The sequence below is a fragment of the Kitasatospora sp. NEAU-69 genome (assembly GCF_057158765.1).
Genome location: NZ_JBWXUE010000012.1, coordinates 115110 through 228313 on the forward strand (window position 1 = coordinate 115110; position 113204 = coordinate 228313).

The 113204-nt window shown below is 71.8% G+C and carries 112 protein-coding genes and 1 pseudogene (2 of these 113 cut by a window edge); 93 read left to right on the forward strand and 20 right to left on the reverse strand.

Features of this window, described 5'->3' with window-relative positions; genetic code table 11:
* The 3 genes from AC060L_RS16100 to AC060L_RS16110 form a co-directional block, all read left to right on the forward strand.
* A protein-coding gene (locus AC060L_RS16100) for a response regulator (RefSeq protein WP_483799428.1) crosses the window boundary here: on the forward strand, window positions 1-244 show its final stretch. It extends 443 nt beyond the left edge of the window; 244 of the gene's 687 nt are visible here — the last part of the coding sequence; its start codon lies off the left edge, out of view; its stop codon occupies window positions 242-244.
* Between the two features lie 154 nt (window positions 245-398).
* Window positions 399-2537 carry an MMPL family transporter gene (locus AC060L_RS16105; protein WP_483799429.1) on the forward strand — a complete coding sequence of 713 codons (2139 nt, stop codon included), beginning with the start codon at window positions 399-401 and terminating at the stop codon, window positions 2535-2537.
* Window positions 2538-2604: 67 nt separating this feature from the next.
* Window positions 2605-4035 (forward strand): WGR domain-containing protein, encoded by a 1431-nt coding sequence (locus AC060L_RS16110; RefSeq protein ID WP_483799430.1) that lies wholly within the window; start codon window positions 2605-2607, stop codon window positions 4033-4035.
* 46 nt (window positions 4036-4081) lie between these two features.
* Here AC060L_RS16110 and AC060L_RS16115 read toward each other — a convergent pair whose 3' ends face one another.
* Entirely contained in the window at window positions 4082-5866 is a 1785-nt protein-coding gene (locus AC060L_RS16115) for a vWA domain-containing protein (protein WP_483799431.1), read from the reverse strand.
* A complete protein-coding gene (locus AC060L_RS16120; RefSeq protein WP_483799432.1) occupies window positions 5863-6927 on the reverse strand; it encodes an ATP-binding protein in 1065 nt (354 codons plus the stop codon). The genes AC060L_RS16115 and AC060L_RS16120 overlap by 4 nt, the downstream gene beginning before the upstream one ends.
* Before the next feature lie 179 nt (window positions 6928-7106).
* On the opposite strand from AC060L_RS16120, the gene AC060L_RS16125 reads away from it, so the two are divergent.
* Window positions 7107-7958, forward strand: coding sequence for a hypothetical protein (locus tag AC060L_RS16125; protein WP_483799433.1), 852 nt, complete (start codon window positions 7107-7109; stop codon window positions 7956-7958).
* Here the strand turns inward: AC060L_RS16125 and AC060L_RS16130 are convergent.
* The 4 genes from AC060L_RS16130 to AC060L_RS16145 form a co-directional block, all read right to left on the reverse strand.
* Window positions 7951-8421 carry an NUDIX domain-containing protein gene (locus AC060L_RS16130; protein ID WP_483799434.1) on the reverse strand — a complete coding sequence of 157 codons (471 nt, stop codon included), beginning with the start codon at window positions 8419-8421 and terminating at the stop codon, window positions 7951-7953. The genes AC060L_RS16125 and AC060L_RS16130 overlap by 8 nt on opposite strands.
* Complete coding sequence (locus tag AC060L_RS16135) at window positions 8418-8972, reverse strand: GNAT family N-acetyltransferase (RefSeq protein WP_483799435.1); 555 nt, start codon at window positions 8970-8972, stop codon at window positions 8418-8420. Before AC060L_RS16135 ends, AC060L_RS16130 begins: the two co-directional genes overlap by 4 nt.
* A 91-nt stretch (window positions 8973-9063) precedes the next feature.
* Entirely contained in the window at window positions 9064-9363 is a 300-nt protein-coding gene (locus AC060L_RS16140; RefSeq protein WP_483799536.1) for a hypothetical protein, read from the reverse strand.
* Window positions 9264-10211 (reverse strand): helix-turn-helix domain-containing protein, encoded by a 948-nt coding sequence (locus AC060L_RS16145; protein WP_483799527.1) that lies wholly within the window; start codon window positions 10209-10211, stop codon window positions 9264-9266. Before AC060L_RS16145 ends, AC060L_RS16140 begins: the two co-directional genes overlap by 100 nt.
* Window positions 10212-10447: 236 nt before the next feature.
* Between AC060L_RS16145 and AC060L_RS16150 the strand changes: the two genes are divergently transcribed.
* The 4 genes from AC060L_RS16150 to AC060L_RS16165 are packed head-to-tail and all read left to right on the forward strand — an operon-like array spanning window position 10448 to window position 14696.
* On the forward strand, window positions 10448-10633 hold the full coding sequence (locus tag AC060L_RS16150) for a hypothetical protein (RefSeq protein WP_483799436.1): 186 nt from the start codon (window positions 10448-10450) through the stop codon (window positions 10631-10633).
* Window positions 10630-11838: a cytochrome P450 gene (locus AC060L_RS16155; protein WP_483799437.1), complete on the forward strand. Its 1209-nt coding sequence runs from the start codon at window positions 10630-10632 to the stop codon at window positions 11836-11838. The genes AC060L_RS16150 and AC060L_RS16155 overlap by 4 nt, the downstream gene beginning before the upstream one ends.
* A complete protein-coding gene (locus AC060L_RS16160) occupies window positions 11835-12824 on the forward strand; it encodes an ADP-ribosylglycohydrolase family protein (RefSeq protein ID WP_483799438.1) in 990 nt (329 codons plus the stop codon). The genes AC060L_RS16155 and AC060L_RS16160 overlap by 4 nt, the downstream gene beginning before the upstream one ends.
* 42 nt (window positions 12825-12866) lie before the next feature.
* Window positions 12867-14696, forward strand: a complete 1830-nt coding sequence (locus tag AC060L_RS16165) for a serine/threonine-protein kinase (RefSeq protein ID WP_483799439.1) — start codon at window positions 12867-12869, stop codon at window positions 14694-14696.
* Window positions 14697-14727: 31 nt separating this feature from the next.
* Here AC060L_RS16165 and AC060L_RS16170 read toward each other — a convergent pair whose 3' ends face one another.
* Window positions 14728-16083 (reverse strand): DUF2786 domain-containing protein, encoded by a 1356-nt coding sequence (locus AC060L_RS16170; RefSeq protein ID WP_483799440.1) that lies wholly within the window; start codon window positions 16081-16083, stop codon window positions 14728-14730.
* A 193-nt stretch (window positions 16084-16276) separates the two neighbouring features.
* Between AC060L_RS16170 and AC060L_RS16175 the strand changes: the two genes are divergently transcribed.
* From AC060L_RS16175 to glmM, 41 genes are all read left to right on the forward strand, one after another.
* The gene (locus AC060L_RS16175; protein ID WP_483799441.1) at window positions 16277-16849 is read left to right on the forward strand and encodes a DUF1707 and DUF4190 domain-containing protein; all 573 of its coding nucleotides are present in this window, start codon (window positions 16277-16279) and stop codon (window positions 16847-16849) included.
* A gap of 456 nt (window positions 16850-17305) precedes the next feature.
* On the forward strand, window positions 17306-17677 hold the full coding sequence (gene rpsL / locus AC060L_RS16180) for a 30S ribosomal protein S12 (protein WP_014144289.1): 372 nt from the start codon (window positions 17306-17308) through the stop codon (window positions 17675-17677).
* Window positions 17678-17679: 2 nt separating this feature from the next.
* The gene (gene rpsG / locus AC060L_RS16185) at window positions 17680-18150 is read left to right on the forward strand and encodes a 30S ribosomal protein S7 (RefSeq protein WP_035848142.1); all 471 of its coding nucleotides are present in this window, start codon (window positions 17680-17682) and stop codon (window positions 18148-18150) included.
* A 39-nt stretch (window positions 18151-18189) separates the two neighbouring features.
* Window positions 18190-20295, forward strand: coding sequence for an elongation factor G (gene fusA, locus AC060L_RS16190; RefSeq protein WP_483799442.1), 2106 nt, complete (start codon window positions 18190-18192; stop codon window positions 20293-20295).
* A 194-nt stretch (window positions 20296-20489) separates the two neighbouring features.
* Window positions 20490-21683, forward strand: a complete 1194-nt coding sequence (gene tuf / locus AC060L_RS16195) for an elongation factor Tu (protein WP_483799443.1) — start codon at window positions 20490-20492, stop codon at window positions 21681-21683.
* A 554-nt stretch (window positions 21684-22237) separates the two neighbouring features.
* Window positions 22238-22546: a 30S ribosomal protein S10 gene (gene rpsJ / locus AC060L_RS16200; protein ID WP_012785157.1), complete on the forward strand. Its 309-nt coding sequence runs from the start codon at window positions 22238-22240 to the stop codon at window positions 22544-22546.
* Window positions 22547-22560: 14 nt separating this feature from the next.
* A complete protein-coding gene (gene rplC / locus AC060L_RS16205) occupies window positions 22561-23208 on the forward strand; it encodes a 50S ribosomal protein L3 (protein ID WP_483799444.1) in 648 nt (215 codons plus the stop codon).
* A gap of 5 nt (window positions 23209-23213) precedes the next feature.
* Window positions 23214-23891, forward strand: a complete 678-nt coding sequence (gene rplD / locus AC060L_RS16210; RefSeq protein ID WP_483799445.1) for a 50S ribosomal protein L4 — start codon at window positions 23214-23216, stop codon at window positions 23889-23891.
* Window positions 23891-24211 (forward strand): 50S ribosomal protein L23, encoded by a 321-nt coding sequence (rplW, locus tag AC060L_RS16215; protein WP_483799446.1) that lies wholly within the window; start codon window positions 23891-23893, stop codon window positions 24209-24211. Before rplD ends, rplW begins: the two co-directional genes overlap by 1 nt.
* 43 nt (window positions 24212-24254) lie before the next feature.
* Entirely contained in the window at window positions 24255-25091 is an 837-nt protein-coding gene (gene rplB, locus AC060L_RS16220) for a 50S ribosomal protein L2 (RefSeq protein ID WP_483799447.1), read from the forward strand.
* Window positions 25092-25102: 11 nt separating this feature from the next.
* The gene (gene rpsS / locus AC060L_RS16225) at window positions 25103-25384 is read left to right on the forward strand and encodes a 30S ribosomal protein S19 (RefSeq protein ID WP_483799448.1); all 282 of its coding nucleotides are present in this window, start codon (window positions 25103-25105) and stop codon (window positions 25382-25384) included.
* Between the two features lie 55 nt (window positions 25385-25439).
* The gene (gene rplV / locus AC060L_RS16230) at window positions 25440-25787 is read left to right on the forward strand and encodes a 50S ribosomal protein L22 (protein ID WP_033824229.1); all 348 of its coding nucleotides are present in this window, start codon (window positions 25440-25442) and stop codon (window positions 25785-25787) included.
* Window positions 25787-26617, forward strand: a complete 831-nt coding sequence (gene rpsC, locus AC060L_RS16235) for a 30S ribosomal protein S3 (RefSeq protein ID WP_483799449.1) — start codon at window positions 25787-25789, stop codon at window positions 26615-26617. The genes rplV and rpsC overlap by 1 nt, the downstream gene beginning before the upstream one ends.
* Window positions 26618-26622: 5 nt before the next feature.
* The gene (rplP, locus tag AC060L_RS16240) at window positions 26623-27042 is read left to right on the forward strand and encodes a 50S ribosomal protein L16 (RefSeq protein ID WP_483799450.1); all 420 of its coding nucleotides are present in this window, start codon (window positions 26623-26625) and stop codon (window positions 27040-27042) included.
* Window positions 27042-27266: a 50S ribosomal protein L29 gene (gene rpmC, locus AC060L_RS16245; RefSeq protein ID WP_110670525.1), complete on the forward strand. Its 225-nt coding sequence runs from the start codon at window positions 27042-27044 to the stop codon at window positions 27264-27266. The genes rplP and rpmC overlap by 1 nt, the downstream gene beginning before the upstream one ends.
* A complete protein-coding gene (gene rpsQ / locus AC060L_RS16250; protein WP_483799451.1) occupies window positions 27266-27541 on the forward strand; it encodes a 30S ribosomal protein S17 in 276 nt (91 codons plus the stop codon). Before rpmC ends, rpsQ begins: the two co-directional genes overlap by 1 nt.
* 114 nt (window positions 27542-27655) lie before the next feature.
* Entirely contained in the window at window positions 27656-28027 is a 372-nt protein-coding gene (gene rplN, locus AC060L_RS16255; RefSeq protein WP_035800854.1) for a 50S ribosomal protein L14, read from the forward strand.
* 15 nt (window positions 28028-28042) lie between these two features.
* On the forward strand, window positions 28043-28354 hold the full coding sequence (gene rplX / locus AC060L_RS16260; protein ID WP_483799528.1) for a 50S ribosomal protein L24: 312 nt from the start codon (window positions 28043-28045) through the stop codon (window positions 28352-28354).
* Window positions 28354-28932 (forward strand): 50S ribosomal protein L5, encoded by a 579-nt coding sequence (rplE, locus tag AC060L_RS16265; RefSeq protein ID WP_483799452.1) that lies wholly within the window; start codon window positions 28354-28356, stop codon window positions 28930-28932. Before rplX ends, rplE begins: the two co-directional genes overlap by 1 nt.
* A 4-nt stretch (window positions 28933-28936) precedes the next feature.
* Window positions 28937-29122, forward strand: a complete 186-nt coding sequence (locus AC060L_RS16270; RefSeq protein WP_104816571.1) for a type Z 30S ribosomal protein S14 — start codon at window positions 28937-28939, stop codon at window positions 29120-29122.
* A gap of 281 nt (window positions 29123-29403) precedes the next feature.
* Window positions 29404-29811, forward strand: a complete 408-nt coding sequence (gene rpsH / locus AC060L_RS16275) for a 30S ribosomal protein S8 (RefSeq protein ID WP_483799453.1) — start codon at window positions 29404-29406, stop codon at window positions 29809-29811.
* 22 nt (window positions 29812-29833) lie between these two features.
* Window positions 29834-30373 (forward strand): 50S ribosomal protein L6, encoded by a 540-nt coding sequence (rplF, locus tag AC060L_RS16280; RefSeq protein ID WP_483799454.1) that lies wholly within the window; start codon window positions 29834-29836, stop codon window positions 30371-30373.
* A 3-nt stretch (window positions 30374-30376) separates the two neighbouring features.
* Complete coding sequence (gene rplR / locus AC060L_RS16285; protein WP_483799455.1) at window positions 30377-30760, forward strand: 50S ribosomal protein L18; 384 nt, start codon at window positions 30377-30379, stop codon at window positions 30758-30760.
* A gap of 48 nt (window positions 30761-30808) precedes the next feature.
* Window positions 30809-31453 (forward strand): 30S ribosomal protein S5, encoded by a 645-nt coding sequence (gene rpsE / locus AC060L_RS16290; RefSeq protein WP_483799456.1) that lies wholly within the window; start codon window positions 30809-30811, stop codon window positions 31451-31453.
* On the forward strand, window positions 31453-31635 hold the full coding sequence (rpmD, locus tag AC060L_RS16295) for a 50S ribosomal protein L30 (protein ID WP_030300409.1): 183 nt from the start codon (window positions 31453-31455) through the stop codon (window positions 31633-31635). Before rpsE ends, rpmD begins: the two co-directional genes overlap by 1 nt.
* A gap of 1 nt (window position 31636) precedes the next feature.
* Window positions 31637-32089: a 50S ribosomal protein L15 gene (rplO, locus tag AC060L_RS16300; protein WP_483799457.1), complete on the forward strand. Its 453-nt coding sequence runs from the start codon at window positions 31637-31639 to the stop codon at window positions 32087-32089.
* 311 nt (window positions 32090-32400) lie between these two features.
* Entirely contained in the window at window positions 32401-33708 is a 1308-nt protein-coding gene (gene secY, locus AC060L_RS16305; protein WP_483799458.1) for a preprotein translocase subunit SecY, read from the forward strand.
* Complete coding sequence (locus tag AC060L_RS16310; protein WP_483799459.1) at window positions 33708-34367, forward strand: adenylate kinase; 660 nt, start codon at window positions 33708-33710, stop codon at window positions 34365-34367. Before secY ends, AC060L_RS16310 begins: the two co-directional genes overlap by 1 nt.
* Before the next feature lie 132 nt (window positions 34368-34499).
* Entirely contained in the window at window positions 34500-35339 is an 840-nt protein-coding gene (gene map / locus AC060L_RS16315) for a type I methionyl aminopeptidase (protein ID WP_483799460.1), read from the forward strand.
* Between the two features lie 98 nt (window positions 35340-35437).
* The gene (mscL, locus tag AC060L_RS16320; protein ID WP_483799461.1) at window positions 35438-36013 is read left to right on the forward strand and encodes a large conductance mechanosensitive channel protein MscL; all 576 of its coding nucleotides are present in this window, start codon (window positions 35438-35440) and stop codon (window positions 36011-36013) included.
* Window positions 36014-36156: 143 nt separating this feature from the next.
* Entirely contained in the window at window positions 36157-36378 is a 222-nt protein-coding gene (infA, locus tag AC060L_RS16325) for a translation initiation factor IF-1 (RefSeq protein WP_003956442.1), read from the forward strand.
* A 60-nt stretch (window positions 36379-36438) separates the two neighbouring features.
* On the forward strand, window positions 36439-36552 hold the full coding sequence (rpmJ, locus tag AC060L_RS16330) for a 50S ribosomal protein L36 (RefSeq protein ID WP_003956441.1): 114 nt from the start codon (window positions 36439-36441) through the stop codon (window positions 36550-36552).
* 174 nt (window positions 36553-36726) lie between these two features.
* The gene (gene rpsM, locus AC060L_RS16335) at window positions 36727-37107 is read left to right on the forward strand and encodes a 30S ribosomal protein S13 (protein WP_145790757.1); all 381 of its coding nucleotides are present in this window, start codon (window positions 36727-36729) and stop codon (window positions 37105-37107) included.
* 73 nt (window positions 37108-37180) lie between these two features.
* The gene (rpsK, locus tag AC060L_RS16340) at window positions 37181-37588 is read left to right on the forward strand and encodes a 30S ribosomal protein S11 (protein WP_030232513.1); all 408 of its coding nucleotides are present in this window, start codon (window positions 37181-37183) and stop codon (window positions 37586-37588) included.
* A gap of 139 nt (window positions 37589-37727) precedes the next feature.
* Window positions 37728-38750 (forward strand): DNA-directed RNA polymerase subunit alpha, encoded by a 1023-nt coding sequence (locus tag AC060L_RS16345; RefSeq protein ID WP_035800873.1) that lies wholly within the window; start codon window positions 37728-37730, stop codon window positions 38748-38750.
* A gap of 134 nt (window positions 38751-38884) precedes the next feature.
* Window positions 38885-39373 carry a 50S ribosomal protein L17 gene (gene rplQ / locus AC060L_RS16350; protein ID WP_483799462.1) on the forward strand — a complete coding sequence of 163 codons (489 nt, stop codon included), beginning with the start codon at window positions 38885-38887 and terminating at the stop codon, window positions 39371-39373.
* A 91-nt stretch (window positions 39374-39464) separates the two neighbouring features.
* Complete coding sequence (gene truA / locus AC060L_RS16355) at window positions 39465-40391, forward strand: tRNA pseudouridine(38-40) synthase TruA (protein WP_483799529.1); 927 nt, start codon at window positions 39465-39467, stop codon at window positions 40389-40391.
* Between the two features lie 42 nt (window positions 40392-40433).
* Window positions 40434-42098, forward strand: a complete 1665-nt coding sequence (locus AC060L_RS16360; RefSeq protein WP_483799463.1) for an ABC-F family ATP-binding cassette domain-containing protein — start codon at window positions 40434-40436, stop codon at window positions 42096-42098.
* Between the two features lie 234 nt (window positions 42099-42332).
* Window positions 42333-42776, forward strand: coding sequence for a 50S ribosomal protein L13 (gene rplM / locus AC060L_RS16365; RefSeq protein WP_483799464.1), 444 nt, complete (start codon window positions 42333-42335; stop codon window positions 42774-42776).
* Window positions 42777-42815: 39 nt separating this feature from the next.
* A complete protein-coding gene (gene rpsI / locus AC060L_RS16370) occupies window positions 42816-43331 on the forward strand; it encodes a 30S ribosomal protein S9 (RefSeq protein ID WP_483799530.1) in 516 nt (171 codons plus the stop codon).
* Between the two features lie 182 nt (window positions 43332-43513).
* Window positions 43514-44884, forward strand: coding sequence for a phosphoglucosamine mutase (gene glmM / locus AC060L_RS16375; RefSeq protein WP_483799465.1), 1371 nt, complete (start codon window positions 43514-43516; stop codon window positions 44882-44884).
* Window positions 44885-44904: 20 nt separating this feature from the next.
* On the opposite strand, the gene coaA is transcribed toward glmM, so the two are convergent.
* Window positions 44905-45903 (reverse strand): type I pantothenate kinase, encoded by a 999-nt coding sequence (coaA, locus tag AC060L_RS16380; protein WP_483799466.1) that lies wholly within the window; start codon window positions 45901-45903, stop codon window positions 44905-44907.
* A 101-nt stretch (window positions 45904-46004) separates the two neighbouring features.
* Between coaA and glmS the strand changes: the two genes are divergently transcribed.
* From glmS to AC060L_RS16405, 5 genes are all read left to right on the forward strand, one after another.
* Window positions 46005-47861: a glutamine--fructose-6-phosphate transaminase (isomerizing) gene (gene glmS / locus AC060L_RS16385; protein WP_483799467.1), complete on the forward strand. Its 1857-nt coding sequence runs from the start codon at window positions 46005-46007 to the stop codon at window positions 47859-47861.
* A gap of 63 nt (window positions 47862-47924) precedes the next feature.
* The gene (locus tag AC060L_RS16390; protein WP_483799468.1) at window positions 47925-48293 is read left to right on the forward strand and encodes a holo-ACP synthase; all 369 of its coding nucleotides are present in this window, start codon (window positions 47925-47927) and stop codon (window positions 48291-48293) included.
* Window positions 48294-48327: 34 nt separating this feature from the next.
* Window positions 48328-49836 (forward strand): NAD(P)H-hydrate dehydratase, encoded by a 1509-nt coding sequence (locus AC060L_RS16395; RefSeq protein ID WP_483799469.1) that lies wholly within the window; start codon window positions 48328-48330, stop codon window positions 49834-49836.
* 5 nt (window positions 49837-49841) lie between these two features.
* Complete coding sequence (gene alr / locus AC060L_RS16400) at window positions 49842-51047, forward strand: alanine racemase (RefSeq protein WP_483799470.1); 1206 nt, start codon at window positions 49842-49844, stop codon at window positions 51045-51047.
* On the forward strand, window positions 51044-52372 hold the full coding sequence (locus AC060L_RS16405) for an alpha/beta fold hydrolase (protein WP_483799471.1): 1329 nt from the start codon (window positions 51044-51046) through the stop codon (window positions 52370-52372). Before alr ends, AC060L_RS16405 begins: the two co-directional genes overlap by 4 nt.
* Window positions 52373-52392: 20 nt before the next feature.
* Here the strand turns inward: AC060L_RS16405 and AC060L_RS16410 are convergent, their stop codons facing one another.
* The gene (locus AC060L_RS16410; protein WP_483799472.1) at window positions 52393-53736 is read right to left on the reverse strand and encodes an LPXTG cell wall anchor domain-containing protein; all 1344 of its coding nucleotides are present in this window, start codon (window positions 53734-53736) and stop codon (window positions 52393-52395) included.
* Window positions 53737-53948: 212 nt separating this feature from the next.
* Here AC060L_RS16410 and tsaE point away from each other — a divergent pair, with 212 nt between their 5' ends.
* The gene (gene tsaE, locus AC060L_RS16415) at window positions 53949-54524 is read left to right on the forward strand and encodes a tRNA (adenosine(37)-N6)-threonylcarbamoyltransferase complex ATPase subunit type 1 TsaE (RefSeq protein ID WP_483799473.1); all 576 of its coding nucleotides are present in this window, start codon (window positions 53949-53951) and stop codon (window positions 54522-54524) included.
* 96 nt (window positions 54525-54620) lie between these two features.
* On the forward strand, window positions 54621-54869 hold the full coding sequence (locus AC060L_RS16420) for a hypothetical protein (protein ID WP_483799474.1): 249 nt from the start codon (window positions 54621-54623) through the stop codon (window positions 54867-54869).
* Here AC060L_RS16420 and AC060L_RS16425 read toward each other — a convergent pair.
* Complete coding sequence (locus AC060L_RS16425) at window positions 54815-55390, reverse strand: hypothetical protein (protein WP_483799531.1); 576 nt, start codon at window positions 55388-55390, stop codon at window positions 54815-54817. The genes AC060L_RS16420 and AC060L_RS16425 overlap by 55 nt on opposite strands.
* Before the next feature lie 168 nt (window positions 55391-55558).
* Here AC060L_RS16425 and tsaB point away from each other — a divergent pair, with 168 nt between their 5' ends.
* Genes tsaB through AC060L_RS16450 form a run of 5 tightly spaced genes read left to right on the forward strand, consistent with a single transcriptional unit; the run spans window position 55559 to window position 59115 of the window.
* Complete coding sequence (gene tsaB, locus AC060L_RS16430; protein WP_483799475.1) at window positions 55559-56212, forward strand: tRNA (adenosine(37)-N6)-threonylcarbamoyltransferase complex dimerization subunit type 1 TsaB; 654 nt, start codon at window positions 55559-55561, stop codon at window positions 56210-56212.
* Between the two features lie 32 nt (window positions 56213-56244).
* Window positions 56245-56775, forward strand: a complete 531-nt coding sequence (rimI, locus tag AC060L_RS16435; RefSeq protein WP_483799532.1) for a ribosomal protein S18-alanine N-acetyltransferase — start codon at window positions 56245-56247, stop codon at window positions 56773-56775.
* Window positions 56768-57874 carry a tRNA (adenosine(37)-N6)-threonylcarbamoyltransferase complex transferase subunit TsaD gene (tsaD, locus tag AC060L_RS16440; RefSeq protein WP_483799476.1) on the forward strand — a complete coding sequence of 369 codons (1107 nt, stop codon included), beginning with the start codon at window positions 56768-56770 and terminating at the stop codon, window positions 57872-57874. The genes rimI and tsaD overlap by 8 nt, the downstream gene beginning before the upstream one ends.
* A complete protein-coding gene (locus AC060L_RS16445) occupies window positions 57871-58143 on the forward strand; it encodes a hypothetical protein (protein ID WP_483799477.1) in 273 nt (90 codons plus the stop codon). Before tsaD ends, AC060L_RS16445 begins: the two co-directional genes overlap by 4 nt.
* 48 nt (window positions 58144-58191) lie before the next feature.
* Window positions 58192-59115: a polysaccharide deacetylase family protein gene (locus tag AC060L_RS16450; RefSeq protein ID WP_483799478.1), complete on the forward strand. Its 924-nt coding sequence runs from the start codon at window positions 58192-58194 to the stop codon at window positions 59113-59115.
* Window positions 59116-59129: 14 nt separating this feature from the next.
* Here the strand turns inward: AC060L_RS16450 and AC060L_RS16455 are convergent, their stop codons facing one another.
* On the reverse strand, window positions 59130-60305 hold the full coding sequence (locus AC060L_RS16455; RefSeq protein ID WP_483799479.1) for a class I SAM-dependent methyltransferase: 1176 nt from the start codon (window positions 60303-60305) through the stop codon (window positions 59130-59132).
* 214 nt (window positions 60306-60519) lie between these two features.
* Between AC060L_RS16455 and groES the strand changes: the two genes are divergently transcribed.
* The 3 genes from groES to AC060L_RS16470 all read left to right on the forward strand — a co-directional run bounded on the left by groES (window position 60520) and on the right by AC060L_RS16470 (window position 63726).
* Window positions 60520-60825 (forward strand): co-chaperone GroES, encoded by a 306-nt coding sequence (gene groES, locus AC060L_RS16460; protein ID WP_329564826.1) that lies wholly within the window; start codon window positions 60520-60522, stop codon window positions 60823-60825.
* 122 nt (window positions 60826-60947) lie between these two features.
* The gene (gene groL, locus AC060L_RS16465) at window positions 60948-62576 is read left to right on the forward strand and encodes a chaperonin GroEL (RefSeq protein ID WP_483799480.1); all 1629 of its coding nucleotides are present in this window, start codon (window positions 60948-60950) and stop codon (window positions 62574-62576) included.
* A 109-nt stretch (window positions 62577-62685) separates the two neighbouring features.
* Window positions 62686-63726 (forward strand): LysR family transcriptional regulator, encoded by a 1041-nt coding sequence (locus tag AC060L_RS16470; protein ID WP_483799481.1) that lies wholly within the window; start codon window positions 62686-62688, stop codon window positions 63724-63726.
* A gap of 77 nt (window positions 63727-63803) precedes the next feature.
* Here the strand turns inward: AC060L_RS16470 and AC060L_RS16475 are convergent, their stop codons facing one another.
* A complete protein-coding gene (locus AC060L_RS16475; protein WP_483799482.1) occupies window positions 63804-64118 on the reverse strand; it encodes a WhiB family transcriptional regulator in 315 nt (104 codons plus the stop codon).
* A 511-nt stretch (window positions 64119-64629) separates the two neighbouring features.
* On the opposite strand from AC060L_RS16475, the gene AC060L_RS16480 reads away from it, so the two are divergent.
* The 17 genes and pseudogenes from AC060L_RS16480 to AC060L_RS16560 all read left to right on the forward strand — a co-directional run bounded on the left by AC060L_RS16480 (window position 64630) and on the right by AC060L_RS16560 (window position 87101).
* Window positions 64630-65241: a response regulator transcription factor gene (locus AC060L_RS16480; protein ID WP_014136228.1), complete on the forward strand. Its 612-nt coding sequence runs from the start codon at window positions 64630-64632 to the stop codon at window positions 65239-65241.
* Window positions 65242-65656: 415 nt separating this feature from the next.
* On the forward strand, window positions 65657-66217 hold the full coding sequence (shbA, locus tag AC060L_RS16485) for an RNA polymerase sigma factor ShbA (RefSeq protein WP_483799533.1): 561 nt from the start codon (window positions 65657-65659) through the stop codon (window positions 66215-66217).
* Between the two features lie 334 nt (window positions 66218-66551).
* Complete coding sequence (guaB, locus tag AC060L_RS16490) at window positions 66552-68054, forward strand: IMP dehydrogenase (protein WP_483799483.1); 1503 nt, start codon at window positions 66552-66554, stop codon at window positions 68052-68054.
* A gap of 180 nt (window positions 68055-68234) precedes the next feature.
* Entirely contained in the window at window positions 68235-69350 is a 1116-nt protein-coding gene (locus AC060L_RS16495) for a GuaB3 family IMP dehydrogenase-related protein (protein WP_483799484.1), read from the forward strand.
* 239 nt (window positions 69351-69589) lie between these two features.
* Complete coding sequence (locus AC060L_RS16500) at window positions 69590-71596, forward strand: serine/threonine-protein kinase (protein ID WP_483799485.1); 2007 nt, start codon at window positions 69590-69592, stop codon at window positions 71594-71596.
* A 22-nt stretch (window positions 71597-71618) separates the two neighbouring features.
* A complete protein-coding gene (locus AC060L_RS16505; protein ID WP_483799486.1) occupies window positions 71619-72800 on the forward strand; it encodes a hypothetical protein in 1182 nt (393 codons plus the stop codon).
* A 343-nt stretch (window positions 72801-73143) separates the two neighbouring features.
* On the forward strand, window positions 73144-75000 hold the full coding sequence (locus AC060L_RS16510; protein WP_483799487.1) for a serine/threonine-protein kinase: 1857 nt from the start codon (window positions 73144-73146) through the stop codon (window positions 74998-75000).
* Between the two features lie 112 nt (window positions 75001-75112).
* Window positions 75113-76732 carry a succinic semialdehyde dehydrogenase gene (locus tag AC060L_RS16515; protein WP_483799488.1) on the forward strand — a complete coding sequence of 540 codons (1620 nt, stop codon included), beginning with the start codon at window positions 75113-75115 and terminating at the stop codon, window positions 76730-76732.
* A gap of 17 nt (window positions 76733-76749) precedes the next feature.
* Window positions 76750-78576, forward strand: a complete 1827-nt coding sequence (locus AC060L_RS16520) for a GMC oxidoreductase (RefSeq protein WP_483799534.1) — start codon at window positions 76750-76752, stop codon at window positions 78574-78576.
* 143 nt (window positions 78577-78719) lie between these two features.
* Window positions 78720-79298 carry an LPXTG cell wall anchor domain-containing protein gene (locus AC060L_RS16525; protein ID WP_483799489.1) on the forward strand — a complete coding sequence of 193 codons (579 nt, stop codon included), beginning with the start codon at window positions 78720-78722 and terminating at the stop codon, window positions 79296-79298.
* Window positions 79285-79980, forward strand: coding sequence for a class F sortase (locus AC060L_RS16530; RefSeq protein ID WP_483799490.1), 696 nt, complete (start codon window positions 79285-79287; stop codon window positions 79978-79980). Before AC060L_RS16525 ends, AC060L_RS16530 begins: the two co-directional genes overlap by 14 nt.
* Window positions 79981-80073: 93 nt before the next feature.
* The gene (locus tag AC060L_RS16535; RefSeq protein ID WP_483799491.1) at window positions 80074-81078 is read left to right on the forward strand and encodes a hypothetical protein; all 1005 of its coding nucleotides are present in this window, start codon (window positions 80074-80076) and stop codon (window positions 81076-81078) included.
* Window positions 81078-81974: a response regulator transcription factor gene (locus AC060L_RS16540; protein WP_483799492.1), complete on the forward strand. Its 897-nt coding sequence runs from the start codon at window positions 81078-81080 to the stop codon at window positions 81972-81974. Before AC060L_RS16535 ends, AC060L_RS16540 begins: the two co-directional genes overlap by 1 nt.
* The gene (locus AC060L_RS16545; protein ID WP_483799493.1) at window positions 81971-83239 is read left to right on the forward strand and encodes an ATP-binding protein; all 1269 of its coding nucleotides are present in this window, start codon (window positions 81971-81973) and stop codon (window positions 83237-83239) included. The genes AC060L_RS16540 and AC060L_RS16545 overlap by 4 nt, the downstream gene beginning before the upstream one ends.
* A gap of 953 nt (window positions 83240-84192) precedes the next feature.
* The gene (guaA, locus tag AC060L_RS16550; protein ID WP_483799494.1) at window positions 84193-85788 is read left to right on the forward strand and encodes a glutamine-hydrolyzing GMP synthase; all 1596 of its coding nucleotides are present in this window, start codon (window positions 84193-84195) and stop codon (window positions 85786-85788) included.
* A 215-nt stretch (window positions 85789-86003) separates the two neighbouring features.
* Window positions 86004-86594, forward strand: a pseudogene (locus tag AC060L_RS16555) (DoxX family protein); the annotation flags it as partial.
* A gap of 141 nt (window positions 86595-86735) precedes the next feature.
* The gene (locus AC060L_RS16560; protein WP_483799535.1) at window positions 86736-87101 is read left to right on the forward strand and encodes a QcrA and Rieske domain-containing protein; all 366 of its coding nucleotides are present in this window, start codon (window positions 86736-86738) and stop codon (window positions 87099-87101) included.
* Window positions 87102-87134: 33 nt separating this feature from the next.
* On the opposite strand, the gene AC060L_RS16565 is transcribed toward AC060L_RS16560, so the two are convergent.
* The 3 genes from AC060L_RS16565 to AC060L_RS16575 form a co-directional block, all read right to left on the reverse strand.
* Entirely contained in the window at window positions 87135-87356 is a 222-nt protein-coding gene (locus tag AC060L_RS16565) for a hypothetical protein (protein ID WP_483799495.1), read from the reverse strand.
* On the reverse strand, window positions 87353-88948 hold the full coding sequence (locus AC060L_RS16570) for a PspC domain-containing protein (RefSeq protein ID WP_483799496.1): 1596 nt from the start codon (window positions 88946-88948) through the stop codon (window positions 87353-87355). Before AC060L_RS16570 ends, AC060L_RS16565 begins: the two co-directional genes overlap by 4 nt.
* 80 nt (window positions 88949-89028) lie before the next feature.
* Window positions 89029-89925: an SGNH/GDSL hydrolase family protein gene (locus AC060L_RS16575; protein WP_483799497.1), complete on the reverse strand. Its 897-nt coding sequence runs from the start codon at window positions 89923-89925 to the stop codon at window positions 89029-89031.
* A 201-nt stretch (window positions 89926-90126) separates the two neighbouring features.
* Between AC060L_RS16575 and AC060L_RS16580 the strand changes: the two genes are divergently transcribed.
* Window positions 90127-91611, forward strand: coding sequence for an ATP-binding protein (locus AC060L_RS16580; RefSeq protein ID WP_483799498.1), 1485 nt, complete (start codon window positions 90127-90129; stop codon window positions 91609-91611).
* Window positions 91604-92305, forward strand: a complete 702-nt coding sequence (locus AC060L_RS16585; RefSeq protein ID WP_483799499.1) for a LuxR C-terminal-related transcriptional regulator — start codon at window positions 91604-91606, stop codon at window positions 92303-92305. The genes AC060L_RS16580 and AC060L_RS16585 overlap by 8 nt, the downstream gene beginning before the upstream one ends.
* Before the next feature lie 76 nt (window positions 92306-92381).
* Here the strand turns inward: AC060L_RS16585 and AC060L_RS16590 are convergent, their stop codons facing one another.
* On the reverse strand, window positions 92382-93551 hold the full coding sequence (locus tag AC060L_RS16590) for a glycosyltransferase family 87 protein (protein ID WP_483799500.1): 1170 nt from the start codon (window positions 93549-93551) through the stop codon (window positions 92382-92384).
* Window positions 93552-94030: 479 nt separating this feature from the next.
* Between AC060L_RS16590 and AC060L_RS16595 the strand changes: the two genes are divergently transcribed.
* The 5 genes from AC060L_RS16595 to icmB all read left to right on the forward strand — a co-directional run bounded on the left by AC060L_RS16595 (window position 94031) and on the right by icmB (window position 101646).
* Complete coding sequence (locus AC060L_RS16595) at window positions 94031-95230, forward strand: acyltransferase family protein (RefSeq protein ID WP_483799501.1); 1200 nt, start codon at window positions 94031-94033, stop codon at window positions 95228-95230.
* A 130-nt stretch (window positions 95231-95360) separates the two neighbouring features.
* Window positions 95361-96899 (forward strand): glycosyltransferase family 39 protein, encoded by a 1539-nt coding sequence (locus AC060L_RS16600; protein ID WP_483799502.1) that lies wholly within the window; start codon window positions 95361-95363, stop codon window positions 96897-96899.
* A 120-nt stretch (window positions 96900-97019) separates the two neighbouring features.
* Window positions 97020-98333, forward strand: a complete 1314-nt coding sequence (locus tag AC060L_RS16605) for a hypothetical protein (protein ID WP_483799503.1) — start codon at window positions 97020-97022, stop codon at window positions 98331-98333.
* A gap of 81 nt (window positions 98334-98414) precedes the next feature.
* Window positions 98415-101093, forward strand: coding sequence for a DNA helicase PcrA (gene pcrA / locus AC060L_RS16610; RefSeq protein ID WP_483799504.1), 2679 nt, complete (start codon window positions 98415-98417; stop codon window positions 101091-101093).
* Between the two features lie 145 nt (window positions 101094-101238).
* Window positions 101239-101646: a coenzyme B12-dependent isobutyryl CoA mutase small subunit gene (gene icmB / locus AC060L_RS16615; RefSeq protein WP_483799505.1), complete on the forward strand. Its 408-nt coding sequence runs from the start codon at window positions 101239-101241 to the stop codon at window positions 101644-101646.
* A gap of 71 nt (window positions 101647-101717) precedes the next feature.
* Here icmB and AC060L_RS16620 read toward each other — a convergent pair whose 3' ends face one another.
* Genes AC060L_RS16620 through AC060L_RS16630 form a run of 3 tightly spaced genes read right to left on the reverse strand, consistent with a single transcriptional unit; the run spans window position 101718 to window position 105324 of the window.
* Window positions 101718-103421 (reverse strand): DUF5691 domain-containing protein, encoded by a 1704-nt coding sequence (locus AC060L_RS16620; protein ID WP_483799506.1) that lies wholly within the window; start codon window positions 103419-103421, stop codon window positions 101718-101720.
* Window positions 103418-104740, reverse strand: coding sequence for an SWIM zinc finger family protein (locus AC060L_RS16625; RefSeq protein WP_483799507.1), 1323 nt, complete (start codon window positions 104738-104740; stop codon window positions 103418-103420). Before AC060L_RS16625 ends, AC060L_RS16620 begins: the two co-directional genes overlap by 4 nt.
* Window positions 104741-104781: 41 nt before the next feature.
* Window positions 104782-105324, reverse strand: coding sequence for a Uma2 family endonuclease (locus AC060L_RS16630; protein ID WP_483799508.1), 543 nt, complete (start codon window positions 105322-105324; stop codon window positions 104782-104784).
* Window positions 105325-105512: 188 nt separating this feature from the next.
* Between AC060L_RS16630 and AC060L_RS16635 the strand changes: the two genes are divergently transcribed.
* The 5 genes from AC060L_RS16635 to sucD all read left to right on the forward strand — a co-directional run bounded on the left by AC060L_RS16635 (window position 105513) and on the right by sucD (window position 112698).
* Window positions 105513-106610: an ATP-binding protein gene (locus AC060L_RS16635; RefSeq protein WP_483799509.1), complete on the forward strand. Its 1098-nt coding sequence runs from the start codon at window positions 105513-105515 to the stop codon at window positions 106608-106610.
* A gap of 36 nt (window positions 106611-106646) precedes the next feature.
* Window positions 106647-109121, forward strand: a complete 2475-nt coding sequence (locus AC060L_RS16640; protein WP_483799510.1) for a DUF5682 family protein — start codon at window positions 106647-106649, stop codon at window positions 109119-109121.
* Window positions 109118-110341, forward strand: coding sequence for a VWA domain-containing protein (locus tag AC060L_RS16645; RefSeq protein WP_483799511.1), 1224 nt, complete (start codon window positions 109118-109120; stop codon window positions 110339-110341). Before AC060L_RS16640 ends, AC060L_RS16645 begins: the two co-directional genes overlap by 4 nt.
* A 281-nt stretch (window positions 110342-110622) precedes the next feature.
* Window positions 110623-111795, forward strand: coding sequence for an ADP-forming succinate--CoA ligase subunit beta (sucC, locus tag AC060L_RS16650; protein WP_483799512.1), 1173 nt, complete (start codon window positions 110623-110625; stop codon window positions 111793-111795).
* 18 nt (window positions 111796-111813) lie between these two features.
* Entirely contained in the window at window positions 111814-112698 is an 885-nt protein-coding gene (gene sucD / locus AC060L_RS16655; RefSeq protein WP_483799513.1) for a succinate--CoA ligase subunit alpha, read from the forward strand.
* Here sucD and AC060L_RS16660 read toward each other — a convergent pair.
* Window positions 112685-113204, reverse strand: the 3' end of a protein-coding gene (locus AC060L_RS16660) for a LuxR C-terminal-related transcriptional regulator (protein WP_483799514.1). 1016 nt of this gene lie beyond the right edge of the window; only the last 520 of its 1536 coding nucleotides appear in the window; the start codon falls outside the window, past its right edge; it ends in the stop codon at window positions 112685-112687. The genes sucD and AC060L_RS16660 overlap by 14 nt on opposite strands.

Sequence of the window (113204 nt, forward strand, 5' to 3'; positions counted from 1 at the left end):
TGCCACGGGGGCCGTCCGGGCGCCGTCCAAGCTGCTGGAGCAGCTGACGGTCCGCGAGCAGGAGACGCTGCGCCTGTTGGCGCGCGGGTTCTCCAACGCCGAGATCGCGGCCGAGCTGGTGGTCAGCGAACACACCGTCAAGAGCCATGTCAGCAACGTGCTGAGCAAGCTCCAGCTGCGCGACCGGGTGCACGCGGTGGTCTTCGCCTACGAGGCGGGCGCCGTGGTGGCCGGCGAGTCCTGACGGCGGCTCGACGCGCCCGCTCGAGTCCGTACCGCCCGGCCGTTCCCCCTCGCGGGGGAGCGGCCGTCCCGTTTGATCACCCGCGTGGGGGAGGGTGCGGGACCGCTCCGCCGGGCGATCCGCGATGAGGGCCGCGGCCGCGAGAGTACTGCCCATGACCTCCTTGATCGCTCGCCTCACCACCCGCCACCCGATCGCCGTGCTACTCGGCTGGATCGTGGTGATCCTGCTCGGCTTCGGCCTCAGCGGCATCAGCGCCACCCGGATGACCGGCTCGGTCAGCTCCGTGCCCGGCAGCGAGTCGCACCGGGTCGGCGAACACCTCGACCGCACCGACCAGTCGGGCGGCACGATCAGCGCGGTGCTCTCCGGCCAGGACGTCACCGACCCGGCCTTCAGAGCCCAGATCGCCGCCGCGGTGCACGACCTGGGCGCGATACCCGGCGTCGCTCCGGTGCCCGATCCGTACCGCCGGGGCGGCGGAGTGTCGGTGGACCACCAGGCGCTGATCTTCCCGGTCACGCTCGCCGCCGGCCTGACCGACGACGCGCAGCAGAACGCCCAGGACGCCGCCGAGGCCCGGCTGCGGCAGCTGCACGCCACCCACCTGCAGGTCAGCGGCGGCCCGCTGCTCTCCCAGCAGATGAACGAGGCGGGCAAGAAGGGCGTGGGCCGGGCCGAGATCATCTCGCTGCCGCTGGTGCTGGTGCTCTGCCTGCTGGTCTTCGGCGGGCTGCTCGCCGCCGGCCTGCCGATCCTGGTCGCGTTCTGCGGGATCGCCGGCACCTTCCTGACGCTGCTGGTGGTCAGCGAGTTCACCGAGATCAGCGCCTCCTCGCTGCAGGTCACCACGATGCTGGGCCTGGGCCTGGCGATCGACTACGCGCTGCTGGTGATCAACCGGTTCCGCGAGGAGCGCCGGTACACGTCGGACCGGGTGCTCGCCGTCACCCGCACCGTGCACGCCGCCGGCCGTACCGTCTTCTTCTCCGGCCTCACCGTCGCGGTCTGCCTCTGCGGCCTGCTCGCCTTCGACAGCCCGTTCCTGCGCAGCATGGGCCTGGCCGCAAGCTCCGTCGTGCTGATCGACATGGCCGCCGCGCTCACCCTGGTCCCGGCGCTGCTCGTGCGGTTCGGCCACCGGCTGCGGCTGCGCGAGCCGAAGCCCACCGCCGGGCGCACCTTCGCCCGGATCGCCGCGGTGGCCACCGCCCGCCCGCTGGTCGTCGCCGTCACCCTCACCGCGGCCCTCGCCGCCCTCGCCCTCCCGCTGGCCGGCCTGCGCACCACCTCCGGCGACGCCCGCTACCTGCCCGCCGGTTCGGACGGCCGGCTCGCCTACCAGACCGTCCGCACGCACTACCCCGAGCTCTCCACCGCCGACCCGATCGACGTGCTGCTGACCGGCCACGGCCCGGCCGAGGACGCGTTCACCGCACGGGCCCGGACCCTGCCGCAGGTCTCGGCCGCCACCGTCTCGACCCTGTCGGACGGCACCACCGAGCTCCAGCTGACCCCGAAGGTCAGCAGCGACGGCCCGCAGGCGCTCGCCCTGGTGCACACGCTGCGCGCCGCGGAGCACGGCGGGGATATCCAGGTCGGCGGCACCGCCGCCCGGGTCGCCGACTTCCAGCAGATGCTCGCCGACGGGCTGCCCGGTGCGCTCGCGATCGTGGTCGGCGGCATCCTGCTGCTGCTCTTCGCCTTCACCGGCTCGCTGCTGATCCCGGTCAAGACCGTGCTCTCCACCGCGCTGTCGCTGGGCGCCGCGATGGGCATCACCAAGCTGGTCTTCCAGGACGGCCACGGCGCGACGCTGCTCGGCGGCCAGGGCATGGGCGCGCTCGACCTGGTCGCGCTGCCGCTGATCGCCGCGATCGCCTTCGGCCTCGCGATGGACTACGAGATCTTCATCCTGGCCCGGGTCCGCGAGGAGTGGCTGCGCACCGGTGACGCGAAGGCCGCCGTCAGCACCGGCCTGTCGCAGACCGGACGGATCGTCACCAGCGCCGCCGCACTGATCCTGATCGTCTTCGCCGCCTTCATGACCAGCGGCTTCGGCCAGATCCTGCAGATCGGCCTCGGCCTGAGCCTGGCGGTGCTGATCGACGCGACGGTGGTCCGGATGCTGCTGGTGCCGGCCACCATGGCCCTGCTCGGCCGCACCGCCTGGTGGGCCCCGGCCCCGCTGGCCCGGCTGCACGCACGCTACGGGCTGCGCGAGGAGGCCGTGGCGGAGCCGGCCGCCGCATCGGTCTCGACGCCCGGTTCGGCGCAGGCGGTGCCGGCCTGAGCTGCGGATCGCCTGTCAGTGCCGCTCGCTAGCTTGTTCCCAACACCGAACGCCCGGGAGGGTTCTGATGTCCGAGCAGGTCACTTACCTCGAACTCTCCGAGGACCAGGGCAGCGCCCACAAGTTCTACGAGGTGCGTCAGGCGGGCACCGAGCTGACCATCACGTACGGCAGGATCGGCGAGGGTGGCCAGAGCCGCGCCACCTCCTACCCGACGGTGGAGAAGGCGGCCGCGGCCGCCGCCAAGAAGCTCGGCGAGAAGATCCGCAAGGGCTACGCCCCCGCCCAGCGCGGCGTCCGCCAGCGTCGCGCGGTCACCCGCCGCGAGATGGTCAGCACCCGCTCGACGGCCCGTCAGGCCCCGGTGCTGTGGCGGTTCCGCTCCGGCGCGCCGGCCTTCGGCGTCTTCGTGGACGAGCAGGGCGCCTGGGTGGGCAACCAGTCCGGCGACGTCTACACGCTGACCCACGACGGCCGGGTCACCGGCCGGTTCGGCCTGCCGGACGGCGTCAAGTGCATCGTCGCCGACGACTCCTGGATCTACGCCGGCTGCGACGACGGCCGGGTCTACGACCTCGGCGGCAAGGTCCCCCGGGTGGCCTACGAGATCGCCGCCGACGTGGACATCTACTGGCTCGACATCCACGACGGCGTGCTCGGCGTCTCCGACGCGCAGGGCGGCATCACCACGGTGGACCACGAGGACGAGTTCCAGTGGCGGCGCGCCACCGCCGGCAGCTCCGGCTGGATGGTGCGCTGCGACCCGGACGGCGTCTACCAGGGCCTGTCGACCGGCGTCACCCGCTACGAGTCGCGCAGCGGCGACCAGCGCTGGCACACCCGCACCGAGGGCGCGGTGCTGTTCGGCTGGCAGGAGCGCGAGGAGGTCTTCGCCGGCACCGCCCGCGGCTGGGTGCACCGCCTCGCCAAGGCCGACGGCGCCGAGCTTGCCCGCTACCGCTGTGACGCGGCCGTCTACTCCTGCGCCGCCTCGCCGGACGGGCAGTTCGTCTTCGCCGGGGACAGCTCCTCGTCCGTCTACTGCTTCGCCGCCGACGGCCGCCGCCTGTGGAAGCTGGCCACCGGCTGCGGCTCGGCGTACAGCATGCAGTACCGCGAGGGCCGCCTCTACCTGGTCACCACCGACGGCTCGCTCGCCTGCCTCGACGTGAGCTCCACGGCCATCGAGCAGGCCGAGGGCGGCCACCTCCCGCAGACCGCCGACATCAAGGCCGGCAGCCTGGAGCGGGTCGCCCCGAGCGCCGAGATCGAGTGGGTGAGCGGCGGCGCGGGCGCCGGTGCCGGCATCGAGCTGGAGTGCGTCCAGGAGGGCTCCCGCACCCGGATCCGCGTCATCACCCCCGGGTACGACGCGGCCTGGCGGGTCCAGTTCCCCAAGGACATCCGGGTGCCCGGCGCCCGCTACGTCGTCCCCGAGTTGCACGCCTCCGACCGCGGCTTCTACCGCACTCGCGGCGAGATCAAGCGCCTGCGCTGAGTCCTCGCTGAGCCGCCGTCGCCGCTGGGCCGTCGCCGCCGGCCCGTCAGCGCATCCGGAAGACCGGCCCGCGGGCGGTGAACGGCAGCGACGCGCCCTGCGGCACCAGGTAGGCGTGCTCGCGGCGCACCCGCAGCACGTCGCACTCGCCGTCGGTGATCAGCAGGAGCGGCGCGCCGGGCGGGAAGTCCTCGGCCCGCTCCAGCAGGTCCACGCCGGGCTGCAGCACCGTCCCGCCCCGGCCGCGCACCCGCATCCGGCCGGCGATGTCCTCCGGCGGCAGGTAGCCGGCGTCGTACGCGGCGGCGTCGCAGTAGACCACCCGGGCGGCCGGCACGTCCCGGGCGGCCGCGTAGGAGGCGATCGCGCCGAGCGCCTTGCCGAGCAGCCGGCGGTCCATCGAGCCGGAGGTGTCGAGCACCACCCCGAAGGTGCAGCGGGCCACCTCCTCGGGCGGGAAGTACCGTCCGGCGCGCGGGATGCCGGGCGAGGAGGCCTGCCGCCGGGACGGCCGGGAGTAGCTGCGGACGGCCTGCGGGGCGGGGACGAACGCGTCGAACCAGCGCGCCAGCCGGGCGTCCCACGGGACCGGCGGGTGGGCCAGCGCGCGGATCTCCTCCACCAGCCCGCGCGGCAGCAGGCCGCGTTCGCGCTGGTGCAGCTCGAAGCCCTGCTGCAGGCCGCGGCGGTAGAAGTCGTCCAGATCGACGTAGTCGCGTGGCGGCCCGAGTGGCTCGCCCAGCAGGTCGGGGCGGCCCTTGCCGGCCGGCGTCGCCAGGCGCCGGATCCGGCGCTGGTCGCGGACGATCCGGTCGTAGACCTCCTCGGCCGACAGCCCCTTGAGCTCCGGGTCGTGCAGCAGCCCCTCGGGCATCTCGCCGACGCCCATCTCCAGCAGCCAGCCGTTGATCACGTAGTCGGCCGCGACGTTGAACAGGTACGGGTCCCGGGCACCCCGGCGGTCGCCGTGCCGCAGCGCGGCGTGCAGCATCTCGTGGGCCAGGATGAACCGCCACTCCTCGTCGCTGTAGTGCCGCAGCGGGTTGAGGTAGATCTCGCCGGCCTCGGCGTTGACCGCGGCGATCGCGATGCCCTGCGCACGGGCCAGCTCCGCGTCCGCGACCAGCGTGATGCCGGCCGCGAGCCCGCCGAGCAGCGGGTAGGAGGAGATGAACCAGTTCAGCGCCCGGGTCCACGGCCGCTCCGGCAGGCGCGCGCCGGTCAGCTCCTCGCGGCGGCCGCCGGCCAGGTCCATCGCCGCCGACATGGTGCGGGTGAGCGCGGCGGCGAAGGCCGTCGTCCAGTCCTCGGGGGTGCGGCGGTGCGCGGGGACCAGCCACAGGTCCGGCTCGGCGCCGGCCGTGCCCGCCACCCGGGGCAGCCCGTCGCGGCGCCAGTGCGCGGCCAGCTCCTCCTCGTCCCCGCCGACGAAGGCGGCCGGCAGCTCGAACGGAGAGCGTCCGATCGAGAAGGTGGCCAGGAACCGGTTGACCACGTGGCAGCGGGCGGCCAGCTGGTACTCGTCGGGCTGGGTGCGCGGGCCCTCGGCGCCGGGGACGTGTCCGAAGCCGAGGTGCAGCAGGCTGTGCGCCAGCACCCAGGCCCACTCGGCCGGATCCGCCCGCCGCGTGGGATCGACGTGCACCACGCCGTTGGAGTCCACCACGGCCCAGCCGCCCGCGGCCGGCCGCAGCCCGCACTGTGGGTCGCGGCACAGGGTGGTGTCCAGCGAGGCGAGGGCCGGGTTGCGGCGCAGCAGCACCAGGCCCTGGGCGAGCGCCTCGGCTGCGGGATCGCCGGCCTTCTGCGGCTGCTGCTGCGGGCGCCTCACCGCCGGGCCTCGACCAGCCGGGGCATGTCCCGGGCCGCCTCGATCAGGAACCAGCCCGGGAGCACCGGGTTGCCGTCCGGCCCGTCCGCGATCACCGTCTGGGCCACCTCGACCGAGATCTCGGCCAGCTGCACCAGCAGCGACTTGGCCCGGTAGGCGGTCTGCCGCAGCGCGTCGGAGGCGTACTCCTTCTTCGCCGGCAGCTCCTTGACCAGCCGGCCGCGGAACGCGTCGGCGAGGTAGTAGAGCAGGTCGCGGTCCTCCAGGCGGTGCGGCCAGCGGGCGTCGCCCTTGAGGATCGCGTCCAGGCCATAGGAGTTGCGCACGATCTTGGCGTAGCCGCAGAAGGCGATGGCGTGCTGCGGCGTCAGCAGCCCGTACGCCACGACCTTCAGCAGCTCCTCGGAGAGCGTCGGGCCGAAGGACTGCAGCGCGTCGGAGAGCATGTGCCAGGCGCGCGGGGTGGAGAACGGCTCCTCGGACTTCGGCGGCGCGGACCAGAGGTGGTCGGGCCGGTCGGTGAGGTAGTCCACCACCCACGGGTGGATCCCGCTGCCCGCGGCCCAGGCCAGCCAGTCGGTGGCGCTGGCCCGCAGATGGACGTGCACCAGCCGGTTGACCAGCGCGGACGCCATCGGACGGGCGAGCGCGCCGTCGGTGGCCCGGTTGCCCGCGCCGATCACGATGCTGCCGGGCGGCAGCTCGTAGGAGCCGATCCGGCGGTCCAGGATCAGCGAGTAGAACGCCTTCTGGACGTCCGGCGTCGCCGCGTTCAGCTCGTCCAGGAACAGGCAGTACGGCTCGTCACGGGCGATGCTCTCCGGCGGACAGAACCGGGAGCGCCCCTCCGGGGTGATCTGCGGAACCCCGATCAGATCCTCCGGCGCCAGCTGCGTCCCGATCAGGCTCACGCACTCCAGCCCCAGCGAGTCGGCGAACTCCCGCACCAGCGAGGACTTCCCGATCCCCGGCGCACCCCACAGGAACACCGGTCGTACCGTGGCCAGCCCGAGCAGCAACTCGGGAACCTGCGACGGCGAAACGGCGACGGCACCCTGCACGGGGATTTCCTCCGATGATCGGCAGATTCGGCCCGCCCAGTCTGCGCACCCCGCTCGCCCCGCGCACCCGCTTTTCCGTCGCCGGAAGGCAATGTTGCAGGCGCTGCCGACCCTGGTCCACTGCCTCGCGACGGCGGACTGAGGCCCCCAACTGTCTTGAGCATCGCTACCGTTGCCCCATGACGGATCTGCGCTGGGTATCGGTAGGCGGGGTGCTGGAGCGTGTCGAGGCGGCACTGGGGACGCGGCTCGACCGAGTGACGCTGGTCCGCAAGCGCCGATCTGTGGGCACGCGCACTGAGCGTGGCACCTGGGTGCGCGTCGAGCGGTGCGGGCTGGGCCGGATCGCCGTCCAGGGTGGGGACGGCACCGCTGCCGCAGAGGCCCTGCACGGGATCGCGAAGCCGCCGTGGCTGGCCGGCGTCGCGTGGCGGGACGGGAACGAGCCGGTGATCTGGCGGGCCGATGAGACTGCGTTGCTGCCGGCTGCCCCGGCGGGGTCGGCAGTTGTGGCCGAGGTACCAGAGCTGGCGCCCGGGTGGTGGACGGCGCTCAGTGCTTCGCTGGATGCGCTCGCGGCGCAGCAGACGAATCGGCTTGCCACACCGGACACGGAGACGATCACCCAGGAGTTGGTGAGTTGGACGATTCGCCAGGTCTTCCCGGACGTCGACGCCACGGTGAGTCAGTGGCGCCCGGCGCACGCCGATCTGAACTGGGCGAACGTGACGGCGCCGGAGTTCTGCGTCTTCGACTGGGAGGACTGGGGCATGGCTCCACGGGGCTTGGACGCGGCCACCTTGTGGGCGGCGTCGCTCGCCGTACCAGCCCTGGCTGATCGCGTCCGAGCCGAGCGGAGTGCTGACTTCGCGAGCCGGGACGGCAAGCTGATGACGCTCTTCGTCGCGTCGAAGATCCTCGGGCCGTACGCGCACCCTGAGGACCCACGGAGGGAGGCTGCTCGTGCGGTGGGGGAGCAGGTAGTGAGGGAACTCCAGGTACTCGCGGACCGTCCTCGTTCGGTCAGCTGATCTGTGGCACCGGGGAGTTGAGGAAGCCGTGAGTGACGCGAAGCCTGGTGGTGGGCGACATGTCGAGCGTCTCCAACTCCTCCCGTGCCACCCACCGCACCTCGAAGGACTCGGCGCTCACGTGGAGCCGACCGCCGACCGGGCGGGCCCGGAAGCAGACCGAGAACTCCTGGCGGACCTCGCCGTCGGAGAAGGCGATGACGTGCCCGGGGTCGGTGTAGATGCCCACCAGGCCCGCTACCTCCACGTGGATGCCGGTCTCCTCCAGCACTTCCCGCACGACCGTGCCGGCAAGGTTCTCCCCGATCTCCTGGACACCGCCGGGCATGCCCCAGCGCCCGTTGTCGGAACGCCGCTCCAGCAGCAACTCGCCCCGGTCATTGACCACGAACGCGGTCACGGCCGGCACGATGGCGTTGGCTCGTGGAGCTGCGGGGTCGTCGAAGTAGTCGATGCGGCTCATGATCCTTCCGAGGTCTCCAGTTCCAGGAGCATGACGTCGTGCAGCGCAGCTCCGTCCCATGGGATCGTCTCGCCCACCTTGCGGTACCCCCACGATCGGTATGCGGCCTGCGCGGCGGTCGCTTCCGGCCTGGTGTTCAGCATGATCCGCTGGTTGTCGATCGCATCGACCAGAGCTCGGTGCGCGCGGGTGGCGATGCCCTGTCGGCGCCACGCCGGGCGGACGGCCAGCTCGAACAGGCCGAACGTGCGCCGCCCGTCCTCGCGTCGCAGATCCTCGGGAACCGGCCCGGTCAGCGTGTCCCACCAGCCGGTGCTCGCCGAGAGCGGATAGCCGTAGGCCATGCCCACCACGTTGTCACCGTCGAAGGCGACAGCCGCGCGGAACCCCCGGCGGCGCACCTGCGAACGGAACCGGCGGAACGCCCGCTCGACGTCAGCCGGACCCTCGCCGTACGGCGGCTCGGCGAACGCCTCGGCGAACACCGCTGTCAGCTGCTCCGCCAGGTCCGCCGTCTTCCTGCCGTCGAGCAGCAGCACCGTCGCACTCACGCATTCCTCCGCCTGGTCACCACCGTCGATGTGAGCGACACGCAGCTTCTATCGGACCAAGGGCAAGATCAAGCGCCTGCGCCGAGCTGGATCAGCTGGGTGAGGCACCCCGGGTGGCGGCTTTGACCTCCGCGACGAAGCCGCCGAGTACCATGCTCCGCTGCTCGATCGGCAGCGCTGCCATGGTTTCGCGGGCCAGCTCAATGCCTGTGCTCACGTCTCCGGACTTCACGAACGACAGTGCTCGGTGAACGCTCGTGTGAGCGGCGAACCGACCGAGGCCGCCGGGCCTCAAGCGGTCGGCGGTGTCCTGCTCCTGCTGCGACTGCTCGACGTCGCCGAGCCGGGCGTGAACGAGCGTCTTGGTAAGGCTGTAGCCCCACTGCGGCATGGAGAAGACAGTGGCACACGGCGGTGAGTCCACTGACGGGAACATCTCGTCGGCAGTCCGGATGGCATTCCGGGCCAGTCGGGCCTCGCGTAGCAATGAGCCTGGGCCAGTAGGGCGCAGAGCCGTCCCATGGAAGGCCGTTCGGACAGGGCAAGCGCATCGGTTGCCATACTGACCAGCGAGGATGGCTCGGCACCCTCGTAGACCAGGGCGAGTGCGCCCTGCCCGCGTGTCCATTCGCGGAGCGCCAGGCTGCCGGAGCGGTCGGCCGACTTGACGGCAGTTCGATACCAGCGGGCGGAGGCCGCAGGGCCGTTGAGCGAAGCCTCGGCCATCCCCATGACGACGGAGAGTCTGGCCGCGGACTCCCAAAGGTATTGGGAGTCCGCCAAGCTCTGGCGCAGCAGGAGCAAGTCGCCGGCGAGCTGCGGTTCGATCTCACGCGCTGAGAGCGTCATGAAGGCACGTCCGTAGTCGTCTGTTACCTCCTGCCAGTCATCGACACTGGCGTGCCCGCCCAGCGCATCGACAAGCCCCTGTCGGGCGACCTCGCCGACCGGCGACGGGTGGCCCACCGCAGCGGCCTCGAAGACCGCGATCGGCAGACCGAAGACCGTAGCCATATGAGCCAGCCAGAACGGGCCCACCGACCGCTTCCCGTTCTCCCACCGGCTGATCTCCTCACGCGTCAGAGTGGGGCGACCGGAGGCCTCGCACAATGCGGAGGCGAGGCGGCCCTGCGACCAGCCGCGGGCCTCGCGCAGGGTCCTGATGAGTGTGCCAACGCTCAGGTTGCACAGTCTGGCCACTACGGTGGCCACTGGCGGGCGATTCACGGAGAAGTACACCTGACGTGGCAACAGTTCACGATCAGGGAGCAGCTCATGTCAGCAGCGGAAGAGCCCACTGTCGGGACCTACCGACGATTCGTCACCGACGACAACGGCGCTCGCCGCGCCGTCGTCTCCCCGGCTCCCGGCTATGACCCGGACTTCAGGCTCAGCAATTCCCGGAGCAGTGGTTGGCCGCTCTGCCTGTGCGGTAGTGAGCGCTGCCCGGACCGAGCCCTACTGGAGGCGGAGTCGTGAGCACGCATGCGGACTGCGCGGAGTGCGTTCGGCTGGACGAGCAGGAACGCGCAGCCTTCCTGCTCCGAGACCACAGCCGGCGGACCGATATCCGGGTGCTCCGACGGCGGCATCTCGAAGCCTGGCATCTGGGGACGGCCGAGGACATTCCGCTTGATCCCCTCGCTACGCTGCTCGAATGACGCCGCACTTCGATCCCTGGTCCCCGGAGTTCATCGCGCATCCGTACCCCGCGTACGCCGAGCTGCGGGAGCACTCGCCCGTCTCGTACTACGAGCCGAGCAACCAGTGGCTGATCTCGCGGCATCAGGACGTCAGCGCACTTCTCCGGGACCGCCGGCTCGGGCGCACCTACACGCACCGGTTCACGCACCAGGAGTTCGGGCAGACGCCGCCCGATCCCGCGCACGAGGCGTTCCACACGCTGAACGACAGCGGCCTGCTCGACCTGGAGGCGCCCGACCACACCCGGATCCGGCGGCTCGTCTCGAAGGCGTTCACGCCGCGGATGGTGGCGGAGCTGCGGCCGACCGTGCAGCGGCTGGCGGAGGAACTGGTCGACGGGCTGCTCAAGGACGGCGGTGGCGACCTGATCTCGATGGTCGCCGAGCCGCTGCCGGTCGCGGTGATCGCCGAGATGCTCGGGGTGCCGGAGTCCGACCGGGGGCTGCTGCGGCCGTGGTCGGCGGCGATCACCGGGATGTTCGAGTTGAACCCTTCGCCGGAGACGGCACAGAAGGCCGTGACCGCCAGCGTCGAGTTCTCCGACTTTCTGCGCACCCTGATCCGTGAACGGCGAGCGAACCCCGGCCCGGATCTCATCTCCGCGCTGATCGCCGCCCAGGACGACGGCGATGCGCTCAGCGAGCAGGAGATGGTCTCCACCTGCGTCCTGCTCCTCAACGCCGGGCACGAGGCGACCGTCAACACGACCGGCAACGGCTGGTGGTCGCTGTTCCGCAACCCCGACCAGCTCGCCCTGCTGCGCTCTGACATCGACGCCCATCTCCCGACGGCCATCGAGGAGTTGATGCGTTACGACACCCCGCTGCAGATGTTCGAGCGCTGGGTCCTCGAAGACATCGAACTGCACGGCACCACGATCCCGCGCGGTGCCGAGCTCGCGCTGCTCTTCGGATCGGCCAACCGCGACCCGGAGCGCTTCGCCGAGCCCGACCGGCTCGACGTCACCCGGACCGACAACCCGCACGTCACGTTCGGCGCCGGCATCCACTTCTGCCTCGGCGCCCCGCTCGCCCGCCTGGAGCTCACCGAGTCCTACGGCGCCCTGCTCCGCCGCGCGCCCGGCCTGTCGCTGGTGCGCGAGCCCAGCTGGCAGCCCGGCTACGTGATCCGCGGCCTGAACGAACTGGTGGTAACCGCATGATGCGCGCAACCGGCACCCTGCTCGGCCTCGCGATCGGGGACGCGATGGGGTACCCGACGGAGTTCAAGAGCCTGGGCGAGCTGCAAGCCCTGTGGCCCGACTGGCGGGAGCTCCCGCTCCCCACCCCGGCGCTGATCACCGACGACACCCAGATGACGCTCGCGCTCGCCCGCGCCGTGCGCCGGGCCGGTGAGCTCACGCCGCAGCGCTTCGCGGAGCCGCTGCGCGACGAGTTCGTCGCCTGGTCGATCTCCCCGGAGAACAACCGCGCGCCCGGCATGACCTGCCTGCGCGCCTGTGGCCTGCTCGCCGAGCCCGAGCGGCTGTGGCAGGACGCCAGCCAGCTCGGGTCCAAGGGTTGCGGGGCGAACATGCGGGTCGCGCCGCTCGGCCTGATCCCCGGGCTGAGCGAGCAGGAGCTCTCCGGCGCCGCGCAGCTCCAGTCCGCCCTGACGCACGGCCACCCGACCGCGCTCGCCGCGAGCGACCTCACCGCGCTCACCGTCCGGCTGCTGACCGAGGGCGCCGCGCCGGCCGAGCTGCCGGGCCTGCTGCGCGCGCACGCACTCGCCAACCGCACCCGCTACGACGCGTACTGGCTCGGCGACCTGGTCAGCCGGGCGCACGACCACTCGGCCGAGGAGTTCATCGCCCGCGGCTGGGACGAGTGCCTCGCCGTCCTCGACCGCCTCGACGCCGCGCTCGCCGCTCCCGACCGGGAGGCGGACCCGTGTCTGATCACCGGGGAGGGCTGGATCGCCGAGGAGGCGCTGGCGACCGGGCTGCTCTGCTTCCTGCTCTTCCCGGACGACCCGGTCACCGCCGTCCGCCGGGCCGCCTACTCCTCAGGCGACTCCGACTCGCTCGCCTGCCTGACCGGCGCGTTCGCGGGCGCGCACGCCGGTCCGGACGTCTGGCCGGCCGACTGGGTGCGGCGGATCGAGCACCGTGACGAGCTGCTCGCCCTGGGTGCGCTCTGGGACTGAGGCCGCCGCTATGATCCGGCTGGTCTACGGGGGAGGAGCGGCATGAAGAGCAACCTGGGGCCGCCGCAGTACGGATGGTTCGACAACCCCCTCTGGGGCCAGACCCTGGTCTGGGTCCTGGTGGCCGTGCTGGTGGTCCGCCTGGCCACGTTCACGGCGCTGCTGCGCAGCCAGCGCGGCCACCGGTCCCGGCTGGTGAGCAACGAGCGCCGCAAGCAGATCAGGCAGGCCTTCGCGCAGGACGCCTCGCAGCGCCAGTTCCACCTGCGCTCGCTCGGTGCGGCCTATCCGCGGCACCTGGTGGCGAGCGTGCTGGACCCGCTCTTCGCGGTGCTGGCCGTCGGCGGCGTCAGCTGGGCGATGCACCTGGGGGTGACGCACCACTACACCACCGCGAAGGACGTGCTGAACGTCCACCAGATCCGGTTCAGCCCGCCCTGGCCGATGAGCACGCTGTGGACGGCGCTGACCGGCAGCGACCCGGGCGGCGTGGCGGCCGTACTGCTCGCTCTCGGGCTGACGTCGGCCTGGCTCGGCGTCTGGTTCCGGACCAGGTACCTGCTGCTCTGCTCGCGGATGCCGTCACAGACCTGGGAGCGCTCGGCGCTGCGCCGCCACCTGGCGGTCCAGCTCGTGGTACGGGCCGTGCTGGTGCTGCTGCTGCCGGTGATGACGATCGCGCTGCTGCTGGTCTGGCAGCTGGTCGCGTTGCTCCCGGCGGTGCGACTGCACGGCTCACGCGCGGTGCTGACGCCGCCGCAGGTGCCCGGCATGCCGGTGGTGGTGAAGGCGGAGCCGGCACCGAAGCCGGCCAGGACCCCGAAGCCGCCGCGAACCCCCAAGCAGCCGAAGCAGCAGCCGGAACAGCAGCTCAAGCAGCAGCCGGAGGCGCAGGCGCAGCCCGCCACCCCAACCGTCCCGCCGCAGCCCGCCACCCCACCCCCCACCGCCCCCGCCACCGCGCTCGACACCCCGGCCATCCGCTGCAAGGACCTCGGCCCCGGCGACCCGCGCGCGATCGGCGCCTACCGGCTGCTCGGCAAGATCGGCGCCGGCGGCATGGGCTCGGTCTACCTGGCGAAGCGCCAGGGCTCCGCGACCCAGGTCGCGTTGAAGACGCTGCGCCCGGAGCTGCTGGACGACGCCGACCTGCTGCGCCGCTTCGAGCGCGAGGCCGAGGTGCTGCTGAAGGTGCCGAGCGCGCACACCGCCCGGGTGCTCGACACCGGCACCGCCGACGGCATCCCGTTCATCGCGATGGAGCTGCTGGACGGCCGCCCGCTCGACGCGCACCTGCGCGAGAACGGCCCGATCCGCTCGGCCGCCGCGCTGCGCTCGCTCGCGATGGCGCTGGCCCAGGCGCTGCGCGCGGTGCACGCCCAGCGGCTGATCCACCGTGACCTCAAGCCCGCGAACATCATGCTGACCAGCGACGGCCCGAAGCTGCTCGACTTCGGCATCGCGATGATGGTGGACCGCACCCGGCTGACCCAGCTCGGCGGCAGTCCGGGCACGCTCACCTACATGGCGCCGGAGCAGTTCGGCGACGGGCCGGTCGGCATCCACGCCGACCTCTGGGCCTGGGGCTGCTGCGTGGCGGCGGCGGCGTACGGCGCGAGCCCGTTCGACGCGACCAGCGCCGTCGCGGTGATGCGCAAGATCGTCGACTTCGGCCCCGAACCGGCCGCGCTGCGAGCGGTGCGCGAGCTCGATCCGGAGCTCGCCGCCGTGGTCGAGCAGTCGCTGAGCAAGGTGCCCACCGACCGCGGGGGCAGCGCGGCCGGGATCGTCGCGCGGCTGGAGGCGGCCGATCCGTCCCTGGGCAGCGCGCAGGAGCAGATCGACCGCGGCTGGCAGACCCTCGTGCTCTGAACCAGCGCTACCCGGCGACGGCGAGGGCGGCTCAGCGCTTGCCGCGCCGCCCCTCGACCCGGCCGCGCCCGTGCAGCGCGGCCTGGTCGGCGGCGGCCCGGCCGGCCATCCAGCCCTCGCCGTCGCTCACCCGCACCCGCTGCGAGGTGAGCTTGGGGAACATCCGGTCGGTCGTCGAATCGACCGCCTCCTCGCGGGCCGCCAGCGCCGGCAGCAGCCGCTCGTCCGGGACGCCCTGCTCGGCCGTGCCGTCCTCGCGCAGGTGCTGCCCGGCGGCCGCCGCCCGGGTGGTCTGCTCGGTCGCCTCGGTGAGCCGCTCGCGGATCCGGGCCGCGTAGGAGACCAGGAACGACTGCCGGAACGCCCTGGTGCGGGACGCGCCGTCCAGGTGCTGCCGGCTGCCGGCCTTGTGCATCGCCGCCGTTGCCTGCACCAGCAGCGAGGTGTAGAGCAGCTCCACCGCGTCCAGGTCGGAGTCGAAGCCGACCACGGTGCAGAACGCGAACTCCTTCGCCCAGACCACCCGGCACCGGTTCGCCGCCGCGACGGCGTCCAGCAGCATCGCCTTCGGGCCCTCGTACGGGTTCTCCATGCCGATCCGCAGCGCACCGGGCAGGTCGCCGTTGGCCTGGCCGGCCGAGAGCAGCGCCTCGTCGATGCTGTGCTGGGCCATCAGCTGCTGGGCCTTGGCGGTCAGCGCCTCGGCCTCCTCCGGGAACTCGGTGGATTCGGCCTTGGCCAGCAGGGCCCGGATCCGGCCGAGCATCCGCGGCTCGCCCGGCGTCGGGACGGTCGCGCGGTGTTCGACGGTGCGCGCCCCTGCTCCGACCCGCGCGCCCGGCGCGGGGCCGACCGGTGCGATCGCCGGCAGCCGGCCGAGCAGCCGCAGCAGCTCCAGCGCGGTGGTGGCCAGCGCGAACCGGTCCAGCCGGTGCCGTTCGGCGAAGCCGGGCAGGAAGGTTTCGTCACCCGACCACCAGACCTCCACCGCCAGCTCGCGCAGCTGCTCGGTCCAGCGCCGGTCCAGCGCGGCGGGGGAGTAGCGGCGCGACTCGGCCGCCACCAGGTCCACCAGCAGCGCCAGATGCGTGGGCGCGAGGTCGCGACGGACCAGCCGGGCCACGTCGGCCGGGCGCCAGCCGCGCTCCCAGAGCCCGCCGAGCGAGCCGTCGGTGAGCCCGAGCACCGCTCGGCTGACCGCGGGCCAGCGCTCGGCCGAGGCGGCGAGCAGGGACGCACCGCTGTCCAGCGCGTCGTCCACCCGCCGGTCGGTCGCACCGAGGACGGCGCCGACAGCCCGCTCCAGCATTTCTCGCAGCTCGGCCTGTGCCCGCTGCTCGGCGCTGTCGTCGCCGCTCGTTCTCGTCCGCTCGTTCACCACGCCCATGATGCCGGAGCCGGTACCGGAGGCGACGCCACCGCCCGCCCGGCCGTCCGACCCCGACGGCTGCGCAGCCGAGGTGCCCGCGGCCGACCCGGCGGCATGATGGTCGGTGTGCTGCGGAACCCTTCACGGGCCTGGCTCGTCCATGAGGTGAGGGCGCCGGGGGCGTGTCGTGTCGCGTCAGGAGGAGGACCGGATGGGTGATGTGCAGCGGTGGCCTGACCCGCAGCGGCCCGGGGACCCGTATGCCCGAGCCTGGCAGCCCGCACCCACGCCCTACGCGGCGATGCGCGCCGCGCACACCGACCGGGACCGCACGGTGGACGTGCTGAAGGCGGCCTACGCGGAGGGCCGGCTCTCCGCCGAGGAGTACTCCGAGCGCTTCGACGCGGTCAACCGCGCGCAGACCTACGGCGAGCTGGCCCGGATCGTGGCCGACCTGCCGGCCGGCCCGATGGTCGCGCCGCTGGGCGCCCCGGTGCCGGTGGTGCCGCCGACCTTCCTGCCGCCGCCGGTGTTCCAGCCACCCGTGCGCAGCAACGCCGCGGCGAACGTCTCGCTGGCGATGGGCCTGCTCAGCGTCCCGACGGCGGGTCTGCTGGCGATCCCCGCGGTGATCAGCGGCCACATGGCGCGCAGCCAGATCCGGCGCTCCGGCGAGGCCGGCGACGGCCGGGCGGTGACCGGGCTCACCCTGGGCTACCTCTGGCTGGCCGGCTGGGTGCTGCTCTTCCTGGCCGGTGTCGCGGCCGTCGGCCACGGAGGCTGAGCGCAGCTCCGGCCTCCCCCCGGGGGCGCAAAACCGTGCTGTCGCCCGGGCGGCGGCCCGGCCCGGCCCGTCGAGTCGCGGTCCGCAACCACCTGTGCTATGCGCCGGCACCGCCCGCACCCGCTCCCGCCGCCGGCCCGGTTTTCCTCCCGGCCCCGCCGCGACCTGCGGGGTTGCATTTGTTTTGACCGAGCCCGATGCGCTAGGTACGCTCTGACCTTGTGCCTGGGGTGTCCCCGGGTCCTTGTGCGTGCATGCACACCGGCCGCCGCGCGCCTCGCGCGCAGGCGCCGCCGCTGCACATCAGCACATCGGGATTCCGCAGATTCTTCCGCCGCCCGCCGATCTGGACCGGACCGGAAGAAGCCCAACACACCCGACCTCGTGGGTCGGCGTGAGCTGGGAACACCGCAGGTTAGTTTCACCCAGCCTTGGCACACAGAAAACGGAGAAACGGTGCCTACGATCCAGCAGCTGGTCCGAAAGGGCCGGCAGGACAAGGTCGAGAAGAACAAGACTCCCGCGCTGAAGGGCTCGCCCCAGCGTCGCGGCGTCTGCACGCGTGTGTACACGACCACCCCGAAGAAGCCGAACTCGGCGCTTCGTAAGGTCGCCCGTGTGCGCCTCACCAGCGGGATCGAGGTCACCGCTTACATCCCCGGCGAGGGCCACAACCTGCAGGAGCACTCCATCGTGCTCGTGCGCGGCGGTCGTGTGAAGGACCTTCCTGGTGTCCGCTACAAGATCATCCGCGGTTCGCTTGACACCCAGGGTGTCAAGAACCGCAAGCAGGCCCGCAGCCGCTACGGCGCCAAGAAGGAGAAGTAAGAATGCCTCGTAAGGGCCCCGCCCCGAAGCGCCCGGTCATCATCGACCCGGTTTACGGCTCCCCTCTGGTGACGTCGCTGGTCAACAAGATCCTGCTGCACGGCAAGCGCTCCACCGCCGAGCGGATCGTCTACGGCGCCCTCGAGGGCGTCCGTGAGAAGACCGGCTCTGACCCCGTCGTGACGCTGAAGCGCGCGCTGGAGAACGTCAAGCCGGCCCTCGAGGTCAAGTCCCGCCGTGTCGGTGGCGCGACCTACCAGGTTCCGGTCGAGGTCCGTCCGGGCCGCGCCAGCACCCTGGCGCTGCGCTGGATGGTCGGTTACTCCCGCGCCCGTCGCGAGAAGACCATGACCGAGCGCCTGATGAACGAGATCCTCGACGCCAGCAACGGCCTGGGCGCTTCCGTGAAGCGTCGCGAGGACACCCACAAGATGGCCGAGTCCAACAAGGCCTTCGCGCACTACCGCTGGTAGTCCTAACCCCGTCACTAGACAGAGAGAGAACGAGCCACCATGGCTGCAACCTCCCTTGACCTCGCCAAGGTCCGCAACATCGGGATCATGGCGCACATCGACGCGGGCAAGACCACCACCACCGAGCGGATCCTGTTCTACACCGGTGTCTCGTACAAGATCGGTGAGGTCCACGATGGCGCTGCCACCATGGACTGGATGGAGCAGGAGCAGGAGCGCGGCATCACGATCACGTCGGCCGCGACGACCTGTCACTGGACGCTCGATGACAGCGACCACACCATCAACATCATCGACACCCCGGGCCACGTCGACTTCACCGTCGAGGTGGAGCGTTCGCTGCGCGTGCTCGACGGTGGCGTGACGGTGTTCGACGGTGTCGCCGGTGTCGAGCCCCAGTCCGAGACCGTGTGGCGGCAGGCTGACCGCTACGGTGTTCCGCGCATCTGCTTCATCAACAAGCTGGACCGCACGGGCGCCGACTTCTACTTCTGCGTGCAGACCATCGTGGACCGCCTCGGCGCCACCCCGCTGGTCATGCAGCTGCCGATCGGCGCCGAGGGCGACTTCGCCGGTGTCGTCGACCTGGTGAAGATGAAGGCCCTGGTCTGGTCCGCGGATGCGCCCAAGGGCGAGATGTACGACACCGTCGAGATCCCGGCCGACCTGGCCGAGAAGGCTGCGGAGTACCGCGAGCAGCTGCTCGACACCGTCTCGAACGTCAGCGACGAGGTGATGGAGCTCGCCCTCGAGGGCGAGGAGATCCCCGAGGAGCTGCTGGTCGCCGCGATCCGCAAGGGCACGCTGGACTCGTCCTTCACGCCGATCTTCTGCGGCTCGGCGTTCAAGAACAAGGGCGTCCAGCCCCTGCTCGACGCGGTCGTCAAGTACCTGCCGTCGCCGCTCGACATCACGGGCATCGAGGGCACGAAGCCGAACGACCCCGAGACGAAGATCATCCGCAAGGCCTCGGACGACGAGCCGCTCGCCGCGCTCGCGTTCAAGATCATGTCGGACCCGCACCTCGGCAAGCTCACCTTCGTCCGGGTTTACTCGGGCCGCCTGGAGTCCGGCACCTCGGTGCTGAACTCGGTGAAGGGCAAGAAGGAGCGCATCGGCAAGATCTACCGCATGCACGCGAACAAGCGTGAGGAGATCGAGTCGGTGGGCGCCGGCGACATCATCGCCGTGATGGGTCTCAAGCAGACCACCACCGGTGAGACGCTGAGCGACGAGAAGAACCCGGTCGTCCTGGAGTCCATGGACTTCCCGGCCCCGGTCATCCGCGTCGCGATCGAGCCCAAGTCCAAGGGTGACCAGGAGAAGCTGGGTGTCGCCATCCAGCGTCTCGCGGAGGAGGACCCCTCCTTCCAGGTCAACACGGACGAGGAGACCGGCCAGACCATCATCGCGGGTATGGGCGAGCTGCACCTCGAGGTGCTGGTCGACCGTATGCGCCGTGAGTTCAAGGTCGAGGCCAACGTCGGCAAGCCGCAGGTTGCCTACCGTGAGACGATCCGCAGTGCTGTCGAGCGGATCGACTACACCCACAAGAAGCAGACCGGTGGTTCCGGCCAGTTCGCGAAGATCCAGATCGCGATGGAGCCGATCGAGTCCGGCGAGGGCTACGAGTTCGTGAACAAGGTCACCGGTGGCCGCGTTCCGCGCGAGTACATCCCGTCGGTCGACGCCGGTTGCCAGGAGGCCATGGAGTTCGGTGTCCTCGCCGGCTACCCGCTCCAGGGTGTCCGCGTGACGCTGCTCGACGGTGCCTCGCACGACGTTGACTCCTCCGAGCTCGCGTTCAAGATCGCCGGCTCGATGGCCTTCAAGGAAGGCGCCCGCAAGGCCAAGCCGGCCCTGCTGGAGCCGATGATGGCCGTCGAGGTCACCACGCCCGAGGACTACATGGGCGAGGTCATCGGCGACATCAACTCTCGTCGTGGACAGATCCGGTCCATGGACGAGCGTCATGGTGCCCGCGTGGTCAACGCGCTGGTGCCGCTTTCCGAGATGTTCGGCTACGTCGGTGACCTGCGCAGCAAGACCTCTGGTCGCGCGAGCTACTCGATGCAGTTCGACTCGTACGCCGAGGTTCCGCGGAACGTGGCGGACGACATCATCGCCAAGTCCAAGGGCGAGTGACGTCCCGCAATCGGGACGAATCACAACCCTTAGGCTTAATGGAGGCAAACCCGGCGGGGTCGACCCGACCCCGCCGGTGCCTCCGGCCCCCATCCGCGGGACGGCATGGCGCGCAATCCAGTGCGCCGTACCCAACCCGATCAAAGACCAACTGACGTCGTACGGCGTACAGAACTGTCCTCAGGAGGACTGCAGTGGCGAAGGCGAAGTTCGAGCGGACGAAGCCCCACGTCAACATCGGCACCATCGGTCACATCGACCACGGTAAGACGACCCTTACCGCGGCGATCACCCGAGTGCTGCACGACGCGTACCCGGACATCAACCCCTTCACGCCGTTCGACCAGATCGACAAGGCGCCGGAGGAGCGGCAGCGCGGTATCACCATCTCGATCGCGCACGTCGAGTACCAGACCGAGGCGCGTCACTACGCCCACGTCGACTGCCCGGGTCACGCGGACTACATCAAGAACATGATCACCGGTGCGGCCCAGATGGACGGTGCGATCCTCGTCGTCGCCGCCACCGACGGCCCGATGCCGCAGACCAAGGAGCACGTCCTCCTGGCCCGCCAGGTCGGCGTCCCCTACATCGTCGTCGCCCTGAACAAGGCCGACATGGTGGACGACGAGGAGATCCTGGAGCTCGTCGAGCTCGAGGTCCGTGAGCTCCTCTCCGAGTACGAGTTCCCGGGCGACGACCTGCCGGTCGTCCGCGTCTCGGCGCTGAAGGCGCTCGAGGGCGACGCCGAGTGGGGCGCGAAGCTCCTCGGCCTCATGCACGCGGTTGACGAGGCCATCCCGACCCCGGCTCGCCTCACCGACCAGCCGTTCCTGATGCCGATCGAGGACGTCTTCACGATCACCGGTCGTGGCACCGTCGTCACCGGTCGTATCGAGCGTGGCATCCTCAAGGTCAACGAGACTGTCGACATCATCGGCATCAAGGAGACCAAGACCACCACCACGGTCACCGGCATCGAGATGTTCCGCAAGCTGCTCGACGAGGGCCAGGCGGGCGAGAACGTCGGTCTGCTCCTCCGTGGCATCAAGCGCGAGGACGTCGAGCGCGGCCAGGTCATCATCAAGCCGGGTTCGGTCACGCCGCACACCGACTTCGAGGCCCAGTCGTACATCCTGTCGAAGGACGAGGGTGGCCGTCACACCCCCTTCTTCAACAACTACCGCCCGCAGTTCTACTTCCGTACCACGGACGTGACCGGCGTCGTGACCCTCCCCGAGGGCACCGAGATGGTCATGCCGGGCGACAACACCGCCATGACGGTCGCGCTGATCCAGCCGATCGCCATGGAGGAGGGCCTGAAGTTCGCCATCCGTGAGGGTGGCCGCACCGTCGGCGCCGGCCAGGTCACCAAGATCATCAAGTAATTTTTGATGCTCTGACCTAGCACGCCTAGGCTCGAAAGAGGCCCCGGAACCCGCTCGCGAGAGCGAGTTCCGGGGCCCTTTTGCGTCCCTGGCCGTCGAATTGACGGTCGATCAGGCGGCGTACCCCCACGCGATTGGCGTCAAACGCCTCTGATATGGCAAGATAGCCAAGTTGCTCGGTTGAGTGCCGATGCTGCGCGTCTCCCGTCGGGAGAACCGGAAGCGAGTCCCATGTACTCGTCGTTCCCGTGATGGCCGTTCATGTGTTCACGTGCTGTGTGTGAATGCAGTGGTGTGTAAGCGACACCGCGGCAGCTGCGGGGCGGACGTACGGGAATCTTCCGGGAAGCGTGGGCGGGGCCTCGACCCGGCGTCCTACGGGTGCAAGACCGACCCGGACCTCCATGGGTGCTATGCACCCTGTTTCACAGCCCGGGCGCGACACGCCCGAGCGCGGGGGCCGGAGGTAACCACCCGGGGGCGCCACTGGATCAGTCCTCCTGGACGGATCCGGCAGTAGAAGTGACAACTGAGACAAAGGACTACTAGTAGCCATGGCGGGACAGAAGATCCGCATCCGGCTCAAGGCCTACGACCACGAGGTCATCGACTCTTCGGCGAAGAAGATCGTCGAGACGGTGATCCGTACTGGTGCGCAGGTCGCGGGCCCGGTGCCGCTGCCCACTGAGAAGAACGTTTACTGCGTCATCCGCTCGCCGCACAAGTACAAGGACTCGCGCGAGCACTTCGAGATGCGCACTCACAAGCGTCTGATCGACATCCTCGACCCGACCCCGAAGACCGTTGACTCGCTGATGCGCCTCGACCTTCCGGCCGGCGTCGACATCGAGATCAAGCTCTGAGAGGCGCGACGAAGATGGCAAAGCAGATTAAGGGCATCCTGGGCGAGAAGCTCGGCATGACTCAGGTCTGGGACGAGAACAACCGGATCGTTCCGGTGACCGTCGTCAAGGCCGGGCCGAATGTCGTGACCCAGGTCCACACCGCCGACAGCACGAGTGGCTACGACGCCGTGCAGATCGGTTTCGGCGAGATCGACCCCCGCAAGGTGAACAAGCCCCTCGCGGGTCACTTCGCCAAGGCCGGTGTCACCCCGCGCCGCCACCTGGTCGAGCTGCGTACCTCGGACGCGTCCGAGTACACCCTCGGCCAGGAGATCACCGCTGAGCTGTTCGAGGCGGGTGTCAAGGTCGACGTGACCGGCACCTCCAAGGGCAAGGGCTTCGCCGGTGTCATGAAGCGTCACAACTTCAAGGGCCTCGGCGCCGGTCACGGCGTGCAGCGCAAGCACCGTTCGCCCGGTTCCATCGGTGGCTGCGCCACCCCTGGCCGCGTGTTCAAGGGCATGCGGATGGCCGGCCGGATGGGCCACGAGCGTGTGACCACCCAGAACCTGACCGTGCACGCGGTTGACGCGGAGAAGGGTCTGCTCCTGATCAAGGGTGCGATCCCGGGCCCGAACGGCGGCCTCGTCCTCGTCCGCACCGCGGCGAAGGGGCTGTGAAGGATATGAGCACCATTGACATCCTGTCGCCCGCGGGCGACAAGGCAGGCACCCTCGAGCTTCCGGCCGAGATCTTCGACGCCAAGGTCAGCGTTCCGCTGATGCACCAGGTCGTCGTGGCTCAGCTCGCCGGCGCTCGCCAGGGCACCCACTCCACGAAGCGTCGTGGCGAGGTCCGAGGCGGCGGCCGCAAGCCTTACCGCCAGAAGGGCACCGGCCGCGCCCGTCAGGGCTCGACCCGCGCTCCGCAGTTCGCGGGCGGTGGCATCGTCCACGGCCCGAAGCCGCGTGACTACTCGCAGCGGACCCCGAAGAAGATGATCGCCGCCGCTCTGCGTGGCGCGCTCACCGACCGGGCCCGTCACGACCGCATTCACGTCATCACCGGCGTGACCGCGACCGAGGTGCCGTCGACCAAGGCCGCCAAGGGCCTGTTCGGCAAGATCACCGAGCGCAAGAACATCCTCCTCGTCGTCGAGCGTGCCGACGAGCTGGGTCTGAAGAGCGCCCGCAACCTGGCGAACGTGCACATCCTGGACGCCGGTCAGCTGAACACCTACGACGTGCTCGTCTCCGACGACGTTGTCTTCACCCAGGCTGCTTTCGAGCGTTTCGTGGCGGGTCCCGCCGCGTCCGCCAAGGCTGTGGCTGTTGAGGGCGAGCTCGAAGGGAGCGCCGCCTGATGGCTGCAGAGATCACGAGCAAGACGTTCACGGACCCCCGTGACGTCCTGGTGAAGCCGGTCATCTCCGAGAAGAGCTACGCGCTCCTCGACGAGAACAAGTACACGTTCGTCGTGTCGCCCGGTGCCAACAAGACCCAGATCAAGCAGGCCGTCGAGTCGGTCTTCTCGGTCAAGGTCGAGTCCGTCAACACGCTCAACCGTCAGGGCAAGCGCAAGCGCTCCAAGACGGGCTTTGGCAAGCGCAAGGACACCAAGCGCGCCATCGTGACGCTGGCTGAGGGCAACCGCATCGACATCTTCGGTGGTCCGGTCTCCTAACGGGGATCGTGATCGTCGATAAGGACGAGGACGAGAGAGCCAAATGGGCATCCGCAAGTACAAGCCGACTACGCCGGGCCGTCGTGGCTCCAGCGTGGCCGACTTCGTAGAGATCACGCGGTCCACGCCGGAGAAGTCGCTGGTTCGCCCCCTGCACAGCAAGGGCGGCCGTAACAACGCCGGTCGTATCACCGCTCGCCACCAGGGTGGCGGACACAAGCGCGCCTACCGCGTGATCGACTTCCGTCGTCACGACAAGGACGGCGTGCCGGCCAAGGTCGCGCACATCGAGTACGACCCCAACCGCACCGCGCGCATCGCGCTCCTGCACTACGCGGACGGCGAGAAGCGCTACATCATCGCGCCGCGCGGCATCGCGCAGGGTGACCGGGTTGAGAACGGCCCCGCGGCCGACATCAAGCCGGGCAACAACCTGCCGCTGCGCAACATCCCGGTGGGTACCACCATCCACGCCGTTGAGCTGCGTCCCGGTGGCGGTGCCAAGATGGCCCGCTCCGCCGGTTCCGGCATTCAGCTGCTCGCCCGTGAGGGTCGCATGGCGCACCTGCGCATGCCCTCCGGTGAGATCCGCCTGGTGGACGTGCGCTGCCGCGCGACCGTCGGCGAGGTCGGCAACGCCGAGCAGTCGAACATCAACTGGGGCAAGGCCGGCCGTATGCGCTGGAAGGGCGTTCGCCCGACCGTGCGTGGTGTGGCCATGAACCCGATCGACCACCCGCACGGTGGTGGTGAGGGTAAGACCTCTGGTGGTCGCCACCCGGTCTCGCCGTGGGGTCAGAAGGAGGGTCGCACCCGTAAGGCCAACAAGGCTTCGGACTCCCTCATCGTGCGCCGCCGCAAGACCAACAAGAAGCGCTAGGAGCAGGTCAGATGCCGCGCAGTCTCAAGAAGGGCCCCTTCATCGACGGCCACCTCATCAAGAAGGTGGACGCTCAGAATGAAGCCGGTACCCAGAACGTCATCAAGACCTGGTCCCGCCGCTCCGTGATCAGCCCGAGCATGCTCGGTCACACGCTCGCGGTTCACGATGGTCGCAAGCACGTCCCGGTGTTCGTCACCGAGTCGATGGTCGGCCACAAGCTCGGCGAGTTCGCGCCGACGCGCACCTTCCGCGGCCACGTCAAGGACGACCGCAAGTCGAAGCGTCGCTAGTCGCCGGCAGAACAGCCAAACGACTCACATGACTTACACCAGCAAGGGGACAACCATGGAAGCCAGGGCCCAGGCACGGTACATCCGTGTCACGCCCATGAAGGCCCGCCGCGTGGTGGACCTCATCCGTGGCCTGAACGCCACGGAGGCCCAGGCGGTCCTGCGTTTCGCTCCGCAGGCCGCAACCGTGCCGGTTGGCAAGGTGCTCGACAGCGCCATTGCCAACGCCGTGCACAACTACAACCACAACAACGTGGACGACCTCGTCATCAGCGAGGCGTACGTTGACGAGGGCCCGACCCTGAAGCGGTTCCGTCCGCGCGCCCAGGGCCGTGCCTACCGGATCCGCAAGCGGACCAGCCACATCACCGTGGTCGTCAGCAGCAAGGAAGGGACCCGGTAATGGGCCAGAAGGTTAACCCGCACGGGTTCCGCCTCGGCATCAGCACGGACTTCAAGTCCCGCTGGTACGCCGACAAGCTGTACAAGGACTACGTCAAGGAAGACGTTGCCATTCGTCGCATGATGACGAAGGGCATGGAGCGCGCCGGCATCTCGAAGGTTGAGATCGAGCGCACCCGCGACCGCGTCCGCGTTGACATCCACACCGCTCGCCCCGGCATCGTCATCGGTCGCCGTGGCACCGAGGCCGACCGCATCCGCGGCGACCTCGAGAAGCTGACCGGCAAGCAGGTCCAGCTGAACATCCTCGAGGTCAAGAACCCCGAGCTGGACGCCCAGCTCGTGGCTCAGGGCGTCGCGGAGCAGCTGTCCTCCCGCGTGTCGTTCCGTCGTGCCATGCGCAAGTCGATGCAGGGCACGATGAAGTCCGGCGCCAAGGGCATCAAGGTCCAGTGCTCCGGTCGTCTCGGCGGCGCCGAGATGAGCCGTTCGGAGTTCTACCGCGAGGGTCGTGTGCCGCTGCACACGCTGCGCGCGAACGTCGACTACGGCTTCTTCGAGGCCAAGACGACCTTCGGCCGTATCGGCGTGAAGGTCTGGATCTACAAGGGCGATGTCAAGAACATCGCCGAGGTCCGCGCTGAGAACGCTGCTGCCCGCTCGGGCAACCGTCCGGCCCGCAACGACGCCCGCCCCGCGCGTGGCGGCGAGCGCGGTGGCCGTGGCGGCGAGCGCGGTGGCGCCCGTGGTGGCCGTCGTCCCGCTGCCGAGGCCCCCGCGGCCCCGGTGACGGACGCCCCGGCCGCTGAGAGCACCGGAACGGAGGCCTGACCGACATGCTGATCCCCCGTCGGGTCAAGCACCGCAAGCAGCACCACCCCAAGCGTCGCGGCGCGGCCAAGGGTGGCACCGAGCTCGCCTTCGGCGAGTACGGCATCCAGGCCGTCACCCCGGCCTACGTGACGAACCGGCAGATCGAGTCCGCTCGTATCGCCATCAACCGTCACATCAAGCGTGGCGGCAAGGTCTGGATCAACATTTACCCGGACCGTCCCCTCACCAAGAAGCCGGCCGAGACCCGCATGGGTTCCGGTAAGGGTTCGCCGGAGTGGTGGATTGCCAACGTTCACCCGGGACGGATCATGTTTGAGCTGTCCTACCCCAACGAGAAGGTTGCTCGTGAGGCGCTCACCCGCGCTGCTCACAAGCTCCCGATGAAGTGCCGGATTGTCCGGCGCGAGGCAGGTGAGAGCTGATGTCGGCCGGCACCAAGGCTGCTGAGCTGCGCGAGCTGGACAACGAGGGTCTCGTTGCCAAGCTTCGTGAGGCCAAGGAGGAGCTGTTCAACCTCCGCTTCCAGGCGGCGACCGGACAGCTCGACAACCACGGACGGCTCCGGCTGGTCCGTAAGGACATCGCGCGGATCTACACCCTGATGCGCGAGCGCGAGCTGGGCATCGAGACGGTGGAGAGCGCCTGATGACTGAGAACACCACCAACGAGACGCGCGGCTTCCGCAAGACCCGCGAGGGTCTCGTCGTCAGCGACAAGATGGACAAGACCGTCGTCGTCGCCGTCGAGGACCGCGTCAAGCACGCTCTGTACGGCAAGGTCATCCGCCGTACGAACAAGCTGAAGGCGCACGACGAGCAGAACTCTTGCGGCGTCGGCGACCGGGTCCTCCTGATGGAGACCCGTCCGCTGTCCGCGACGAAGCGCTGGCGCGTCGTCGAGATCCTCGAGAAGGCCAAGTAACGAAGCCGATGAGGTACGGCCGTATGTGCACCAGGTCCGCGCGGGTCACCGCGCGCGACGCCGGTGTGAGCAGCGGCCGGCCCGTCGTCTCTCGTTGACGATCAGGAGAAAGCTGTGATCCAGCAGGAGTCGCGACTGCGTGTCGCCGACAACACGGGCGCGAAGGAAATCCTTTGCATCCGCGTTCTCGGTGGTTCCGGTCGCCGCTACGCCGGTATCGGGGACGTCATCGTCGCCACCGTCAAGGACGCGATCCCGGGCGGCAGCGTCAAGAAGGGCGACGTCGTCAAGTGCGTCATCGTCCGTACCGTGAAGTCGCGCCGTCGTCCCGACGGTTCGTACATCCGGTTCGACGAGAACGCCGCCGTCGTGCTCAAGAACACCGACGGTGACCCCCGTGGTACCCGCATCTTCGGCCCGGTGGGCCGCGAGCTGCGTGACAAGAAGTTCATGAAGATCATCTCGCTTGCGCCGGAGGTGCTCTAACCCATGGCGAACAGCATGAAGATCAAGAAGGGTGACCTGGTTCAGGTCATCACCGGCAAGGACCGCGGCAAGCAGGGCAAGGTCATTCAGGCCATGCCCGCCGAGAACAAGGTCCTCGTCGAGGGTGTGAACCGGGTCAAGAAGCACACCAAGCCCGGCCCGGGCACCGCCGGTGGCATCGTCACCGTCGAGGCCCCGGTGCACGTCTCCAACGTGCAGCTGGTCGTGGAGAAGGACGGCAAGAAGGTCGTCACTCGCGTTGGTTACCGCTTCGATGACGAGGGCAACAAGATCCGCGTTGCCAAGCGAACCGGTGAGGACATCTGATGTCTGAGACGACGATCGAGAACGTTGAGAAGGTGGCCCCCCGCCTCAAGGCGCGTTACAACGCCGAGATCAAGGGCCAGCTGCTTGAGGAGTTCTCCTACGAGAACGTCATGCTGATCCCCGGCCTGGTCAAGGTCGTGGTCAACATGGGTGTGGGCGAGGCCGCCCGCGACTCCAAGCTGATCGATGGCGCGATCCGCGACCTGACCGCGATCACCGGTCAGAAGCCGGCCGTGACCAAGGCTCGCAAGTCCATCGCGCAGTTCAAGCTGCGTGAGGGCCAGCCGATCGGCACCCACGTCACCCTCCGTGGTGACCGCATGTGGGAGTTCCTGGACCGTCTGGTGTCGCTGGCTCTGCCGCGTATCCGTGACTTCCGTGGTCTCTCCCCGAAGCAGTTCGACGGCCGTGGCAACTACACCTTCGGTCTGACCGAGCAGGTCATGTTCCACGAGATCGACCAGGACAAGGTCGACCGTCAGCGCGGTATGGACATCACCGTCGTGACCACCGCCCAGACCGACGACGAGGGCCGGGCGCTCCTGCGCGCTCTGGGCTTCCCGTTCAAGGAGGCGTAAGCACATGGCGAAGAAGTCCCTCATCGCGAAGTCCGAGCGTAAGCCGAAGTTCGCTGTCCGCGGTTACACCCGCTGCCAGCGCTGCGGCCGTCCGCACTCGGTGTACCGCAAGTTCGGCCTGTGCCGTGTGTGCCTCCGTGAGATGGCCCACCGCGGCGAGCTGCCGGGCGTGACCAAGAGCTCCTGGTAATCCAGAGCACCTGGTTGAACGCATAAGCGAAGCAGAGGTGCCCGACCCCACACCGCCCAGATTTGGGCCACCGTACGGACTCCCGTAAGGTAGTGGGGTCGGGCCCCCTGCCGCGGCGTCTCCTATGGATGCACGCGGCCCTTCTCTGAAGGGGCTCGCACCCAGTCTTACTAACGCCGCAGGTCCCCTGCGTCTGTGCCCCTGCCGAACTCCGCACTCAGCGGAGTGCGGCGGGGGGACCTGGCGCGGAGAAACCACGGCGAGAGAGGCCTGAGGCCATCATGACCATGACCGACCCCATCGCAGACATGCTCACGCGTCTGCGTAACGCGAACTCGGCGTACCACGACTCCGTGGCGATGCCGGCTAGCAAGATCAAGTCGCACGTCGCGCAGATCCTGCAGCAGGAGGGTTACATCTCCAGCTGGAAGGTCGAGGAGCCGGCCGAGGGCGAGGTCGGCAAGAAGCTGACCATCGAGCTCAAGTTCGGTCCGAACCGCGAGCGCTCGATCGCTGGTATCAAGCGAATCAGCAAGCCGGGCCTGCGGGTCTACGCAAAGTCCACCAACCTGCCGAAGGTCCTCGGCGGCCTGGGCGTGGCGATCATCTCCACGTCCTCGGGTCTCCTCACGGACAAGCAGGCCGCCAAGAAGGGCGTAGGCGGAGAAGTTCTCGCCTACGTCTGGTAATTCGGGAAACGGAGGTACAGCAATGTCGCGCATTGGACGGCTGCCCATCCCGGTTCCCGCCGGCGTGGACGTCACCATCGATGGCCAGACGGTCGGTGTGAAGGGTCCCAAGGGCTCCCTCACCCACGTCGTCGCTGAGCCGATCGAGATCAGCAAGGGCGAGGACGGCACTCTGGTTGTCGTTCGCCCCAACGACGAGCGTCTGTCGAAGGCCCTGCACGGGCTTTCGCGCACGCTGGTGGCGAACATGATCACCGGCGTGACCGCGGGCTACCGCAAGTCGCTGGAGATCAGCGGTGTTGGTTACCGAGTCGCAGCGAAGGGCTCCGCCATGGAGTTCCAGCTCGGCTACAGCCACCCGATCCTGATCGAGGCCCCGGAGGGTATCTCCTTCGTGGTCGAGTCGCCCACCAAGTTCCACGTGGACGGGATCGACAAGCAGCTGGTCGGCGAGGTTTCGGCCAAGATCCGCAAGCTGCGTAAGCCCGACCCGTACAAGGCCAAGGGCGTCAAGTACGCGGGCGAGGTCATCCGCCGCAAGGTCGGAAAGAGCGGTAAGTAAGCCATGAGTCTTTCTGTCAAGATCGGCAAGGGCAACGCCTACAAGCCCTCCGCCCGTAAGCGCCGCGCGATCCGCGTTCGCAAGCGCGTCACCGGCACCGAGGTGCGTCCGCGCCTCGTCGTGACGCGCTCGAACCGTCACATGGTCGCCCAGGTCATCGACGACGCCAAGGGTCACACCCTGGCGTCGGCGTCCACCCTCGACGTGTCCATCAAGGGCGTCGAGGGCGACAAGACCGAGCTGGCCAAGAAGGTCGGGAGCCTGGTCGCCGAGCGCGCCAAGGCTGTCGGCATCGAGTCGGTCGTCTTCGACCGCGCGGGCAACCGGTACGCCGGCCGCATCGCCGCCCTGGCGGACGCGGCTCGCGAGGCCGGGCTCGACTTCTAAGCCGCTCGTCGACTCTGTCGGCGGACGTAATCGAGAGAGGTAATTCCAATGGCTGGACCCCAGCGCCGCGGTAGCGGCGCCGGCGGCGGCACCGGCGGTGGCGAGCGGCGTGACCGTAAGCGCGACGACCGGGGCAACGCCCCCGCCGTCGAGAAGACTGCTTACGTTGAGCGCGTCGTTGCGATCAACCGTGTCGCCAAGGTTGTCAAGGGTGGTCGTCGCTTCAGCTTCACCGCGCTCGTAGTGGTGGGCGACGGCGACGGCACCGTGGGTGTCGGTTACGGGAAGGCGAAGGAGGTTCCGGCCGCCATCGCCAAGGGTGTTGAGGAGGCCAAGAAGAACTTCTTCAAGGTCCCCCGTATCCAGGGCACCATCCCGCACCCGATCCAGGGCGAGAAGGCTGCCGGCGTCGTGCTGCTCAAGCCGGCTTCCCCCGGTACCGGTGTTATCGCCGGTGGCCCGGTGCGTGCCGTCCTGGAGTGCGCCGGCGTTCACGACATCCTGTCGAAGTCGCTCGGCTCGGACAACGCGATCAACATCGTGCACGCCACCGTGGTGGCTCTGAAGGGCCTCGTTCGCCCCGAGGAGATCGCTGCCCGTCGTGGCCTGCCGCTGGAGGACGTGGCTCCGGCCGCCCTGCTGCGCGCTCGTGCCGCGGGCACCGCCGCCGCGACGGCTGGGGCTGGTGTCTGATGGCTCGCCTGAAGATCACGCAGACCAAGTCGTACATCGGCAGCAAGCAGAACCACCGCGAGACGCTGCGCTCGCTGGGTCTGAAGCGCATGCACGATGTGGTTGTCAAGGAGGACCGTCCCGAGATCCGCGGGATGGCCCAGACCGTGCGTCACCTCGTCACGGTCGAGGAGGTGGACTGAGATGGCTGACTCGCCGATCAAGATCCACAACCTGCGTCCCGCCCCGGGTGCCAAGACCGCGAAGACCCGTGTCGGTCGTGGTGAGGCGTCCAAGGGTAAGACCGCCGGTCGTGGTACCAAGGGCACCAAGGCCCGTTACCAGGTTCCGCAGCGCTTCGAGGGTGGCCAGATGCCCCTCCACATGCGCCTGCCGAAGCTGAAGGGTTTCAAGAACCCGTTCAAGATCACCTTCCAGGTGGTCAACCTCGACAAGCTGGCCGAGCTCTACCCCCAGGGTGGAGAGGTCACCGTCGAGGGTCTCGTCGAGAAGGGCGCGGTTCGCAAGAACTCGCTCGTCAAGGTGCTCGGCACCGGCGAGATCTCGGTTGCGCTGCAGGTCTCGGTGGACGCCGTCTCCGGCTCCGCCGCCGAGAAGATCACGGCCGCCGGCGGCACCGTCACCGAGCTCATCTGAGCCCGTTGACAGTCGCTTGACTGCCTTCTGACGCGCCGTCAGCACTGAGCCCCGTCCCTCTTTCGAGGGGCGGGGCTCAGTTGTTTGTGTGGTGATCGGCACGGGTTCGGCGCTCAACCCCGGCCAAAACCGGGCATCCTGGCATTCCCATGGCAACCCCGTGCTCCGCGCGCTTCTTCACAGTGGCTGCGCACTGTTAGAGTCCGTGGAGTTCCCTTGTACGCTGCCCCCGGGCTGCCTGGGAGCAGACCATCTCCCATCATCAGGACCGACCCTCCCGCCGACGACGCGCGGGAGGCGCAGGAGGCACCGTGCTCAGTGCGTTCGCGCGGGCGTTCAAGACGCCCGACCTGCGCAAGAAGCTGCTGTTCACGCTGGGCATCATGGTGCTGTTCCGGATGGGCGCGCACATCCCTGTCCCGGGCGTCAACTTCAAGGCCGTGAACTTCTGCGTCAAGCAGAGCAGCAATGGCCTCTTCGGCCTCGTCAACCTGTTCAGCGGCGGTGCGCTGCTGCAGTTGACGATCTTCGCGCTCGGCATCATGCCGTACATCACCGCCAGCATCATCCTCCAGCTCCTCACCGTCGTGATCCCGCGACTCGAGGCGCTGAAGAAGGAGGGTCAGGCCGGGACCACGAAGATCACCCAGTACACCCGGTACCTGACCATCGCGCTGGCGATCCTCCAGGGCACCGGCATCGTGGCCACCGCCTCGAACGGCGCGCTCTTCTCGACCTGCTCCCAGGGCAGCCAGGTGGTCCCGGACACCTCGGTGTTCCGGATCGCGGTCATGGTCATCACCATGACGGCCGGCACCACGGTGATCATGTGGCTCGGTGAGCTGATCACCGACCGCGGCATCGGCAACGGCATGTCGATCCTGATCTTCACCTCGATCGCCTCGGGCTTCCCCGGCAACCTGTGGAGCATCAAGAAGCTCGGCAAGATCGGTGGCGGCTGGTTCGACTTCTTCGCCGTCCTGGCGGTCGGCGTCGTGGTGGTGGTCCTGGTCATCTTCGTGGAACAGGCCCAGCGCCGGATCCCGGTCCAGTACGCGAAGCGGATGATCGGGCGCCGGGCGTTCGGCGGCACCTCGACGTACATCCCGCTCAAGGTGAACCAGGCCGGTGTCATCCCGGTCATCTTCGCCTCGTCACTGCTGTACATCCCGGCCCTGGTGGCCCAGCTGACGAACAGCAAGGCCGGCTGGGCGACCTGGGTGCAGCAGAACTTCACCAAGGGTGACCACCCGGTCTACATGATCACGTACTTCGTACTGATCGTCTTCTTCGCCTTCTTCTACGTCGCGATCTCCTTCAACCCCGAAGAAGTTGCCGACAATATGAAGAAGTATGGTGGGTTCATCCCGGGCATCCGGGCGGGCCGGCCGACGGCCGAGTACCTGAACTACGTGCTGACCCGCATCACCTGGCCGGGTTCGCTCTACCTGGGCCTCATCGCGTTGATCCCGATGATCGGCCTGGTCGCCCTCAACGCGAGCACCACGATCCCGTTCGGCGGCACCAGCATCCTCATCATCGTCGGCGTCGGACTCGAAACTGTTAAGCAGATCGAGAGCCAGCTCCAGCAGCGTAATTACGAAGGGTTCCTCCGCTGATGCGTATCGTCCTCGTCGGACCTCCCGGGGCCGGGAAGGGTACTCAGGCGCACGTGCTCGCCAAGACCCTGTCCATCCCGCACATCTCGACCGGCGACCTGTTCCGGGCCAACATCAGCCAGGGCACCCCGTTGGGGCTCCAGGCGAAGGGCTACATGGACGCCGGCCAGCTCGTGCCGGACGAGGTCACCATCGGGATGGCCAAGGACCGCCTGACCCAGCCGGACACCGGCAACGGCTTCCTGCTGGACGGCTTCCCGCGGAACCTGGACCAGGCCAAGGCACTGGACGACTTCCTGACCGAGACCGGCATCGCCCTCGACGGCGTGCTGGATCTGGAGGTCCCCGAGGACGAGGTCGTGAAGCGGATCGCCGGCCGGCGGATCTGCCGCAAGGACGGCGCCCACGTGTTCCACGTGGTCTACAACCCCCCGGCCGTCGAGGACGTCTGCGACCACTGCGGTGGCGAGCTGTACCAGCGTTCCGACGACAGCGAGGACAAGGTCCGCACCCGGCTGGAGGTCTACCACACGGAGACCGAGCCGATCATCGACTACTACGCCAAGCAGGGCCTGGTCACCACGATCTCGGCGCTCGGCAAGGTCGACGAGGTCACCCAGCGCGCTGTCGAGGCGCTGGCGGCCGACAAGCAGAACTGAGAACAGACACTCCAGCCACACGGCCGCGGTACCCGACGACGGGTGCCGCGGCCGTGCGGCGTCGTACGGTGGGTCTGTGTGGACGGCCGCCCGGCAAGGACCGGGCGGGGAACTTAACGAAAGGCTTGCCAGATGGTGGAGATCAAGACCCCCGAGCAGATCGCCAAGATGCGCGTCGCCGGGCTGGTCGTCGCCGAGGCCCTCAAGGCCTGCCGCGAGGCGGTCGCTCCCGGGATCACGACCCAGGAGATCAACGACATCGCGGCGAAGGTGATCGCCGACCACGGCGCCACCTCGAACTTCCGCGCCCACCACGGCGGCCTCTGGTTCCCGGGCGTGATCTGCGCCTCGGTCAACAACGAGGTCGTCCACGGCATCCCCGGTGACCGGGTGCTGATGGCCGGTGACGTGATCTCGATCGACTGCGGCGCGATCGTGGACGGCTGGCACGGCGACGCGGCGATCACCGTCGCGGTCGGCGAGGTCCGCCCCGAGGTCGAGATGCTCAGCCGGGTCACCGAGGGCTCGATGTGGGCCGGCATCGCCCAGATGAAGAAGGGCAACCGCCTGGTCGACGTCTCCAAGGCGATCGAGGGCTACATCCGCCGCCAGCCGCTGCCGCCCAAGGGCAAGTGGGGCATCACCGAGGGCTACGGCGGCCACGGCATCGGCACCGCGATGCACATGGAGCCGCACGTGCTGAACTACGTCGAGCGCGGCCGCGGCAAGGGCCCGAAGCTGATCCCCGGCACCGTGCTCGCGATCGAGCCGATGGTCTCGCTCGGCACCCCGCACACCTCGGTCCTTGAGGACGACTGGACGGTCGTCACGAACGACGGCACCTGGGCCTCGCACTGGGAGCACTCGGTGGCGATCACCGAGCAGGGTCCGCTGGTGCTCACCGCGTTCGACGGCGGCAAGGCCGCGCTCGCGGCGCTGGGCGTGACGGCCGCTCCCGACCCGCTGGCCTGACACCACCGCCGACCTGCGGGGTTAACACCACCGCCCGGTCGTGCCGGTATCGTGCTGCCTTCGAGCGGCAGGCGAAATCGGACAATAGGGTGGTAACAGTGCTTAAGGGCTTCCGTGACTTCATGATGCGCGGGAACGTCGTCGACATGGGCGTCGGCATCGTCATCGGTGCGGCGTTCACCGCGCTGGTCGGCGGCTTCGTGAAGGCCTTCCTCACCCCGCTGGTCGGCATGGTGGTCGGCGCGTCCGGCGACTTCAGCTCGGCCAGCTGGACGGTGCTGCACGTCACGTTCCAGTACGGCGCGTTCCTGAACGCGCTGATCGCGTTCGTGATGACCGCCGCGGTGCTCTACTTCTGCGTCGTGCTGCCGGTGTCCAAGGCGACCGCGCGCTACCTGCCGAAGAAGCCGAAGGTCGCCAAGCGCCCGTGCCCCGAGTGCCTGACCGAGATCCCCGAGGCCGCCACCCGCTGTTCGGCCTGTACCGCGATCGTCCAGCCGGTGGGCGTCGAGCCGGCGGCTGCCCAGCCGGCCTACGGGCAGCACCTCTTCGGCCAGGCCCTGCACGGTCAGCCGGTGCATGCGCAGCCGGTGCACGGGCAGTCGGCATACGGCCAGCCGCAGCAGCCGCAGCAGCCGGGCGGCTCGCAGGCCGACCCCCGGTTTGGCCGTTAGCCCGGGGCTCGCGTACGATGGACCGTCGGCTCACTCGTAGCGTGCTTCAGCACGCCCTCTTCCCTCGCGGGTCGGGGTGAACCCAGGTTCGCACGAGCGTGCCGCATACGGTAGCCGGTCCCGGAAGGTGGATCTCGCAGTTCATGGCAAAGAAGCAAGGCGCCATTGAGATCGAGGGCACCGTGATCGAGTCTCTCCCGAACGCCATGTTCAAGGTTGAGCTGCAGAACGGTCACAAGGTCCTCGCGCACATCAGCGGCAAGATGCGGATGCACTACATCCGTATCCTCCCGGACGACCGCGTCGTCGTGGAGCTGAGCCCCTACGACCTGACGCGCGGTCGGATCGTCTACCGCTACAAGTAGTCCGCCGCTCGCCCTGCGAGTGGTAACAAACGTCAGATCTAGACCCGGAGAACCTGAACCATGAAGGTCAAGCCGAGCGTCAAGAAGATCTGCGACAAGTGCAAGGTGATCCGCCGTCACGGCCGGGTCATGGTGATCTGCGACAACCTGCGCCACAAGCAGCGCCAGGGCTGATCGTCCCGCATTTCTCGTAGTACTTCGCGCGACGCGCACCAACGTCAAACGCGGGCTGCCCGATCCGTCCCCCAGGGACGGACTGCCACCCCCGGTCAGAGGCCGGGGCTCGCACACCGAGAGGTGTCCGAGTAGGCCGCTCGTCAGACCTCTGAAGAACCACAGGAGCCATGAATGGCACGCCTCGCCGGCGTTGATCTCCCCCGCGAAAAGCGGATCGAGATCGCCCTCACGTACGTCTACGGCATCGGCCGTACCCGCGCCCAGCAGTCGCTGGCCGAGACGGGCGTGAACCCCGACATCCGGGTTCGCGACATCTCCGAGGACGACCTCGTCAAGCTCGCGCAGTGGATCGACGCCAACTACACGGTCGAGGGTGACCTCCGCCGCGAGGTGGCCGCCGACATCCGCCGCAAGGTCGAGATCGGCTGCTACGAGGGTCTGCGTCACCGCCGCGGTCTGCCCGTCCGCGGTCAGCGCACCCACACCAACGCGCGTACCCGCAAGGGCCCGCGTCGCGCGATTGCCGGCAAGAAGAAGCCGGGCAAGAAGTAGTCCGCCCGTTAACCGGACATCCCTCCGGCCCGCGGGTTAGCGGACCGACCACCTCAGTAGGAGAAACAGACTTATGCCCCCCAAGGGTCGTCAGGCTGCCGGCGCGAAGAAGATCCGCCGCAAGGAAAAGAAGAACGTCGCCCACGGGCACGCTCACATCAAGAGCACGTTCAACAACACCATCGTTTCGATCACCGACCCCGCGGGCAACGTGATCTCCTGGGCCTCTGCCGGCCACGTCGGCTTCAAGGGCTCGCGCAAGTCCACCCCGTTCGCCGCGCAGATGGCCGCCGAGGCCGCCGCGCGTCGTGCGCAGGAGCACGGCATGCGCAAGGTTGACGTCTTCGTGAAGGGTCCGGGCTCCGGCCGCGAGACCGCGATCCGTTCGCTCCAGGCCACCGGCCTGGAGGTGGGCTCGATCCAGGACGTCACCCCCACCCCGCACAACGGCTGCCGCCCGCCGAAGCGCCGCCGCGTCTGACGCGTCGCCTTCGGGTGCTGCGCCTTCGGGCGCTTGTTTTACCCCTTGCGTCCGGCCTCCCGCTTCGTGCGGGAGGCCGTACGCTTGGTTTGTTCGGCATCAAATAGTGGGTGCCGAAGACAACTGGAGGATCTGAAAAATGCTTATCGCTCAGCGTCCGTCGCTGACCGAAGAGGTTGTCGACGAGTACCGCTCGCGGTTCGTCATCGAGCCGCTGGAGCCGGGCTTCGGCTACACCCTCGGCAACTCGCTCCGCCGCACGCTCCTCTCCTCGATCCCCGGCGCCGCTGTCACCAGCATCCGGGTCGACGGTGTCCTGCACGAGTTCACCACCGTGCCGGGCGTCAAGGAGGACGTCACCGACCTCATCCTCAACATCAAGCAGCTGGTCGTCTCCTCGGAGCACGACGAGCCGGTCGTGATGTACCTGCGCAAGCAGGGTCCGGGTGTGGTCACCGCCGCCGACATCGCGCCCCCGGCCGGTGTCGAGGTGCACAACCCCGAGCTCGTCCTGGCCACGCTGAACGGCAAGGGCAAGCTGGAGATGGAGCTGACCGTCGAGCGCGGTCGCGGCTACGTCTCCGCCGTGCAGAACAAGGCTTCCGGCCAGGAGATCGGCCGCATCCCGGTCGACTCGATCTACAGCCCCGTGCTGAAGGTCACCTACAAGGTCGAGGCCACCCGTGTCGAGCAGCGGACCGACTTCGACAAGCTGATCGTCGACGTCGAGACCAAGCCCGCCATGCGCCCGCGTGACGCCATGGCCTCGGCCGGCAAGACCCTGGTGGAGCTGTTCGGTCTCGCCCGCGAGCTGAACATCGACGCCGAGGGCATCGACATGGGCCCGTCCCCGACGGACGCCGCCCTGGCCGCCGACCTGGCGCTGCCGATCGAGGAGCTGGAGCTCACCGTTCGGTCGTACAACTGCCTCAAGCGCGAGGGCATCCACACCGTGGGTGAGCTCGTCGCCCGCTCCGAGGCCGACCTGCTCGACATCCGCAACTTCGGTGCGAAGTCGATCGACGAGGTCAAGGCGAAGCTGGCCGGCATGGGCCTGGCCCTCAAGGACAGCCCGCCCGGATTCGACCCGACCGCCGCCGCCGACGCCTTCGGCGCCGACGACCTGGACGACGCGGGTTACGCGGAGACCGAGCAGTACTGAGGATTTGTTCCGAGGGCGGTTCGTCACGAACCGCCCTCGGTTCGATGTGAAAGAGCTAAGTCGTCCGGGCAACTGCGCCCGGCCGCCCGTTCCGGTACCTGATACGGCCGGATTCGGAGATTCAAGGAGCTACCATGCCCCGTCCCGCGAAGGGCGCCCGCCTCGGCGGCGGCCCGCACCACGAGCCGCTGCTGCTCGCCGGCCTGTGCCGCGAGCTGTTCCAGTACGGCCGCATCACCACGACCGAGGCCAAGGCCCGTCGGATGCGCCCGCTGGCGGAGAAGCTGATCACCAAGGCCAAGGCCGGTGACATCCACAACCGTCGTGTCGTCCGCAAGACGATCACCGACGTCTCCGTGCTGCACACCCTCTTCACCGAGATCGCGCCGCGCTACGAGAACCGCCCCGGTGGTTACACCCGCATCACCAAGATCGGTCCCCGTCGTGGCGACAACGCCCCGATGGCCGTGATCGAGCTGGTCGAGGCCCTGACCGTCGCGCAGAACGCCGTCGGTGAGGCCGAGGCCGCCACCAAGCGCGCCGTCAAGGAGACCGAGGCCGCTGCCGCCCCGGTCGCCGACGAGGTTCCGGCCGACGCCGCTCCGGCGGACGAGCAGGCCTGACGCTCGCAGGTTCAGTGACGGGCCCGCTTCCCCGCTTCGGCGGGGGAGCGGGCCCGTTCGCCATGTCTGGAGGAAAACTGTGGTGACTGCGGTGAACGACTGCGCCGAGCCGGCTCCGGCCAAGGACGGCCCCGCAGCGGGGTACCAGCGGATCCGGCTCGATCTCGCCTACCACGGCGCCGAGTTCTCCGGCTGGGCCCGCCAGCGCGGCCGCCGGACCGTGCAGGAGGAGATCGAGAGCGCGCTGCAGATCGTCACCCGCAGCCCCGAGCTCTTCCCGCTCACCGTGGCCGGGCGCACCGACGCCGGGGTGCACGCGCGCGGCCAGGTCGCGCACGTCGATCTGCCGGTCGCACTGTGGGCGGAGCACGGCGAGAAGCTGCTGCGCCGGCTCGCCGGGCGGCTGCCCGCCGACGTGCGGATCTACCGGGTGTCCGAGGCCCCGGCGGGCTTCGACGCGCGCTTCGCGGCGATCTGGCGCCGCTACGCCTACCGGGTGGCCGACCACCCGGGCGGGGTGGACCCGCTGCTGCGCGGCCACGTGCTCTGGCACGACCGCCCGCTGGACATCGACCGGATGAACGAGGCCGCCCGGCTGCTGCTCGGCGAGCACGACTTCGCCGCGTACTGCAAGAAGCGCGAGGGTGCGACGACCATCCGCACGCTGCTGGAGCTGCACTGGGACCGGGTGCCGATGGACCCGTACGCGACCCAGGAGGGCAGCCTGGCGGTCGCCACCGTGCGGGCCGACGCGTTCTGCCACAACATGGTCCGCGCGCTGGTCGGCGCGATGCTGCTGGTCGGTGACGGGCACCGCCCGGTGGAGTTCCCCGGCGAGGTGCTGGCCGGCGGGGTGCGCAACAGCGCCGTCAACGTGATCCGGCCGTACGGGCTGACGCTGGAGGAGGTCGGCTACCCGGCCGACGACCAGCTCGCCGAGCGCAACCGGCTCGCCCGGCGGATGCGCACGCTGCCCGGGCAGGCCGGCGCGGCCCCGGCAGCAGGCGCAGCAGGGTAATCCGTTTGGTCCGGGCGGGTCGGCACTGCACAATTTCCCCCCATGGGACACGTCGAGATTTCGCACCTTGAGTACTACCTGCCGGACGGGCGGGTGCTGTTCGACGACGCGTCCTTCCGGGTCGGCGAGGGCGCCGCGGTCGCCCTGGTGGGCGCGAACGGCGCCGGCAAGACCACGCTGCTGCGCATGATCGCGGGGGACACCCAGCCGCACGGCGGGACCGTCACGGTCAGCGGCGGCCTGGGCGTGATGCGCCAGTTCGTCGGCACCACCGGCCGCGAGGACCTGCGCGAGACGCCGGGCGCGCTGCCGCCGGACGCCTCGGTGCGCGACCTGCTGGTCTCCGTCGCCCCGCCGCGGATCGCGGTGGCCGCCAAGGCGGTGGACGCCGCCGAGCTGGCGATGATGGCGCAGGACGACGAGAAGACGCAGATGGCCTACGCCCAGGCCCTCTCCGACTGGGCCGACGTCGGCGGCTACGAGTACGAGACCGACTGGGACGTCTGCACCACCGCGGCGCTCGGAATGCCGTTCGACCGCGCCCAGTTCCGCGGCCTGAACACGCTCTCCGGCGGTGAGCAGAAGCGCCTGGTGCTGGAGTGCCTGCTGCGCGGCCCCGACGAGGTGCTGCTGCTCGACGAGCCGGACAACTACCTGGACGTACCGGGCAAGCGCTGGCTGGAGGAGGCCATCAAGGCCAGCTCCAAGACCGTGCTCTACATCTCGCACGACCGCGAGCTGCTCTCGCGCACCGCCGACAAGATCATCAGCGTCGAGTCCGGCTTCGGTGGCGGCGGCAGCAGCGTCTGGGTGCACGGCGGCGGCTTCGACTCCTTCCACGAGGCGCGCAAGGAGCGGTTCGCCCGCTTCGAGGAGCTCGGCCGCCGCTGGGACGAGGAGCACGCCAAGCTGAAGAAGCTGGTCGTCACGCTGCGCCAGGCGGCCTCGGTCAGCCACGCGCTCGCCACCCGGTACGCCGCCGCGCAGACCCGGCTGAAGAAGTTCGAGGAGGCCGGCCGCCCCGAGGAGCCGCCGCGCGAGCAGAACATCAGCATGCGGCTCAAGGGCGGGCGCACCGGCGTCCGGGCGCTGACCATCGAGCAGCTGGAACTGACCGGCCTGATGCAGCCCTTCGACCTGGAGGTCTTCTACGGCGAGCGGGTCGGCGTGCTCGGCTCCAACGGCTCCGGCAAGTCGCACTTCCTGCGGCTGCTGGCGGGCGACGAGACGGTCGCGCACACCGGCGGCTTCAAGCTCGGCGCGCGGGTGGTCCCCGGGCACTTCCGGCAGACCCACGCGCACCCCGAGCTCTTCGGCCGCACGGTCCGCTCGATCGTCGAGGAGGAGCACGGCCTGGAGCGCAAGGCCGCGATGGGCGCGCTGCGCCGGTACGAGCTGGACAAGCAGGAGGAGCAGAAGTTCGAGTCGCTCTCCGGCGGTCAGCAGGCCCGGCTGATGATCCTCAAGCTGGAGCTCTCCGGGGTCACGGCGCTGCTGCTGGACGAGCCGACCGACAACCTGGACCTGGACAGCGCCGAGGCGCTGCAGGAGGCCCTGGAGGCCTTCGACGGCACGGTGCTCTGTGTGACGCACGACCGGTGGTTCGCCAAGACCTTCGACCGGTTCCTGGTCTTCGGCTCGGACGGGCGGGTCTACGAGGCCCCGGAGCCGGTCTGGGACGAGCGCCGGGTCGACCGCGAACGTTGATCGTCCGGCCGGCCGTTCGGTTGATCGTTTGGCTTCTCGCCAACCGGACGGGTACTGTAGGCCCTTGTTGTGCGTATTGGCTCGCTCCATCTCACGTGAGAGGTCGGTACGCCGGAGATACCTAGGCCGATGACCAGCGGCTCCCCCTTGAATTGCGTCCAAGGTGGACCGGGCTGATCCCTCGTCCAGGTGCTCCTGTCAGGACTCACTCACTGAAAAGCGAAGGCTACGACCGTGCGTACGTACAGCCCCAAGCCCGGCGACGTCCAGCGTCAGTGGCACGTCATCGACGCGACCGACGTCGTGCTCGGCCGCCTGGCCTCCCAGGCCGCCAACCTCCTCCGGGGCAAGCACAAGGCGATCTACGCGCCGCACGTTGACACTGGTGACTTCGTCATCATCATCAACGCGGACAAGGTGCACCTGTCGGGTAACAAGAAGACCCAGAAGCTGGCCTACCGCCACTCCGGCTTCCCGGGCGGTCTGCGCTCCGTGCGCTACGACGACCTGCTCGACAAGAACCCGGAGAAGGCCGTCGAGAAGGCCATCAAGGGCATGGTCCCGAAGAACAGCCTGGGCCGCCAGATGCTCTCGAAGCTGAAGGTCTACTCGGGCGACCAGCACCCGCACGCTGCCCAGATGCCGGTGCCGTTCGAGATCACCCAGGTCGCGCAGTAATTCCGGCCACAAGCCCTTAACTAAGAAAAGCTGAGGAACATCGTGGCCGAGAACGCTGCCATCGAGACCACCCTGGACGTCGACTTCGAGGAGGAGCTCACCGAGTACACCTCCGAGGAGGAGACCTCCTACTCCACCGAGTCGCTGGCCGGCCGCTTCGGCGAGGCCATCCCCGGCGCCGGCCTCGGCCGTCGCAAGGAGGCGATCGCCCGCGTGCGCATCGTCCCGGGCACCGGCAAGTGGAAGATCAACGGTCGCACCCTGGAGAACTACTTCCCCAACAAGGTGCACCAGCAGACCGTGAACGAGCCCTTCAAGCTCCTCGAGCTTGACGGCCGTTACGACGTCATCGCCCGCATCGCGGGTGGCGGCGTCTCCGGTCAGGCCTACGCGCTGCGCCTCGGCGTGGCCCGCGCCCTGAACGAGGCCGACGTGGACAACAACCGCGCCGCCCTCAAGAAGGCCGGTTTCCTGATGCGTGACGCGCGTGCCGTCGAGCGCAAGAAGGCCGGTCTCAAGAAGGCCCGTAAGGCCCCGCAGTACAGCAAGCGCTAGTCACGCCCCGGGGTGCGTACCGCCCTTGGTGCGCACCCCGTTGGTGGGACCCACGCCCCGGAGCACTTCATGTGCCCCGGGGCGTTGTGCTCCCTGGACCGGTCAGGCGGCCAGGGAGACTCTTCCCCGTCGGCCGGCACCCCCCTCGGCCAGGCCGACGGCCGGCAATGAAGGACGGGACTGTGGCACGACTCTTCGGTACGGACGGCGTACGCGGTGTGGCCAACGTTGGCCTGACCGCCGAACTGGCCCTGGGCCTGTCGATGGCGGCCGCGCACGTGCTGGGCGATGCCGGCGGCTTCGGCGGCCGCCGCCCGGTGGCCGTGGTCGGCCGCGATCCGCGGGCCTCGGGCGAGTTCCTGGAGGCCGCCGTGATCGCCGGCCTGGCCGGCTCCGGCGTGGACGTGCTGCGGGTCGGCGTGCTGCCGACGCCCGCGGTGGCGTACCTGACCGGTGCGCTCGGCGCGGACTTCGGCGTGATGCTCTCCGCCAGCCACAACGCGATGCCGGACAACGGCATCAAGTTCCTGGCCCGCGGCGGGCACAAGCTGGACGACGCGATCGAGGACGCGATCGAGTCCGACTACCGCCACTACGTCGAGGGTGCGGCGCCCGTCCGCCCGCGCCCGACCGGCGCCGGCGTCGGCCGGGTGCACGAGTACACCGAAGGCTTCGACAAGTACGTCGCGCACCTGATCGGCGTGCTGCCGAACCGGCTGGACGGCATCAAGGTGGTCATCGACGGCGCGCACGGCGCGGCCGCCCGGGTCGCCCCCGAGGCGTTCGCCCGGGCCGGCGCCGAGGTGGTCTACACGCTGGGCGCCGAGCCGACCGGTCTGAACATCAACGACGGCGTCGGCTCCACCCACCTGGACAACCTGCGACTGGCGATGCGCGAGCACCAGGCCGACCTGGGCATCGCGCTGGACGGCGACGCCGACCGCTGCCTGGCCGCCGACGCCGAGGGCAACGAGGTGGACGGCGACCAGATCATGGCCGTCCTGGCCGTCGCGATGCGCGAGGCCGGCACGCTGCGCCGCAACACCGCGGTCGGCACCGTGATGGCGAACCTCGGCTTCAAGCTGGCGATGGAGCGCGAGGGCATCGGCCTGGTCGAGACGGCGGTGGGGGACCGCTACGTGCTGGAGGCGATGAAGGAGCACGGCTACGCGCTGGGCGGCGAGCAGTCCGGCCACGTGATCCTGCTGGACCACGCGACCACCGGCGACGGCACGCTGACCGGCCTGATGCTGGGCGCCCGGCTCGCGGCGACCAAGCAGACGCTGGCCGAGCTCGCCGCGGTGATGACCCGGATGCCGCAGCTGCTGATCAACGTCAAGGACGTCGACAAGAACCGGGTCACCGAGAGCGCCGAGCTGGCCAAGGCGGTCGCCGACGCCGAGGCGGAGCTGGGCAGCACCGGCCGGGTGCTGCTGCGCCCGTCCGGCACCGAGCCGCTGGTGCGGGTCATGGTCGAGGCGGCCGACCAGGAGCAGGCCCGCTCGGTGGCCGAGCGGCTGGCCGGCGTGGTCCGCGCCGAACTGGCCTGCTGAGTCCGAACTCTGACTGACCGTCAGAGCTTGCGCAGAAGGGCGCGGCGGACCTTGTGGTCGGCGCCCTTCTGCAGCACCAGGGTCGCCCGGCCGCGGGTCGGCAGCACGTTCTCCAGCAGGTTGGGCTTGTTGATGGTGCGCCAGACCTGGCGGCCGTACTCCATCGCCTCCTCCTCCGGCACCTCGGTGAACCGGCGGAAGTACGAGTTGGGGTCCTGGAACGCGGTGTCCCGCAGCTTCTTGAAGCGGGACAGGTACCAGTTCTCGATGTCGTCGGTGCGCGCGTCGACGTAGATCGAGAAGTCGAAGTAGTCGGCGACCGCGAGGCGGGTGCGGCCGTCGGTGCCCGGCAACGCGGGCTGCAGAACGTTCAGTCCCTCGACGATCAGGATGTCCGGGCGCTGCACGGTGAGCCGCTCGTCCGGCACGATGTCGTAGATCAGGTGCGAGTAGATCGGCGCGGTGACCTGTTCCTTGCCGGCCTTCACGTCCGCCACGAAGCGCATCAGCGCCCGGCGGTCGTAGGACTCGGGGAACCCCTTGCGGGCCATCAGGCCGCGCCGCCGCAGCTCGGCGTTGGGCAGCAGGAAGCCGTCGGTGGTGACGAGTTCGACCCGCGGGTGCTCGGGCCAGCGGGCCAGCAGCGCCTGGAGCAGGCGGGCGGTGGTGGACTTGCCGACCGCGACCGAGCCGGCCACGCCGATGACGAACGGGGTCCTGGTCCGCTCCGTGTCGGGGTTGTCCAGGAAGGTGCCGACCGCGCCGCGCAGCTCGTGCGTGGCGTGGATGTACAGGTTCAGCAGCCGGGACAGCGGCAGGTAGACGTCCTCGACCTCGTCCAGGTCCAGGGCGGTGCCCAGGCCGCGCAGTTGCTCCACCTCCGCCGCGGTCAGCGGCAGCGGAGTGCGATTGCGCAGGGCGCTCCACTCGGCCCGAGACATGTCGACGTACGGGGACGGCGACGGGCTGGGCGTCGAGGGGGCGCCCTGGCTACAGAGTTCGGTCAGCACATGGTCCATTGTGGGCCGTCCGGGCGCTGCCGTGGGCTGTGGTGTCGGTCACGCGCTGTTGACCGCCGGGTGGCCTACCGGCAAATTCGGTCGCCCTTATGCTGACACATATGTGCGGAATTGTTGGTTATGTGGGCGCTCAGCCCGCGCTCGACGTAGTGATCGCCGGGCTGCAACGCCTTGAGTACCGAGGGTACGACTCGGCCGGCGTGGCCATCCAGACGGTCGACCCCTCAGGGCAGTGGGGTCTGGCCACCGACAAGCGGGCCGGAAAGCTCGTGAACCTTGAGAAGTCGCTCGCCGAGACCCCTCTTCCCGGCGGCACCACCGGCATCGGACACACCCGTTGGGCGACCCACGGCGGTCCGACCGACGCGAACGCCCACCCCCACCTGGACGACCACGGCCGGGTCGCGGTCGTCCACAACGGCATCATCGAGAACTTCGCGCAGCTGCGCGCGGAGCTGGCCGAGCGCGGCCACACGCTGCGCTCCGAGACCGACACCGAGGTGGTCGCCCACCTGCTCGCCGAGGCGTACGACGGCGACCTGGCCGAGGCGATGCGCACCGTCTGCCGGCAGCTGGACGGCGCCTTCACGCTGGTCGCCGTGCACGCCGACGCCCCCGACGTGGTGGTCGGCGCGCGGCGCAACTCGCCGCTGGTGGTCGGGCGCGGGGTCGGCGAGAACTTCCTCGCCTCGGACGTCGCCGCGTTCATCGCGCACACCCGTCAGGCGATCGAGCTGGGTCAGGACCAGGTCGTCGAGCTGCGCGCCGACTCGGTGACGGTGACCGGGTTCGACGGCTCGCCCGCCGAGACCCGCGAGTACCACGTGGACTGGGACGTCTCGGCCGCCGAGAAGGGCGGCTACGACTACTTCATGCTCAAGGAGATCGCCGAGCAGCCGAAGGCGGTCGCCGACACGCTGCTCGGCCGGATCGGCACCGACGGGCGGCTCACGCTGGACGAGGTGCGGATCCCCGACTCCGTGCTGCGTGAGGTCGACAAGGTCGTCATCGTGGCCTGCGGCACGGCGTTCCACGCCGGGATGATCGCCAAGTACGCGATCGAGCACTGGACCCGGATCCCGTGCGAGGTCGAGGTCGCCTCGGAGTTCCGCTACCGGGACCCGATCCTGGACCACCGCACGCTGGTGATCGCGATCTCGCAGTCCGGCGAGACCATGGACACCCTGATGGCGCTGCGGCACGCCCGCGAGCAGGGCGCCCGGGTGCTGGCGATCTGCAACACCAACGGCTCCACGATTCCGCGCGAGTCGGACGCGGTGCTGTACACGCACGCCGGCCCCGAGGTCGCGGTCGCCTCGACGAAGGCGTTCCTGACCCAGCTGGTCGCCTGCTACCTGGTCGCGCTCTACCTGGGCCAGGTGCGCGGGACCAAGTGGGGCGACGAGATCTCCGCCGTGATCAAGGAGCTCTCGGACGCGCCGAAGCAGGTCGAGCAGGTGCTCACCACGATGGAGCCGGTGCGCGAGCTGGCCCGCTCGCTGGCCGACGCGAACTCGGTGCTCTTCCTCGGCCGGCACGTCGGGTTCCCGGTCGCGCTGGAGGGTGCGCTCAAGCTCAAGGAGCTCGCGTACATGCACGCCGAGGGCTTCGCGGCGGGCGAGCTGAAGCACGGCCCGATCGCGCTGATCGAGGACGGGCTGCCGGTCGTGGTGGTCGTCCCGTCGCCGCGGGGGCGCTCGCTGCTGCACGACAAGATCGTCTCCAACATCCAGGAGATCCGGGCCCGCGGTGCGCGGACCATCGTGATCGCGGAGGAGGGCGACGAGGCGGTCGTCCCGTACGCCGACCACCTGATCCGGATCCCGGCCACGCCGGTGCTGCTCCAGCCGCTGGTGGCCACCGTGCCGCTGCAGGTGTTCGCCTGCGAGCTGGCCACCGCCAAGGGCCACGAGGTGGACCAGCCGCGCAACCTGGCGAAGTCGGTCACCGTCGAGTAGTTCCACGGTGCTTCGCCGCCGGTCCTCCGCGCTGTGGCGCGGGGGACCGGTACCGTTTGCGGGGTGATCATCGGTGTGGGAATCGACGTCGCCTCGATCGAGCGCTTCGCCGCCTCGCTGGAGCGCACGCCCGGGATGCGCGGGCGGCTCTTCACCGCGGCCGAGCTGCTGCTGCCCTCGGGGAAACCGCGCGGCGCCGACTCGCTCGCGGCCCGGTTCGCGGCCAAGGAGGCGCTGGCCAAGGCGCTCGGCGCACCGGGTGGACTGGACTGGCTGGACGCCGAGGTCCGGAGCGAAACGTCGGGTCGGCCGACTTTGCACGTCACCGGCACGGTGGCGGCCCGCGCGGCGGAGCTCGGGGTGCGTAGCTGGCACCTCTCGCTGAGCCATGACGCGGGCGTGGCGTCGGCCGTGGTGATCGCTGAGGGGTAGCGCTTTTCGGAGGCTTCGCAGAGGGAGAGTGGGCATGCGTCAGGCACACACCGTCGAACAGATCCGGGCCGCCGAGGCGGAACTGGCCGGGCAGCCGCTGATGGACCGGGCGGTGGCCGGCCTGGCCGCCACCTGCGCGAAGCTGCTGACGGAGCGTCGCGGCCGGGTCTACGGCAGCCGGGTGCTGGTGCTGGCCGGCAGCGGCGCCAACGGCGGTGACGCGCTCTTCGCCGGCGCCCGGCTGGCCCGCCGCGGCGCCGCTGTGACCGCCGTGCTGCTCGATCCCGAACGCGCCCACCCGGCCGGGCTCGCGGCGCTGCGGGCGACGGGCAGTCAGGTGACCGTGAATCAGGAAGTCGGCCTGGCCGACTTCCGCCGCGCCGACCTGATCCTGGACGGGATCGTCGGCATCGGCGGCCAGGGTGGCCTGCGACCGGCCGCCGCGCCGTACGCGAGCGCCGAGCGGACCGGGCTGCTGGTCGCCGTGGACCTGCCGAGCGGGGTGGACGCCGACACCGGCGAGGTGCCCGCGGCCGCACTGCGGGCGGACGTCACGGTCACCTTCGGCACCTACAAGCCGGGGCTGCTGATCTCCCCGGGCGCCGAGTACGCCGGGGTCGTGCAGCTGGTGCCGATCGGGCTGCGGCCGCCCGCCGCGCCGGTCGAGGCGCTGCAACGGGCCGACCTCGCCGCGCTGCTGCCCCGCCCGTCGGCCGAGAGCGACAAGTACCGGCGCGGCGTGCTCGGCGTGCTGGCCGGCTCGGAGCGCTACCCGGGCGCCGGGCTGCTCACGGTGGCCGGTGCGCTGCACGGCGGCGCGGGCGCGATCCGCTACCAGGGACGGCCGCTGGAGCTGGTGGTCCGCCACCACCCGGAGGTGCTGCTGACCAATGGCCGGGTGCAGGCATGGGTGGTCGGTCCCGGCTCCGGCGACGACACCGCGGACGCGCTGGACGACGCGCTGGCGAGTGACGTGCCGGTGCTGGTGGACGCGGACGCGCTGACCGAGCTGGCCCGGCGCGGCCCGGCCGCGCTCGCCGGGCGGACCGCGCCCACGCTGCTCACCCCGCACGCGGGCGAGGCGGCCCGGCTGCTCGGCGGCACGCCGCCGGCCGAGCAGGTGGCGGCGACCCGGCTGCGCACCGCCCGCCAGCTGGCCGAGTGCTTCGGCGCCACGGTGCTGCTCAAGGGCTCCAGCACGGTCGTCGCCCGCCCGGACGGCGCCGCCCGGGTGAACCCGACCGGCACCCCGTGGCTGGCCACGGCCGGCAGCGGCGACGTGCTGGCCGGCCTGACCGGCGCCCTGCTCGCCGCCGGCCTCACCCCCTGGGACGCCGCCCCGGCCGGCGCCTACCTGCACGGCCTGGCCGCCCGCCTGGCCGCCACCGGCCGCGCCGGTCGCGCCGGTCGGGCCGATGAGCACCCGTACGCCCCGACCGGCGCCCCCGTGACCGCCGGGGAGGTGGCCGACGCGCTGCCGGACGCCTGGCGGCACGTCTGCGAGGGGGTCCGGCCGGGCGGTTCGACAAGTCTGGGAGACTGAGCGGGATGACAACTGCCAAGACGACCGGGACCACCATGCTCGCCGAAGGACAGCGCGCCGAGGCGACCATCGACCTGGCCGCACTGCGCGGCAACCTCGCCGCGCTGCGCGAGCGGGCGCCGAGTGCTGCACCGATGGCCGTGGTGAAGGCCGACGGCTACGGCCACGGCGCGCTGCCGTGCGCGCTGGAGGCGCTGGCCGCCGGCGTCCGCTGGCTCGGCACGGCCACGCCCGACGAGGCGCTCGCGCTGCGCGCCGCCGGCATCACGCCCGAGCAGGCCCGGATCCTGTGCTGGCTGTGGACCCCGGGCGGTCCCTGGGCGCAGGCGCTCCGCGCCGAGCTGGACATCTCGGTCAGTGGCCAGTGGGCGCTCGACGAGCTGCTCGCGGCCGTCCGGCAGACCGGCGTCCCGGCCCGGGTGCACCTCAAGGCCGACACCGGCCTGGGCCGCAACGGCTGCCAGCCGCACGACTGGCCCGACCTGGTGGACGCCGCGCTGCGGGCCCAGGCCGAGGGCCTGCTCCAGGTGGTCGGCCTCTGGTCGCACTTCGCCGCCGCCGACGAGCCCGGCCACCCGTCCATCCAGGCCCAGCAGGACGCGTTCGCGACCGCACTGGCCTACGCCGAGCGGGCCGGCGTGCGCCCCGAGGTCAGGCACCTGGCCAACTCGCCCGCGACCCTGCTGCTGCCGGGCTCGCACTACGACCTGGTCCGCACCGGCCTCGCGATGTACGGGCTGTCGCCGGTGCCCGAGGTCGGCGGCCCGGCGGACTTCGGCCTGCGCCCGGTGATGTCGCTGACCGCGCGGCTCGCGCTGGTCAAGCGGGTCCCCGGAGGCCACGGCGTCAGCTACGGCCACCACTACGTGACGCCCGGCGAGACCACGCTGGGCCTGGTCCCGGTCGGTTACGCCGACGGCATCCCGCGGCACGCCAGCGGCGCCGGCCCGGTGCAGATCGGCGGCAAGTGGCGTACGGTGGCCGGCCGGGTCGCGATGGACCAGTTCGTCGTGGACCTCGGCGGTGACACCCCGCCGATCGGCGAGGAGGCGCTGCTCTTCGGCAACGGCGAGCGCGGCGAGCCGACCGCGGAGGACTGGGCCAGGGCGGCCGGCACCATCGCGTACGAGATCGTCACCCGGCTCGGCTCCCGGGTCCCGCGCCGCTACGTCGGCGGGACCCAGGGCTACGCCGGCGGGACGTACGGGTGACCGAGGCGGGCGGCCTGGCGAAGGTGAACCGGGCCGGGCTGATCGGCCTGTCGCTCGGCGTGGTCGCCGCCGGCGCCGCGGCGGGCGTCGCGATCGACCGGCTCACCGTCGGCCGGGCCACCCGCCGCCGGGCCCGCGCGGAGCTGGACGCCGCCGCGCCGTTCGGCTCGCTGCGCGGCCGCCCGCGCACCGTGGCCGGGCCGGACGGCACGGCGCTGTACGTCGAGGTGGACGCCGCCGAGTCGGTCACCGGCGCGCCCGACACCGACCGGCACGGCTGGTTCGCCCGGCGCCCGGCCGGCACCGACGCGGCGCCGGTGGACCGCACCGGCCTGCCCTCGCTGCTCGGCGGCCCCGAGGCGCTCAGGCCGCTCAGCTTCAACCCGGCCGGGCCGGACGGCGAACCGCTCACCGTCGTCTTCTGCCACGGCTACTGCCTCAACCAGGACGCGTTCCACTTCCAGCGCGCCGCACTGCGCGCCGGCGTACCGGACGGCCTGCGGCTGGTCTTCTGGGACCAGCGCAGTCACGGCCGTTCCGAGCGCTCCCGCTCCTACCTGGCCGGCCGTCCGGCCAGCATCGACGAGCTCGGCGGAGACCTCAAGGCGGTGCTCGACGCGGTCGCGCCGACCGGCCCGCTGGTGCTGGTCGGCCACTCGATGGGCGGCATGACCGTGATGGCGCTCGCCGACCAGCACCCCGAACTCTTCCGCGACCGGATCGCGGGCGTCGCGCTGATCGGCACCATGGCCGGCGACTGGGACTCGGTGAACTTCGGCCTGCCGCCGGCCGGCATGAAGCTCTGGCGCCGGGTCGGCCCTGGCGTGCTGAAGCTGCTGGGCAGTCAGGTCGGCCTGGTCGAGGCCACCCGGCGATTCGGCGCCGACTTCGCCGCGGTCTTCTACCGGTGGTTCTCGTTCGGCGCGAAGGACGTGGACCCGGCGGTCGCGCGGTTCGCCGAGCAGCTGCTCGACAGCACCCCGATCGACGTGGTCGCCGAGTTCTACCCGGTCTTCAGCGCACACGAGAAGACCGCGGCGCTGGCCGCACTGCGTGACCTCCCGGTGCTGGTCCTGGCCGGCACCGGCGACCTGCTCACCCCCGCGGCCCACAGCGAGGCGATCGCCCGCGCGTTGCCGGACGCCGACCTGGTGCTGCTGCCGCAGGCCGGGCACCTGGTGCAGCTGGAGCGCCCGGCCGAGGTCAACCGGCAGCTGGCCGTACTCCTGGGCCGCGCCGCCGAGCACGCGGGCGCGGCCCCGCTCCCGCCCGCCCTGCGCGACCTCGCCGAACGCCCCGGGGAGGACGACCTCCCCGGGGCGTGACGGGCCAGACGCCAACCGCGTCAGGCGTGGCTGCCGCCCTTGTTACGGCGGCGCAGCACGACGAGCACGCCGCCGCCGAGCGCGAGCGCGGCCGCGCCGGTCAGCGCGATCGGCAGGCTGTCGCTGCCGCCACCGGTGGAGGCGAGCGAGGAGCCGCCGGCCTTGGTCGGGGTGGCGCTGCCGCCACCGGTCGAGCCGGCGGCGCTGAACAGTGCGGGGTGCGCCTGCTCGGCGGCCTTGGCCGCGACGACCACGGCGGGCGCCGGCGCGCTGACCGTGCCGGCCGCGCTGGTCGCGCTCGCGACCGGCGCGGGGACGCTGGTCGGCATGGCGGTCGGGAGGCTGCCCGGGATGGTGTTGGTCGGCGCCGGCGACCCGTTCGACGGACCGCTCGGCGTGCCGGTGGCGGCGGCGCCGATCGCGAAGAACCCGCCGCTTCCGCCGTGCGTCAGGGCGGTCGGGTTCCCGTCCGCGTCGACCAGCGTCGCCGGTGCGGCGGCGTCCAGGAAGCCGGTGCCGAACACGGTGCCCGCCGCGAGCGACAACCGCATCTTGATCTCCACCGCCGCGCCGGCCGGCAGGTAGAGCCAGCCGTCGTCGGTGTCGTCACCGACGGCGACCTGGTAGGAGCCCACATCGGCCTGCTCGGTGCTGGTGGCGCTGTGCCAGACACCGTGATCGTCCTGGACCTCGAACTTCTGCAGCTTCGGGTTCAGGTCGCCATCGCCGAACACCCGGCCCACCACGGCCACCGGACGGGTGACCGCGTCGCTCGGGCCGGGGTTGGTGATGGTCATGGTGAACTCGACCGGCTGGCCGCCGGGGACCACCGGGCCGCCGGGCAGGCCCCGGGGGTTGGGGGTGCCGTCCTGCACGTACGGGAACGTCACCGTCGGCCACTGGGACTGCGGGGCGTCCGGCAGGCTGCTGGACGGCGAGGAGGTCGGCGCCACGGACGGGCTGCCGCTCGGCGAGGCGACCGGGGAGCCGTTGCCGGTGCCCGGCGAGGTGTCGCCACTCGGCGACGGGTTGCCCGGGGACGGGCTCGCCGAGCCGGACGGGTTGGTCGGCGCGGACGTCGGCGAGTTCGCCGGGTTGACCGGGCCGCCCGAGACCGGCGGCGTCCAGGTGCCCGTGGTGCTGCTGGCGGACGGCCCCGGCGAGTAGCCGCCGGACGGCGACGCCGTGCCGCAGCTGCACGGGGACGGCGAGGCGCTGCTCCACGGGGAGGCGCTGCTCGACGGCGCGGGCGTGGCCACCGGCGACGGCGACCCGCTCGCGGCGACGGCGCTCGGCGCGGCGATCGCCGCCAGCGCCGCGGCGCCGCCGAGTACGGACACGGCTGCGGCAAGGCGCAGCTTCATGGGGACCCCCGATGAACCGAAAGTTCGTCATGCGACTCGTGCGCATGATCAGCACGGACCATAGACCCGGCCGGGAGGAGCCGCGCAGGGGCCCCCACCACATCGTCGGTGTACAGAACGGACATCCTCGTTGGAAGCGGACGAAGCGGCACCCCGCCCGGATGTGGCACCGTTGGCACACACCCGGCGGAGCAGAGGAAGCCAGAGGAACCATGGGCGCGCACACCACACTCACCGTCCCCAACCCCGAGCGGATGACCGAGCTCGGGCGGCGGCTGGCCGGCCTGTTGCGGCCGGGCGACCTGGTGCTGCTCTCCGGCGAGCTGGGCGCCGGGAAGACCACGATGACCCGGGGGCTCGGGGCGGGCCTGGGCGTGCGCGGGGCGGTCACCTCGCCGACCTTCGTGATCGCCCGGGTGCACCCGTCGCTGGTCGGCGGGCCGGCGCTGGTGCACGTGGACGCGTACCGGCTGGGCGGTGGGCTGGACGAGATGGAGGACCTCGACCTCGACGTGTCGCTGCCGGAGTCGGTGGTCGTCGTCGAGTGGGGCGAGGGGAAGGTCGAGGACCTCTCCGAGGACCGGCTGGAGATCCGGATCGAGCGGGCGCTGGGCGGTGAGGCGCAGAGTGAGGCGCAGAGTGAGGCGCAGAGTGAGGCGCAGAGTGAGGCGCAGGGTGAGACGCAGGAGAACGACAGCGATCCGCGCCGGGTCTCGCTGACCGGTCTCGGCCCGCGCTGGGACGGCGCCGGTCTGGAGGCACTCGACGTTGACTCGGTCGACGCCTGACGCTTCCCGACGCGCTGTCGGCAAGATGTTGCGGGCCCGGTCGCGGGCGTGATGGGATGGGCTTTGCAGTTAGGTGTGCCTAACTAGGGAGGCGCAATGCCGAGCAGCACCCCCGTGACCGAGGAGTCCCGCGAGCCCGCCGAGCCGGGCGCGATGCACCGGCTGCTGGCCGCCACCGCCGCCGCGGCGGCCGTCTGCACGCCACCGGCGCCGGGCGAGCCGGACGGTCCCGTGACCGAACGGTCCGCGGCCGGTCAGGCGGCTGGGCAGGCAGCCCGCCAGCCGGCCCGTCAGGCGACCACGGTCACCCGGGTTCCGGTCGGCGCGAAGTCCCAGAGCGTCTGACCGTCGGCGCGGCTCGCCCGGATGCCGCCGGTGCGGACCTTCGGGTCGACCGCCGGCGTCGAGCCGTCCACGGCCGCGCTGAAGCCGAAGACCGTGCCGGCCTGCTGGGTGAACCGCACCACGTGCTCGACCGGGCGCCCGTCGGTGCCGTTGGTGGCGGCCGAGCGGCTGTACACCGTGTAGTTGCCCGGTGCCGGGTTGGCCGAGCCGGGCTCGACCGTGAACGCGGCCGTCACCTGCGGGTCCTTGTGCGGATCGACCAGCCAGATCTGCTTGGCGCTGATCGAGTAGACCACCCGGCGCACCGCCGAGCTGCCGGCGGCGGCCGGCAGCGCCGGCACCGTCGGGCTGGGCGAGGCGCTCGGCGAGGGCTCGGCAGGGGTGCCGGTGGCGGCGCTCGCGGTGGGCAGCGGCCGGGCCACCGCGATCCTGCGCTCGGCGCCGCTGGCCTGCGCCGTGAGCAGGCCGACCACGGCGAGCGCGCCCAGGGTCAGACCGGTGACCACGACGCCCGGTCCCATCTTCGGCACGGCTGCTCCTGTCTTCCGCGGATCTCCCTCGGGGCCGGAACCTGGCCGAGGGCCGTCGGGCCCATCGTGCCAGGTTCCGGGCCCCGCTCAGGGACGGCGCGAACGTGTGTTCCGTAAGGGGACAAAAGGTCGGCTCCGGCGACCCTCTAACCTGGACCCGTGCTGCTGCTCGCGTTCGACACCGCTACCCCCGCCGTCACCGCCGCCGTCCACGACGGCTCGACCGTCCTGGCGCAGACCTATCAGGTCGATGCCCGGCGCCACGGCGAACTGCTGCTGCCCGCGATCGGCCAGGTGCTGGCCGAGGCGGGCGTGGACAAACGTGAGCTGACGGCGCTGGCGGTCGGCGTCGGCCCGGGGCCGTACACCGGCCTGCGGGTCGGCCTGGTCACCGCCGCCGCGCTCGGCCACGCGCTCGACCTGCCGGTGCACGGCGTCTGCACGCTGGACGCGATCGCGCACCAGGCCCGCGCCGAGGGGCTCACCGGCCCGTTCACCGCGGCCACCGACGCGCGGCGCAAGGAGGTCTACTGGGCCGACTACGACGCCGACGGCCGCCGGGTGGCCGGACCGTCGGTGGACCGGCCCGGCGACCTGACGGTCCGCCCGGTCTCGGTCGGCGCCGGCGCGCTGCTCTACCCCGAGGCCTTCCCCGGCGGGCGCGGCCCCGAGCACCTGTCGGCCGGCGCGCTGGCCGACTTCGCGGTCATCGAGCTCGCCGCCGGCCGGGAGCTGCTGCCGAACAAGCCGCTCTACCTGCGCCGCCCGGACGCCCAGGTGCCGGCCGGCTACAAGGCGGTGCTGCCGGCGTGACCGCGACCGCGCAGCGGACCACGCTGCGCCCGATGCGCTGGTGGGACATCGAACCGGTGATGGAGCTGGAACTGCGGCTCTTCCCCGACGACGCCTGGTCGCGCGGCATGTACTGGTCCGAGCTGGCCGAGGCGCACCCCGGCGGCACCCGTCACTACACGGTGGCCGCCACCGCCGACGGCACGATCGTCGGCTACGCCGGTCTGATGGCGATCGGCGACGAGGGCGACGTGCAGACCATCGCCGTGGACGACCGCCACCAGGGCCGGGGACTGGGCACCGTGCTGCTCACCGACCTGGTCGAGGAGTCGGTCCGGCGCGGCTGCGCCGAACTGCTGCTGGAGGTGCGGATCGACAACCTCCGCGCCCAGCGGCTCTACGAGCGCTTCGGCTTCGAGCCGGTCGGCATCCGGCGCGGCTACTACCAGCCGGCCAACGTCGATGCGCTGGTGATGCGCCTGGACCACGAGCGCGCGGCCGACGAGCGCACGGACCACGAGCGCTCGGCCGACGCGCACCTGGACCACCCGAACGAGAACGAGACCGAGGAAGACCATGGCTGACGAACCGCTCGTCCTGGGCATCGAGACCTCCTGCGACGAGACCGGCGTCGGCATCGTGCGCGGCACCACGCTGCTCGCCGACGCGGTGGCCTCCAGCGTCAACGACCACGCGCGGTTCGGCGGGGTGGTCCCGGAGATCGCCAGCCGGGCCCACCTGGAGGCGATGGTCCCGACCATCCAGCGCGCGCTGGACACCGCCGGCATCAAGGGCAGCGATCTGGACGGCATCGCGGTCACCGCCGGGCCCGGCCTGGCCGGTGCGCTGCTCGTCGGCGTGAGCGCGGCGAAGGCGTACGCCTGGGCGCTCGACAAGCCGCTGTACGGGGTCAACCACCTCGCCTCGCACATCTGCGTGGACCAGCTGGAGCACGGCCGGCTGCCCGAGCCGACGATGGCGCTGCTGGTCTCCGGCGGCCACTCCTCGCTGCTGCTGACCACCGACATCACCTCCGACGTCCGCCCGCTCGGCGCGACCATCGACGACGCGGCCGGCGAGGCCTTCGACAAGGTGGCCCGGGTGCTCGGCCTCGGCTTCCCCGGCGGTCCGGTGGTGGACCGGATGGCCCGTGAGGGCGACCGGAAGGCGATCCGGTTCCCGCGCGGCCTGAGCGGCCCGAAGGACCCGGCGTACGACTTCTCGTTCTCCGGCCTGAAGACCGCGGTCGCCCGCTGGGTGGAGGCCAAGCGGCGGGCCGGCGAGGAGGTGCCGGTCGCCGACGTCGCGGCGTCGTTCCAGGAGGCGGTCACCGACGTGCTGACCCGCAAGGCGATCAAGGCGTGCCAGGAGAACGGCGTCGACCACCTGATGATCGGCGGCGGCGTGGCGGCCAACTCCCGGCTGCGCGCGATGGCCGAGCAGCGTTGCGAGCGGGCCGGCATCCGGCTGCGGGTGCCGCGCCCCGGCCTGTGCACGGACAACGGCGCGATGGTCGCGGCGCTCGGCGCGGAGATGGTCTGGCGCGGCCGGCCCGCCTCGGCGCTGCACCTGTCGGCCGACTCCTCGCTGCCGGTCACCGAGGTCTCGGTGCCCGCGGAGTCCGTCGCGCACGGGGACGTGCACGGCGAGGCGTACCGCGCGCTGAACGGTGGCCAGGCGTGACCGAGGCCGCGATGTGGGAGGCCAAGGCGGCCGACGGGCGGGGCGCCGAACTGCTCGGCTGGGCCCGCGAGCACGCCGTCCCGGCGCTGGCGGTCGCGGGGGCCGAACGGGTCGAGCTGTTCAGCGCGTCGGGTGACCGCGTGCTGCTGATCAGCTGGTGGCCCGAGGGAGCGGAGCAGCTCGCGCCGCCCGAGCCGCCGGCCGGCCTGCTGGCCCGGCCGGTGCACCGCTGGGCGTTCACGAGCGAGTACGTGGCCGGGGCACGGTAGCGTTCCGGTTGCAGAACTGATCGAACCTCAGGCGGGGAGCACGGCGCGGTGAAGACGTACCAGAGGGGCCGGGCCACGGCGTACACGGCGGGTGCGCTGGCGCTGCTCGCGCTGGTCACCGGCTGCAGCGGCGCCGGGGGCGCGAAGGCCGCCGCCGGCGCCCCGCCGCAGGCCGACACGCCGGCTGTCGCACCGTCAGGCGGCGCCACGCCGTCCGCCGTGCCGTCCGCCGCGGCACCCTCGGCGTCGGCGTCGGCCGGCGCGTCACCGTCGGCCGCCGCCTGGGCCAAGTGGCAGCTCCAGCCGCTGCCCGCCGCTCCGCCGCCGCCCGCCGACAAGCCGGTCAAGCTGACCGCGAGCGGCACCGTCCCGGTGATCAGCGACATCCCCACCAAGGACAAGGTGGTCTTCGTGACCATCGACGACGGTGAGGAGAAGGACCCGAAGTTCATCGAGATGATGAGCGACCTGAAGGTCCCGGTCACGATGTTCCTGATGGACGACGCGATCAAGAACGACTACGACTACTTCAAGCCGCTCCAGGCCGCCGGCAACCACATCCAGAACCACACGCTGCACCACCCGGCGATGAGCACCAAGTCCGCCGCCGTGCAGAAGAACGAGGTCTGCGGCGACCAGCAGGTGCTGACCAAGCAGTACGGCGCCGCGCCGTTCCTGTTCCGCCCGCCGTACGGCGACGGCGCGAACAGCGCGACGCTGAACACCGCCGTCCAGGAGTGCGGCCCGCGTGCGGTCGTGCTGTGGCGCGAGAGCATGCAGATCCACGACATGCAGTACCAGGCCGCCGACAAGAAGCTGAAGCCCGGCGACATCATCCTGGCGCACTTCCGCGGCCCGAAGGACCTCAAGGGCGAGACGATGACCCAGATGTTCGGCGAACTGCTCAGCCGGATCCAGGAACAGGGCTTCGCGGTGGCGCGGCTGGAGGACTACATCCAGCCGCCGGCCTGACCGGACCCGCAGGACTACGCCGGGGCCTCGCGCCCCAGCAGCATCATCGGAGCCGTCCCGATCCGGGTGAGCACGACCACCGCCGAGTTCGCCCCTTCGGGGCGCAGCTTCTTCCGCAGCTCGTCCGGCTCCACCGCGAAGCCGCGCTTCTTGATCACCACCGTGCCGACCTGCCGCTCGCGCAGCAGTGCCTTGAGCTTCTTGACGTTGAACGGCAGCACGTCGGTCAGCTCGTACGCGCTGGCGTACGGGGTGGGGGTGAGCCGGTCGCTGGTCAGGTACGCGATGTGCGGGTCGAGCAGCGTCGCGCCGCCGAGCTGCTCGGCGACCTCGGCGACCAGGTGGGCGCGGATCACCGCGCCGTCGGGCTCGTAGAGGTAGCGGCCGACCGGGCCGGCCGGCGGGTCGGCCAGCCGGCCGCCGCCGAGCGTGTGCGGGCCGGGCAGCAGCGTGGCGCGGTGCGGCTCGGCGGGGTCGGCGCCGGTGCCGAACCAGAGGACGGCCTCCTTGACGTCGCCGCCGTCCGAGACCCACTCGGCCTCGGCGTCCTCGGGAACCGCCTCGTGCGGGATCCCGGGGGCCACCTTGAGCGCGCCGAACCGGGTGGCGCGGCCGGCGCCGATCGCCCAGGAGAGCGGCGGGGAGTACGCCTCCGGGTCGAAGATCCGGCCCCGCGAGCCGCGCCGGGCGGGGTCGGTGAAGACCGCGTCGAAGCCGTCCAGCGCGATCTCGGTGACGTCGGCGCAGCGCACCTCGATCAGCTCGGCGAGGCCGAGCGCCGCCGCGTTGGCGGTGGCGACCGCGCAGGTCAGCGGGTCCCGATCGACGGCGAGCACCGAGATCCCGGCGCGGGCCAGCGCGATCGCGTCGCCCCCGATGCCGCCGCACAGGTCGGCCAGGCGGCGCACCCCGAGCGCCGCGAAGCGCTGCGCGCGCCACTGCGCGACGGTGCGCCGGGTGGCCTGCTCGACGCCGTTGGCGGTGAAGTACATCCGCTCGGCGTCGTCCCCGAACTTGGCCCGGGCCCGCTGGCGCAGCCGCTCCTGGCCGATCGCCGCGGAGACCAGCTCGGCCGGGTGCTCGCGGCGCAGCCTGGTGGCCACCGCCAGTTCGTCGCCGGCGGTGAATCCGCGCAGCTCGGCCAGCAGGTCCTGGCCCCGGTCGGTCAGCAGTTCCTCGAAGATCTCCACCCCGCCATTATTCGCTGTAGTCGGAATCCTCTGGCGCGCCGTTGGCACTCTGGTTGACTGAGTGCTAACCGCGGCCTATGGTCGTTCTTGGCACTCACCCCAGGGGGAGTGCTAATCGCGACAACACCGGTCTGACCCCCGCGACGGCAGGCCGAACGTTGTCGCTCACCATGCCTGTTAGACAACCCCGTAATCTCCGAAGGGGAACTCGGACGTGACCACCGCCAGCAAGGTTGCCATCAAGCCGCTTGAGGACCGCATCGTGGTCCAGCCGCTCGACGCCGAGACCACCACGGCCTCCGGCCTGGTTATCCCGGACACCGCCAAGGAGAAGCCCCAGGAGGGCGTTGTCCTGGCCGTCGGCCCGGGCCGCTTCGAGGATGGTCAGCGGCTGCCGCTCGACGTCGCCGTCGGCGACGTCGTCCTGTACTCCAAGTACGGCGGCACCGAGGTGAAGTACAAGGGCGAGGAGTACCTCGTCCTCTCGGCTCGCGACGTTCTCGCCATCGTCGAGAAGTAAGCAGTCCTTGGCGGACCCCGGTCCGCCACCTCGCCCGCCCCGGATTCCGTGTCACCAGTGACCGGGGCCCGGGGCGCGCTTGTTGGCTCACGTAAAGCTGATATCCCCAAGGAAACGGAACCATGGCGAAGATCCTGAAGTTCGACGAGGACGCCCGCCGCTCGCTCGAGCGCGGCGTGAACAAGCTGGCCGACACCGTCAAGGTGACCATCGGTCCCAAGGGCCGCAACGTCGTCATCGACAAGAAGTTCGGCGCCCCGACGATCACCAACGACGGTGTGACCATCGCCCGCGAGGTCGAGCTCGACGACCCGTACGAGAACCTCGGCGCGCAGCTGGTCAAGGAGGTCGCCACCAAGACGAACGACGTCGCGGGTGACGGCACCACCACCGCCACCGTGCTGGCCCAGGCCCTGGTCAACGAGGGTCTGCGCAACGTCGCCGCCGGTGCCGGCCCGGCCGGGCTGAAGAAGGGCATCGACAAGGCCGTCGCCGCCGTCTCCGAGCACCTGCTCTCGGTCGCCCGCGAGATCGAGGGCAAGGAGGACGTCGCCGCCGTCGCGTCGCTGTCCGCCCAGGACCCGCAGGTCGGCGAGCTGATCGCCGAGGCGATCGACAAGGTCGGCAAGGACGGTGTCATCACCGTCGAGGAGTCGAACACCTTCGGCGTGGAGCTGGACTTCACCGAGGGCATGCAGTTCGACAAGGGCTACCTGTCGCCGTACTTCGTCACGGACCAGGAGCGCCAGGAGGCGGTCCTGGAGGACCCGTACATCCTGATCAACCAGGGCAAGATCTCCTCGATCCAGGAGCTGCTGCCGCTGCTGGAGAAGATCCTGCAGGGTGGCGCCTCGAAGCCGCTGCTGATCATCGCCGAGGACGTGGACGGCGAGGCGCTGTCCACCCTGGTGGTCAACAAGATCCGCGGCACCTTCAACGCGGTCGCCGTCAAGGCCCCGGGCTTCGGTGACCGCCGCAAGGCGATCCTGGGCGACCTGGCCACCCTGACCGGTGCCACCGTCATCTCCGAGGAGGTCGGTCTCAAGCTGGACCAGGCCGACCTCGGTGTGCTGGGCAGCGCCCGCCGCGTGACCATCACCAAGGACGAGACCACCGTCGTTGACGGTGCCGGCGACCACGAGGCCGTCGCGGGCCGCGTCGCCCAGATCAAGGCCGAGATCGCCAACACCGACTCGGACTGGGACCGCGAGAAGCTCCAGGAGCGCCTGGCCAAGCTGGCCGGTGGCGTCTGCGTGATCAAGGTCGGCGCTGCCACCGAGGTCGAGCTGAAGGAGCGCAAGCACCGCCTGGAGGACGCCATCTCGGCGACCCGTGCCGCGGTCGAGGAGGGCATCGTCGCCGGTGGTGGCGCCTCGCTCATCCACGCCCAGAAGGTGCTGGACGGCGGCCTGGGCCTGACCGGCGACGAGGCCACCGGTGTTGCCGTGGTCCGCAAGGCGCTGGCCGAGCCGCTGCGCTGGATCGCCCAGAACGCCGGCCTGGAGGGTTACGTCATCACCTCCAAGGTCGCCGAGCTGGAGATCGGCCAGGGCTACAACGCCGCCACCGGCGAGTACGGCGACCTGGTGAAGGCCGGCGTCATCGACCCGGTCAAGGTCACCCGCTCCGCGCTGGAGAACGCCGCTTCGATCGCCTCCCTGCTGCTCACCACCGAGACCCTCGTGGTGGAGAAGAAGGAGGAGGAGCCGGAGGCCGGTCACTCGCACGGCGGCCACGGCCACTCGCACTGACGCATCCGGCGCCGACGCATCCGTCGGTTCCCCGCAGGCCCGGTCCTCCCGCTTCGGCGGGGGAGCCGGGCCTGCGGCGTTCCCGGGGTGAGCGCGTACGGTGGGGCGCATGATCGAGGCTCGTCATCTCCGTGTCCTGCGCGCCGTGGCCCGGACCGGGTCGTTCTCCGCGGCGGCACGCGAGCTGGGGTGCACCCAGCCGGCGGTGAGCCAGCAGATGAAGGCGCTGGAGAAGGCCGTGCAGCTGCCGCTGGTGGTGCGGGCCGGGCGCGGGATGCAGCTCAGCGAGGCCGGTGAGGTGCTGCTGAAGCACGCGTCGGGGATCCTGGCCGGGCTGAGCGCCGCCGAGCAGGAGGTGGCGGCGATCGCCGGGCTGCGGGCCGGGCGGGTGCGGCTGGTGTCGTTCCCGACCGCGAGCTCGACGCTGGTGCCGTCCGCTGTCGCCCGGCTGCGGGGCGCCCATCCGGGGGTCCGCGTGTCGCTGGTGGAAGCCGAACCGCCGGAGTCGCTGGCGATGCTGCGCGGCGGCGAGTGCGAGATCGCGCTGGCCTTCCGCTATCCGAACCAGCCGGACGCGGCCACGGGGGCCACTGGGGCCGCTGGAGCCACTGCGGCTGCCGGGGCCGCCCCCGTGCACGGCGTCTCCCGGGCCGCGCGCGCCGAGGCGGTGCTGGCCGCGGCCGAGACCGCGGCGGCCGGCGACTGGTCCGACCTGGTGGTGCGACCGCTGCTGGACGACCCGCTGGTCGGCCTGCTGCCGGTCGGCCACCCGCTGGCCGACCGCGACGAGCGGCGCCCGGCCGAGCTGGCCGAGCTCGCGGGGGAGCAGTGGATCGCGGGGTGCCCGCAGTGCCGCGGGCACCTGGTGGAGCTCTGCGCGGGCGCCGGCTTCGAGCCGCGGATCGACTTCGCGACCGACGACTACCCGGCCGTGGTCGGTCTGGTGGCGGCCGGACTCGGGGTCGCGGTGCTGCCGCGGCTGGCGCTTGCGGCGGTCCGCCAGGACGGGATCGCGGCGGTGCCGGTGCACGCCGGGCCGGCCGGCCCCGCACGGCGCGAGGTGGTGGCGCTGACGCTTCCGGAGCTGGCCGAGGTGCCGGCCGTCGCGCTCATGCTGGACCGGCTCGCCGAGGTGGCGGCCGGTCGCTGACGGACCTGACCGGCCGTCGGCGTGTCGCCGAAGAAGCGCGGGAAGAAACGTTTCTTCAGACCGATGCCGCCGACCGGTTACTGACGGACGCCCAGCGGCACCTCGATCAGCCGGTTGCGCGAGCGGCCCTGCAGTTCCTCGCGCTCGTCCTCGGTCAGCCCGCCCCAGACGCCGTACGGCTCGCGGACGGCCAGCGCGTGCGCCGCGCACTCGGTCCTGACCGGGCAGCGCATGCAGACCTCCTTCGCGCTCTGCTCGCGTGAGCTGCGGGCCGCGCCGCGTTCGCCCTCGGGGTGGAAGAACAGCGAGCTGTCCACGCCGCGGCAGGCGGCGGAGAGCTGCCAGTCCCACAGGTCCGCGTTCGGGCCGGGGAGTCGGGAGAAATCTGCCATGGCTCGTTCCCTTCGGTGAGGCTTCGGCGCCTTCCCCGTGCCGGGCCGGCGGGGCAGCGGTCCGGCGACCGCTCGGCGAGGCGACGAGGCGCCGGGATGGACACCTGGAAATATGACTTACGGCGACCTACGGGACAAGTCACCCACAGAGTGGCACAACAGTCAATGATCGTACAAAGGCCATGAAAACGGACTAACCAGTCCATACTCATGCGAGTCGCGCTACGGCAATCGGGTGGCCGTGGGCGTCGGGCAGGCGCTCGTGACCGCCCGGTCCGCGGCGGCGGCAGGCCGTACTCCGGCGTGCACGGCGTGCGCCCACCGCGCACCAGCTGCGGAAAAGAGCAGCCTCTGCCCCGCGATGCGGCTGATCCGTAATGGGTTGGCCACGTACAGTGGTGGAGATGGCCCTGAAGGCCGTAACTCATTCGAGTGACGGTCGTTGGAAGTGCGGAGAGTTCGTACCAGCCAGGAGGCTCAACGTGACGCGGATCAGCTGCGGAGGACGGTCATGACTTCCGTTCTCGTTTGCGACGATTCACCGCTCGCCCGGGAAGCGCTGCGCCGCGCGGTGGCGACCGTGCCGGGCGTGGACCGGGTGACCACGGCGACGAACGGTGAGGAGGTCCTCCGACGCTGGGTGGCCGACCGCTCCGATCTCGTCCTGATGGATGTCCGGATGCCCGGCCTCGGCGGCGTCGAGACGGTCCGGCGGCTGCTGTCCGCCGATCCGGGCGCCCGGATCATCATGCTCACCGTCGCCGAGGACCTCGACGGCGTGGCGCTCGCGGTGGCCGCCGGCGCCCGCGGCTACCTGCACAAGGACGCCTCGCGGGCCGAGCTGCGGGCCACCGTCACCCAGGCGCTGGCCGACCCGACCTGGCGCCTGGCGCCGCGTCGGCTGCGCAGCCCCGACATGGGCGCGGCGCCGACCCTGACGGCCCGTGAGATCCAGGTGCTGGAGGGGATGAGCCACGGCCGCAGCAATGCGGAGATCGGCCGCGAGCTCTTCCTCTCCGAGGACACCGTGAAGACGCACGCCCGCCGGCTCTTCAAGAAGCTCGGTGCCTCGGACCGCGCGCACGCGGTGGCGCTCGGCTTCCGCTGGGGCCTGGTCCGCTGAACGGTCGGCCGACCGTTCGACCGAGCGTTCAACTGCGGCGGCCCGGCAGCCCCCTGGGGCGCCCCTTCCTCCCGGTGGCGGGGGCGGGGGCGCGCCGTTTTCCCGGGGATCGGCGGGCAAATGGCGGTTGGTCCGGGCGAGGCATAGGCCGTTCCGCCCCCGAGGCTGCACCATGGAGGAGTGGAGCGCGGCGACGGTGGGAACGGGCGACGGTGGGAACGGGGGCGGGTCGGTGGCGGATAACGTTCCGGTGCACAAGTCCGGACGCGGTGCGACGTTTTCCGGCGCGACCAGGCACCATGGACCGATGCGTGACGACGAGGCCGCCGAAGCGGGCGCTGTGCAGCCGGACGGTGCCGACCGTGCCGGTCCGTCGGCGCGCGGCCGCCGGTCCGGTCCGAGCGGCACCTCGCCGATGGTCGCCGAGCTGGTGGCCGGCGCGGTGCGCGGCGAGGCACCGGCCACCGACGCGCTGCTCGCCTACGTGCACCCGCTGGTGCTGCGCTACTGCCGCGGCCGGCTGGTCCGGCTGCCCGGCGGTGCCCGGCACCATGTGGACGACGTGGCCCAGGAGGTCTGCGTCGCGGTGCTCTGCGCGCTGCCGCGCTACCGGGACGAGGGGCGCCCGTTCGAGGCCTTCGTCTTCAGCATCGCGGCGCACAAGATCGCGGATCTGCAGCGGGCCGCGATGCGTGGGCCCGGTTCGACGGTGATCCCGCCGGACGACCTGCCGGAGGTGCCCGACGAGGCGCTCGGCCCCGAGGAGCGCGCACTGCTGAGCAGCGACGCGGCCTGGATGCGCGAGCTGCTCTCCAACCTGCCGGCCCGTCAGCGCGAGCTGGTGCTGTTGCGGATCGCGGCCGGCCTCTCGGCCGAGGAGACCGGCGAGATGCTCGGCATGTCGCCCGGCGCGGTCCGGGTCGCCCAGCACCGGGCGCTCAGCCGGCTGCGCGCGCTCGCCGAGGAGTCGGCGTAGCCGTCCGGTCCGGGTAGCCGTCGGGTCGGGTGCCCGGTTGTGGAATGGGTCACGATGCGCCGGTGCTGTCAAGAGGACGCGACGCCGTCATCCGCAGCACCAGTACCATGGGGTATCGGCGCCTGGACAGGTCGCCAAAGATCCGCACGTGCGAGCGGTGTTTTCTTGTACGTTCCTCCAGTGCGGTGCTTCTGGTGTCCTGGCCTGTGCCGGTGAGCGCGCGGGTGTGAGGAGGCCGTCACCACGGCCCAGCCACCCGGCAGAGCGACAACGCGCCCCGACCCCGCACGGGCGCGTCCTATCGACCGGCCGGCCACGGGAAGGTATCCCCACCATGTCTTACAACGCTGCAGGCGTACCCGAGAAGTTCGCGATGCTCGGGCTGACGTACGACGACGTCCTGCTGCTGCCCGGTGCGTCCTCCGTGCTGCCGAACGCGGTGTCCACCGCCTCCCGGGTCTCGCGCAACGTCCGGGTGAACGTCCCGCTGCTCTCCGCGGCGATGGACAAGGTCACCGAGGCGCGGATGGCGATCGCGATGGCCCGCCAGGGCGGCGTCGGCGTGCTGCACCGCAACCTCTCGATCGAGGACCAGGCCAACCAGGTCGATCTGGTGAAGCGCTCCGAGTCCGGCATGGTCACCGACCCGATCACGGTCGGCCCCGAGACCACGCTCGGCGAGGCCGACGCGCTCTGCGCGAAGTTCCGGATCAGCGGTGTGCCGATCGCGGACCCGGACGGCAAGCTGCTGGGCATCGTGACCAACCGCGACATGGCCTTCGAGTCGAACCGCGACATCAAGGTCCGCGAGATCATGACCCCGATGCCGCTGATCACCGGCAAGGTCGGCATCTCCGGCGAGGACGCCATCGCCCTGCTGCGCCGGCACAAGATCGAGAAGCTCCCGCTGGTCGACGACGAGGGCCGGATCAAGGGCCTGATCACGGTCAAGGACTTCGTCAAGGCCGAGAAGTACCCGCAGGCGGCGAAGGACGCCGAGGGCCGGCTGCTGGTCGGCGCGGCCGTCGGTGCCAGCCCCGAGGCGTTCGACCGGGCCCAGGCCCTGGTCGAGGCCGGCGTGGACTTCCTGGTGGTGGACACCTCGCACGGCCACAACAGCAACGCGCTGGAGTGGATGGCCAAGATCAAGTCGGCGGTCGGCGTGGACGTCGTCGGCGGCAACGTCGCGACCCGTGACGGCGCCCAGGCGCTGATCGACGCCGGCGTGGACGGCGTGAAGGTCGGCGTCGGCCCGGGCTCGATCTGCACCACCCGCGTGGTGGCCGGCATCGGCGTCCCGCAGGTGACCGCGATCTACGAGGCGGCCGTGGCCTGCCGGGCGGCCGGCGTGCCGGTGATCGGTGACGGCGGCCTGCAGTACTCCGGCGACATCGGCAAGGCGCTCGCCGCCGGTGCCGACACGGTGATGCTCGGCTCGCTGCTGGCCGGCTGCGAGGAGTCGCCGGGCGAGCTGCTCTTCATCAACGGCAAGCAGTTCAAGTCCTACCGCGGTATGGGCTCGCTGGGCGCCATGCAGTCGCGCGGCCAGGCCAAGTCCTTCTCCAAGGACCGCTACTTCCAGGGCGAGGTCAGCTCCGACGAGAAGCTGATCGCCGAGGGCATCGAGGGCCAGGTGCCCTACCGCGGCCCGCTTTCGGCCGTGCTCTACCAGCTGGTCGGCGGCCTGCGCCAGACCATGGGCTACGTCGGTGCCGCCACCGTCGAGGAGATGGAGAGCAAGGGCCGGTTCGTCCGGATCACCTCGGCGGGCCTCAAGGAGAGCCACCCGCACGACATCCAGATGACGGTCGAGGCGCCGAACTACACCAGCCGCTGATCCCAGTCGCTGAGCCCACCCGCTGAGCCCTGTCCGGGGTCGGCCCCGGGCGCCGCGCGCCGCACGAAGCCCCGCCCACCGCAGCCGTCAGGCCGCGGTGGGCGGGGCTTCGTGCGCGTCACGGCCCGGCGTCCGGGATACTGGGGGGCGATTGTGCAGCAAGCAGCAGAGAGGCTCGAAGTGACTGAGATCGAGATCGGGCGAGGCAAGCGCGGCCGCCGGGCGTACTCCTTCGACGACATCGCCGTCGTCCCCAGCCGCCGGACCCGGGACCCGAAGGAGGTCTCGATCGCCTGGCAGATCGATGCCTACCGCTTCGAGCTGCCGTTCCTGGCGGCCCCGATGGACAGCGTGGTCTCACCCGCGCAGGCGATCGCGATCGGCCGGCTCGGCGGCCTCGGGGTGCTCAACCTGGAGGGTCTGTGGACCCGCTACGAGGACCCGCAGCCGCTGCTCGACGAGATCGCCGCGATCGGTGACGAGGCCGCCGCGACCCGCCGCCTCCAGGAGATCTACGCCGCGCCGATCCAGGCCGAGCTGATCAAGCAGCGGATCAAGGAGGTGCGCGACTCCGGTGTGGTCACCGCCGCCGCGCTCTCCCCGCAGCGCACCGCGGAGTTCTCCAAGGCGGTCGTGGACGCCGGCGTCGACGTCTTCGTGATCCGCGGCACCACGGTCTCCGCCGAGCACGTCTCGGGCGCGGCCGAGCCGCTGAACCTGAAGCAGTTCATCTACGAGCTGGACGTCCCGGTGATCGTCGGCGGCTGCGCCACCTACACCGCGGCCCTGCACCTGATGCGCACCGGTGCGGCCGGCGTGCTGGTCGGCTTCGGCGGCGGCGCGGCGCACACCACCCGCAACGTGCTCGGCATCCAGGTCCCGATGGCGACCGCCGTCGCGGACGTGGCCGCCGCCCGCCGCGACTACATGGACGAGTCCGGCGGCCGCTACGTGCACGTGATCGCGGACGGCGGCGTCGGCTACAGCGGCGACCTGGCCAAGGCGGTCGCCTGCGGCGCCGACGCCGTGATGATCGGTGCCGCGCTGGCCCGGGCCACCGACGCGCCGGGCAAGGGCTTCCACTGGGGCATGGAGGCGGTGCACGAGGAGCTGCCGCGCGGCAAGCGCGTCGACCTCGGCACGGTCGGCACCACCGAGGAGATCCTGACCGGCCCCTCGCACACCCCCGACGGCACGATGAACCTGTTCGGCGCGCTGCGCCGTGCGATGGCCACCACCGGCTACTCGGAGCTCAAGGAGTTCCAGCGGGTCGAGGTGACGGTCAGCCACCGCTGACCGTTCGTGAGCTGACCGACCTTCAGCCGCCCGGGGCCCCGCCGTTCGAACGGCGGGGCCCTTGGTGTCGGTCCGGCCGCCGGCGGCGGTTTCCGGCCATGCGCCGGGGAATTCCAGGGGTCGAGTGAACAACCGCCGCAGGCACAGGGGATGATGGAGGCTTCACCGTCGGGCGACGTGGGCAGCGCGAGCCGACGGTTCGTCACCCGACCGGCAGCAGCACATGGGGGAACGCCCGAATGACCCAGCCGCAGGGCACTTCCGGACGCGTCCTGGCCGACCGCTACCGGCTCGACTCGGTTCTCGGCAGCGGCGGCATGGGCACCGTCTGGCGAGCCGAGGACGAGATGCTCGGCCGGATCGTCGCGGTGAAGGAACTGCGGATGCACGGCGGCGTGGACGAGGACGAGAAGCACCGGCTGATCGTTCGCACCCTGCGCGAGGCCAAGGCCACCGCCCGGATCCGGCACGCCGCCGCGGTCACCGTCTTCGACGTGGTCGAGGAGGACGACCGCCCGTGGATCGTGATGGAGCTGGTGGACGGCCGCTCGCTCGCCGAGGTGGTCAAGCAGGACGGCCCGGTGGCGCCGGCCCGCGCCGCCGAGATCGCGCTCGAGCTGCTCGGGGTGCTCTGCGCCGCGCACAGCCACGGGATCCTGCACCGCGACGTCAAGCCGTCCAACGTGCTGATCGGCGAGGACGGCCGGGTGGTGCTGACCGACTTCGGCATCGCCAGCGTGGAGGGGGACACCTCGGTCACCTCGACCGGCATGCTGGTCGGCGCGCCCTCGTACATCTCGCCGGAGCGGGCGCGCGGCCAGAAGCCCGGGCCGCCGGCCGACCTCTGGTCGCTGGGCGGCACGCTCTACGCCATGGTCGAGGGCAAGCCGCCCTACGACCGGGGTTCGGCGCTGGCCACGCTCACCGCCGTGATGACCGAGGAACTGCCGCCGCCGCCGAACGCCGGGCCGCTGCGCCCGGTGATCGAGGGGCTGCTGGAGAAGGACCCGGCGAAGCGGCTCGACGCCTCGACGACCCGGTCGATGCTGAAGCGGATCATCGCCGACGCGACCTCGCGCGCCGAGTCCACGACGATGCTGGCCGTCCCGGCGAAGGCCGAGGAGGCGAAGGCCGGGAAGGCGGCGACGGCGGCGAACCCCGCAGAGGCGGCTGCCGCTGCCGCTGCGCCGGAGGTCGGCCCGGCCGACGTCCGGCGGGAGCGGCCACGGCCCGGGCTCGGGCTGAACACCGTCCGGGTCGGCAGCAAGGCCGCCGCCCCTGCCGCCCCCGTCGCCCCTGCCACCGCCGAGCCGGCGCCCGTATCCGCGCCCGACCCGGCCGCGGCGGCGGTGCCGCCGCAGTCGAACGGCGGCTGGACGAGCAGCGCGACGCTCGGCGCCGCCGCCCGCTGGTCGCGCAAGCGACAGCTGCTGGCCGCGGTGGTCGTGGTGCTGCTGCTGCTCGCCGGAGCCTTCTGGCTGGTCCAGGGCACCGGTGCCAGTTCCACCGACGGCATCGCGACCGGGACCGGCACCGGCAGCTCGGCCGGCCACGGCGCGCCGGCGCTCGCCCCGGTCTCGGCGTCCATACCCGGCACCGCCTCGGCACCGGCCGCCGCCCCGGCGGCGAGCAGCGCGGCCGCGAGCGCGGGGGCGGCGCCGGCTTCGCCCGCTGCCTCGGCGTCCGCGAGCAGCCCGTCGGCGAGCGCCAGCGCCAGTGCCAGTGCCAGCGTGAGTGCGAGCGCCAGCGCGAGTGCCAGTGCGAGCGCGAGCGCGAGTGCGTCCGCCTCGCCGAGCGTTCCGGCCGGGTACCAGAGCTACAAGGACCCGTCCGGCTTCAGTTTCCTGTTGCCGCAGTGGCTGAGCTACGACGCCTCGTTGTCCACGGACAGCAGCCACGTCTTCAACGGCAGCAACGGCGTCCGGCTGCAGGTCGACTGGACCAACACGCCCGGCCCGAGCGCGGTCGGCGCCTGGCAGGACCACGAGCCGGGAGTGGCCGCCGGCCTCAGCAACTATCAGCAGCTCCAGCTCAAGCAGGTCACCTACCGGCAGTGGTCCAACGCCGCCGACTGGGAGTGGACCTTCGGCTCCGGCACCAAGATGCACTCGCTGAACCGCGGCTTCGTCACCGACGCCACGCACGGTTATGCGATCTACTGGACCGCACCCGACGCGGCGTGGAACACCGACCAGCTCGTTCAGGCCCGCACGAACGTCTTCGACAGCTTCCAGCCCGCGCCCTGAGCGCAGCGAGAGGGGAACGGCCATGAGAGCTGGCCCTGGCCAGACCGTGGCCGGTAGGTACCAGGTGACGGACCGTCCGGAGCCCGTGACGGGCGCCGGACCGCAGGCGGTCGCGCTGGACGGGCACAGCGGCGCGCGGGTGCTGCTGGAGGGCGTCGAGCTGCCCGAGCTGCTGGTGCCCGAGCTGACCGCCGACGATCCCGCGACCGACGGGCGCTGGCTGGACCCGAGCGGGATCCTCGCCGAGGTCGCCGCGGTGATCGCGGGCACGCCCGAGCACCCGCGGCTGCGCCAGTCCTTCGGCGTGGTCGCCGACGAGGGCGTGGTCTGGGCCGTCGTCGAGGACCCGGTGGCGGTGCCGCTGCCGCTGCTGCTCGCGGACGGGCCGCTGCCGCCGTACCGGGTGGCCGAGCTGGCCGCCGACCTGGCCGCCGCGCTCGCCGCCGTCCACGTGGCGGGCCTGACGCACGGGAACGTGGTCGTGGAGCAGGTGCTGGTCTGCGAGGACGGCGCCGCGCTGCTCGGCGGCCAGGCCGTCGGCGCGGCCGAGGAGGCGCTGTGCCGGGCGCTCGGCGGCGCGGACGGGCGGCGCTGGGCGCAGGCCCGTGCCGGGCTGCTCGGCCCGCGTGCCGGGCGCTGGGCGCCGGAACTGCTCGCCCGGGACGCGCCTGCGCCGGTCGGCACACCGGTTGGCACGCCGGCCGACGCTGCTGCCGACGCGTGGGCACTGGGCGTGCTGCTCTACCGGGCGCTGACCGGGCGCAGCCCGTTCCCGGAGGACTCCACGGCTGCGCTCTTCGCCGCGCTGCGCCTCGGTACCGTCCAGCTCGGCACCGCGGACTGCGGGCCGCTCGGACCGCTCGTCGAGCGGCTGCTGGTGCCGGACCCGGCCGCCAGGGCGACGCTCGAGGAGATCCGGGAGCTGCTCACCGAACTGCTCGCGACCGCCCCCGAGCCGTACGCGGAGCCCGCCGCGCCGGTGGAGCCGTCGGGGCTGCCCGTGCTGCGCCCGTCCTGGCCGCTGGTGCTGCGGCGCCGCCGCCGGGGCGCCCCGCCGGTGCCGGTGGTCGTCGCCGAACACGCCCGGCACGCGCGTTCCGGTGCTGCTCGGCGGCCCTCCGCGATGCTGCCGGTGCTGCTCGTCGGCGGGGTGCTGGCGGCGATGGTGCTGGCCGTCGGCGCGGTCGTGATCTTCGCAGGCTAGGGCTTGTCTGATAATTCGCGTCGGATCAGCGTGCGGCGTTGGGCGCCCGGCTGGGCGTGCCGGCGGAGCGTCCTCGTACTGGGCCGTACTTGGATGCTTCGCCGGTGCGTCCAGGCGGGATGCCCGGCGTCGCGCGCCCGGCGGGAATTGTCAGACAAGCCCTAGGGCGCGTCCTGACCGCTCGTGGGCTGACGGCCCGGACGCCGGGCGGAGCGCACGTCACGGCCCGGTCACGTGGGCGGGGCGCGATGTCCGTCGCGGCGAAGGGCGCCTAGGCTGGGGCCGGAACATTGTCCGAACGGTGATCAGTCGCGTGGTGCACCGGAGAGGGGGAACGGTCGCCATGAGCGGACACGAACAGCAGGCGGGCGCCTCGACCGGAGCACGGGTGCCGGAGCGCCGGATGCTGGCCGACCGCTACGAGTTGGGCGACCGGCTGGGCCGCGGCGGCATGGGGACCGTCTGGCGGGCCCGTGACCTGATGCTGGACCGCGAGGTGGCGGTCAAGGAACTCACCGTCAACCACCTGCCCGAGGAGGATCTGGCGATCCTGCAGTCCCGGATGAAGCAGGAGGCCAGAGCGGCCGCCCGGATCAAGCACCCCGGCGTGATCACCATCCACGACGTGCTGGAGCAGGACGGCCGGCCGTGGATCGTGATGGAGCTGATAGACGGCCGCTCGCTGGCCGACGTGATGTCCCAGGACGGCCCGCTGGCCCCGCGCGAGGCGGCCGAGGTCGGCGCCCAGGTGCTGGCCGCGCTGCACCGCGGGCACCAGCTCGGCGTGCTGCACCGGGACGTCAAGCCGGCCAACGTGCTGCTGGAGCACGGCACCGGGCGGGCCGTGCTGCTGGACTTCGGCATCGCCAAGTTCGAGAGCAACGACTCCGAGCTGACCCGGCCCGGCGACCTGGTCGGCTCGCCGGACTACCTGGCCCCCGAGCGCGCGCAGGGCGAGCGGCCCGGCCCGGCCTCCGACCTGTGGGGCCTGGGTGCCACGCTGTTCGCCGCGGTGGAGGGCCAGTCGCCGTTCCGCCGGGACAGCCCGCTGAACACGCTGGCCGCCGTCGTCGACGAGCCGATGCCGGAGCCGCGCAACGCGGGCGCGCTCGGCCCGGTGCTGGCCGCGCTGCTGGCCAAGGACGCGGCCGACCGGCCTGACGCCGACGAGGCGCTGCGGATGCTGCGCGAGGTCACCGCGGGCCACACCATCGGCATGGTCCCGCAGCAGCCGCAGCCCCGGCAGAGCGAGCGGATGCCCACCCAGCTGGTCCCGGTGGTGGACCGGCAGCCCAGCGAGGACCGGGCCGAGCCGGCGCCGTCGTACGCGACGGCCACCCCGGCCACCCCGGTCGCCGCGACCACCCCGATCGTCCCGCAGGCGCCGCAGCGGGCCGTGCCCGTCCCGGCCCAGGACGCGCCGCGCCGCACGTCGAAGGGCCGGCGCCGGCGCGGGCTGCGCCTGGTGCTGGCCGGCACGCTCGCCGCGCTGCTCGGCGCCGGCGTCGCGTTCGCGGCCGTCAGGTACAGCCGGCAGGACACACCGGTGGTTTCCCCGACGCTTCCGGTCGGGCCCACCAGCACCGGCCTCGACATCGCCACCGCCCCGACGGTCCCCGTCGGCGTCGCGCCGGACGGCTACACCTGGACGAACGACCCGGCGGGCTTCGGGTTCCCGCTGCCGAACGACGGCGGCAGCTGGCAGCGCACCACGGACCACAACCAGATCTTCTACAGCCCGGACAACAAGCGGCACTTCCTCCAGTTCGCGGTGACCGTCGGCGATCCGGTCACCCCGTTGGACAACATGCTCAGCATGGAGGGGAAGCTGAAGGGGAACTCCACGAACTACCACCGGATGAGCCTGGACCAGACCTCCGTGCGCGGCCACGAGGCGGCCCGGCTGGTGTGGACCTACACCCAGGTCGGCGGGCCGAACCCGGGCAGGCGCGCGGTGATCGACGAGGAGTTCCGGGACTCGGACGGGACGAGCTACGCGATCCTGGCCTCCGGCCCGGACACCACGGACGACTGGACGACGACGCAGCAGCGGCTGGTCGCGGTGCTCAACGGCTTCAAGCCGGCAGCCCAGTCCGGCAGCGACGCCGCCGGGCCGTCCGGCACACCGGCCGTCGCAATGTCCGCCACGCCCCCCGGCGGCGCGGCCACCGGCGGTCCGGCCGTCACGCCGACCGGCTGACCGCACCCCGGTCGGCTTTCCGCCGGCCGCACCGGCGCGTGCGCCGGAGCCCGCGGCTGTTTCTGGTTACCGACGGGTACCGGGCCCGCCGTCGAGAGCCTAGGCTTCGCCCATGACGGACATCACGGCAGCAAGCCGCGGCACCGGCCGCAACCCAGTGGCCCCGGGCGCCGGCCGGACGGTCGCCTCGGCGATTCCCAAGTCCCTGGTCGCCCGCCTCGCCCGGGGCATCACCGCCGGCGCCGAGCCGGTCCTGGTAGACACCATCGCGCCGCTGACCGGCGAGAAGCTGGCAGGCCTGCCGCAGTCCACGCCCGAGGACGTCGCGCGCGCCTTCGAGCTGGCCCGGCGGGCCCAGCAGCTCTGGGCCGAGGAGCCGCTGTCCAGGCGCAGCGCCGTGCTGCTGCGCTTCCACGACCTGCTGCTGAAGCGCCAGGACGAGGTGCTCGACCTGATCCAGGCGGAGACCGGCAAGTCCCGGCTGCACGCCTTCGACGAGGTGCTCGGCGCCGCGCTGGCAGCCCGGCACTACGGCCGGGCGGCGGCCGGCTACCTGAAGGACCGCCGCCGCGGCGGCGCGCTGCCGGTCCTCACGCACACCGTCGAGGGGCGGCGGCCGAAGGGCGTGATCGGGCAGATCTCGCCGTGGAACTACCCGTTGGAGCTGTCGGTCAGCGACGCGCTGCCGGCCTTCGCGGCGGGCAACGCGGTGGTCAACAAGCCGGACACGCAGACCGCGCTGACCGCGCTCTGGGCCCGCGAGCTGCTGATCGAGGCGGGGCTGCCGGCCGACCTGTGGCAGATCGTGATCGGCGACGGCCCGGTGGTCGGCCCGCTGGTGGTCGAGCAGGCCGACTACGTCTCGTTCACCGGCTCCACCCGGACCGGGCGCGACGTGGCCCAGCGGGCGGCCGCCCGGCTGGTCGGCGCCTCGCTCGAACTCGGCGGCAAGAACGCCATGCTGGTGCTCGAGGACGCCGACCTGGACCGGGCCGCCGAGGGTGCGGTGCGGGCCTGCTTCTCGTCCGCCGGGCAGCTGTGCATCTCGATCGAGCGGCTCTACGTGCACCGCTCGGTGGCGGACGAGTTCCTGCGCCGGTTCGCCGAGCGGACCCGCGCGCTGCGCCTGGGCGGCGGTCTGGCCTACGGCGCCGACATGGGCTCGCTGGTCTCCGAGCGCCAGCTGGAGACCGTCACCCGGCACGTCGAGGAGGCCGTCAAGGCGGGGGCCACGGTGTTGGCCGGCGGGCAGGCCCGCCCGGAGATCGGCCCGCTCTTCTACGAGCCGACGATCCTGGACGGGGTGACCCCCGAGATGGCGATCTGCGGCGAGGAGACCTTCGGCCCGGTCGTCTCGGTCTACCGCTTCGACACCGAGCAGGAGGCGGTCGCCGCCGCCAACGGGACGCCGTACGGCCTGAATTCGAGCATCTGGACCAGGGACACCCGGCGCGGACGGGCGATCGCGGCCCGGCTGCGCACCGGCACCGTCAACGTCAACGAGGCGTTCGCCGCCGCGTACGGCTCGGTCGGCTCGCCGATGGGCGGGATGGGCGAGTCCGGGCTCGGCCGGCGGCACGGTGCCGAGGGGATTCTGCGCTTCACCGAGGCGCAGACCATCGCGACCCAGCGGCTGGTGCCGCTCGCCCCGTCGTTCGGGCTGGACGAGGAGAAGTTCGCCGCGTTCTTCACCACCGGCCTGCGGGTGCTCAAGTCGCTGGGGTTCAAGTGACCGACCAGGAGCAGCAGATGGACGACCTCGACCACGACCGGGATCTCGACGGCGACCTCGACCACGACCTCGACCACGGCTTCGACTACGACGTGATCGTGGTCGGTTCGGGCTTCGGCGGCTCGGTCAGCGCGTTGCGCCTCACCGAGAAGGGCTACCGGGTCGCGGTGCTGGAGGCCGGCCGGCGGTTCACCCGGGACGAGCTGCCGAAGACCTCCTGGGACGTGCAGAACTACCTCTGGGCGCCCGCTCTCGGCCTGTACGGCATCCAGCGGATCCACCTGCTGGCCAACGTGCTGGTGCTCGGCGGGGCCGGCGTCGGCGGCGGTTCGCTGAACTACGCGAACACGCTGTACGTGCCGCCGAAGGCGTTCTTCGAGGACCGCCAGTGGCAGCACATCACCGACTGGCAGGAGGAGTTGGCGCCGTTCTACGACCAGGCGCAGCGGATGCTCGGGGTGCGCACCAACCCGACCGTCACGCCCTCGGACGTCCACCTCAAGGCGGCGGCCGAGACGATGGGCGTCGGCGACAGCTTCCACCTGGCACCGGTCGGCGTCTTCTTCGGCGACGGGCGGGACGCCGACGGCTCGGCGAAGACGACGCCCGGCAGCGAGGTCGAGGACCCGTACTTCGGCGGAGCGGGCCCGCGCCGCAAGGCCTGCACCGAGTGCGGCGAGTGCATGACGGGCTGCCGGCACGGCGCGAAGAACATGCTCACCGAGAACTACCTGTACCTGGCCGAGGCGAACGGCGCCGAGATCCACCCGCTCACCACGGTGGCCCGGATCCGGGAGCTGAGCGGTGCCGACGGCAGCCAGGGCTTCGCTGTCGACGTGAAGCGCACCAACGCCCGCTCGGCCGCCGCCCAGCGGGCCGGGGCCCGGACCCTGACGGCCGCCCGGGTGGTCGTCGCGGCCGGCACCTACGGCACCCAGACGCTGCTGCACCGGATGCGGGACTCGGGCCGGCTGCCGCGGATCTCGGACCGGCTCGGCGAGCTGACCCGGACCAACTCCGAGGCGCTGGTGGGCGCGCAGACCACGCCGCGGCGCTACGGCGCCCCGGTGGACTTCACCAAGGGGGTGGCGATCACCTCCTCGATCCACCCGGACGAGAACACCCACATCGAGCCGGTCCGCTACGGCAAGGGCTCCAACGCGATGGGGTTCCTGTCGATCATGCAGGTGCCCGGCGGCGGCAGCGGCCCGCGCTGGCTGCGGGCCGGTGCGACGGCCGTCAAGCACCCGGTCACGTTCGCCCGTTCGCTGAGCAACCGGAAGTGGTCGGAGCGGACCATCATCGGCCTGGTGATGCAGTCGCTGGACAACTCGATCACCGTCTCGCTCAAGCAGAAGGGCCTCGGCAAGGGCGCGCTGACCTCCCGGCAGGGCCACGGCGCGCCGAACCCGACCTGGATCCCGGCCGCCGAGGCGGGCGCGAAGGCGCTCGCCGCCGAGATCAACGGCTTCGCCGGCAGCACGGTCGGCGAGATCTTCGACATCCCGATGACCGCGCACTTCATCGGCGGGTGCCCGATCGGTGACAGCCCCGAGCACGGCGTCGTCGATCCGTACCAGCGGCTGTACGGGTACCCGGGGATCAGCGTGGTGGACGGCTCGACCATCTCCGCGAACCTCGGCGTGAATCCCTCGCTCACCATCACCGCGCAGGCCGAGCGGGCGATGTCGATGTGGCCGAACAAGGGCGAGCCGGACCGGCGCCCGGCCCAGGGCGAGGCGTACCGGCGGGTGGCGGCGGTCGCGCCGGTGCGTGCGGCGGTGCCGAAGGGCGCGTTCGGCGAACTGCTGCTGCCGGTGCCGGTGGTGCCCGCGAAGCAGTAGGGGAACGGGAGCCGACGCACTGTTACGGAGTCGGCCGACGGGTGTTACACGGCTGACGGAGGACCGCGCGGGGCGCTTCCTAGCGTGGGCTCCGCCGACCCCGGCCGCAGTGGCCGGGGCGGCGGACTCTCGGAGGTTTCGCTATGTCAGGTGTCCCGCGTTCGGGTGCCGTCGCGCTGCGGCGTGCGGTTCGGCTGTCGCTGGTCTCCGCCGGTGTCGCGGCCGCGCTCGTCGGTTCCACCTCGGCCGCCTTCGCCGACGGGCCGATGGCCACGCCGTCGGCGGTGCCGTCGGCCGCGCCGACCGGGGTCATGGTCACGCCGGCCGCGACCTCGCCGGCCGGGGCACAGCCGAGTGCGAGCCCGAGTGGGCCGGCCACGGCCATGAGCACACCGGTTCCGAGCGCGCCGGCCACGACCAGGCCGGCTGTGACCGCGCCGGCCGCCGCCGGGGTGAGCGCGACCCCGACCACGCGGGCCGTCGCCCAGCCGAGCTCGGCCCCGAGCGCCGCCCCGACCGCGTTCCCGAGCGCGGCCCCGACCTCGTCGGCCGGCGGCCAGGTGAAGGTCGTCCCGAAGGGTGGCGCGCAGACCGGTGAGGGCAACACCGGTGACTCCACCGGCACCACGCTGGCGGGCTCCGGCCTGGCCGCCGTGGGTGTGGCCGGCCTCGGCTTCGCCGTGCTGCGCCGCCGCCGGACTCGTGCCGGTGCGCGGGGCTGACCGCCCCCGTCACCGCCGGCGCCCCCGCTGGGCGCCGGCCGCGGCGGGCGGTTCCCTGACACTGCTGCTCGGCGTGGCGCTGCTCGCCACGCCGCACGCCTCGCCGCCTGCGGTGCGGATCAGCACGGCGGCGGCGCCGGCCGACCCGGCCGCCGGGTCCCCGGCAGGCGCGGCCACGCCGTCGCCGTCGCCGTCCGCGCCCGGGTCGGCAGCGTCGGCGCCCGCCGCGCCGCCGGTCGCTCCGCCCGAGCGGCTGCTGATCCCGCGGATCGGGGTGGACGCCCCGGTCGCCGCCGGCGGCCTGAACCCGGACGACTCCGTGGGGGTCCCGCCGATGGACCGTCCCGACCAGGTCGACTGGTACAGCAAGGGCCCGGCGCCCGGCCAGGTCGGGCCGGCCGTCCTGCTCGGTCACCTCGACACCACCAAGGGGCCGGCGGTCTTCAGCCGCCTGCCGCAGCTGCGCCCCGGCGACCGGATCGAGATCCGCCGCACCGACGGCAGCACGGTGGCGTACCAGGTCCGCGAACTCCACCAGGCGGCGAAGAACGCCTTCCCGACCGCCATGGTCTACGGGGACACCCCGACCCCGCAGCTGCGCCTGATCACCTGTGGCGGAGTGCTGGCGAAGGACGGGCACTACACCGACAACATCATCGTGCTGGCCGACCTGGTGTCCTGACCCGCGCGATGGCGGCCCGCCCGCTGCAACCGATGACCCCGCCGGGGCCGTGTTGCAGGTGACCGGGTGTTCGAATCGAGAGAGGCGGTCCCCGTGCGTGCGTGGCTAGGCCGGGTTCTGGTCGCGGTACTGGCACTGCCGGCGGTGTTCGCGCTGGCCGGGTGCGGGGCGTCGGGCGGTCTGCGGGACGAAGGCGTGAGCCCGTCGATCTCCGTGCGCCCGAGCGCCCTGGCACTCTGGCCGGCCGCCGCCCTGCCGGCGCCGCAGGCCTCGGCGACCGGGGAGCCGGCCGCGCCGGGCCCGGTGCCGGGGATCACCGTGGCCGGGGACGACATCAGCAAGGTCGACGTCGGCAAGGTGCTGGCACAGGACCCGGAGACGGCCGCGCACCCGGACGAGCAGCGCGCGCTGGCCGGCTGCCACGGCTGTCAGGTGCTGCCCGCGCAGTACCGGGACCTCATCGGTGACGGCCACGCCGAGCTGCTCACCGCCGTACTGACGGACGACCGGCAGGCGTTCCTGCACGCCTACCGGCTCCAGGACGGCAAGCTACTGCCGATCCTGGCGCTCTCCGTGCAGCCCGGCTTCACCGCCGACACGGTCGGCCTCGACCTGGTGGTGCACGAGCCGACCGGCGCGGCGATCGAGACCGACAGCACGTACCACTGGGACGGCGCGCGGCTGGCGTTCAAGGGCCGGGAGATCAAGGTGACCGGACCGGCCGCCGACGCTCCGGGCTGCCTGCCGGCGCTCTCCCCGTCGGCGTCCGCCAGCCCGGACGGCGGCCTGATGACGCCGTCCTCGGGCAGGTGGCCGTCCGTCTCGTCGGCGCCCACCCGGACACCGGGCGGGCCGATCGCCACCGCCCGGCCCGTGCCGGCGCCCTCCGCCCCGGCCACCGCGGGGCGGCCCGCGCCCGGCGCGGTAGCCTCGGCCGCACCCACCGCGGGGTTCTCGGCCGTGCCCTCCACCTCGGTGGGTACGGGGCAGCCCGTGTCCGTGCCGTCCGCGGGGTTCTCGCCCGCGCCCACCGCCCCCGCCACCGCGGGGTCCGCGGCCATGCCCACCCCATCGTCGCGTCCGACGGAGCAGCCCTGATGACCACCCCGCCGACCGCCGCCGCCGTACCGCGGATCCTGCTCGTCGAGGACGACGAGGTGATCCGGGAGGCGACCCGGATGGCACTGGAGCGCTACGGGTTCCCGGTGGACACCGCCGCCGACGGCCTGGAGGGACTCGAGCGCTTCCGATCCGGGCGGCCCGACCTGCTGCTGCTCGACGTGATGCTGCCGCTGCTGGACGGGGTCGGGCTCTGCCGGCGGATCCGGGAGGAGAGCCAGCTGCCGATCCTGATGATGTCCGCCCGCACCGACCCGATCGACGTCGTCTCCGGGCTGGAGGCCGGCGCGGACGACTACCTGGTCAAGCCGTTCGAGACGGCGGTACTGGTGGCCCGGATCCGCACCGTGCTGCGCCGCACCGGGCTCGGCGGGCAGGGCGGCTCGGGTGGGCATGCCGTGCAGGCCGCGCAGGCCGCGCAGGCCGCGCCGTCGGTCGTGGCGGGCGGCGCCCCGGGCCGGCCCGGCGAGCCCGCTGCGGCGCCGACGACGCTGCCGACGGCCGCGCCGGCCCCCGCGCCGCAGCGCACCGTGCGCGAGGTGGACGGCCTGGAGGTGGACACCGAGGCGATGGAGGTCCGGGTCGACGGCCGCCAGGTCCTGCTCACCCCCACCGAGCTGCGGCTGCTGCTGGAGTTCACCGCGGCGCCCGGCGTGCTGCTGGAGCGGCAGACGCTGCTGGAACGGGTCTGGGACTACTCCTGGGGCGCCGACACCCGGGTGGTGGACGTGCACGTGCAGCGGCTGCGGGCGAAGATCGGCGCGGAGCGGATCGAGACCATCCGCGGCTTCGGCTACAAGCTGCGCCGACCGCGCGCCGCGGGCCTCTCCGCCGCAGGCCTCTCCGCTGCGGACCCCTCGGGCACGGCCCGGTGAACCTGCGCCGGCAGATCGCCGCCACGGTCGCCGTGGTCTCCCTCCTGCTCGCGCTCACCCTCGGCCTGCTGGTCCACCGGGCGTCCGTCGGCCAGCACGTCTCGCAGGCCCGCAACGCCGCGATCGCCGTGCTCAGGACCCAGATCGACAGCTTCAACGCGACCGGTGAGGTCTCCTCGGCGTCGAACGTCGGGAGCTGGAACACCGCGGGCGGCGGCGACCCGCAGCTGCCCGCCACGCTGCGCCGGCTCGCCGAGCAGGGCCGCCAGGGCTCCATGCTCGGCCCCGGCCCCGCCCGGCACCCCGGCCCGGTGATGTGGGCGGCGGCCGGCAACGGCCACGGGCAGTTCTTCTCGGTCTGGCTGGACTACACCGAGGACCAGCGGACGATCGCCGACCTGGACCGCACCATCCTGGTCTCGGCGGTGCTCTCGGTGCTGGTCACGGTGCTGGCCGGGGTCTTCGCCGCGCACCGGATCAGCAGCCGGCTGCGCACCGCGGCCCGCACCGCCAGGACCATCGCCCAGGGAGACCTGGCGGCGCGGATCGGCCCGCTCGGCCGCCCGCGCGACGAGGTGGCCGAGCTGGCCGCCGCCGTCGACTCGATGTCCGCCGTGCTGCGCAGCAAGCTGGCCAACGAGCAGCGCTTCACCGCCGACGTGGCGCACGAGCTGCGCACCCCGCTGACCGGTCTGCTGACCGCCGCCGAGCTGCTGGAGCCGGGCCGGCCCACCGAACTGGTGCAGGACCGGGTCCGGCTGCTCTGCCGGCTGACCGAGGACCTGCTGGAGGTCTCCCGGCTGGACGCCGGCGCCGAGACGCCGGAGCTCTCGGTCGTGCCGCTCGGCGCGCTGGTGGCCGGCATCCTCCGGGCGTCCGGCCTCGACGCCGAGCTGCGGATCACGGCGGACGCCCAGGTCACCACGGATCCGCGCCGGCTCGACCGGGTGCTCGTGAACCTGGTGGCCAACGCGCTGCGGCACGGCGCGCCCCCGGTGCTGGTGGTGGTGGACGGCCGCACCGTGACGGTTCGCGACCACGGGCCCGGCTACCCGTCGGACGTCCTGCTGGAGGGCCCGCAGCGCTTTCGCACCGGTGCGCGTGAGCGGGGGCACGGGCACGGGCTAGGGCTCACCATCGCGCAGGGACACGCGGGGGCGATCGGCGTCGGGCTGCTGCTGCGCAACGACCCGGCGGGTGGTGCGGTGGCCGAGCTGCGGCTGCCCGGGGCCGAGCTACTGGCGAGCCGGCCCGATCACACCTAGGCCCTCCCACACGTAGGCGTCGGCCCACCGGATCCTGCCGGAAAAGGGCAAAGGGCCCCGCGGGGGAACGGGGCCCTTTGTCGCTCAGCACGCGGCGTCAGGGCTGCGCCGGTGCTGGGGCGACGGCGCCGGGGGAGGAGCGCCGTCTCTTCGGTTGGCTTCGGTTCGGACTGTGCGGCTGGTCGCCGCCGGGGCGCGTGGCAGCGGTGTGCATGGCCGCCGGGCGCCGCCGCGCGGGCAGCCGGACGGTGGTGTGGACCGTCATCCGGGCGCCCAGCGCTCACTGAGTGTGAGCAGCTACGTGCTGTCACCGCCGGTGGGCGGAGTCAGCAGAGCAGGCGGTCCGTCGGCCGGTTCCGGCCCCCGGTGAACCCCCTCCCCTGCATCGTGGTGGACGGAGGCCATGCTCTGCAACCGATTCGGCCGAGTTCGGCACATTCCGATTTTCGCCCGGGCTGTTCTTGACGGCGTGTCAGCAGTCGCGAAACCCGGACGTCACACCTGTCCCGCCAGTGTCGGCAATGGTCACGTTCGGTAGTCGAGTGGGGTGTGCGCCGGGCGGTGCGGCGGTGGCCCGGGCGTCCCCGGGAGCCGCCGCCGCACCTCCTGACGCAGTCGTGGGCCGGCTGCTGTCCCCTGCCGCCGGCCCATCACACCCGAGCGCGGTCCCACGGCGCTCCGGACGGCCGTCCAGTCGGCCGCCGGGCGCCACGCGCGCGAGTGGACTGTGCGTACTTCCACGCGTGGTCCTGCCGGACCGTACGAGGCGCGGGCCCGGTGCGCCGGTCGTTGTGCCGCACCTGGAGGGTGCGGCGCGGTCGTGCGGTCCGGCAGTGAAACGAGCGCCGCGGCGGGCGGACACGGCCGGGCGGCAAGCGGGTGAATCTCGGCACGCGGACAGCGCCCGGTAGACTCAGGAGGGACACCCCCACATCGCTGCCGGAAGGCCGTCTGTGTCCTCTGCTACCCCCGACCAGTCCGCAGCGCCTGTCGACACCGTTCTGGTGGTCGACTTCGGCGCTCAGTACGCCCAGCTCATCGCCCGCCGGGTGCGTGAGGCCAGGGTCTACAGCGAGATCGTGCCGAGCACCATGCCGGTCGCCGAGATGCTCGCCAAGAACCCGAAGGCGATCATCCTCTCCGGCGGGCCCTCCTCGGTCTACGAGGAGGGCGCACCGCGGCTCGACCGTGCGATCTTCGAGGCCGGGGTGCCGGTCTTCGGCATGTGCTACGGCTTCCAGCTGATGGCGATCACGCTCGGCGGGACGGTCGACGACAACGGCGCGCGTGAGTACGGCCGCACCCCGCTGCACGTCACCAAGAGCGGTTCGACGCTCTTCGAGGGCACCCCGGCCGAGCAGTCGGTGTGGATGTCGCACGGCGACGCCTGCTCCGCCGCGCCGACGGGCTTCACCGTGACCGCGTCCACCGACGTGGTCCCGGTCGCCGCCTTCGAGAACGACGAGGCGAAGCTCTACGGCGTCCAGTACCACCCCGAGGTGCTGCACTCCACGCACGGCCAGCAGATCCTGGAGCACTTCCTCTACCGCGGCGCGGGCATCGCCCCGACCTGGACCACGCACAACGTGGTGGACGAGCAGATCGCGCTGATCAAGGAGCAGGTCGGCGACAAGCGCGCGATCTGCGGCCTGTCCGGCGGCGTGGACTCCGCGGTCGCGGCCGCCCTGGTGGCCAAGGCCATCGGCGACAAGCTGACCTGCGTGTACGTCGACCACGGTCTGATGCGCAAGGGCGAGACCGAGCAGGTCGAGAAGGACTTCGTCGCCGCCACCGGCGTCAAGCTCAAGGTCGTGGACGCCGAGGAGCGGTTCCTGACCGCGCTCAAGGGCGTCAGCGACCCGGAGGAGAAGCGCAAGATCATCGGCCGGGAGTTCATCCGGGTCTTCGAGCAGGCGCAGGCCGAGATCGTGGCCGAGGCCGGCGCGCACGGCGAGTCGGTGGACTTCCTGGTCCAGGGCACGCTCTACCCGGACGTGGTGGAGTCCGGTGGCGGCACCGGCACCGCGAACATCAAGTCGCACCACAACGTCGGCGGCCTGCCGGAGGACCTCCAGTTCGCGCTGGTCGAGCCGCTGCGCAAGCTGTTCAAGGACGAGGTCCGGATGGTCGGCCAGGAGCTCGGCCTGCCGGAGGAGATCGTCCAGCGCCAGCCGTTCCCCGGCCCCGGCCTGGGCATCCGGATCGTCGGCGAGGTCACCAAGGAGCGCCTGGACCTGCTGCGCGAGGCCGACGCGATCGCCCGCGAGGAGCTGACCGCGGCCGGCCTGGACCGCGAGATCTGGCAGTGCCCGGTCGTGCTGCTGGCGGACGTGCGCAGCGTCGGCGTGCAGGGCGACGGCCGCACCTACGGCCACCCGATCGTGCTGCGCCCGGTCTCCTCCGAGGACGCCATGACCGCGGACTGGTCGCGGCTGCCGTACGAGGTGCTGGCCCGCATCTCGACCCGGATCACCAACGAGGTCAAGGACGTGAACCGGGTGGTGCTGGACTGCACCAGCAAGCCCCCGGGCACCATCGAGTGGGAGTAGTCCTCCCCTTCGGCCTCCGGCTTTTGAACGGCCGCACCGCCACCCGCGTACTCGTGGGTGGCGGTGCGGCCGTTCGCGTCAGATCCGGCAGGTTCGCGGGTGTGGTCGGGTCTGACGCCCGCTGACCGGGTTACCGTCGAAAACATTGCCGGACCGGGCAGAATGCGGACCGGACCAGATCGCGCGGACGGGTCGAACGGGAAGGTGACGGGATGATGGAGGGGACCAGGGACTCGGTCGGTGCCGAGGACCCGGAGTCGACCGGACCTGTTCCGGGTGCACCGTCCGGCCCGCAGCCGGCCCACTCCGCACCGCCCGGCCCGGCCGGTCGGGCAGCCCGGGCGGCCGAGCGCAGGGCGCTGGCCGGCCGGTACGCGCTGCTGCCGCTGCGGCTCTTCCTCGGTGTGACGTTCGGCTACGCGGGCCTGGACAAGCTCGCCGACAGCCACTACCTGGCCGGCCAGGGCGACCCGCTCTCGTTCTACGGGCAGACGATCGCCGCCAAGGCGCACAGCCCGATCGGCTTCCTGCTGGAGCCCACGCTGCACGCGCCGACCCTCTTCGCGCTGCTGATCGCGTTCGGCGAGCTGGCGGTCGGCCTCGGCACGCTGTTCGGCCTCTGGGGCCGGGTGGCCGCGCTCGGCGGCGCCGTGCTCAGCCTGAGCCTCTTCCTGACCGTCAGTTTCAACGTCTCGCCGTACTACCTCGGCAACGACCTGCCGTACCTGATGGCCTGGACCGCGCTGCTGCTGGCCGGGACGCCGTACCTCTCGGTCGACGGCTACCTGGCCCGCCGCGCCGAGCGCGACCGGGCCCGCGGTCTGCACGAGGACGCGGTCCGTCGCCGGACCTTCCTGGACGGCTCGATCGCGGCCGTCGCCCTCGGCGGCGCCGGGCTGCTGGCCGGCTCGCTGACGGCCACCTTCGTGCGCCGCAAGCCGAAGCCGGTGGCCGCCGCGCCGGCGCCGACCGGGTCCGCCGCCCCGCAGAGCGGCGGCGGATCGACGGTCTCGGTCGCGGCCACCGACGTCCCGGTCGGCGGCTCGGCCACGGTCAAGGACCCGGCCAGCGGCGACGCCGTCTACATCGTGCAGCCCGCGGCCGGCCGGTACTGCGGCCTCTCCTCGGTCTGCACGCACGCCGGCTGCACGGTCGACCCGCCGCGTGGCGGCAAGCTGGTCTGCCCGTGCCACGGCTCGTCCTTCGACGCCGCGACCGGCGCGGTGCTGACCGGACCCGCCGTCAAACCGCTGCCGAAGTACACCGTGACGAAGGACGGCGACCGGCTCGACCTCGGCGCGGTGCAGTCCTAGGGGCGGTGCAGTCCCAGGGCTGCACCGGACTTCCTAGGCCGGTGGGTCGTCGTCGGAGGAGGACCGGCCGCGCCGGGACATCGCGGCGACCGCGCCGGCCAGACCGGCGGTGCCGAGCACGATCAGGGTGACCGGCACCACGATCCGCCCGCTGACCGAGAAGCCGTTCAGCGAGGCGGCCAGGTAGATCACGGCGAGCACCGTGAACAGGCCGCCGGCCATGAACGAGAAGAGATCGAACCGATGCCGCTTCATCCCTGCACCACCTGAATGTCGCCGAGGCCGACCTCCACGCTGAGGTCGATGGTTCCCTTGGACTTCGCGCCGCCGACCGGATCGAGCTGCTCGCTCTGGTGCGCACCGAAGCCGCCGCTGAGCGTCCGGTCGGGCAGTGTGACGTTGCCGACCAGCGAGCGGACGGTGAGCTGCACGTCCACGTCGGGCGGCAGGGTGATGTGCACGTCGCCCGCGCCGACCCGCACCGCGGTGTCGATCGTGCCGCCGCCCGGGTCGATCGCCGACAGGTCGAGCGAGACGTCGCCCGCGCCCAGGTTGTAGTGCGGCTGCACGGCCGCCGCGTTCGCCGGGACCCAGCTGCGGTCGCCGAACGAGCTGCCCGCGCCGCCGGCGCTGCCCACCGCGGCCAGCGTCAGGGTGAGCAGCAGCGCGGGGACGGCGAGCACCCGGGCCCGGCCGACCTTCGCGCCCAGCAGCATGGTCAGGCCCAGGCCGAGCAGGCAGGTGGCCAGCACGGTGGAGATCAGCGTCGTGGTGGCGAGGTGGCGGTTGGTGGACCAGACCGCCCAGGCGGCGCCGACCGAGAGCACCAGTCCGATCGGGGCCAGCGCCGAGTGCGGGCGGCGCTCGCGGCGGACCGGCGGCGGCGCGGTGCGCTGCGGTCCCGACTTGCGCAGCGGGTCGCCGGCCGGCAGGTCGGTCCGCTGCCACCAGGCCTGCGCGGGGGCGCCGGGCGGCGGGGTGGCGAAGCCGGCGCCGTACGGGTTGCGCTCGGGGTGGCGCGGATCCCAGAGGTAGCCGCTGCGGCCCTGCGGGCCTGCGGGCGAGGGTCCTGCGGGCGGCGCGTCGGCCTGCGCCGGGTCGGCCGCCGCGCTGTCGGTCGGCACCTCGTCGGTGCGCACGCGGTCGGTCGGCGTCCGTTCGGCGTCCGGCCGGGTGGCGCCGGTGGCCCAGGAGGAGGTCTCCTTGGCGATCGCCTCCTTGGCGAGGTTCACCTGCTCGTGCAGCTCGGCCTTGCGGGCCGTCCACTCGGCGTGGAAGTCGGCTCGCCAGGTCTGCCAGTCCGCCATCGGGGACGGGCCCTCGGCGGTCAGGCCGCCGGCCGGGGTGGTGGTCGGCCGGTCGTACGGCCCGCCGGGGCGCGGCGGGGTGCCGAGCCCGCGGGCCCGGCGCAGCCGCTCCGGGTCGTGCCGGACCGCGAAGAAGATCATCGCGCCGAGCAGCAACAGCGGGAGCAGCGAGTCGCCGCTGCCCATCCAGGAGAAGAAGACGCCGGTGCCGATCACGGTCAACAGCACGGCTCCTATCGACTGCCCGTCCACCCGCCCGGTCAGCACCCGCTGGAGCTCGGTCCGCCCGTGCTTGCCGTCCGGCACCTCGGTCGGCACGATCAGCCAGGCCAGCCCGTAGATGAAGAGCCCCAGGCCGCCGGTCAGGCAGAGCACCGCGGTCACCACCCGGAAGACCACCGGGTCGATGTCCAGGTGCCGCCCGAGGCCGCCGCAGACGCCGGCCACCACGCGGTGCTGTTCGGACCGGGTCAGTGGTGGCCGGCCGCCGGTCTGCTCCTGGGCGCCTCGCTCCGGCGCCTCGCTCTGCTCGTCGGTCATGCCTCCATTCTTCGGGGCGGCGGCGGTGTGCGGGAGCGGGGGCGGCCCGGTTCGGACCCTGATCTGACCCTGAGACGGGCTCAGGGGCGCGCGCGGCCGCCGCGGTCGACGGGCGCGGCGACGACCGGTGCGGCGACGATCGGCCCGGCGGGGACCGGCGCGGCGACGACCGGGGCGAGCCGCGGCACGGCACGGAACCAGCCGGCCTGGATGGCCAGGTCGAGCCCGTCGAAGTAGACCTGGGCCATCCGCTCGTACCCGGCGTCGTCGGGGTGCAGGCCGTCGGCGAACTCGGTCGGGGCCAGCGCCGGCGCGTCGAGGTAGCCGAGCCGGTGGCCGGCCTCCTGCTCGTCCGCTTCGAGCGACCGGGCCCGGTCGTTGAACCGCTTCACCAGGCCGGGCAGCGTCGCGGCGCCGGAGCCGCCGATGTCGACGGTGGTCGGGATCAGCCCCTGGAGGATCACCGTGACGCCCGGCCGGTCGGCGAAGATCTGGTCCGCCAGGTGCTTCAGGCGGCCGGCCGCATCGGTCGGCGTGACGCCGGCCCGCAGGTCGTTGATGCCGATGTGCAGCAGCACGATGTCCGGCCGCGACTGCTTGAGCCAGCCGTCGACCTGGCCGCTGATGTCGTTGATCTTCCAGCCGCTGTGGCCCTCGTGGTGCGGGGCCGGGCAGGCGCGGTTGCTCTGCGAGCCGACGAAGTTGGCGGCGTACCGGTGCTGACCGGCGATCAGGCGCCAGAGCGGCAGGCGGTAGCCGCAGCCGGTGCTGCTGCCGTCGCCGGCGGTGATCGAATCGCCGAGCGGCATGATCTGCAGCATCGGCGGGCCCGCCGGCGGGGGAGTGGCCGCGCTGGTGGCGGTGTCGGCGACGGTGGTGGTGTCGGCGGCGGTGGCCGAGACGGTGGGGGCCAGGACCGCGCCGACCGTCAGACTGAGCAGAACGGCCAGGGCGGCCGCGATGCGTCCGTGCTTCACGGTGACTCCTCTGGAAATATGACAATCCGTCAGAAGTCATGCGAGCATAAGTCGTACTGGCTCTGAGTCAGCAGATCGACACTCAGGGTGATTTCCCTGAGGGTGTCGCGACGATCTTCACCATGACCACCGGCCGCCGGGCAGGCATTAGGGGCCGAACCCTGATGCGCCCGCGCCCGCCCGCGTGTGACCATCGGTGGCGTGGCAGCCCCAGGTACCGATCCGCAGCTTGGCAACACCGCCCCCGACACCCCGCCGGCCGGCGGCGCCGAGCCGAGCCCGCCCGGCGCCCGGCAGCCGTACCGCAAGCTCTACCGCAGCCCGCACTCGCGGATGCTCGGCGGTGTCGCGCACGGTCTGGCGGTGCACCTCGGGCTGCCGGTGGCCTGGGTGCGGGCGGCCTTCGTGCTGCTCTTCTTCGCGAACGGGATCGGGGTGCTGCTGTACGCGGCGTTCTGGTTCGTGGTGCCGATCGGGATCGGCGAACCGGCCCCGGGCGGCGGTCCCGGTGGCGGCGCGGGGGGCGGTTACATCTGGGCGAACGGCGCCTTCGTGCCGGCCGACTCGGGTGCCGTCCCCGATCCGCTGCTCAAGGCCCGGCGCGGCCGGCTCGGCCGGCTGCGGGACGTGCTGCAGGGCACCTTCCAGGGCGAGCCGATCGTCCCCGCGCAGTCGGCCGGCGACGCCACCGGGACCCCGGCGGCCGCGAGCCGGCAGAACCTGGGCCAGCTGGCCGCGCTGCTGATGCTGGTGGTCGGCGTGATGGCGCTGCTGAACGCGCTCGGCATCCAGTCCTCGAAGCCGTACGCCTGGCCGCTGCTGGCGATCGGGGTCGGCGTCGCGCTGGTCTGGCGGCAGGCGGACGACTCGCGCTGGCAGCGCTGGTTCGGCCTGGAGGGCGGCGGCAAGCGGCGCAGCGCCGTGGTCCGGGTCGGCACCGGTGTGCTGCTGGTCAGTGCGGGCATCGTCGGGTTCCTGATCCTGCAGGGCGCCGGCAGCACGCTCGCCTCGGTGCTGGAGGCCTCGGTCGCCGTGCTGGCCGGCGTGCTCGTGCTGACCGGACCGTACGCGCTGCGGATGTGGCAGGACCTGGGCGCCGAGCGGACCGCCCGGATCCGGGCCCAGGAGCGGGCCGAGATCGCCGCGCACATCCACGACTCGGTGCTGCACACGCTCACCCTGATCCAGCGCCGGTCCGAGGACCCCAAGGAGGTGCAGCGCCTCGCCCGCGCCCAGGAGCGCGAGCTGCGGCTCTGGCTCTACCGCCCCGAGGCGGCGGCCGAGGCGGCCCCCGACACGCTGGCGGAGCGGCTGCGCGAGGTGGTCGCCGAGGTCGAGGACCGGCACGGCGTCCCGGTCGAGCTGGTCTGCGTCGGCGACTGCCCGATGGACGAGGGTATTGCGGCGCAGATGCAGGCCGCGCGTGAGGCGATGGTGAACGCCGCCAAGTACGGTGGCGGAGGACCGGTGCAGGTCTACGCCGAGGTGGAGGGGAGGACGGTGTCGGTGTTCGTGCGCGATCATGGACCCGGCTTCGATCCGGACACCGTGCCGGAGGACCGGATGGGCGTACGGGAGTCGATCATCGGCCGGATGAAGCGCCACGGGGGCACCGCACGCGTGCGCCCGGCGCCGGACGGCGGCACCGAGGTCGAGCTTGAGATGGAGAGAGCTGCTGATGACTGACGCTGTTGCGCCCGAAACCGCGCAGGGTGGGCCCGAGAGGGTGGCGCGGGTCGTGCTGGTCGACGACCACCGGATGTTCCGCACCGGCGTCCGGGCAGAGATCGGCCGCACCGAGGCCACCGGCATCGACGTGGTCGGCGAGGCCGACGACGTGGAGTCCGCCGTCAGGGTGGTCGCCGAGACCCGCCCCGACGTGGTGCTGCTCGACGTCCACCTGCCCGGTGGCGGCGGCGTCGAGGTGCTGCGCCGCTCGGCCGGTGTGATGGGCGAGCCCGGCGGCGTGAAGTTCCTCGCGCTCTCGGTCTCCGACGCGGCCGAGGACGTGATCGGCGTGATCCGCGGTGGCGCGCGCGGCTACGTCACCAAGACCATCACCGGTACCGACCTGGTCAACGCGATCTTCCGGATCTCCGACGGTGACGCGGTCTTCTCGCCCCGGCTGGCCGGCTTCGTACTGGACGCCTTCGCCGCCACCGACACCCCGCCGGTGGACGAGGACCTCGACCGCCTCACCCAGCGCGAGCGCGAGGTGCTGCGGCTGATCGCCCGCGGCTACGCGTACAAGGAGATCGCCAAGCAGCTGTTCATCTCGGTCAAGACGGTGGAGAGCCACGTCTCGGCGGTGCTGCGCAAGCTGCAGCTGAGCAACCGTCACGAGCTGACCCGCTGGGCGACGGCGCGCCGGCTGGTCTGACCGGGCTGCCGGACGCAAGCGGGCCCCCTGGCGTGAGGTGCGCCAGGGGGCCCGCTGTTGCTCTGCTGCCGGTGCGTCAGCCGCTGTAGGCGGGGGACAGCTCCTGCTCGGCGTCCTCGGAGGAGGTGTCGGAGGCGACCTGCGTCGAACCGGTGCCCGCGGGCGTCTGGTAGCCGGCGAGGCGGGGGAAGTACGCCCGGGCGACCAGCACGCCGGCCACGATCACGTTGAGGACCATGGTGCGGTACGGCATGACGAACTCGGGCCAGAAGGGCGTCTCCAGAGCCGGGTAGAGCGGCAGCATGGCCGCCCAGAACCACGGCGAGCGGGACGCGGCGCCCGGGATCACGACGCCGGCGATCAGCGGCAGCACGATGATCAGCGTGTAGTGGTCGAAGGACGGCGTGGTGACGAGGAACGCGGTCACCTGCAGCATGCAGGCGGTCTCGACCACGCGCAGCCGCTGCTCGCCGCCGTTCTGCCAGCGCCGCCAGGCGCCGACCAGGACCACGAGGCCCATGGTGTAGCCGATCGCCACGGCGGGGGTGTGCCCCATCACGTTGCGTTCGAGGATGTTCGACACCGAGGAGTCGTACGGGGCCGCGAAGCCGCCCTGGCCGCCCAGCAGGTACGGCAGGGTCTTGGTGATGAACAGGCCCGGCTTGGGCATCAGCGCGGCGGAGCCGAGCGAGATCACGGTCGGCAGCGCGATGGCGAGCGCGAAGGCCTTGTACTTGCGGGCGAGCAGGAACAGCAGCACGACCGGTGCCAGGATCGGCTTGAACGCGATCGCGACGCCGAACACGGCGGCGGCCCAGAGCCAGCGCTCCTTCAGCGCCAGCAGCAGGACGATCGGCAGGACCAGGACGTACCCCGAGGTCCAGTTGCCGATCGTGACCACGTTGGCGAACGGGTACCAGATGACCATGGCGGCGGGGATCAGGAAGGCGAGCCGGCTGCGGGCCGAGATGCCGAAGATCCGCAGTGCGACGATGAAGCCGCCGATGACGAAGGCCATGCCGAGCAGCGGGATGATCCAGCTCAGCGCGTCGTCCGAGAACCAGGCCTGCGGCAGCCCGATCAGCACGGCGGCCGGCAGGTAGAGGAAGCGCTTCTCGTCGTAGGGCGCGCCGCCCTTGACATAGGTGCGGGCGGCGTCAGTGACCCAGTGGTTGTCCAGGTTCAGGTTTCCGTTGTGGCGAACCTGGTACAGACGGGCGGCCAGCAGCGCCACCGTCATGAGCATCAGCGGTATGGAAGCGGGGCCTCTCAGCCACTCGACCAGCCCCCCCACCTGCGCATTGAACTGTGAGGTTACGCGCAGGCCCTTTCTGTCCGTCGAGACGGTCCGCATCATCGTCCTTCAGTTGAGGTCATCGGGCGCGGCTCTGTCGTCATCGCGCCGGTACGCTCGACCTGCGTGGCGACCGCCCGCACTGCACCGTCTGGCGGCGCAGGTGTGTTCGAAATGTGGGAAGCATATCGAGAACTGTGTGTCTAGGAAAAGGCGGCTGCTCAGTGTGCTGACGGTCAGTGAGGGTCGCGAGTTGTTCGGGAACAGTTGGTGTGTCGGCTTGCGCTGACGGGGCGGAGTCTGCCTTGCCTATACTTGCGACGGCTGGGTAGCCTCGCCTGCTGTCTGCCCACCTTCGATCTTTGCCCTGGCCCCGGTGTGGCGGAGTGGGCGATGCCCCGCACCCCCCGTTCCTCGTCGAGAGCTTCCTGATGACCTCCACCGTCATGCCGCCGTCCGTGGACGGCGCTGCTTCTCCGGCCGAGAAGGGAGCCCCGCAGAGCGGTAAGCGCCCCCGGCTGTACGTTCTCGACGGCCTTCGCCTCATCGCGGCCCTCGGTGTCCTCGGCTGGCACTGGCTCGGAGTCGAGCGCTTCCCGGACGTCTGGCACGGCCTGCCGAGCAAGCTGATGCCGTTCGGTCACCTGATCGGCGCCTACAGCTGGATCGGGGTGGAGCTGTTCTTCATCATCAGCGGCTTCGTCATCTGCATGTCCTGCTGGGGCCGCTCGGTCGGTGACTTCGTCACCTCCCGCATCACCCGGCTCTTCCCGGCCTACTGGGTCTGCGCGCTGATCACCGCGACGGTGCTGGAGATCGTCCCGAAGATCTGGGGCGACGACACCAGCTCGCCGACGATCAGCCGGATCCTGACGAACCTGAGCATGATGAACACGCCGCTCGGGGTCTCCGACCTCGACCCGGTGTACTGGACGCTCTGGGCCGAGATGCGCTTCTACGTGCTCTTCGGTGTCCTGCTGCTCTGGGGCCTGACCTACCGTCGCGTGCTGGCCTTCTGCGGTATCTGGGCGTTCCTCGCGCTGATCTCCGGCCCGTCGAACTTCGCGCTGCTGGACACGATCGTGCAGCCCACCTACGCCTGGTACTTCATCGCCGGCATGGTCATCTACCTGATGTACCGCTACAAGGCCAACCTGATGCTGTGGGCCATGCTGATCTTCTGCTGGCTGATCGCCCAGGACCAGATCCGCGGCGTGATCGGCGGCTACGAGTACGGCACCCGGCACCACATCAAGTGGACGTACATCGTCATCCTCAGCACGCTCTGCTTCATCGTGGTGACCGCCGCCGCGCTCGGTGCGTTCAACTGGATGCAGTGGAAGTGGCTGACCGTCGCCGGTTCGCTCACCTACCCGCTGTACCTGCTGCACCAGGAGATCGGCTTCCAGCTGATCACGCGCTTCCGCCCGCACATGGCGCCGTACCCGACGCTCTTCCTCACGCTGGGGATCATGCTGCTGGCCGCCTGGCTGGTGCACCGCCTGGTCGAGCGCCCGCTGGCGCCGGTGCTCAAGCGCAAGCTGGACAGCTCCTTCCAGGAGATCCGCAAGTTCAGCGAGCCCGAGCTGCGGTCCGAGCGGTCCGCGGCGAAGTCCGAGGCCAAGCGCTGAACCACGGCGCCGGGTCGGTATCCTCGGGTTTTCGACCCGGCGGGACCGGCCCGGCGCCGTTGTCGTCCGCCCGACCAGCGGTCCCGGACCGTCGGCGAATCCCGAGCCAGTGACCGGAGAGAGTTCAGCCATGACCGCGCGCGTCGCAGACGCTGTTCAGCACGAGGACCCGGCCGGGGCCGTAGGGAACGGTGCCGGTGGCCCGGCTGCCGCCGAACGCGGCCTGGCATTCGTCAGCCGGACCGTCTGGCTCTGGCCGGCGCTGCTGACGCTCGCCCTCGGGATCAGGGGCAGCTGGCGCCCCGAGCTCTGGCGGGACGAGCTGGCCACCTGGAGCGCGGCGAGCCGCAGCACCGGCGAGCTGTTCAGCATGCTGCAGCACGTCGATGCCGTCTCCGGCACGTACTACCTGCTGATGCACTTCTGGATCTCGGCCTTCGGCGACTCGCCGACGGTCTTCCGGCTGCCGTCCGCGCTGGCGATGACGGCGGCCGCGGTCTTCGTGGTGCTGGCCGGGCGCAAGCTCTTCGGGACCTGGCCGGCGCTCTTCGCCGGGCTGCTGTTCGCGGTCTTCCCGAGCGTCTCGCGGTTCGCCCAGGAGGCCCGGTCCTACGCGTTCGCCGTGATGGCGGTCTCGGCCGCCACCTGGCTGCTGCTGCGTGCGCTGGAGCGGCCCACCGTGCTGCGCTGGCTGCCGTACTCGGTGGCCGTCGCGGCCGTGGGCCTGTTCCACATGGTCGCGCTGACCGTGCTGGCGCCGCACGCCGTGGTGGTGCTGATGCGCTGGTGGCGCGAGCGCCGGCACGCGCTGCTGATCGGGTTCCCGGCCGCGGTGCTGGTCGCGCTGGCGCCGGTGATCCCGGTGGCCCTGCTCGGTCACAAGCAGGTGGGGCGGCAGATCTCCTGGCTGCACTCGCCGAACCTGCAGGACTTCGTCAACACCTGGCACGGCATGTTCGGCTCCGCGCTGATCAGCGGCTGCATGCTCTGCCTGTGCGCGCTGCCCGCGGCCTGGCCCAAGGGCCGCCGGCCGGCCGTCGAGATCGGCCTGGTGGCCGCGGTGCCGGTGGTGCTGATCTGGGAGGTCTCGCAGGGGCAGACCTCGTACTTCCTGGACCGCTACCTGCTCTTCACGCTGCCCGCCTGGGCCGTGCTCGCCGGCGCCGGCCTCACCGCGCTGCGGCCGCGGGTGCTGATCGCGATCGGCCTGATCGGCACCGCCTGGCTCGGCCTGCAGGACCAGCAGGGCATCCGGACCAGGACCTCGCACGAGTGGTCGGACGAGAAGGGCGCGGCCGCGATCGTCGCGAAGGGCTACCAGCCCGGCGACGGCATCGTGCCGGTGCGCGGCGACGCGTCGTACATGATGCTCGACTACGCCATGGACTACTACCTGCCGAAGAAGGTCCACCCGAAGGACGTCTTCGTGCAGAAGACGGCCGTCGCCAAGGACGACCTGTTCGCGGACGAGTGCTCGGACCCGTCCGGCTGCGCCGCCGGCGTCAACCGGCTCTGGCTGGTCAGCTACGGCTCGCCCGACAACCCGTTCAAGGACCTGCCGCAGCCCGAGGTCAAGATGCTGAACGCGCAGTTCGACAACAAGGGCGTCCAGCACGTGCAGGGGCTGACCGTCATGCTGCTGGAGCGCAAGCCGGCGGCCAACGGGTAGACACAATTCGCCGCAGGACTAGATCCTTTGGCGCCCGCGGGGTCGGGTGGTGCACAATCTGACGCACCGACAGCTCAGCTGAGGTGCGCTGGGTGCCACTGACCGACATGCGGGGGACGAGTGTCAACGGGACTGACGAGCTTGGCGGGCCGGGTGCCGGGGGGCGCCGGCGAAGCCCCTGGTGACCCTCCCAGACCCGGCCGGTGGCGTGGCCTGCCCGCCCGCTGCACCGCCTCGGTCCGCCGCGCGCTGCCGGCGCTGCTGGCCTACACGGCGGTCCGCGCACTGGGGGTGCTGGCCGTGGTGATATGGGCGCACCAGTTGCACGAGCGGGGACTGAACCGGCTCAGCGTGCTCTGGGACGCCCGGCTCTACCAGCTGGTCGCCGTGCACACCTATGCCGGGGTCGCGCCGATCCCCGGGCCGCACGGCGCGTACGAGATGTACGCCTTCTTCCCCGCGTACCCGGTGCTCACCCGGATCGTCTGGTGGGTCCTGCCGGTGAAGGTGAACGACGCGGCGCTGCTGGTCGCCTGGGGCGCCTCACTGGCGGCCGCCTGGGCCGTCTTCGCGGTGGTCGCCAGGATCCACAAGCCCCGGACCGGGGTGATCGCGGCGGTGCTCTGGGGCATGATGCCGGTCGCCGTGGTCGAGAGCATGGCCTACTCGGAGTCGCTGTTCACCGCGTTCGCCGCCTGGGCGGTGTACGCGCTGCTGGCCCGGCGCTGGCTCTGGGCGGGCACGCTGTCGGTGCTGGCCGGGCTGACCCGGCCCACCGGCAGCGCGGTGGCGATGACCGTCATGGTGTCGGCGGCCTGGGACCTGGTCGAGCGCTGGCGCGACCGGCGTGGGCGGAGCGCCTCGCGCGAGGGCGATGCGGGCGGTACGGGCGGTGACGGCGGTACGGAGCGTGACCAGCGGCGGCCGAGTTGGTGGCGCCCGGTCCTCGGCGGGCTGATCTCCCCGCTCGGCTTCGTCGGCTACATCGGCTGGGTCGGCCTGCAGAAGGGGCACTGGGACGCCTACTTCAAGATCCAGGAAGCCTGGGACTCCAAGTTCGACTTCGGGCGCAACACGCTCAGCTCGTTCACGGCGATGGTCAGCAACAGTGGCACCGTCTGGCTGGCCGACGTGGTGGTGGCCATAGTGCTGCTGGGCAGTCTGGTGCTGCTCGGCGTCTCGGTGATCCAGCGCCAGCCGCTGCCGCTGGTCCTGTTCAGCCTCGGGATACTGGTGCTCGCGATCGGCGACGCCGCGTACTTCAACTGCCGGGCGCGGTTCCTGCTGCCGGCCTTCGGCCTGCTGATCCCGATCGCGATGGGCCTGACCCGGCTGCGCAGCCGGGCCACGCTGGTGCTGATCCTGGGCTGCGGGGCGCTGTTCTCCGCGGTCTACGGCGGCTACATCGCGCTGATCTATCCGAACGCGCCCTAGGGCTTGCCTCCGGTGCGTGAGAGGCGCCGGTTTTCCGGGCCGCCCGGTTCTGTCACCGTCGGGTCATAGACTCGGAGGGCCATGAGTAGCCTCTTTGACGACCTCCCGCTGCCCGGCTTCGAGCCCCTGCCGCCGAAGTCGAAGCCGACGCCCGCCGATGCCGCCGCCACCGTCGACTTCGCCGAGGAGCCTCCGCCGGAGGACTACTCCGGCTACGACGAGGGCGGCTACGACGGCGGCTACGAGGAAGAGATCCCGGCGGACCTCTTCCAGACCGACTACGCCGCCCAGGCCGCCCGCGACGCCTACCACCGCAACGGCGCGCACCGCACCGTGGTGGACCCGGCGCAGCTGCTGGAGGGGATGAACGACCCGCAGCGCGAGGCCGTGCTGCACGCGGGCTCGCCGCTGCTCATCGTGGCCGGCGCCGGCTCCGGCAAGACCCGGGTGCTGACCCACCGGATCGCCTACCTGCTCGGCGCGCGCGGTGTGCAGCCGGGCGAGATCCTGGCGATCACCTTCACCAACAAGGCGGCCGGCGAGATGCGCGAGCGCGTCGAGCAGCTGGTCGGGCCGCGTGCTCGGGCGATGTGGGTGTCCACCTTCCACAGCGCCTGCGTGCGGATCCTGCGCCGGGAGAGCAAGCGGCTCGGCTTCACGTCCAGCTTCTCGATCTACGACTCGGCGGACTCGCAGCGCCTGATGGGCCTGGTCTGCCGCGACCTCGACCTGGACCCGAAGCAGTTCCCGCCGAAGTCCTTCACCGCCAAGGTCTCCAACCTCAAGAACGAGCTGATCGACGAGGAGACCTACGCGGCCCAGGCCTCCAACCCGATGGAACGCAAGCTGGCCGAGGCGTACGCGCTCTACCAGGCCCGGCTGCGCGAGGCCAACGCGCTGGACTTCGACGACATCATCATGACCACCGTCAACCTGCTGCAGGCCTTCCCGGACGCGGCCGAGCACTACCGGCGGCGGTTCCGGCACATCCTGGTGGACGAGTACCAGGACACCAACCACGCGCAGTACATGCTGGTCCGCGAGCTGTCCGGCGGCGCGGCGGGCTCGGCGCCCAAGCGCACGGTGGACGGCGACTTCGTCAACCCGGCCGCGGCCGGCCTTGCCGAGGTGCCGCCCGCCGAGCTCTGCGTGGTCGGTGACGCCGACCAGTCGATCTACGCGTTCCGCGGTGCGACGATCCGCAACATCCTCCAGTTCGAGGAGGACTACCCGAACGCCGTCACGATCCTGCTGGAGCAGAACTACCGCTCCACCCAGACCATCCTGAGCGCCGCCAACGCGGTCATCGAGCGCAACACCAGCCGCCGCGAGAAGAAGCTCTGGACGGCCGGGGAGCACGGCGAGAAGGTGGTCGGCTACGTCGCCGACGACGAGCACGGCGAGGCGCAGTTCATCGCCGACGAGATCGACCGGCTGACCGACGCGGGCGACGCGCGCCCCGGCGACGTGGCGATCTTCTACCGCACGAACGCCCAGTCCCGGGTCTTCGAGGAGGTGTTCATCCGGGTCGGCCTGCCGTACAAGGTGGTCGGCGGGGTGCGCTTCTACGAGCGCCGGGAGGTCCGGGACATCCTGGCCTACCTGCGGGTGCTCTCCAACCCCGAGGACACCGTGCCGCTGCGCCGGATCCTGAACGTGCCCAAGCGCGGCATCGGGGACCGCGCGGAGGCGATGATCGAGGCGCTCGCGTCCCGCGAGCGGATCTCGTTCGCCCAGGCGCTGCTGCGGGTCGACGAGGCGTACGGGATGGCCGCGCGCTCGGCCAACGCGGTGAAGAAGTTCAACGCGCTGCTGGCCGGGCTGCGCGAGGTCGTCGACTCGGGCGCCGGCCCGGCCGCGATCCTGGAGGCCGTGCTTGAGGAGACCGGCTACCTGGCCGAGCTGCAGGCCTCGACCGATCCGCAGGACGAGACCCGGGTGGAGAACCTGCAGGAGCTCGCCTCGGTGGCCCTGGAGTACGAGCAGGACCCGGGCGAGCGGCCGGACGCCGGCGAGGACGGCGCGCCGCCGGTCGGCTCGCTGCCCGACTTCCTGGAGCGGGTCGCGCTGGTCGCGGACTCCGACCAGATCCCGGACGACGAGGAGGGCCAGGGCGTCATCACGATGATGACGCTGCACACGGCCAAGGGCCTGGAGTTCCCGGTGGTCTTCCTGACCGGCATGGAGGACGGGATCTTCCCGCACATGCGGGCGCTCAGCCAGGTCAAGGAGCTGGAGGAGGAGCGCCGGCTCGCCTACGTCGGCCTGACCCGGGCCCGCGAGCGGCTCTACCTGACCCGCAGCGTGCTGCGCAGCGCCTGGGGGCAGCCGGCGTACAACCCGGCCTCCCGGTTCCTGGACGAGATCCCGGTCGAGCTCGTGGAGTGGAAGCGCACCGGCGCGGCGGCCGTGCCGCCCGCGCGCGGGCTCGCGATGGGCGGCTCGCGCGGCTCGGGCTCGTCGGGGTCGTTCTCCTCGTCGGGCTCGGGCTCGGGCTCGGGTTCGGGTTCGGGCTCGGGCTACGGATCCGGCGGCGGTTCGGCCTCGCCGAAGGCGGGCTGGGGCAAGTCGGCGCGCAAGGTGACCGAGCGCGAGGTGGTCGCGCTGGCGGTCGGCGACCGGGTCAGCCACGACACCTTCGGCCTCGGCACGGTGGCGGGTGTGGAGGGCTTCGGGGACAAGGCGAAGGCGACCATCGACTTCGGCTCCTCGGGCCGCAAGGTGCTGCTGCTGCGCTACGCACCCGTCGAGAAGCTCTGAGGTCGGGCCCAGGGCTCTCGGGCGCGGGCGGCGGGCCGTCCGGCCTGTGATTTTCCCCTCCTCTCGGGCCCGGCACCGATGGCCGGGCCCGAGGAGCGCTAACCTCCCCTCAGGTCTGTTATTGCTGGTTAACGTGGAGGCAGTGATGGGTGTGTCTGGCCCGATCCGGGTCGTGGTCGCGAAGCCGGGGCTCGACGGCCACGACCGTGGCGCCAAGGTCATCGCGCGCGCCCTGCGCGATGCCGGCATGGAGGTGATCTACACCGGCCTGCACCAGACGCCGGAGCAGGTGGTGGACACCGCGATCCAGGAGGACGCCGACGGCATCGGCCTGTCGATCCTCTCCGGCGCGCACATGACGCTCTGCGCGCGGGTGATAGAGCTGCTCAAGGAGCGCGACGCGGCCGACATCAAGGTGTTCTGCGGCGGGATCATCCCGGAGGCGGACATCGCCGAGCTGAAGGCGCTGGGTGTCGCCGACATCTTCACGCCGGGCACGCCGACCCGCGACGTGGTGGCCTGGGTCGAGGCCAACCTGCGCACCGCGAGCTGACGCCGGTAGGGCCGGACAGGTCCTGGCGCTGCGGGCCCGTTCCTCCTCGGGAGGGACGGGCCCGCAGCGTTTCAGCCGGTAGAGCTGGTGGGTGCGACGGCTTCGGCCAGTTCGGCGAGCATCGCGGCGCGGAAGCGCAGCGTCCCGGCCAGCCGTCCGAAGGTCTCCGCCCACGCGGTGTCCGGGGCCGCGTCCGCCGCGAGCGCCTCGACGGCGGGTGCCGTGCCCGGCGAGAGCGAGCGCTCGGTCAGGCCCAGCACCCCGCTGTGGCTCCACGGGTACGCCCCCGAGGAGGCGGCCCGCTCCAGCGCGGCGACCACCGCCGTGGAGAGCGGCGGCGTCCACGGCGTGGCGCACGCACTGAGCAGCTGGAACGCGTCGCTCAGGCCGTGGCTGCGCAGGAACGAGGCCACCCAGCCGGCCCGCTCGGCCGCCGGCAGCACGGCGAGCAGCTTGGCCGACGCCCCGGCGGTGCCGGTCATCCCGGCGGTGCCGCTCGCCCCGGCGCGGCGTGGTGCGGGCCCGAGCAGCACCCGCGCCCAGCCGGCGTCCTGCTGGCGGACGGCGGCCCGGGCCCAGGCCTCGCGCAGGTCCTCGCGCCAGCTCTCGGCACGGCCGGGGTGCCCGTCCCCGTCCCCGCTCCCGTTCCCGCTCCCGTGCGCGGTGTCGGGCTCGGGGGTCGGTGAGGCGTCCACCACCGGGAGGGCGAGTAGCTGGGCGGGCGTCAGGCCGAAGGTCCCGGTCCAGACGGCCAGCGGAGCGGCGGCCAGCACCTCGCCCAGCCACCAGGCCCGCTCGCCGCGCCCGGTGGGCGACTTGGGCGCTATCCCGTCCCGCTGGAGCGCGCTGTCGCACTCGCTCGGCGGGCTGACCAGCAGGCCCGAACCGTCGGCGGAGAGGCGGACCGCGACCAGGGCCCGCTCGGCCATCCGGGCACCGAGCGCGGAGCCCGGCAGGGTGGAGAGCAGCTCGGCGGCGGTGCTGCGGACGTTCTTGCTGCGGTCGCCCAGGGCGGCCTCCAGGAACGGCTCGTCGCCGAGGGAGAGGCGCTCCTGCAACGAGTCGAGGAAGAGCAGCCGGTCCTCGGCCCGCTCGGTGGACCAGGTGCCGGCGAGCAGCGCGAGTCCGGCGGCCGGGTCGCGGCGGCGCAGCCGGGTGAGGTGGGTGACCCGTTCGGCGAACAGCCCCTCCTGCCAGATGTCATCGCTGCCCGGCGTAGTGGTGGCCGAGTCGCTCGCGGTGCGCAGCACGTAGCGCCAGTCGGGGTTGCGCTCGGCCAGCCAGCGGCCGAGCGGGCCGGTCAGCGCGACCACGTCCCCGCGCAGTTCGCTGCGCGCGCGGGCGGCGTCCAGCAGCGCCGGCACCTGCGCGGCCGGTGGCCGCAGGCCGCGTTCGCGGGCCTCGGCCAGCCACTGCGGCAGCAGCTCGGTGAGGTTGGCCGGCGTGCCGCCGCCCGCGCCGGCCCGTCCGGCCAGCAGGACGGCCAGCCGGCGGGCCGCCGCCGGTGGCAGCTCGGGGCGCGGGTCCGGTCCGGCCGGGTCCGAGGTGGTGCCGGCGGCGGCCGTGGGCAGCAGACCGGCCCGGTGCCGGACGGTGGCCAGGGCGGCGAGCTCCAGCAGCGCGGTCGCCGGATCGCCGCGCTCCACCGCTCCGGCGGTCGCCAGGTGGGCCGCGGAGCCGCCGAGTATGGCCGGGTCGGGCAGCGGCCGGCGGTCGGTACCGAGCAGCGCGGTGCTGTGCAGCTCGCTCCAGTAGGCATCCTGAGGTGTCGTCACTGTCGCACTCCGATCGCTCGGCCGTTCCGGTCCCAGACGGTGACGGGCGTGAAGCCCCGGTGGCCGCAGGTGCCGAAGACCGTCACCGGGCGGCCGCCGGAGACCGCCGCGAGCCGCCACAGCGCACTCTCGCCGCCCGGCGAGCGGATCGGCAGCAGCTCCCGGCCGCTCGCCAACTGCCATCCCTGTGGCCCGGGTAGCGGCGCGACCCCGGCCAGCACCACCGGCCAGCTGTCGGTCCACGGATCCTCGGCGACCGCCTCGCCGTACTGCGCGAGCGCCTCGCCCGGCGCCAGTCCGGCGGGCACGGCCGACGGCCCGGTCGCGGGCTCCGGCGCGCCGAAGCGCTGCCCGAGCACGGCGCGCAGCGGGCGGGCGCCGGGGTGGAAGGCCAGCTCCGCATCCAGCAGGTAGCCGGTGGGGATGGCGAGTTCGGGTGCCTGGCCGGGGCGTCCGTAGGACAGCAGCAGGGCCGGGCGGTCGGTTCCGGTGCCGTGCAGCCAGAGCCGGCGGGTGGTCAGCTTCTCATCCGAGCTGTCCTCGCTGCCCAGTACCAGCCAGCGGTCGCGGACCGTCGGCCCGGCCAGCAGCTCGGCGGCGTCGGTGCTGAACCCGACCCGGGCGCGGACCGTCGCGGCGAGTGGTCCGGGCAGCTCGTCCACCCGGTCGAAGGAGGCGGCCAGCAGGTGCAGCAGGGCGTACTCGGCGAGCCGCTCGTCCTCCGGCAGAGCATCCAACTCCCGGGCCCGCAGGGCGAGTCCGGGTGCCTGTGCGTCCACCATCCGGGCCGCCACCGGCCCCCAGGCGGCGTCGCCGGCCAGCCCCTGGCGGACCTGGTCGGCCAGCCGCAGCCGTAGCTCCCGAGCGCCCTCCGCCACCCGCGCGGACCGCCGCTCCGCCCGCCGCCGCGCGGCCGCCGGATCGGCCGGCGCCCTCGGCCCGGCCGCGCCGGTTGCCCTGGTCGCCTCGGCCGCCTCGGCCCGACTGCGCCGCGCCGCCAGCCACGCGGCGGCCCAGTCCACCGGCTCGGACCCGTCCGGCACCGCCTGCCCGCCGCCGCTCCAGAGCAGCAGCAGCCCCAGCGCGTGCTTGCACGGGAACTTCCGGCTCGGGCAACTGCACTGGTACGCAGGCGTGCTGAGCTCGATCACGGTCCGGTACGGCGTACTCCCACTGCCCCGGCACGACCCCCAGAGCGCCCCCTGCCCGCACCCGGTCTGCGACCAGGACGCGGCGGACGAGAGCTTGCCGGCCGCCTTCCGCGAGGCGGCATCGGGTGCGAGGGACAGGATGTGTTCGGTGCTCCAGCGTTCCTCCATGCCTCGCACGCTAGAGCGGGGGACTGACAGTCCTTCAGTGCTCAGCGCTTCGGCGGGTAGACCTTGAAGGTGGAGGTGCCGAGGGGGAAGGAGAACGGCTCCGGTAGCTCGATCTCCTCGCCGAACTTGCCGTGGGCGACGGTGCGGTAGTCGCCGTTGCGGGGCTGCGAGTGCAGCTCCCAGATTCCCTCGTTCGGGTCAACGATCAGGTAGAGCGGGATGTCACTGAGGGAGTACCAGAGCCGCTTCTTCGCGTAGTCGCTGTCGCGGTCGGTGGAGACGATCTCGATGCTTATGGCGACCCGGCCGGCGGGGAACGGGTTGGCGTTGTCGGCTGCCTGTTCATGGGTGGTGACGGTGAGCGCGGGTTTCGGCTCGCATGTCGGCTCGGCGAAGATAAGTGCCTGACCAGCCATCGGAAACCAGTGGTCAGGCAGGAGCTGCGCCGCGATAGCGCTCTGGATGAAGTTGTGGAACGGAGGCGCCGAGGGGGAGAGCACCAGCCGGTCGTCGATGAGTTCGACCCGGTAGGCATCGAGCTCCGGAAGGCGCTCCAGTAGACGAACCAAGGGGTGTCCGGCCATCGGTGATCTCCTCCACTGTCGCCCCTCGCAGCCTATCGGCCGATTGTCAGTGGTACCCGGCAGAGTGGTTCTTGCAGGTCGGACGGGAGCTTCCTCCCGGGCCTGTCATCTGCGCCGATGCTCCCTGACTCCCCACCGCCCGGGCATTGCCGTGCCCGGAGTCGGCCGATCCGAAGGAGAGCCCGAACATGACGACGACCACCACCACCGAGGTGCTGCGGGCGCATGCCGAGGACGCGTTCGCGGGCGAGCTGGCGGCGCTGGCCGCGCAGGACGAGCGGGTGCGGCCGGAGCGCTGGCGGCTGTCGCCCTGGGCCGTGGCGACGTACCTGCTGGGCGGCGAGCTGCCGGACGGGACGGTGATCACGCCGAAGTACGTGGGACCGCGGCGGATCGTCGAGGTCGCTGTGAGCACGCTGGCCACCGACCGGGCGCTGCTGCTGCTCGGGGTGCCCGGGACGGCCAAGACCTGGGTGTCCGAGCATCTGGCGGCCGCGATCAGCGGGGACTCCACGCTACTGGTGCAGGGCACGGCCGGCACGCCGGAGGAGGCGGTGCGGTACGGCTGGAACTACGCGCAGCTGCTCGCGAACGGGCCGAGCCGGGAGGCGCTGGTGCCCTCACCGGTGCTGCGGGCGATGGCGGACGGCAAGATCGCCCGGGTCGAGGAGCTGACCCGGATGCCGGCCGACGTGCAGGACAGCCTGATCACCATCCTGTCGGAAAAGACGTTGCCGCTACCCGAGTTGGGCGGGGAGACTCAGGCCGTTCGCGGGTTCAACCTGATTGCCACGGCCAACGATCGAGACCGGGGCGTCAACGAGCTCTCCAGCGCACTGCGCCGCCGTTTCAACACCGTCGTCCTACCGCTGCCGGCGACCCTCGACGAGGAGGTCGAGATCGTCGCGCGGCGGGTCGAACAGCTCGGCCGGTCGCTCGACCTGCCGGAGCTGCCCGGTGGTGCGGCGGAGATACGGCGGGTGGTCACGGTCTTCCGTGAACTGCGCGACGGCATCACCGTGGACGGTCGGACCAAGGTCAAGACGCCGACCGGCACGCTCTCCACCGCCGAGGCGATCTCGGTGGTCACCAATGGACTCGCCCTCGCGGCGCACTTCGGCGACGGCGTGCTGCGTGCGGGTGACGTCGCGACCGGCGTGCTCGGTGCGGTGGTCCGCGACCCGGTCGCGGACCGGCTGGTCTGGCGCGAGTACCTGGAGGGCGTGCTGCGCGAGCGCGAGGGCTGGGGGGACTTCTACCGGGCGGCCCGCGAACTCGCCGGATGACTGATGGATCGTCAGAAACGAGAGAGGGGTGGGGACATGAACAGTGCAGTGACCCTGCTGGGTGTACGGCACCACGGGCCCGGTTCGGCCCGTGCGGTGGGTGCGGCGCTCGACCGGCTGCGGCCGGACGTGGTGCTGATCGAGGGGCCGCCGGAGGCCGATCCGATCATCGCGCTGGCGGCGCACAAGGAGATGGCACCGCCGGTGGCGCTGCTCGCGCACGTGGTGGACGACCCGGCCAGGGCGGCGTTCTGGCCACTCGCGGCCTTCTCCCCGGAGTGGGTGGCGATCCGGCACGGCCTGGCGGCCGAGATCCCGGTGCGGTTCATCGACCTCCCGGCGGCCGGCGGCTTCGCGCTGCTGGCCGAGGCGGAGGCGGCGGAGGTACACACGGAGGCCGAGGCCGAGGCCGAAGCCGAGCCGGCGGCACGGCCGGTGGACCCGATCGCGCTGCTCGCGAACGCCGCCGGCCACCAGGACGCGGAGGCCTGGTGGGAGGACGTGATCGAGCACCGGCTGCCCGGCAGCGACCCGCTCGCGCCGTTCGAGGCGCTCGCCGAGGCGATGGCGGTGCTGCGCGAACCGCCGGTCGGCACCCCGGGTTCGCCCGGTGCCCACCCGGCCGAGCTCCACAGCGAGGGCCCGCGGAGCGCGGGCCCTCGCCCCGCTCCCGAGCACCGGCACCACCGCGAGCAGCACCAGCACCAGCACCAGCGCCGCGAGCAGCTCCGCGAGGCGTACATGCGCCAGCAGATCCGCGCCGCCCGCCGGGCCGGCCATCAGCGGATCGCCGTCGTCTGCGGCGCCTGGCACGTCCCGGCGCTGGCCACGATGCCCACCGCGGCCGCGGACCGCGCACTGCTCGCGACGCTGCCCAGGAAGCCGAAGACCGAGATCACCTGGGTGCCCTGGACGCACCGAAGACTCTCCCAGCAGACCGGTTACGGTGCCGGGATCGAGTCGCCGGGCTGGTACCAGCACCTCTTCGAGAGCGCCGACCTGGTCCGCTGGCTGACCCGCGCCGCCGAGCTGCTGCGCGCCGCGGACCACCCGGTCTCCTCCGCGCACGTGATCGAATCGGTCCGGCTCGCCGAGACGCTGGCCGCGATGCGCGGCCGCCCCGCCGCCGGGCTGGCCGAGACGCTCGACGCCGTCCGGTCCGTCCTCTGCGAGGGCTCGGACGTCGCGCTCGCGCTGGTCCGCGAGCACCTGGTGATCGGCGACGCACTCGGCCGGGTGCCGGACGAGACCCCGACCGTCCCGCTGCAGCGCGATCTGACCCGGCTGCAGCGCTCGCTGCGCCTGCGGCCCGACACCGAGCCGCGCGAGCTGGCCCTCGACCTGCGCAAGGAGCTGGACGCGGCCCGCTCGCTGCTGCTGCACCGGCTGCGACTGCTCGGCGTCGGCTGGGGCACCGAGTCGCACTCCGCGATCCAGGGCACCGGCACCTTCCGGGAGAGCTGGCGGCTCCGCTGGGATCCGGAGTACGCCGTCCGGGTGGTGGAGGCCGCGCAGTGGGGCACCACCGTCGAGGACGCGGCGACCGGCAGGGTCGCGGCGCTGGCCGGCTCGACCGCCGAGCTGGCCGGGCTCACCGCGCTGGCCGAGCAGTGCCTGGTCGCGCGGCTGCCCGGCGCGCTGCCCGCCGTGATGCGCGCGCTGGCCGACCGGGCCGCGCTGGACACCGACGTCGCTCAGCTGGCCGACGCGTTGCCCGCGCTGGTCCGGGCGCTGCGCTACGGCGATGTGCGCGGCACCGACAGCGGCGCGCTGGGCGAGGTCGCGCGCGGGCTCGCGGCCCGGATCTGTGTCGGCCTGCCGCCCGCCTGCACCGGGCTGGACGCGGACGGCGCCGGCGCGATGCTCGCCCGGCTGGACGCCGTGCACACCGCGATCGGCCTGCTGGCCCAGCGCGACGGTGACGGCCTCGCCGACCGGTGGGCCGCCGCGCTCGCCGCGCTGGCCCGCCGCGAGCCGATCGGCGGCCCGGCCACCGGCGTGGCCGGCCTGCTGCGCGGCCGCGCGGTGCGGCTGCTGCTGGACGACGGCCGGCTGGACGCGGCCGAGGCGGGCCGCCGGATGCGCCTGGTGCTCTCCGGCGCGAGCGCGCCCGCCGACGCGGCCGGCTGGATCGAGGGCTTCCTGGCCGGCGGTGGCGCGCTGCTGCTGCACGATCCGCGCCTGCTCGCGCTGCTCGACGAGTGGCTGACCGGCGTCCCGGCCGACGCGTTCATCGACGTCCTGCCGCTGCTGCGGCGCACCTTCGCCGCGCTGGAGGCGGGCGTGCGGCACACCGTCGGCGCCCGGGTCGCGGCCGGACGCCTGAGCGGCGGCGCCCCGGACCGCGCCGACGCCCCGGCGCTGGACGAGCGTCGCGCCGACGCGGCGCTGCCCACGATGGCCCGGCTGCTCGGGCTCGCCGTGCCGCCCGTACCCGTCCCACCGGGCCCGGCGCCGGACCCGGACCCGACACCGGACCCCACCGATCTCGACCCCGGGAGCACCCGATGAACGCCACCGCGACGGGCGGGACGGCCGCGACGGAAGCGACAGACGGGACGCAGGAGCGCCTGCGCCGCTGGCGTCTGGTGCTCGGCGGCGAGGCCGACGGGACCGGCCACCGGCCGACCGGCCGCGACGCGGGCATCGACCGCGCGCTCGCCGCCCTCTACCGCGGCGCGCCCGACCGCGGGTCCGCGGCCGCCGCCGGCGCCCGCACCGGCAGCCGCAGTGCGGGCCTCGGCGGCAGCGCGCCGCAGGTGGCCCGCTGGCTCGGCGACATCCGGGAGTACTTCCCGACCACGGTCGTCCAGCTGATGCAGCAGGACGCGATCTCCCGGCTCGGCCTGGACCGGCTGCTGCTGGAGCCGGAGATGCTCGCGGCCGTCGAGCCCGACGTGCACCTGGTCGGCACGCTGCTCTCGCTCAAGCACGCGCTCCCCGAGACGACCAGGCAGAGCGCCCGGGCCGTGGTCCGCAAGGTGGTGGCCGACCTGGAGCGCCGGCTGGCCGACCGGACCAGGGCCACCCTGGGCGGCGCGCTGGACCGCAGCGCGAAGGTCAACCGCCCGCGCCACCGCGACATCGACTGGGACCGCACGATCCGGGCCAACCTGAAGAACTACCTCCCGGACGCCGGGCCGGACGGGCGGGGCACCGTCGTGCCCGAGCGGCTGGTCGGCCACGCGCGGGCGCAGCGCGCGGTGCGCAAGGAGGTGATCCTCTGCATCGACCAGTCCGGCTCGATGGCGCCGTCCGTCGTCCACTCGGCGGTCTTCGGCGCGGTGCTCGCCTCGATGCACTCGCTGGCCACCCGGCTGGTCGTGTTCGACACCGCCGTGGTCGATCTGACCGAGCAGCTGTCCGACCCGGTGGACGTGCTGTTCGCCACGCAGCTCGGCGGCGGCACCGACATCAACCGCGCGCTCGCGTACTGCCAGTCCCGGATCACCCGTCCGGCGGACACCGTGGTCGTCCTGATCAGTGATCTTTACGAGGGCGGCATCCGGCACGAGATGCTCCGCCGGGTGGCCGCGATGAAGGCGGCCGGCGTGCAGTTCATCGCACTGCTCGCGCTCTCCGACGAGGGTGCCCCGGCCTACGACCACGCGCACGCCGCCGCGCTCGCCGAGCTCGGCGCCCCGGCCTTCGCCTGCACGCCGGACGCCTTCCCGGAGATCATGGCCGCGGCCATCGAGAAGCGCCCGCTGCCTCTCCCCGACCCGCGGTGAGCCGTCAGGTGAACAGCCGTCGCGCGACCGGGCCGGACACGGCCGCTGTGACGGTTCTCACCAAGGCAGGGCCGACCCCGGGCGAAACAGGCACCTCGTCCGGGGATAACCTGCCAGACGGACGTGACGCGCGTGTTGATTGACGTGTGCGCCCGTGGCTGAGTGGGCCGCAAGGCCAGAAACTCTGCGTACCCGCGCAGCCCCGACGACCCGCAGCGAAGATCCTGCCGTGGCACGCTCGTAGAGACACAATCCGCGACCACGAACAAGGACGAACACACGTGGACCTGTTCGAGTACCAGGCGAGGGACCTCTTCGCCAAGCACGGTGTACCCGTGCTCGATGGCGAGGTCATCGAGAACGCTGAGGATGCTCGCGCGATCGCCGAGCGCTTCGGCGGACGCGCCGTCGTCAAGGCTCAGGTGAAGGTTGGTGGCCGAGGCAAGGCCGGTGGCGTGAAGCTCGCCGCCGACCCCGCCGACGCCGTCGCCAAGGCCGATGCGATCCTCGGCATGGACATCAAGGGCCACACCGTTCACAAGGTGATGCTGGCCGAGACCGCGGACATCAAGGAGGAGTACTACGTCTCCTTCCTGCTGGACCGCGCCAACCGCACCTTCCTGGCGATGGCCAGCAAGGAGGGCGGCGTGGAGATCGAGGTCGTCGCCGAGGAGAACCCCGAGGCGCTGGCCAAGGTCGCCGTTGACGCGAACGAGGGCTGCACCGCCGAGAAGGCCGCCGAGATCGTCGCCGCCGCGAAGTTCCCGGCCGAGATCGCGGACCAGGTCGTCGAGGTCCTGCAGAAGCTCTGGGTCGTCTTCATCAAGGAAGACGCGCTGCTCGTCGAGGTCAACCCGCTGGTCAAGACCGGCGAGGGCAAGATCGTCGCGCTCGACGGCAAGGTCTCGCTGGACGAGAACGCCGACTTCCGCCAGCCGGAGCACGAGGCGCTGGTCGACCACGCCGCGGCCAACCCGCTGGAGGCCGCTGCCAAGGCCAAGAACCTCAACTACGTCAAGCTCGACGGTGAGGTCGGCATCATCGGCAACGGCGCGGGTCTCGTCATGAGCACCCTGGACGTCGTCGCCTACGCCGGTGAGAAGCACGGCAACGTCAAGCCGGCCAACTTCCTCGACATCGGTGGCGGCGCGTCCGCCGAGGTGATGGCGAACGGCCTGGAGATCATCCTGGGCGACACCGACGTCAAGTCGGTCTTCGTCAACGTCTTCGGTGGCATCACCGCGTGTGACGCGGTCGCCAACGGCATCGTGCAGGCCCTGGCGCTCCTCGAGAGCAAGGGCGAGGCCGTCACCAAGCCGCTGGTCGTCCGCCTGGACGGCAACAACGCGGAGCTGGGTCGTCAGATCCTGACCGACGCGAACCACCCGCTGGTGGAGCAGGTGGACACCATGGACGGTGCCGCTGACCGCGCCGCCGAGCTGGCCAACAAGTAAGGAAGGGGACGAACAACAATGGCTATCTTCCTTACCGAGGACAGCAAGGTCATCGTCCAGGGCATGACCGGCTCCGAGGGCATGAAGCACACCCGCCGGATGCTGGCCTCTGGCACCAAGATCGTCGGCGGCGTGAACCCGCGCAAGGCCGGCACCACGGTTGACGTGGACGGCACCGAGGTGCCCGTCTTCGGCTCCGTCGCCGACGCGATCAAGGAGACCGGCGCCGACGTCACCGTCATCTTCGTGCCGCCGGCGTTCACCAAGAGCGCCGTGGTCGAGGCGATCGACGCCGAGATCGGCCTCGCCATCGTCATCACCGAGGGCGTCCCGGTGCACGACAGTGCGTCGTTCTGGGCCTACGCCGGTGAGAAGGGCAACAAGACCCGGATCATCGGCCCGAACTGCCCCGGCCTGATCTCCCCCGGGAAGTCGAACGCGGGCATCATCCCGGCCGACATCACCAAGGCCGGCAAGATCGGTCTGGTGTCGAAGTCCGGCACCCTGACCTACCAGCTCATGTACGAGCTGCGCGACATCGGCTTCTCCTCGGCCGTGGGCATCGGTGGCGACCCGGTCATCGGCACCACGCACATCGACGCCCTCAAGGCGTTCCAGGAGGACCCCGAGACCGAGCTGATCGTCATGATCGGTGAGATCGGTGGCGACGCCGAGGAGCGTGCCGCGGCCTACATCGCCGAGCACGTCACCAAGCCGGTCGTCGGCTACGTCGCGGGCTTCACCGCCCCCGAGGGCAAGACCATGGGCCACGCCGGCGCCATCGTCTCGGGCTCCTCGGGCACCGCGCAGGCCAAGAAGGAGGCCCTGGAGGCCGCGGGCGTGAAGGTCGGCAAGACCCCGTCCGAGACCGCCCGCCTGGCCCGCGAGCTCATCGCCGGCTGAGGCTGAGCCGGCTCCTCGCCGAGCCCCGGACCGGATCACCGGTCCGGGGCTCGGTGTTTTCACCGGCCGGCCCGGAGAGCAGGCCGGACAGCAGGTACGGACGCCAGCCGCTCGTACCGGTCACGCCCGCCTCGTTGGGGCCCGCCGCCGGTGGCAGCGGGCGGGCGGCGCTCCCGCGGGTGCCGCCGGGACCGGGCACGGGACCGGGCGCCGGGGCAGGCGTGGGGGCCAGCAGCACGGCCGGCAGCCCCGGGGTGCGCGAGCACCAGGCACTGTGCACGCCAGGCACCCGGTGCGGGCGGGCCGGCCCCGCGCTGCCGTGCGCGGCGTCGGTGCAGCGCGGCAGCGGGCCCGGTGCCGCAGCGGCGAAGAGCGCCGACGGGCCGTGCCCGGTCAGCTCGCCGGCCAGCCCGCCCACCGTCGCCAGCGCCAGCAGCCCCGAGGCGAGCGGCAGTGCGACGGCGTGCAGCCGTCCGACCGACCGGGCCGTGGCGGCCGAACGGCCC

Bases quoted from the DNA above. Each gene is read 5' to 3' on its own strand.
- AC060L_RS16105 (WP_483799429.1), top strand. From the start codon at position 399: ATGACCTCCTTGATCGCTCGCCTCACCACCCGCCACCCGATCGCCGTG.
- AC060L_RS16110 (WP_483799430.1), top strand. From the start codon at position 2,605: ATGTCCGAGCAGGTCACTTACCTCGAACTCTCCGAGGACCAGGGCAGC.
- AC060L_RS16125 (WP_483799433.1), top strand. From the start codon at position 7,107: ATGACGGATCTGCGCTGGGTATCGGTAGGCGGGGTGCTGGAGCGTGTC.
- AC060L_RS16130 (WP_483799434.1), bottom strand. From the start codon at position 8,421: ATGAGCCGCATCGACTACTTCGACGACCCCGCAGCTCCACGAGCCAAC.
- AC060L_RS16140 (WP_483799536.1), bottom strand. From the start codon at position 9,363: ATGCCGCAGTGGGGCTACAGCCTTACCAAGACGCTCGTTCACGCCCGG.
- AC060L_RS16155 (WP_483799437.1), top strand. From the start codon at position 10,630: ATGACGCCGCACTTCGATCCCTGGTCCCCGGAGTTCATCGCGCATCCG.
- AC060L_RS16160 (WP_483799438.1), top strand. From the start codon at position 11,835: ATGATGCGCGCAACCGGCACCCTGCTCGGCCTCGCGATCGGGGACGCG.
- AC060L_RS16165 (WP_483799439.1), top strand. From the start codon at position 12,867: ATGAAGAGCAACCTGGGGCCGCCGCAGTACGGATGGTTCGACAACCCC.
- AC060L_RS16170 (WP_483799440.1), bottom strand. From the start codon at position 16,083: ATGGGCGTGGTGAACGAGCGGACGAGAACGAGCGGCGACGACAGCGCC.
- AC060L_RS16175 (WP_483799441.1), top strand. From the start codon at position 16,277: ATGGGTGATGTGCAGCGGTGGCCTGACCCGCAGCGGCCCGGGGACCCG.
- rpsG (WP_035848142.1), top strand. From the start codon at position 17,680: ATGCCTCGTAAGGGCCCCGCCCCGAAGCGCCCGGTCATCATCGACCCG.
- fusA (WP_483799442.1), top strand. From the start codon at position 18,190: ATGGCTGCAACCTCCCTTGACCTCGCCAAGGTCCGCAACATCGGGATC.
- rpsJ (WP_012785157.1), top strand. From the start codon at position 22,238: ATGGCGGGACAGAAGATCCGCATCCGGCTCAAGGCCTACGACCACGAG.
- rplC (WP_483799444.1), top strand. From the start codon at position 22,561: ATGGCAAAGCAGATTAAGGGCATCCTGGGCGAGAAGCTCGGCATGACT.
- rplD (WP_483799445.1), top strand. From the start codon at position 23,214: ATGAGCACCATTGACATCCTGTCGCCCGCGGGCGACAAGGCAGGCACC.
- rplW (WP_483799446.1), top strand. From the start codon at position 23,891: ATGGCTGCAGAGATCACGAGCAAGACGTTCACGGACCCCCGTGACGTC.
- rplB (WP_483799447.1), top strand. From the start codon at position 24,255: ATGGGCATCCGCAAGTACAAGCCGACTACGCCGGGCCGTCGTGGCTCC.
- rpsS (WP_483799448.1), top strand. From the start codon at position 25,103: ATGCCGCGCAGTCTCAAGAAGGGCCCCTTCATCGACGGCCACCTCATC.
- rplV (WP_033824229.1), top strand. From the start codon at position 25,440: ATGGAAGCCAGGGCCCAGGCACGGTACATCCGTGTCACGCCCATGAAG.
- rpsC (WP_483799449.1), top strand. From the start codon at position 25,787: ATGGGCCAGAAGGTTAACCCGCACGGGTTCCGCCTCGGCATCAGCACG.
- rplP (WP_483799450.1), top strand. From the start codon at position 26,623: ATGCTGATCCCCCGTCGGGTCAAGCACCGCAAGCAGCACCACCCCAAG.
- rpmC (WP_110670525.1), top strand. From the start codon at position 27,042: ATGTCGGCCGGCACCAAGGCTGCTGAGCTGCGCGAGCTGGACAACGAG.
- rpsQ (WP_483799451.1), top strand. From the start codon at position 27,266: ATGACTGAGAACACCACCAACGAGACGCGCGGCTTCCGCAAGACCCGC.
- rplX (WP_483799528.1), top strand. From the start codon at position 28,043: ATGAAGATCAAGAAGGGTGACCTGGTTCAGGTCATCACCGGCAAGGAC.
- rplE (WP_483799452.1), top strand. From the start codon at position 28,354: ATGTCTGAGACGACGATCGAGAACGTTGAGAAGGTGGCCCCCCGCCTC.
- AC060L_RS16270 (WP_104816571.1), top strand. From the start codon at position 28,937: ATGGCGAAGAAGTCCCTCATCGCGAAGTCCGAGCGTAAGCCGAAGTTC.
- rpsH (WP_483799453.1), top strand. From the start codon at position 29,404: ATGACCATGACCGACCCCATCGCAGACATGCTCACGCGTCTGCGTAAC.
- rplF (WP_483799454.1), top strand. From the start codon at position 29,834: ATGTCGCGCATTGGACGGCTGCCCATCCCGGTTCCCGCCGGCGTGGAC.
- rplR (WP_483799455.1), top strand. From the start codon at position 30,377: ATGAGTCTTTCTGTCAAGATCGGCAAGGGCAACGCCTACAAGCCCTCC.
- rpsE (WP_483799456.1), top strand. From the start codon at position 30,809: ATGGCTGGACCCCAGCGCCGCGGTAGCGGCGCCGGCGGCGGCACCGGC.
- rpmD (WP_030300409.1), top strand. From the start codon at position 31,453: ATGGCTCGCCTGAAGATCACGCAGACCAAGTCGTACATCGGCAGCAAG.
- rplO (WP_483799457.1), top strand. From the start codon at position 31,637: ATGGCTGACTCGCCGATCAAGATCCACAACCTGCGTCCCGCCCCGGGT.
- AC060L_RS16310 (WP_483799459.1), top strand. From the start codon at position 33,708: ATGCGTATCGTCCTCGTCGGACCTCCCGGGGCCGGGAAGGGTACTCAG.
- map (WP_483799460.1), top strand. From the start codon at position 34,500: ATGGTGGAGATCAAGACCCCCGAGCAGATCGCCAAGATGCGCGTCGCC.
- infA (WP_003956442.1), top strand. From the start codon at position 36,157: ATGGCAAAGAAGCAAGGCGCCATTGAGATCGAGGGCACCGTGATCGAG.
- rpmJ (WP_003956441.1), top strand. From the start codon at position 36,439: ATGAAGGTCAAGCCGAGCGTCAAGAAGATCTGCGACAAGTGCAAGGTG.
- rpsM (WP_145790757.1), top strand. From the start codon at position 36,727: ATGGCACGCCTCGCCGGCGTTGATCTCCCCCGCGAAAAGCGGATCGAG.
- rpsK (WP_030232513.1), top strand. From the start codon at position 37,181: ATGCCCCCCAAGGGTCGTCAGGCTGCCGGCGCGAAGAAGATCCGCCGC.
- AC060L_RS16345 (WP_035800873.1), top strand. From the start codon at position 37,728: ATGCTTATCGCTCAGCGTCCGTCGCTGACCGAAGAGGTTGTCGACGAG.
- rplQ (WP_483799462.1), top strand. From the start codon at position 38,885: ATGCCCCGTCCCGCGAAGGGCGCCCGCCTCGGCGGCGGCCCGCACCAC.
- AC060L_RS16360 (WP_483799463.1), top strand. From the start codon at position 40,434: ATGGGACACGTCGAGATTTCGCACCTTGAGTACTACCTGCCGGACGGG.
- coaA (WP_483799466.1), bottom strand. From the start codon at position 45,903: ATGGACCATGTGCTGACCGAACTCTGTAGCCAGGGCGCCCCCTCGACG.
- glmS (WP_483799467.1), top strand. From the start codon at position 46,005: ATGTGCGGAATTGTTGGTTATGTGGGCGCTCAGCCCGCGCTCGACGTA.
- AC060L_RS16395 (WP_483799469.1), top strand. From the start codon at position 48,328: ATGCGTCAGGCACACACCGTCGAACAGATCCGGGCCGCCGAGGCGGAA.
- alr (WP_483799470.1), top strand. From the start codon at position 49,842: ATGACAACTGCCAAGACGACCGGGACCACCATGCTCGCCGAAGGACAG.
- AC060L_RS16410 (WP_483799472.1), bottom strand. From the start codon at position 53,736: ATGAAGCTGCGCCTTGCCGCAGCCGTGTCCGTACTCGGCGGCGCCGCG.
- tsaE (WP_483799473.1), top strand. From the start codon at position 53,949: ATGGGCGCGCACACCACACTCACCGTCCCCAACCCCGAGCGGATGACC.
- AC060L_RS16420 (WP_483799474.1), top strand. From the start codon at position 54,621: ATGCCGAGCAGCACCCCCGTGACCGAGGAGTCCCGCGAGCCCGCCGAG.
- AC060L_RS16425 (WP_483799531.1), bottom strand. From the start codon at position 55,390: ATGGGACCGGGCGTCGTGGTCACCGGTCTGACCCTGGGCGCGCTCGCC.
- rimI (WP_483799532.1), top strand. From the start codon at position 56,245: ATGCGCTGGTGGGACATCGAACCGGTGATGGAGCTGGAACTGCGGCTC.
- tsaD (WP_483799476.1), top strand. From the start codon at position 56,768: ATGGCTGACGAACCGCTCGTCCTGGGCATCGAGACCTCCTGCGACGAG.
- groL (WP_483799480.1), top strand. From the start codon at position 60,948: ATGGCGAAGATCCTGAAGTTCGACGAGGACGCCCGCCGCTCGCTCGAG.
- AC060L_RS16470 (WP_483799481.1), top strand. From the start codon at position 62,686: ATGATCGAGGCTCGTCATCTCCGTGTCCTGCGCGCCGTGGCCCGGACC.
- AC060L_RS16475 (WP_483799482.1), bottom strand. From the start codon at position 64,118: ATGGCAGATTTCTCCCGACTCCCCGGCCCGAACGCGGACCTGTGGGAC.
- AC060L_RS16480 (WP_014136228.1), top strand. From the start codon at position 64,630: ATGACTTCCGTTCTCGTTTGCGACGATTCACCGCTCGCCCGGGAAGCG.
- shbA (WP_483799533.1), top strand. From the start codon at position 65,657: ATGGTCGCCGAGCTGGTGGCCGGCGCGGTGCGCGGCGAGGCACCGGCC.
- guaB (WP_483799483.1), top strand. From the start codon at position 66,552: ATGTCTTACAACGCTGCAGGCGTACCCGAGAAGTTCGCGATGCTCGGG.
- AC060L_RS16500 (WP_483799485.1), top strand. From the start codon at position 69,590: ATGACCCAGCCGCAGGGCACTTCCGGACGCGTCCTGGCCGACCGCTAC.
- AC060L_RS16505 (WP_483799486.1), top strand. From the start codon at position 71,619: ATGAGAGCTGGCCCTGGCCAGACCGTGGCCGGTAGGTACCAGGTGACG.
- AC060L_RS16510 (WP_483799487.1), top strand. From the start codon at position 73,144: ATGAGCGGACACGAACAGCAGGCGGGCGCCTCGACCGGAGCACGGGTG.
- AC060L_RS16515 (WP_483799488.1), top strand. From the start codon at position 75,113: ATGACGGACATCACGGCAGCAAGCCGCGGCACCGGCCGCAACCCAGTG.
- AC060L_RS16520 (WP_483799534.1), top strand. From the start codon at position 76,750: ATGGACGACCTCGACCACGACCGGGATCTCGACGGCGACCTCGACCAC.
- AC060L_RS16525 (WP_483799489.1), top strand. From the start codon at position 78,720: ATGTCAGGTGTCCCGCGTTCGGGTGCCGTCGCGCTGCGGCGTGCGGTT.
- AC060L_RS16540 (WP_483799492.1), top strand. From the start codon at position 81,078: ATGACCACCCCGCCGACCGCCGCCGCCGTACCGCGGATCCTGCTCGTC.
- AC060L_RS16565 (WP_483799495.1), bottom strand. From the start codon at position 87,356: ATGAAGCGGCATCGGTTCGATCTCTTCTCGTTCATGGCCGGCGGCCTG.
- AC060L_RS16570 (WP_483799496.1), bottom strand. From the start codon at position 88,948: ATGACCGACGAGCAGAGCGAGGCGCCGGAGCGAGGCGCCCAGGAGCAG.
- AC060L_RS16585 (WP_483799499.1), top strand. From the start codon at position 91,604: ATGACTGACGCTGTTGCGCCCGAAACCGCGCAGGGTGGGCCCGAGAGG.
- AC060L_RS16590 (WP_483799500.1), bottom strand. From the start codon at position 93,551: ATGCTCATGACGGTGGCGCTGCTGGCCGCCCGTCTGTACCAGGTTCGC.
- AC060L_RS16595 (WP_483799501.1), top strand. From the start codon at position 94,031: ATGACCTCCACCGTCATGCCGCCGTCCGTGGACGGCGCTGCTTCTCCG.
- AC060L_RS16600 (WP_483799502.1), top strand. From the start codon at position 95,361: ATGACCGCGCGCGTCGCAGACGCTGTTCAGCACGAGGACCCGGCCGGG.
- pcrA (WP_483799504.1), top strand. From the start codon at position 98,415: ATGAGTAGCCTCTTTGACGACCTCCCGCTGCCCGGCTTCGAGCCCCTG.
- icmB (WP_483799505.1), top strand. From the start codon at position 101,239: ATGGGTGTGTCTGGCCCGATCCGGGTCGTGGTCGCGAAGCCGGGGCTC.
- AC060L_RS16625 (WP_483799507.1), bottom strand. From the start codon at position 104,740: ATGGAGGAACGCTGGAGCACCGAACACATCCTGTCCCTCGCACCCGAT.
- AC060L_RS16630 (WP_483799508.1), bottom strand. From the start codon at position 105,324: ATGGCCGGACACCCCTTGGTTCGTCTACTGGAGCGCCTTCCGGAGCTC.
- AC060L_RS16635 (WP_483799509.1), top strand. From the start codon at position 105,513: ATGACGACGACCACCACCACCGAGGTGCTGCGGGCGCATGCCGAGGAC.
- AC060L_RS16640 (WP_483799510.1), top strand. From the start codon at position 106,647: ATGAACAGTGCAGTGACCCTGCTGGGTGTACGGCACCACGGGCCCGGT.
- AC060L_RS16645 (WP_483799511.1), top strand. From the start codon at position 109,118: ATGAACGCCACCGCGACGGGCGGGACGGCCGCGACGGAAGCGACAGAC.
- sucD (WP_483799513.1), top strand. From the start codon at position 111,814: ATGGCTATCTTCCTTACCGAGGACAGCAAGGTCATCGTCCAGGGCATG.